The sequence below is a fragment of the Mesorhizobium jarvisii genome, from assembly GCF_003601985.1.
Taxonomy (GTDB): Bacteria; Pseudomonadota; Alphaproteobacteria; order Rhizobiales; family Rhizobiaceae; genus Mesorhizobium; species Mesorhizobium jarvisii.
The window spans coordinates 569,949-685,291 of record NZ_QZXA01000002.1 but is presented as its reverse complement, the minus strand read 5'-3'; the positions used below and the strand labels follow the sequence as shown (position 1 = coordinate 685,291).

Below are 115,343 nucleotides of genomic sequence, written 5' to 3'. Positions count from 1 at the left end.
GCAACTGGTTTTGGACAGAAGTCGCGTCGTGGTTGGAGGATTCCATGTATCAAAACGGCGACCCAGCATGATGCTGAATGGTACGAAATAGTCCGACTTTGAAGTTAGGCCACCGTCAGGCCTGGGCTTTGCCGCGTTTCCGGCCGATCCGCCAGTACCGCCAGGGCATGAACCAGACATAACGGTCCGCCAGCACTTCCGGAACCAAATCGATGCCGTGCGTGCCGAACGGTCCGCAGCGCAGCACGCGGAAAAACCCCATCCAGCCGCCGGCCCACAGGCCATGGCGGGCGATCGCCTCATGCGCGTATTCCGAACAGGTCGGCACATGCCGGCAGGAATTGCCGACAAAACCGGAAAGCGTCAGCTGGTAAAGCCGCACGAAAGACGTGCCGAGGACACGGCCGGGCGTCTTGCGCCACGGGCCGGGCCAATTGCGCCCGCGCCCTGGCGGTCTGACAGTATGGGCCTGCCCATGCGGGTCGTGCACCGCAGTCTCCGTATCGCGTGCTTCTCCGCGATAGATGTGAGCTTCGTCGGGAGAACGCAATCCCCGCCCCGTGTCCCCTGCGCCGTCATGGGCGGCAGCGACGAGACGGCAGCCTGTCAACCGGAGGCGCCCAGCGGCCGTGGCGGACAGGCTCTTCGCCACACTTTGCGTGGTGTCTTTCGTCACGCCATTGGAACGTTGCGACCCGCATCACATCGCCAAAGATGCTCAGGAACTGGATCATGGTCGGTCTCCTTTGACGCGATTAGACCGCCGCTGGCCTTGCCCTTCAAACGAGTATAATTTCCACTTCGGATAATCCTGGGTTATGCGAATGAAGCGCGGGCGGCTGCCTTTGACGGCATTGAGGAGTTTCGAGGCGGCGGGCCGGCACCTTAGCTTCAGCAAGGCCGCCGAGGAGCTTTTCGTTTCCCAGGCGGCGATCAGCCGCCAGATCCGCGAACTTGAAACCTTCCTGCGCCAGCCCTTGTTCGAACGTCACCATCGCCGCGTCGAACTGACCGACACCGGCCGCCGGCTGCTTGATCAGCTTGTCACAAGTTTCGACGCCATCGATCGGCTGCTCGGCGAATTGGTGGCAGCGCCGGCGCAGTCCGTGGTTCGTGTCAGCGTCGAGCCGTCGCTTGCCTCCGTCTGGCTGGTGCCTCGGCTCAACCGGTTTCGCCAGCTGCGGCCCGATATCGACGTGTCCCTCGAAGTCGATGCCAGGCTGATCGAATTCCGCAGCGATCAACCTGAGCTTGCCTTGCGCTTCAGCGCCAACGCAACTTCCTGGCCCCGCAGCCAGGCAGAGCGGCTTGCCTCCACAGTCGATTCACCGGTTTTGTCGCCGGCGCTGCTCGCCTCGGGCCCTCCCCTCGAGAAGCCAATCGACCTTGCCCGCTACACACTTTTGCATGAGGAAAATCGCCAGGGCTGGACGCGCTGGTTCGAAGCCGCCGGCGTGCCGGCCGATGCCGTGCCCGCGCGGGGGCCGCTGCTGGCGGATATATCGCTCTCAAAGCAGGCCGCCCTGCTCGGACATGGCGTCGCGCTGGGCGATCTCTTGCAGATCGGCAACGAGCTCGAAACCGGCGCACTGATCAAGCCGTTCGACATCGACGTTGCATCCGGCGGCTACTGGCTTGTTGCCAGGAGCTTGGAGGAGCTTTCCGAGCCGGCCGCCGCGTTCGCCGACTGGGTCCGAAGTGAATTTGCTGAAAGCAGACAGACATTGGAAGCAAAGGTCTAGGCCGGTCCCGGGCCGAGGCCCCCGCTACTTTGCCTGCTTGTGTTTTTCGAGAAACTTGTCGATGTCGTTTTATCCCGACTGCCGGAGGCCCGCCCGTTGTGTCCTGTGCCGGGTGGCCCAACAGGGCTGGATGGCCTTCATGAGATAGTCGTTGATATCCCGCGCGACTGCCACGTCGGCCCGGCTCGCGCCGCAGCCCGACATGAGTGCGCCGGCAAGGCACCAGACGAACACCACGCCACGGAAGGGTCGGTGTCGCGGGCTGCCGCGAAGTCCGCGCATCGCGAGAACGGAAAATGGCAAGATCAGGCCGCTTGTTCGGCGCGCTTCTTCTCGATCTGGCTGATGGCGTCTACCACGGCGTCAAAGGTCAGCATGGTCGAGGCATGCCGTGCCTTGTAGTCGCGCACCGGCTCCAAATATTTGAGGTCGGCGAAGCGCCCTTCCGGCGGCGCGCCATTCTCTTTCAGCATCTTCAGCATGGTGTCGCGCACCATGCGCAATTCCTCGGCGCTCGCGCCAACGACATGCTGCGCCATGATCGAGGATGACGCCTGGCCGAGCGCGCAGGCCTTCACGTCATGGGCAAAGTCGGTGACCACCCCGTCCGCCATCTTGAGATCGACGGTAACGGTCGAACCGCACAGCTTGGAATGCGCCTTGGCGGTCGCGTCCGGATGATCGAGCCGGCCGATGCGGGCGATGTTTCCGGCAAAACCGAGAATTTTCGCGTTGTAGACATCGTTGATCATTATTTTCCAATCCGTCGCCGCCAAGCGAACAGCGATTGCCGCTGCTGCGTCTTCCTTTCGCTCGCTACGACCTTATATAATGCTGGCAGTCCGGTAACGACAAGGCGATGAGCGCCACTGTCCTGGCCGGGAAGTTCACGCCGCTTACGGGGCTGGAAACGGGGCGAGTTTCCGACACCGAAAGGTCGTGGTCCGTTCAACTCGTTCCTCCTTGGAGAGGAACTACGGGAGACGCCTTTTATGGATGCCGTCATCAAGAAACTCATGCCCCAGGCCGCCTACATGGAAAAGCCGGTCACCGACCGGCCGAGCGAAGCCGAGGTCGAGGCCGCCGTGCGCACATTGCTGCGCTGGACCGGCGACAATCCGGACCGCGAGGGGCTGATCGACACACCCAAGCGCGTGGCCAAGGCCTACCGCGAGATGTTCGGCGGCTACGACATGTGCCCGGCAGAGGAACTCGGCCGCACCTTCGAGGAGGTCGCCGGCTATGACGATCTCGTCATCGTCAAGGACATCCAGTTCCATTCGCATTGCGAGCACCACATGGTGCCGATCATCGGTAAGGCACATGTCGGCTACCTGCCGGATGGCAAGGTCGTCGGCCTGTCCAAGATCGCGCGCGTCGTCGATATCTTCGCCCATCGCCTGCAGACGCAGGAAGCACTGACCGCGCAGATCGCCGGCGTCATCCAGGATGTACTCAACCCTCGCGGCGTCGCCGTCATGATCGAGGCCGAGCACATGTGCATGGCCATGCGCGGCATCCGCAAGCAGGGCTCCACCACCCTCACCTCCACCTTCACCGGCGTTTTCAAGGACACGCCCGAGGAGCAGGTTCGTTTCGTCACCATGGTTCGCGGCGGCGGGGCATAACGTCTAGGCCGATATCGCTAGGCCATGATCCCGACAAACGCGGATCGGTGTTCGCGGACAAACGAAAACGTTTGTCCAGAGATTATGGTCAAACAGGAAGATACACCGGCGATGTCGGCACTGGAATTTCCCAGAACTCCATCAGACAAGAGGGCCTTGGAGGAAGGCGCGGTGTTCTCGCCGCGCTTCGACGCCGCCGGCCTTGTCACCGTCGTCGTCACCGATGCCGAAGACGGCATGCTGCTGATGGTCGCGCATATGAATGCGCAGGCCTTGGCGCTGACACTGGAAACCGGCATCGCCCACTACTGGTCGCGCTCGCGCAACGCGCTTTGGAAGAAGGGCGAAACCTCCGGCAATTTCCAACATGTCGTCGAGATGCGCACCGACTGCGATCAGGATGCATTGTGGCTGCGCGTCAAAGTGTTGGGCCACGACGCAACCTGTCACACCGGCCGGCGTTCATGCTTTTATCGGACGGTGGGGCTTGTCGACGGCAAGGGAACGCTTGTTGACGACGGCAGCAAGCCGCTGTTCGATGCGGAAGTCACGTATCGGAAGCCTGTGTGAACCATTCCATATTCACAAACCACTCATGTTCACTATTCTCAAACATCCTTCTGATACGAATGATGTGGGACAAGGGAGATCATGATGCTCGAGTGGGCGTCATTGCGTAGCAGACCAGATGTCAGGGAGGCCAACGGCCTGACCTCTTCCGGCGGCGCGTCCGAAACGAAATCTCCCAAGAAAACAGGTATTTCGCTCGCTTTGGGCGGCGGTTGCGCCAGAGGCTGGGCTCATATCGGCGTGCTGCGCGCGCTCGATGAAGCCGGCATCGAAGTCTCGATGATCGCCGGCACCTCTATCGGCGCGCTGGTCGGCGGCTGTTATCTCGCCGGCAAACTGGATGAGCTGGAAGAGTTCGCCCGCAGCCTGACCAAGCGGCGCATTTTCGGCCTGCTCGATCTCAATCTGCGCGGCAGCGGCCTGTTCGGCGGCATGAAGCTCGATGCCCGTCTGCGCGAGCATGTGGCGGGCGTCCGGTTCGAGGACCTGCCAAAACCCTTCGTCAGCGTCGCATCGGAAATCCGCACCGGTCACGAGATCTGGCTGTCGCACGGCTCGCTGATCACGGCAATGCGCGCGTCCTACGCATTGCCTGGCGTGTTCGAGCCGGTGAATTGCAACGGCCGCATGCTGGTCGACGGCGCGCTGGTCAATCCGGTGCCGGTATCGGTCTGCCGCGCCTACGAGCAGCCGCTCGTCGTGGCGGTCAACCTTCACTACGACCTGTTCGGCCGCGCCGCCGTGATCAAACACAGCGCCGGCGAACTGGTTGTCGAAAAGGACGCGCCGCGCGCCGGCCGTGTCGACGCCGAGCACCAGTCGCATCAGACCCGCCTCGGCATCACCGGTGTCATGGTCGAGGCTTTCAACATCATCCAGGACCGCATTTCGCGCGCCAGGCTGGCCGGCGATCCGCCCGACATGTCGCTGCAGCCCAAGCTTAGCCATATCGGCCTCACCGAATTCCATCGCGCCGACGAGGCAATCCAACTCGGCTATCAGGCGACGATGGCCCAGATCGGCGAACTGACCCGGCTGCAGACAGTTCTCGCCTGAGGCCAGCCACCCTCTGAAAAACACCGTGCGTTGCGTCCCATCGATGGAGCGATGCCGCTCTTTGAAGCGCGGCGGCAATTTGCCATGCCCCGCGATAACCGATAGCAAAACGCAATTGGTTATGCTGGTCTGTGCCCACTATACGGAGGCACACCGATGGCCAAAATCGTCTATTCCATGCTCACCTCTTTGGACGGCTATATCGCCCGATCGGACGAGGACATCGCACTGCCGGTGCCTGAGACAGAATTGCATCAGCATTTCAATGACATGATGCGGCGGGCCTCAGTCGTCCTTGCCGGGCGGCGGATGTACGAGACGATGCGCTTCTGGGACAGCCCAGACCGCGAGACCGGTGCGACCGAGGTCGAGCGGGACTTTGCCCGCGCCTGGCGAGAGACACCGAAGATCGTCCTCTCGACCACGCTTCGGCAGGTCGGGCCCAATGCCCGGCTGGTGAATGGCGATGCCGAGACCGCGGTGAGATCGCTCAAGTCAGAGACGGATGGCCTCGTCATCCTCGGCGGCGCAGACCTTGCCGCTGGTCTGGCACGAGCAGGGCTTATCGATGAATACCGGCTGTACATGCACCCGGTCGTGCTGGGGGGCGGCAAGCCGTACTTCCAGTCCGGCCTGTCGCTGACGCTGAAACCGCTTGGCACGGAAAGCCTGCCCCAGGACGTGACGCTAATGCGTTATGCGCCGGCCAACCAAGCTGCATAGATACTGACGTGGCTACGCCCGCGCCGCATCGACAATGCGGAATTGCACCGTGCGGTTGCCGTTCCAGTAGTTGCCGGACAGCGAGCCGGCGACATGCACGCTCTTGCCACGGTTTTTGAACAGGAATTCGCCAAGCACCGTATCGACGGCACGAAAGGCGATCGCCTGGATACGGCCGCCGCTGTCCGACTGTAATTCGCAGCGTATATGGTTGGTGCCGACCGGCCGGGCGTCGGCCAGCCGATGGCGCGGCAGCACGAAGACCGGCGCGACGTGGCCGGCGCCGAAGGGGCCGGCCTTTTCCAGCGCGTCGAGCAGGCTGAGCGTCGCGCCTTCGGCCGCAAGCGCGCCGTCGATCGCCAGGCTCTCCTCGTCCTGCAGCCGAAACACGTCGGCAGCCGCCCGTTCCTCGAAGAACGCCCTGAGCTCGCCCAGCCTTGCGCGCTCCACGGTGATGCCGGCCGCCATGCCATGACCGCCGCCCTTGACGATCAGCCCGACATCGGCGGCTTCGCGCACCAGCCGGCCGAGGTCGAAGCCCGACACTGAACGGCCCGAACCGGTACCGATGCCCACAGCGTTGAAGGCGATGGCGAAAGCCGGCCGGCGCGCATGATCCTTCAGCCTCGAGGCGAGCAGGCCGACAATGCCGGGATGCCAGTTGTTGCTGGCGGTGACGACGATCGCCGGGCCGTTGCCGCCGGCAAGCTCGGCATCGGCTTCGGCACGCGCCGCGGCCAGCATCTCCTGTTCCATCAACTGCCGTTCTTGGTTCAGCCGGTCGAGCGTCTCGGCGATGGTCCGCGCCTCGACCGGATCGTCCGTCGCGAGCAGCCGGCTGCCAAGTGCTGCATCGCCGATGCGCCCGCCGGCATTGATGCGCGGCCCGATCAGATAGGCGAGATGGAAGGTGCTGATCGGCTCGCCAATGCGCGATACCCGGGCCAATGCGGCCAAGCCTTCATTCTTCTGCTGGCGCGCCATTTGCAGCCCTTTGACGACGAAGGCACGGTTGACGCCGGTGAGTGGCACCACGTCGCAAACGGTCGCCAACGCAACGAGATCGAGCAGCGACAGCAGATCGGGCGGCGCGACATCGCTCAGGCCACGCAGGATTCTCGCGGTCTGCACCAGGGCGAGGAAGACGACACCGGCAGCGCACAGATGCCCCTGCCCGGAAAGATCGTCGTCACGGTTTGGATTGACCACCGCAATCGCCGCCGGCAACGCGCCGCCGACCTGATGGTGGTCGAGCACCACGACATCGGCGCCAGCTTCGTTGGCGGCATCGACGGACACGGCGCTGTTGGTGCCGCAATCGACGGTGACGATCAATGTAGCGCCGCGCGAGACCAGTTCGCGCATGGCATCGGGATTGGGACCGTAACCCTCGAAGATACGGTCCGGAATATAGATTTCCGACGGTATGGAGAAATGCGCCAGAAACCGCTTCAGCAAGGCCGACGAGGCGGCGCCGTCGACATCGTAGTCGCCAAAGATCGCTACCTTTTCCCTCGCCATCACCGCCGCCGCGATCCGGGTGGCGGCCTTGTCCATGTCGGTCAGCGACGCCGGATTGGGCAACAGGTCGCGGATCGTCGGATCGAGGAACCGCTCGGTCTCGTCGGCGGTAACGCCGCGTCCGGCCAGAACGCGCGCGACGATGTCGGGCACACCATGACCTTGCGCGATGGCAAGCGCGACCATGTCCTGCCGTTCGGTCAGCCGGTGCTCCCAGGAGAGACCGGTCGCCGACTGCCTGACATCGAGGAATAGGCGCCTTTCGCCCATTATGCGCTTTGCCAATTCATGGTTGGCCGCAGGATAGAGCATGTCGCCCAAAAATGGGCAGCGGTTTTGGGCTTAACGACATGCGCGAACAACAGCCTAACGTGCTGCGCGTGAACGCGACGCGCTTTAGGGCCAAAGACAGGCAGAACCAGGCGGTTCGCGGCGGGTGGCGTCGCAGGAGAGTTCAAGAAAAACTACGCTTTCCGCTTTTCAGCCTGGCGCCGGATCCATTCGTCGGCCGCGTCCCCCATCGTCTTTTCCCGGCCGAGCCAGGCCATGAAAGGCCGATCGAACCTGAACGTATCGCCCCATTCGCGCGTGAAAAAGCGGCGCACATTCTGGGTGTTGCGATAGGATTTCGTGATGGGCGTGGCACGCGAAATCGGATCCGCGTGCCAGTCGAACGCATTCATCGTCAATCCTTGCGCCGCCAGGTTCAGATGCAGCCAAGGGCTAGCAACTGCGGTGCGGCTTCGCAAGCAGGCCTAGAACTTATCCAGATCCTGGTGCCGCGCCTTGATCTCACGCACGGTCCGCGACGACGAGCGCAGCACGACGGTGTGGGTGGTGATATAGGTGCGGCCGAACTTGACGCCGGCCAGCATATTGCCGTCGGTGACGCCGGTGGCCGCGAACAGCACGTCGCCGCGCGCCATGTCTTCCGCATGGTAGACCCGCTTCGGATCGGAAATGCCCATCTTGGCGGCGCGCGCGACCTTCTCCGGCGTATCGAGGATCAGCCGGCCCTGCATCTGGCCGCCGGTGCAGCGCAATGCGGCCGCGGCCAGCACGCCTTCCGGCGCACCGCCGGTGCCGAGATATAGGTCGATGCCGGTTTCCTCCGGGTCGGTGGTGTGGATGACGCCGGCGACATCGCCGTCGCCGATCAGCCGGATCGCCGCTCCCGTGGCGCGCACGGCATCGATCAGCTTGGCATGGCGCGGCCGGTCGAGGATGCAGGTGGTGATGTCGGAAACCGCAACGCCCTTGGCTCGCGCCAGACTCGCGATGTTCTCGGCCGGCGACGCGTCGATGTCGATGACGCCTTCGGCATAGCCCGGACCGATGGCGATCTTGTCCATATAGACGTCTGGCGCGAACAGCAGACTGCCCTTCTCGGCGATGGCGATGACGGCAAGCGCGTTGGGCAGGTTCTTGGCGCAGATCGTCGTGCCTTCGAGTGGATCGAGCGCTATGTCGACTGCCGGTCCTTTGCCGGTGCCGACCTCCTCGCCGATATAAAGCATGGGTGCCTCGTCGCGTTCGCCCTCGCCGATCACCACCGTGCCCTTGATGGCAAGGCGGTTGAGTTCCTGGCGCATGGCGTCGACAGCGACCTGATCGGCAGCCTTTTCATCGCCACGGCCGCGCAGCCTGGCGGCGGCCACGGCGGCCCTTTCGGTGACGCGCACCAGTTCCATGGTGAGTATCCGGTCAAGGCCGGCGACGATGTTCTGGGCCACATTCATGTTCGGCAAATCCTCGTTGGCATACGCCTCCCGCCGGAGGCGGGCCTGTTTTGTCAAACGAGCATGACAACGGCAAGACCTGCCGAACGTTTTATCGAAAGGCCAGCAATATCAATCGATTGAACCGCATTTCCGACACGATCGCGACCCGGTCGGAAACGACCGGGCCGCCTTGAAGAAGCAAAAAAGGTGGCTCTCGCGATCTAGAAAACCGCGAGATATCTGAGCAGCGAAATGATGCCGATGATGATGACGATGACCTGCACGATCTGCCGCATCCTGGCGTCCAGCGGCAGGCGCTGCACGAGATAGAGAACGAGAATAATGACAAGGAATGTGATCAAGATGCCGATCAACACGGATGAAGCCACGACGCCCTCCTTCAAATGATTTCCTGAAACGGGAAGACGAGCCGGCAAAGCCGGCTCAAGGCCGGCGCACTCAATACCAGCGGCGCGACGTGTCGTTGTTCATCGACTGGCCGACGGCAATCCCGGCCAGAAAGCCGAGCAGGCCGATCACGCCGATCACGGCGGTCGTCGTGCCCGGGTTTTCTCGCGCAACTTCCGAAACCGCCTGGGCCTGACTGCGCAGCTGCTGCGCTGTGCGCGACGCGCGTGCCGAAGCCGTCTCATAAAAATCCGAAGCCTGTTCGCTGGCATCATCGAGCATTTCCGCGCCCCTTGCCGAAATGCTCTTGTTGATCTTGGTGATCTCCTTGCGCAGTTCAGCAATCTGCTTTTCCAGCGTTTTCTGGATATCGTCGATGGCTGGGGTGTCGGACTTGTTGGTATCGGCCATGAAGCGGCTCCCTTGGTTGCTGACCAAGAGAACGGCGCCGCAACGAATTCGTTCCGCCCAGTTGGGGCTGATCGCCATCGGGTCGACCGAAAGGCCGGCGGGGATTGTTACCCCGGGACGAAGCTACCCTGCCCGCTCGATGCGGATGACCTGCGGCTTGTCGGTCAGGTGACCGTCCTTGGTGATGCCGTCGACGGCCTTGCGCACGGCGGCCTCGGTGGTCTCGTGGGTGACGAGGATCACCGTCTTCTGCGCCGCCGCCTCGCCGCTGACAGCATGCTGGACGATCGATTCCAGCGAAATATCGTTGTCGGCCATGCGCTTGGCGATCGCGGCGAAGACGCCGATGCGGTCATGCACCGTCAGCCGGATGAAGTAGCCGCCGGCATGGCTGCGCATCTGAGCCTTCTTGTAGGGCCTGAGCTCCTTCGCCGGCAGGCCGAAGACCGGACCATGCTGGAAGCCGGGCCGGCTCTTGGCAATGTCGGCGATGTCGCCGATGACGGCCGAGGCAGTGGCGTTGCCGCCGGCGCCGGGGCCTGAAAGCAACAATTCGCCGAGAATGTCGGTCTCGATCGCCACCGCATTGGTGACGCCATGCACCTGCGCGATGACGGAAGCGGTCGGCACCATGGTCGGATGCACGCGCTGCTCGATGCCGCTTTCGGTGCGCTGAGCAACGCCGAGCAGCTTGATCCGGTAGCCGAGATCGCCGGCCGCGCGGATGTCGGCCTGGGTGATGTTGGAAATGCCTTCCATATAGATGTCGTTGGCGGCGATCTTGGTGCCGAAGGCAAGGCTGGTCAGGATCGACAGCTTGTGCGCGGTGTCGTGACCCTCGATGTCGAAGGTCGGATCGGCCTCGGCGTAACCCAGTCGCTGCGCGTCCTTCAGGCAGGCATCGAACGAGATGCCTTCGACCTCCATGCGGGTCAGGATGTAGTTGCAGGTGCCGTTGAGAATGCCGAACACGCGATTGACCGAATTGCCGGCCATCGCCTCGCGCATCGTTTTGATGACGGGAATGCCGCCCGCCACCGCCGCCTCGTAGTTGAGCAGCACGCCCTTCTTCTCGGCGATCTCGGCCAGCGCCACGCCATGCTTGGCGAGCAGCGCCTTGTTGGCGGTGACGACGTGGCGGCCGGCTTCGAGCGCGGCCTTCACCGACAGGCGCGCCGGCCCCTCGTCGCCGCCGATCAGTTCGATGAACACGTCGATCGCGGCCGTCTGCGCCATCTTAACCGGATCGTCGAACCATTTTGCGGCGCTGACATCGACGCCACGGTCGCGTTTCGGGTCGCGCGCCGAAACCGCCGACACGACGATGTCGCGCCCGCATTGCCGGGTCAGCTCGGCCGCCTTGTCGCGCAGCACCCGCGCCACCGATGCACCGACCGTGCCAAGTCCGGCAATTCCAACACGCAGAGCTTCAGCCATGGAAGGCGACGTCCCTCAAAATCAGATCGAATTTTTGCTTACCGGTGGGCGGACAGCGGCACCACATTGTTGGGCTGCTTGGCGCTGGTCGACAGGAAGCGTTTGATGTTGCGCGCCGCCTGGCGGATCCGGTGCTCGTTCTCGACCAGCGCCAGGCGCACGAAATCGTCGCCATGTTCGCCGAAGCCGACACCGGGCGCCACCGCCACATCAGCGTGCTCGATGAGCAGCTTGGAGAATTCGAGCGAGCCCAGATGCTTGAACGGTTCGGGGATCGGCGCCCAGGCGAACATCGAGGCGGCGGGAGCTGGAATGTTCCAGCCGGCGCGCCCGAAGGAATCGACCATCACGTCGCGGCGCTTGTGGTAGACCTCGCGCACCTCGGCGATATCGGCGCCGTCGCCGTTGAGCGCATGGGCCGCCGCCACCTGGATCGGCGTGAAGGCGCCGTAGTCGAGATAGGACTTTACCCTGGTCAACGCCGAGATCAGCCGCTCATTGCCGACGGCAAAACCCATGCGCCAGCCGGGCATGGAGAACGTCTTAGACATCGAGGTGAATTCGACGCAGACATCGATGGCGCCCGGCACCTGCAGCACCGAAGGCGGCGGGTTGCCGTCGAAATAGATCTCCGAATAGGCAAGGTCGGACAGGATGATGATGTCGTTCTTCTTCGCGAACGCCACCACGTCCTTGTAGAAGTCGAGCGAAGCGACCAGCGCCGTAGGGTTCGACGGATAGTTCAGGATCAGCGCCAGCGGCTTCGGGATCGAGTGGCGAACGCCGCGCTCCAGCGCTGGAATGAAACCATCGTCCGGCTCGACCTGCAGCGAACGGATGACGCCGCCCGACATGATGAAGCCGAAGGCATGGATCGGATAGGTCGGGTTCGGGCACAGGATGACGTCGCCAGGCGCGGTGATCGCCTGCGCCATGTTGGCGAAGCCTTCCTTCGAGCCGAGCGTGGCCACCACCTGCGTGTCGGGGTTGAGCTTCACGCCGAAGCGGCGCTGATAGTAGGCGGCCTGGGCGCGGCGCAGGCCGGGAATGCCGCGCGAGGAGGAATAGCGATGCGTGCGCGGATCGCGCACCACTTCGCACAATTTGTCGACGATGGCCTTGGGCGTCGGCAGGTCCGGATTGCCCATGCCGAGGTCGATGATGTCGGCGCCGCGCGAACGGGCGCTGGCCTTGAGCCGGTTGACCTGCTCGAACACGTAAGGCGGAAGCCGGCGGACCTTGTGAAACTCTTCCATGGCAGTTCCAGACAGCAAAAGGGGCTATTGGGCGCGCGCTATATACTCATTTGCAGGTAGGGTCGAGGGCGGGATCGCATTTGCCTTCGATCTGCTTCAGCGCCTGGGGACCATGTTTCGCGGCCAGGTCCGCCAGTGCCGCCTGATTGGCGACCGCAGCGCCGCCGCTGCTTTTGGCGCCCTGCGCGGCGCCGTCAGCCTTGAGTTCGGCGAGCTTGGCGTTCGTCTCGGCTGGCGTGAGCTGCTTGTTCGCCACTTTGGGCGGGATGTTGAGGTTCGGAAAGGTGCCGGTATCCTTTGGACCTGCATTCTCGGCCATCGGCACCGGAGCGCCGGTATTCGTGCTCGAACACCCGGCGATCCCCAAAAGGACGATCGCCGCGCCGATGCGGCAAAAGCGTGCGGCATCAAAAAAAACAGTCTCGCCAATATTAATCGTCATATTGTTTCCTTGGCAGCCGAGGTAGAGCGAGATTGGACCCTGTCGGATGTCCCATGTTAATATGTCAAGAAAACGCTTCGGGAGGAACCCCGCGAACCATGTCCAAAACACCCGATTCGGGCAAAACGGAAGATGACGAGCCTTCGACCGTCGAGCAATATCTGGTGAAGGATCCGGAGCGCTTCGCGTTGAACATGGCGCGCATGATCGAGCAGGCCGGCAAGGCGGCGTCCGCCTGGGCCGAACCGCGCGAGCGCGGCGAAGTGCGCGACCACGTCGCCGAACCGGTCGTCGACATGGTCAAGACGTTTTCCAAGCTGAGCGAATACTGGCTCGCCGACCCGCAGCGCGCGCTCGAAGCGCAGACGCGGCTGTTCGCCGGCTACATGACCGTGTGGGCGAACGCCATCCAGCGCGTCAGCCCCAACGCCGAAGGCCAAGACGACGCCATCAAGCCGGAGCGCGGCGACAAGCGTTTCCAGGATCCGGAATGGGGCCGCAACGCCTTCTTCGATTTCCTCAAGCAGGCCTATCTCGTCACCTCGCGCTGGGCGTCCGAACTGGTCGAGCACGCCGAAGGTCTCGACGAGCACACCCGCCACAAGGCGAGCTTCTACGTCAAGCAGGTGTCCAATGCCATCTCGCCGTCGAATTTCATCCTGACCAACCCCGAACTTTTCCGCGAGACCGTCGCTTCCAACGGCGAGAACCTGGTGCGCGGCATGAAGATGCTGGCCGAGGACATCGCCGCCGGCAAGGGCGACCTGAAACTGCGCCAGGCCGACTATTCGCCTTTCGAGATCGGCAGGAACATCGCCACCACACCCGGCAAGGTGGTCGGCCGCAGCGATGTCGCCGAGATCATCCAGTATGATCCGGCGACCGAGACGGTGCTGAAGCGCCCGCTGCTGATCTGCCCGCCCTGGATCAACAAGTTCTACATACTTGACCTCAACCCGCAGAAATCCTTCATCCGCTGGGCCATCGAGCAGGGCCACACCGTCTTCGTGATCTCCTGGATCAATCCGGACGAGCGCCACGGCGCGAAGGGGTGGGAAGCCTATATCAGGGAAGGCCTGCAATACGCCCTCGACACGATCGCGGAGGCGACCGGCGAGCGGGATGTCAACGCGATCGGCTACTGCGTCGGCGGCACGCTGCTGGCGGCCGCGCTGGCTCTGATGGCCAGGGAAGGCGACGACCGCATCAAGTCAGCCACTTTCTTCACCACGCAGGTCGACTTCACCTATGCCGGTGACCTCAAGGTCTTCGTCGACGAGGAACAGGTCGCGGCGGTGGAGAAATCGATGAACGAGAAGGGCTATCTCGACGGCACCAAGATGGCGACCGCCTTCAACATGCTGCGCTCCGGCGACCTGATCTGGCCCTATGTCGTCAACAACTACATGCGCGGCAAGGACCCCCTGCCCTTCGACCTGCTCTACTGGAATGCCGATTCGACCCGCATGGCGGCAGCCAACCATTCCTTCTACCTGCGCAATTGCTATCTCGAGAACAACCTCTCGCGCGGCACGATGGAGCTCGCCGGGCATACGGTCTCGCTCGGCGATATCACCATTCCGATCTACAACCTCGCCTCGCGGGAAGATCACATCGCGCCGGCGCTGTCCGTCTTCCTCGGCTCGAAATATTTCGGCGGCAAGGTCGACTACGTGATGGCGGGATCGGGCCACATAGCCGGTGTCGTCAATCCGCCCGCCTCCGGCAAGTACCAGTATTGGACCGGCGGCAAACCGGAAGGCGATTTCGGCCAATGGATTGCCAAGGCCGTAGAGCATCCCGGGTCGTGGTGGCCGCACTGGCAAGGCTGGATCGAGGCCAAGGACAACACCCGCGTGCCTGCCCGCAAACCCGGCAAGCATATGAAAACCTTGGGCGATGCTCCCGGCAGCTATGTGAAGGTGCGTGTGTAACGGACTGTAATGTGTGGTGAGTTGACGGCCCGGCAAAAGCGGGCGAAATGGTGTCGTCAACCGTCAAGCAGCCATAATTCGGCAATCACTGCAAAAATACTTCCAGGCTTGCGGATTTGACACAGGTCTCGTTTCCGGATCGGAGACAAAGGTCACCTTGGACAGCGACTTCCAGTGCTGAGCCAAGGACGTACCGACCGGACATCGAGGGGGAATTTGACTTTGAAATCAGCAGGATGGAGCCTCGCAAAGGGAGAACGCAGCGCCATCTTGGCAGCGCTCTGCTCTGTGCTCCTGGCCTCCTGCACATCGGCCGGCGACCCGACAATGTCGGTCGGAATGCCCGGCTACAATGCCTCAGCCTCTGACATCAATGCGGCCGCCACCGGCAAGTCCGTCGCCACCGCCGATTCGACATCGCAGACAACGGCCATGCAAACGACCGTGATGAGCGAAGGCGATACCGCGCTCCCCGAAAAAGTCGCTTACGTACCGATGGCCAAGCCCCAAGCAGCCTTTCCGCTGATAACGCCGGCCGGCGCTGAAACGATCGCGGGACAAACGCCGCAGGCCTTGCAGCAGCCGGCCCAGACGGCGCAGCAGACCGACGCGGTCGCCCAGAAGATCGCTGCCGCCGATGCCGCGGTGACAACGCCGAAGCCAGCCGCGGCGCCGGTGATGAACAATCCGGTCTATGTGACCGCGGGTGAGGCGCCACAAGCCGAGGCGCCGAAGAAACGGGGCTTCCTGGCCTCGATGTTCGGCGCCACGCCCGCTTCGGCCACACCGGCTCCGCTCATCAACACGCGATCGGGCGAACAGCCGACCGCACAGGCCAAGCCCGCGCCCGCCGCGGCGGCAAAGCCGATCATCACTTTGGCCTCGGCCGACTCCACGGCAAAGCCGATACAGTTGGCCTCGACCGGTGACGACGCCGGTCATATCACTGGCAGCGATGCCTTGCCTGGCGTGCGCCAGACCGCCCTGTTCGAGATCAAGCGCAAATCCGGCCTCGACGACGAAAGCGACGTCGACCTCAATGAGGACGAGGGTCCAATCGGCGGCAGCTATCAGGTTGCGTCCGCCGCCGGCATGGCCCGGCTCGCGCCCAACGGCCTGCTGAAGCAGAACGAAAGCGTCGATGTCGCCTGCCTGAAGCCCTCGCTGGTGCGCGTGCTGAAGACGATCGAAGGCCATTACGGCCGCAAGATGGTGGTCACGTCTGGCTACCGCGACCCCGCCCGCAACCGCCGCGCCAACGGTGCCAAGAACTCGCTGCACATGTACTGCGCCGCCGCCGACATCCAGGTTCCCGGCGTCTCCAAATGGGAACTGGCGAACTACATCAGGACCATGCCCGGCCGCGGTGGCGTCGGCACCTATTGCCACACCGAATCGGTACACGTCGATGTCGGGCCCGAGCGCGACTGGAACTGGCGCTGCCGCCGGCGCAGCGGCGGTGACGACGGCTGAACGGCGCGATTTGACGGGCCGGAGCCTGCGGGCAGACAACATCGGTCCATTGGACAATTCTCAAAACTTTCGAGATTGGCCAAAGCGCCACTGCACCGCTGCAGCGCCCCTGAGTCGGGGCATGGGTTCTAGGGTCTGTGCCGCGTCGCTGCGCTCCTTGCTCGGCCCAGAATGACGAAACGATGGGCGTTTCCCCTGGCCGGCAAGCCGTGCAGCCATGGCGAAACCCCATCGTTTCCAAGGACTGGAAAAAAGTTGTCCAAGCCGGCACCTGACGGGTTGCCGGTTGCGCACAACGTCAGTATAAGCCGCTTCGTCTGAGCGCGCCCATCGTCTAGCGGTTAGGACACCGCCCTTTCACGGCGGTAACAGGGGTTCGATTCCCCTTGGGCGTACCAGACTTTTCAAACACTTGGCGACCTCCCCGTCCTTACTGTCCAATTTTTGGCCAATATCGCCCGGAGCCGGCCGATTCCAAGGAATCGGTCAAAATGGCAAAGCAAACAATTTCGCATGCAGGGTGGACGCCACCCATGCCGAATCCGGCATGCGTGAATGCGGCGGACTTTCAGAGACTCGCCATTCCATCACCGGACCTATCGCCGTCTGCGCCGAGCCCTTTAGCGCTTCTTCGCCTTCGGGGTGAACTCCTCGACCCGCGCCATCCTGAAGCATCGCCTGCTCCAGCGCCTGGGCTTCATCTTCATCCTATGTAGTCAGGATAGTGCACCAGTGCGCCCTGTCGAAGACGCTGGCGATCTAGGCCGGCTTGTCGGTCATTGGCCGGGATCGGTGCTGTTGAGACTGCACATGCGGATCAACCAGCCTCCGCCATCAGCGTGTCGCTCAAAGACGCTGAGTGAAGTTCCATTTCCGGTGGCCTCACCCTCCGAATAGGCCGCCAGAGACCATGCCAGGTGCCCGGAAGTCCCCGCCTCCATTATGGCTAGTGTTTTGTCGGGGGTGGCGTGTTGAGTCCAGACGCCATGCAGCGCCTCTATCGCCGCGCGGCCGCGAGCCGGCGGCGCATAGGGAGAATGCAATTCCGCATCAGGTGTGAATACCGCTGCGCAACCGGCAGCATCCCCGTCTCGATAGGCCGTAACGTAGATATCCCAAAGCTCCTGCAGTTCCTCGCGGATCGACATCATCTCCTCCCGGCTGTTCCTTCATTCGTACGCTGCAATTATATTAGCATTAGCACATATATTGACCAGCCGGCGTCGCTGTTGCTCACAAAACAGCCCGTCGGTCAGGCCCGGCGTCCTATTCACATCCCAATCTATAGGGTGCCGGGCCGCACTGCCGTGGAACCCTGGGCGCCTGTTGGCCTACACAGCCGAAGGCGCATCGTGTGTCCTTTGGAGCGCTCGGAAGTGCTCGCTGCTTGGGCGATATCAGCGGCTTCATGATGCTCTTGCGGAGTGCCTTCCGCTGCCATCAGAAAGCGCTCGACTTCAGCCTGCGATAGCTGCTTGGAGGGGATGGTTCTGGCCATTGGCGATCTCCGTTTTGAGGGGTCGCCGCAACGATAGATTATGTTCCTCGACAGGATCGAGCGCGCAAGATTCGAATGGCCGGCCGCGAGTTCATTTGCATTTTAGCTAATTGAATGTGAGATGGTCATGAAATTCCGAGCGGGGGCTCATGACTACAGACATTTTTCTGACCGCTGTCGCGGCATTCTCGATACTCGTTCCGCTGTACTTTATCCTTAGGTGAGGCGTTAAGCCGCCTAGTTGGCGTCACGAGCGCGCGTTTCCCGCTGGCGCTGTCCTACGCGGCAGAGGCTTCCCGCGCGTCCTGGCGCCCGCCTATGGCCAGTCGCTGTGTCTCCGGTTGCACCTGCAATCTGCTTGAACGCAGAAACCTCGCCGCTCCATTTGCGAAGCGGCGAGGCCTGCCCCAACCTCGCCCCAATTGCCGGTCCCAACAGCCGGCTATGCTGACAATGCAATTGTTGTGCCAGCGACAAATTGATCCATTACGGGACAGAAGAAGGACCGGTCGCCGCAAGTTACGCGGCCGCATCGTCCGGCCCGCTCGGACGCCTCCCGCTGCGCGCCAGAGTGGTCAATGCGCGCTCCTCCGCGGCGAGGCGGTAGCGCAGCACTGCCGCCTCCTGCTCCCGCTCACGCTCGAGGCGCCCTTGCTGAGTCCCAGAGTAACCGCATCAACCATCTTATTAGCATGCGCTTGTGTTCCTCATAAAGCCGGATCATTATTCAAACCATCGGGTCGCTGAAGGGGTAGAGCGCCATGGAACTGAGCAGCTATGATCCGAGCGGGAGCATTTTTGCATCACCCGCCTTCCTTAACCTCACGGCTGTTTTCATCATTCTGGCCGCCTTCGACGTTGCGCGGCTGATTGCAATGTCACGCGCGGATTCTCTCGATCGGCTTCAGTTCGCGCCAATCGAAGCCGCAAGTTGAGGACCGTTGTTTCTTGGCTTCAGCGGTCATGCTCTCGACGGTGTGCGCAATAGCGATGTTGTGGGGGCGCCATCTTGTTCGTTGACTACTACGAACTCCTGGAAATCAGCCCGAACGCCAACTCGGAAACGATAGAACGGGTATTCCGCTATTTTGCCATGCGCTACCATCCTGACAATCAGGACACCGGCGATGAATCACGGTTCAGCGAAATCCTGGAAGCCCACAATGTTCTCAAAGACCCTGTCAAGCGCGCGCGGTATGACATTCAGCACAAGGACCATTTGAATCTGCGAACGGAGTTGATTGGGGAAGCCAGCAACAACACAACCATCGAACGTGATGTGGCCATTCAGGCAAAATTGCTCTCCCTGCTCTACGTCAAACGCCGACAAGACGTAAACAATCCCGGCATTGGCGATACAGAAATCGAACGTTTGTCAGGCTGTCCACGAGAACATCTTGAGTTTCATCTCTGGTACCTGAAAGCCAAGGGCTGGATTGGAAGGATCGAGAACGGAACCTTCGCGATCACCGTGGAAGGCATCGATCGCGCCAATTCCGAACATCGCCGTGACACCACCATAAGACTGCTGGACCATGCCGGCTGAAACGCGGAAGCTCGCGTCAGCGCCGTATTGACTAACCGCCGACCAGCGGCACGGTAACAGTGGTGGCGTAGTTGATCGGAAAGGTGTCGAGGTAAGGAAAATCGACGACGAAGGCATAGGTGGCGGTCAGATGCGCCATGCGGAAACCGCCGCTTGCCGGGTCGATGGCGATCGTCACGTTCACATCCTTCAAACCCAAGGCCTGCAATTTCTGCGTGGCGATCGATTGGATGTCGGCCTGGGTCAGCGTGTTCTGAAGCTGCAGCGAGCGCGATGATGTCTCCAGCGTATAGCGAACGCTGGACACCGAATGCATCGACCAGCCCAGGGCGAAGATCCCGAACAGCAATATGATGAGGAACGGTGCGATCAGCGCGAACTCCAACCCGGATCCGCCTGATCGATCTCGCCGGAAGGCGCTTTGCCTGGCGCAATTCCAGGAAAAGTGTGAGCCGGTTGTCCCGGGAAAAGCGCGCAGCGCTGCCCCCAAGGAATCGCGACAAAACAAAGAGCTAGGGCGTTTCGCCATTTCCGCGAAGCGGTGAGACGCTCTAGCGAACACGGATCACCTCCAGATGGCCGATGACGCTGGAAGCGGAAAAGACGCCGAAGGTGAAGGGCGGCGTCCAGGTGGCCGATGCCTGGATCTGAACATAGACCGACGGCACCTTTGGTCCGCTGCACAGCGTGGAGGCGTCGACCACGGTCGTCCCGCACATATAGATCCGGCTTAGCGTGACCTGGCCGTCCGCCGGCCGTTTCTCCCAGCTCGAAATGGCAACGGCTTGCGTCGCCGTATCATTCGTCGACCCTTCCATGATCAGGTTCGCGGCGGTCTTGACGCCGGCACGCATCGACAGCGAACTCGTCACATAGGACCAGCCGTCGATGATACCGAGCAGCGCCGCGCACAGGAAGGGCAGGACCATGGCGAACTCGACCGCGGCAACGCCCGAACGGTCGCCAAGGATCGGCTTTGATCCGCGTTCCACCGGGGCTACTCGACCAGTGCCACGGACTGCCCGGCCGGAATGTCGCGCATTCCGAGGCTGGTGCAATCCTGATTGATGGTTGAACTGCCTGACCATTGTATCGTATCGGCGACGACTTGGGTGCAGCCGCCGTTGCCCGAGAAATTGCCGAGATAGCTGATCTGCTGTCTTGGGAAGTAGATGGCCCCAGTCAGCAGCGAGTCGGCTGTACCGTTGAACGTGCTGGATGCACTGCTGCCGGCCCTGTCGCCATAAAACAGAACGCCTGAATAGGCGCCCGAAGTCGGCGCACTGAGCTGCACGGAGGCGTTGCCATTCATGCTGACCGTCGAGCTGCCTGACATGAAGATAGTCACCCCGCTGCCGGTGACGGAAGCGTTGGCGTTTATCTTTAGATTGCCCTGAACGACATAGACGCCCGGCTGGAGGGTAACGCTACCGCTAAGGCTGAGTCCGCTGCAGTAGGTGCCGGGCTTCAATGTCGACTTGTTGGCATTCTGGCAAGGGTTCGAGGCGGCCGGGGTCGGCAGGTCGGCGAATGGATCGGCGACAGGCAGCGCCTGGGTGATCGGGGCCGGGCAGACGGTCGTAACCGGATTGCTGAGAGAAACGCCGCCCGCCGATATCAGGCAATCGACCTGCAGTGCTGCCGAGCCCTGGAGCTTGATGGCGTCCGAAGCGTTCGAGTTGGACATCACCACGCAGCCGGTGACCTTCACGCTGGTATTGCCGGAAAACAGCACAGCCTGCGAGGCGGTCGCATCGAGCGCGGTCATGCAGGACTTCGAGGCGTCGGTGATGAGGGCCACCGCCCTCGCCTGCTCGGGCACCTGACCTTGTGTGAAGATCGAGGTGAACATCCGGTTGAGGTTCTGAGCGACGATGACCTCGACTGCCTTCTTCGCCGTATTCGGCCCGGACGCCGGCGGCGTATTGACCACGATCGTGCCCGAGCCCAGCCCGTTTGTCGCTGCCGATTGCGTCGCGGCCGCGATGATCGTCGGCTTGTCGGAACCCGAGATCTGTTCAAGCGCGCCGGCATAGGCCGCGGCATCGGCCGTCGCCTGTAGTCTCAGGCTGTTGTAGTACCAGTAGGAGGTCTCCACGCCAAAGCCGGCCGCGCCGACGACGATCGGCAGGGTGAGGGCGAAGATGGTGGCAACATTCGCCCGTGTGCTCCGGCCTATACCGGTCGCCATGATCCGAGTTCGGGCGAAGCAATTGAAAGTCATAACTTAAATTAGAAAACATGCATATATGAAGGAACGGCTAAAAAGTTCGGTTCATTTTTGATGAGGGCTTCGATTGAGCCGTCGGCTGATCGGTGCACGCAGAGGTCGCGATAAGCAAGACACTCACGCGGCGCTGGAACGTCAGCACTGTGCGGCACCTTCCGCCCGGGCAAAAGCCTTCGAACTACATGTTGCTGGCAGGACGAATCGGAGGCGGTGGGCGATGCGCGGGCTTTTGCCGCGATTTAAGGGGAATGTCCGCCAAGGATGCGCGAATCGGCTTGATGGATAGCGATAGTGCATTGCCACGGCGCTTCAGCAGCCCGGCTGAAATCTTGGCAACGAGGTCTCGTATTTCCATGGGCGCTCCTCCCGAGCAGCCCCCGCCACCTTATTATTAGCAACGAAGCGAATCCTCCGCATTTAACTTTGATGTATCGAGGTCACGCAAATGTCGCTTCGATGTCAGCCTCATCGAACACCATCTCGCCCGTTGACGGTGACCGCGTCCTCAGCCACCCCTGCCCCCTGGACAACGAAGGCGTAGGCAGGTGCTGCCTGGAAGGAAATATCTTCTTTTAGGCGGAAAGAACTGGAGCCGACTCAGTCGCTAGTCCAGCCGAAAGCTCTCTCTGTACGGCCAGGAAAAACCTCCGCACTTCATCACTGGCGGTTGCTCTGTCCCTGCCCGACCCGACAACCAGGTCGAGCAACTCGGCTGCTTTAGCCCTCCAGAACGAGGCTGCAGGCTCGCCATGCAGATTGTCTAGCTTGGCTGCAACTTCCCTGATCAAGAACAGCTGACGGTCGATCGGGAATGCACGGACTTTTTCTGGGGACATCTTCCAAACCTGAACTGACGCAACGAATCAACCATTGCTGAACAAGCAATGGCGTAGCCGCCAAGGTGGAAACGGAAGCTTAACGCCGCTGTCGATGCATCACCGTGCGAGGAAATGCAGATGATGATCCAGGCACGAGATCACCACGCACACTCAAGCCAACTTGGTCGAGAAAACGGAGTTGGTCGATCGGAACAGGCGAAGCACCCCTCAGGCCCGCAGCAGACTTGCCTCGCCGCCACGCTTGCGCGGCGCCATCATGTCGCTGGCCATCAGTCCGGTGACACGGCAGAACGCCATGAACGTCCGGCAGGCATCCTCTGTCTTGACCACGTCCACCGTGGCGCCGAAGCAGGCATTGAAGGCTTTCTGATACACCGGTCCCTGCCGGCGCGCCGGCCAGTCCTGGAGGAAATCCAGCGCCTGCTCGACGCTGTAAATCTCCTCGACGGGCAAGCCGGGGCCTTGCGCAATGCGCACCGGCACCTCGAATTGCAATCTATCCATCCGCAATCTCCCGAACTGGCGTCGCCCAGGCAACGCCGTTCGTCGTCAAAAGTTGCTTTGCCCGCTCAGTGCCACGCAAATGTGTCGTGACTGCGGAAACGGCCGTTTTTTGCTTGCAGACAGGCCGAGGAAAGTCCTGCCGGGCACCAGCCGGTCCGGCAGAACTTTCCACTCGACGGCGCCGCTATTGATTGGCCGGGTCGGTCTCTGCATCGAAAGCCATGCGCACCACCGTCAAGAGAGCATAGGCCGACGGCAAGGCGAACAGGGCACCAAGGATGAGCGCCCCGGTTCCTGACAGATAGAGCGTCTCGGCGACCGCCCAATAGACGGTTCCGATACAAATGAAGGCCTGAACGGACAGAAAGGAAGCAGCCGAGGCCGCACGTGTCAGGCTTTTGAATGTCTTGATACGTTGTTGCATTGCAATGATCCGGAAATGGCGCGCCACGCCACCCATGCGCGGCTGAAGGCCGCCGCACGGGTCGCGACGCGAATGGCTTGGAATGGAATGAACGTGCGGTCCTGGACCGCTCAAGCCTGCGTGGAGGGCGGCGCACGCGGCTGATTGGTGCTCGCGCAGAGCGCGGACACCATGCCGGATCCGGCAACGGGTGCGGCCGGGGAAATCCGGTCCAAATAAAGGAAAACAGCTTGCGGAGCCGGCAAGGTCGGATGGAAGCCGGCGAACTTGGCCAGCACCGGCCGGGCTGTGCGAACCTCCAGCGCCTGCGCCTTGTTGGTGACACGCAGCAGCGCCGCGACCTCGCCCGACCGTTCCAGGCCAACGCTGGCGCCGGTCTGGGCCGGGTCCGCGAAAGTGGGAACATCGGGCCTGCCGAGGCACAGCATCGTCAGCAGCACCAAGCCCATCAGACATGAGCAGGCTGCCGTCAGCGAGGCTTCAAGCGATCTGGCACGCTTGGGTAATGGACGCGATCTCCAAAACATATATCCGCCCTAGCGCAGGATGGCCGGAAAGGAAAGCAACCGTGCAAAACCGATAGAAATTGCACCAACGAGACGAATATCCCGCCGGCCAAGGCCGCATCAGCCAGTTCTTCCTTGAACCTTTTGCCCTCAAGTGCCAAATCTGGCGGGATATTCACGCCAGCACTCCTGCAGCGCCCACCTTTCTATACGGACAAAATGGTCACCTATCTCGACGCCGCCACGGCCCCTCTCAGAAACACCGGCCAGATCCGCCTCTATGGCGAGGAGGGTTTTGCCGGCATGCGCAAGGCATGTGACCTCACCGCCCGTTGCCTGGACGCGCTGGTGCCGATGGTCGCGCCCGGCGTCACCACGGACGCCATCGACCGTTTCGTCTTCGAGTTCGGCATGGATCACGGCGCGCTGCCGGCGACGCTCAACTATCGCGGCTACACGAAATCGTCCTGCACCTCGATCAACCACGTCGTCTGTCACGGCATTCCCGACAACAAGCCGCTGAAGGATGGCGACATCGTCAACATCGACGTCACCTACATTCTCGATGGCTGGCATGGTGATTCCTCGCGCATGTATCCGGTCGGCACCATCAAGCGCGCGGCCGAACGCCTGCTCGAGGTCACCCATGAATGCCTGATGCGCGGGATCGCCGCCGTCAGGCCGGGTGCCCGCACCGGCGCCATCGGCGCCGCCATCCAGACTTTTGCCGAGGCGGAGCGCTGCTCGGTGGTGCGAGACTTCTGCGGCCATGGCGTCGGCCAGCTCTTCCACGACGCCCCCAACATCCTGCACTATGGCAGCGCCAATGAAGGCGTCGAGATGCGGCCCGGCATGATCTTCACCATCGAGCCAATGATCAATCTCGGCCGGCCGCATGTGAAGGTGCTGTCGGATGGCTGGACGGCGGTGACGCGGGACCGTTCGCTGTCGGCACAGTATGAGCACACGATCGGTGTGACCGACACGGGCTGCGAGATTTTCACGCTCTCGCCCAACAACCTCGACCGGCCCGGCCTGCCGGCCTGATATTTTAATACGTCGGGCGGCCGCCTTGCCCGACTGATTGGCTGGATGCGGGGGCTGATGGGGAAGGCCAGCGACGACGACGAGCGGAGTTTCTTCTCCGAAGTGCCGGTTCGGCCCGCCGCGACGGCGAAGCCCGCTCCAGCTGAAAAGCCTGGATATCTTGGCCACCGCGACCGTTTGCGCGAGCGCTTTGCCTCGGCGGGTCCAGACGCCTTGCCCGATTATGAACTTCTGGAGCTCTTGCTCTTCCGGCTGATCCCGCGCGCCGACACCAAACCGGCCGCCAAGGCATTGCTGGCGCGCTTCGGCACGCTGGCCGAAGTGCTTGGCGCGCCCGTCAACCTGCTTCAGGAGGTCAAGGGCATCGGCCCGGCGGTGGCGTTCGACCTGAAGGTTGTCGCTGCGACGGCGCAACGCATGGCGCATGGCGAAGTGCATGGCCGCGAAGTCCTTTCGTCCTGGACGCAGCTTCTCGCCTATTGCCGCTCGGCCATGGCCTTCGAGGCGCGCGAGCAGTTCCGTATCCTATTCCTCGACAAGAAGAACGCATTGATCGCCGACGAGGTGCAGCAGACCGGCACAGTCGACCACACGCCCGTCTATCCCAGGGAAGTGGTCAAGCGCGCGCTCGAACTGTCGGCCACCGCGATCATCCTAGTGCACAACCATCCCACTTGACATACAGGAGTCACGCTGGATCACGCTCAAGCACATTGAAACATCATGTTTATTCCGGCTTGCGTACTGGGTGCAGCTTTGGCAAACTGGGGGCTGTTTAAGGGGTAGCGGACGGCCTCCAGATCCCGAGCGCCGATCCCTATTTCCTCGACCGATCCCCGTTGCCGAGAAGGGAAAACGCCGTGCCGAGCATGACCGATTCCGCAATCCGGCAAGCGCTTAAGCGAGTGGAAAGCAATCAGAAGCAGGAGAACCTGGCAGATGGTGAAGGCCGCGGAACCGGCCGCCTGATCCTGGTTCTCAAGCCGATGCCTAAGCGGGTGACGGCCGACTGGATGGCGCAGCAATGGCGCGACGGAAAACGCACCAAGAAAAAGCTCGGAGCCTATCCGTCGATGTCCCTCGCCCAGGCGCGGGAGATCTTCAAGCGCGACTTCGCCGACGTCATCCAGAAGGGCCGCAGCATCAAGATCGCGACTGACGCGCGTCCCGGTACCGTTGCCGATCTCTTCGAAGGCTACGTTGCATCGCTGAAGGCAGCCGGCAAGCCGTCCTGGAAGGAGACAGAAAAAGGCCTCAACAAGATTGCCGACACGCTTGGGTGCAATCGCCTTGCTGGCGAGATCGAGTCGGAGGAAGTTGTCGAACTGATCCGGCCAATCTACGAGCGTGGCGCCCGATCGATGGCGGATCATGTGCGAGGCTACATTCATGCCGCCTACAGCTGGGGAATGAAGTCCGACAACGACTATCGCAACACCTCCCCTCGCCGCTTCCGAATTCCCTACAATCCTGCCGCGGGCATTCCTACCGAACCGAAAGTTCAAGGAACCCGGTGGCTCAGCGAAGAGGAGTTCGTGCAGCTCTATCGCTGGCTCGAATGTCCGGACACACCGGTTCATCCTTCCTATCCACGTGCAGTGCAACTTATCATGCTGACTGGCCAGCGCGTTGAAGAAATCGCTCGCCTTCATATTGACCAGTGGGATGCGAAGGAGCGGATCATTGACTGGTCGAAGACCAAGAACCTTCAGCCGCACGCCGTCCCGGTTCCATCTCTTGCGGCCGAGCTGATCGAGTCGATCAAGCCGAATGAGCACGGCTGGTACTTTCCTTCGGCGAAAGATCCATCAATCCCGGTCAGCCATGCGACGCTATACAGCTTTGTTTGGCGCCAGCGTGATCGCGGCGTTATCCCGCACGCCACAAACCGCGATCTCCGCCGGACCTTCAAGACGCTCGCCGGCAAAGCGGGCGTTTCGAAAGAAATTCGCGATCGGCTTCAGAACCATGCCCTCCAGGATGTCAGTTCAAAGAATTACGACCGCTGGAATTACATGCCAGAGAAGCGGGTCGGCATGGCAAGGTGGGATAAGTTCGTGCGAGCGATGCTGGCTCGGAAGCGGCTGGAGAAAGCAGCATGACCATGAATACAGATATTTGCGGCCGACTTTGAGGAAGTTACGCAAAAGCGGGAACACAAACCTTTCGGGCTGTCACCGCTCCTTGCATGCTACAGGCAGTTGGTTTCGACCTCCGCAGGTATCGAAGACCTATACCCCCTTACAATTTTCATCGCTTGGCCGCTCCGATAGATTTTCCATCACGAAGCAACCCCATGGAGGACCGACCATGACCCCTTTCCAACACTTCCGCCCTGCTTTGGGCTTAAGCCGACAAGCCAGAAACCAAGCCCGTGACCTGAGAACACCGCTTACCCACCACAAGCGTTCCGCTCGGCAAGAAGGGAGCGCGAGCGCGGTTTCATACCTACAGGAGATGCTTTCCTAGCCTGCCGGAAGCCAGCGGCCGCCGCATCATGGAGCCGCTAATATGTTTTCTAACATATCGCCCGCTCATCAGCACTGACAGCCTTCCGGCAAGCTGGCTGATTTGGCTATGTCACGGCTGATCAACGCAAGGAAGCCGACAGTAGCGGCAATAAGGACATACCAAATCGGCTTCAATTTAGTTCTCTAACCATGGAATTCGCGTTTCCAGATCATGTCGCAGCCGAGCCACTACATCAATGGAACTTCCCGGATGTAGGCAGGGGTCTTGTTCACCAGGTTTGTGTAGCCAGCTAGGCTGTGGGCGTTGGTCGAGGCAAGAGTTGGATGCAAATACGTCGTGTGGTTGCCTGCTGAAAAGAACGCTTTGGATGCGGCAGATGACGGGGGGACGCCGTGAGCGCTCGCTGCGTCGCCATGATGCGGCACCACTATGGCCGTGTAAGACTTGCCAGCAAGGCTGTTGACGTGGGCGTTGGCGTCGGCAACGATCTCATCGTATACGCAGTCGCCAGGCAATAACCCTAGCTCAGCGCCATCCTCAAACAGCAGGATCAGACCGTCGTTGTTCGATGTGGGATGAGCCGGAGCTGTTCTCATGATTTGCAGCTTTTGTCCCGAATATAGAGGGACGCTGACATGAGGTGCGCTCCAGCGACGTGTTCGAGATTTCACGGTCACATCGAAAAATACCAGCGGCTTCATCCCGCTCGGTACAAAGAACTCCGAAACCCTTGTCTCAATCCGTCCGTCCCAGACCAGCATTCTCCAGTGGTCGCTGTCCGCGTGCGATAGGAAAAACTTATTCGTCCTTGTGTTGAGGAGCGCCAGGAGGTCACTGACAAAGCTCGTCAGAAGATAGGCGGGTCTCTTTATCGGAGTCCCGGCACCGGCATCCGCCAGATACCCAAAGGAGGAATTGTATACGAGCGAGGCCATGCCCTGGCCGACCTCAAACCCGGACAAGGAATACGGTGTCGATGCGCCGCCTTCGAACTCGACATCTTCACTGTCGGGGAAATCTGGAAGCTGCGGCCCGCTGACAATCTCGATGTTGAGAACATTAAATTTTTCCGGCGGACCGCCCGCAAAGGCTCTGTAGACCCAGGTCTGTCCATTGTTATCGGAAGCGAGCGTCAGTTTTATCCACACTTCCCGCAGCTTTGTGCGGCAGGCGCATTCTTCATCGTTGCAAAATCCAAGAGTAGAAAGGTCGATATCGGCTTCGATGATGTACGCTTGGACTCCTTTGTCAAAAGCACTCTCAGCAAAGTCCTCCTGGCGAACCCCTGTCAGAAGAACGCATGTCGATCCCGTGCCGTAATCTGGGACTGCGGTACCGAGTTCAAGCTTGCAGTAGAGCACGAAATCCACGGATACCCCCTCCGAGCATCATGGATTTATAGTTTATTGAGTTTCGCAAATTAGTCTACGGCAGCGCGACATGTTAATGCGCGTGCACCGAGATCCGTTCGAGCCGATCATGGTGACCCTGAGGCGGATAGTCCGCTTGCGGAATATACCGCAAGATTACCGACGAGATCTTGAAGCGCATGCCAAACCAGGATCGTTGATCCGCGACCGACCGCGGAAGCCGTCCGCTCATTCCTGATGCTTCGGCTCGGATCGCATTTAGGACTTCAGCAGAAGAATGTCCCGCCAGCTTCGGGACGGCGCCGGCTTGATTTCTAAAATTCAGCCGGCTTTTCAGCCGGTTTTAGAAAAACGGATGTTTCTGCGAATGATTTCGCAGTTTGGCGCATATGTTCCGCAGCCTCTTCCGCCTCCACAAAGTCTACAAGTTGGGCCGCTTGCTGCAGATGCCTCGTTATATCAGCGCGAGTGGTCAAGCGGTCCAACTCGTATGGCTGCAAATCGCCCGCAATAGCTTTCAGATCGCGCAATACGGAAGCGATGTGTGGCCAAGGGAAATCGTTCGGATCACCGATATCCCGGTCCGCTCCGACGATCACCTCCAACTTGGCCAAGATGCCAGCTAAGGAGAGAGCTGAAACCTCTGGAAGCGCATCCTGAAGTCTGAGCGCTTCAGTCACGGCTAAGACTTCGGCCTCCCGAGCAACAGCGTACTGAACGCCCTCCGGTGCGATCTCTGGCATCGGCTGTTCTTTGATCTCGCCTCCGGTCAATGCCTGAATTCCGGTATTGCGGATAATTCTCGTCTCCAACCGCTGCTGGACCCTGCAAAGCACCAGAGACGTATGTTGGGCACGATGCCATGCCGCCCATAGGGCGAGGGCTGGGTCATGTTTAATCGCTGCTGATGGCGCCATCTTGGATTCCTCCAATTCGACATGGCTAGGTCGTATCTGAATTTAAGATAACTGGAAATCAGATATAATTGAAGCCCTCATCTGGAACTGGATGAGGCCGGTGGTGAAAACGCTCGGAACGCTACGCCACAAGTCATTGATCACGATGCTGATTGAAAAGCGTGAGGCTAGTGGGCTGACACAGACCGAGCTCGCTGAAAAGCTAGGCGAATATCAGTCGTTTGTCGCTCGACTCGAGAGCGGCCAACGCCGCGTCGACGTAGTCGAATTCATCGATCTTGCGAAAATCCTGGGGTTCGACCCTTCTGCAGCCATCAAGAGATTGGCAGCAGAACCAAACTGATTCTAGCTAAGACCGCCTGAGCCGCTCGCGAGCGCGCCACTCAACAGCGCCGTACGAGCGAGCGGCGGCTTTGCGCTCATTCCGATCGTGAGGTTGCGCTGGAGATTGCCCAAATGCCGCCATAAGGCGGCGGTCCGCACACCACGGCATTTGGACTGTGTGGATAACCATCGCGGTTACCCGGCTAGTAGCATTGCCGTTCAAGTTCGCCTGTCGCAGCCAAGATGACAAGGATTCCCCGGTTGTAATAATCTCACCCGTTGATTGGGGTCAACAACGAACAAGATTGTACCATCAATTGACTGATTTGGCCTCTTTTCGGGCTGAATAAGTATACGCGGCCGGGTTGCTTAAGACTTTCGATTCATGCACGTTCAACCGCGCTGGCGCACGGGGGCGCGCCGAAGCGTTTCATGCACCGAGGTTTAATAGAAGCCCCCTATGCGCCGGGGTGTCGAATTGTCTTCAATCGGCTGGATCGACTTCGACGAAAAGGAGCGCGAGCGTGCCCAGCGCCTGATGCAGCTCTTCACTGAACAGGAAGCTCGAGACGAACTGGGGCTAGGCGCGATACGCGACTCCATCGCCGACCACCTCTTCCCCGGCACCAGCACTGTTCAGACCCGCCTGCGCTACATGCTATTCGTTCCTTACATCTTCTCGCGTCTCCCGCGGGAGCGGAGCAGCAGGGAAATCGCCGACCAGATAAGGAACGACCAGCTTCGCCTTCGCGATGCCCTTGTCGCTGGCGACGAGAAGAGCGGCGTGATTGGCGTCAACGCCGGTCCGAAGTTGAAGAGGCTGCCGGCAAGCGTCTATTGGGCTGGGCTCGAGGCATGGGGCATCCGCCGGTTCTCCGGCTCCATCGATGCCTATGTGGCGTCGCTGCCGTCCTGGCCCAGGAACACCGGAAAGGATCACGACGATGACGACCATGGCGCGGGCCGAACCGTTCCGACGCCCTGGCATCCGCGCCTCCCCAAACCTCCCAAAGACATGCTCGAGAAGACGAGCTTCGCGCTGAGCGACGAAGAAGCCGGTTTCGTGGTCGACCGTCTGGTGGACAGCAATCCAGACAGCTTGTTGGCCTTCCTCGCCAAGAACGATCTCAGGGCGAAGTCAGAGCATATCTGGTCGCACCCCCACCTTTCCAGTTTCCCCAAACGTGCACGTGGGCTGGTGGAGCACGCGTCGATCTTCTCCGATGTGATGTACGGGGCCGCCTTGCAATACAATCTGCTGCTCAGCCAGTTGCGCAAAAATGAGCAGTGGATCGAGGATTACAGCAAAGAGATCAGGAAGTGGCAGCAGTACTTCGACCTGACACGCCTCAAGGCCTGGTCGATCGAAGGCTTCTGGGAAGAGATCCGCCACCCGGCCCACCGCGTGCAGGATCCGACCAGGCGCTTCGTCACCGAATGGACGGACTTGGTCCGAACCAGCAGCGCTTTCAAGCGCGGCTCCTCCAAGGCCCACTCCCTGGTGAAAGATCGTGAGCGCCGCCTGAAGAAGGCGCAATCGCGGTTCACCAACCGGGCTGCCCGCGACCGGTGGCAGGGCTCCTCCGGCGCCTATCGACTGCAGTTCCGTTGGTCCCAGGCCAGTCGGCACCTCGAGGACCTCGCCCGTGGCTAAGAGTACTCTGGATCCGGAAACGCGGCTCCTCTACGGCGACAGCCTCAAGGCCCCCTTCGGCTACGAGTTCGACGGCGGCATCGCCACAACGTTCTCGATGGATTTCGAGACAGCCCTCTCCGTGCCGGTTAGTCTGGCGTTCTTCTCGTCTAAGAGCCGCGACGAGATCCTCGAAGATCCAGTGACACTTCTCGAATCTGCGGAGCGCACAGCCGAGAAGCTTGTCGTCTACGTGGACGCTGGTCAGATTCACGCAGACGTTCGTCAAGGCTCGAGACTCGCCTCCCTGCTCGAGAAGGCGGTCGTCGAGGTAAAGGCGCCGAACGAAGGCAGCTTCCACCCCAAGCTTTGGGCGTTGCGCTTCGAGCCTCTCGACCGCGATCGGCCAGCGCTCATGCGGCTGCTGATCCTGTCCCGCAATCTGACTCGCGACAGGTCCTGGGACGCAGCTATGTGCCTCGACGGCGAACGCGGCACGAAGCCGTTCGCCTCCAACAAGCCGCTGCACGATCTCATCGCGGCCTTGCCCGGAATGGCTGTCGGCGAAATCCAAGATGCTCGCCGCGCCATGACCTTGGCCATGGCCAACGACCTCCGTTACGTGAACTGGGATCGGCCGCCCGGTTGCGACGCCATGGAATTCCATGTCAACGGCGTCGGCTCGCATGGATGGAAACCGACCCGGAGCAAGCGCATCGCGATCATATCGCCATTCGTCGAACCCGGAGCGCTCAGGTACCTCGTGGATCTCGCCGATCAGGCTCCGAAGCTGATCAGTCGTCCTGACCAGCTCGCCTGTTTGCCCGGAGACGTCCTTGGCCGATTCAAGGAAGTAGCGGTGCTCGACGAGATGGCAGAGACCGAAGACGGGGAGGAACCCTATCGCAACGAGCAGCAAGGCCTTCACGCCAAGGTCTTCATCCAAGAGGACGGAAAGGAGGTAAGGCTCACCCTGGGTTCCGGAAACGCGACGAATTCGGCACTTCTTCCCGGGGGCCACGCGACGTCCAACGTCGAGGTCTTCGCCACGCTCCATGGCCTGCGCAAGCATCTCGGTGGGATCGACGAGATCCTGGGCGAAACCGGCTTCGGTCGGATGACGCGGACATTCCAACCTGACGAGGCGGAATCACCCGATCCGGCCGATGTCTCGGCCGATCAGAACCTTTTGCAGGCACGCAGGGCGCTTGCACGTGGCGCGCTGTCCCTTCGCTGCGAAGCTAAGGAGGAGGACGGTGTCAAGCGTTGGAAGGTGTGGCTCGTTCCGCCGAAGGACGGTCTGCAACTCAACAAGCTCGGTCGGGTGCGGGCCTGGCCCATCACCTTGGGCGAAGGACACGCTCGAGATGCTCTGGCCGGCATTAGCGGCGGATCGCCGATCGACCTCGGCACGATGGTCCTTGTCGATCTGACAAGCTTCATTGCCCTTGAGATCACCGATTACGCCACTGGTCGCACCGAACTCTTCAGCACCGGCCTGACCGTGGAAGGCATGCCCGAGGAGCGAGACCTCGCGATCCTCAACCACGTGATCGACAGCAGGCAGAAGTTCATGACGTACCTGCGGCTCCTTCTGGCTTCCTTCATCGATCAACCATTGCCGCCGCTTGGCCCGAACGGGAAGGGCAAAGGATTCTGGGGTAGCGGCGCCGCCGACGAGCCCCTGTTCGAGGACTTAGTCCGTGCGCTGTGCGCCGGTGATGGTCGTCTGGCGACAGTCGATCGGCTGATCAGGCGGCTCTCACGCGAAACCGACGCCGTTGCGGAGGATCGCGTACCGGCCGAATTCAAGAAACTGTGGCAAGTGTTTCGTACCGTCCTGGAGGCTTCCGATGCGCGGTGAACCATTCGACGCTACAACGTCGCTCGCCCCGCTCAAGCGATTCCAGCGGCGCACGGTCGATTACGTCTTCGATCGCTTGCATGGACCCGATCCGGTCCGGCACTTCCTCGTGGCAGACGAGGTTGGCCTGGGCAAGACCATGATCGCCCGCGGCATCGTCGCAAAGACGATCGAGAAGCTGTGGCCCACCGCCAAGCGCATCGACATCCTCTACATCTGCTCCAACCAGGCCATAGCCACGCAGAATCTCAATCGGCTGAACGTGCTGGGCAAGGAGGCGATGGCTTTGCCAACACGCATCACGCTTATGCCCCTGCGGATGCGCAGTAAGGACAAGGAGGACACAATCGCCCGCAACGGCGTTAACTTCGTCAGCCTGACGCCCGACACCACCTTCAACCTCCATTCTACCACCGGTGTTATGGAGGAGCGCGCGTTTCTCTTCAGACTTCTCGAGCCTTTTTCTCGCTTCACGCCGCTCAAGAATGCCCTGCAGGTTGGCGCCAGCGTCGACAAGTGGAAGGGCGAGGTCGATCGGATGTCTCTCGATGGAATCGACAAGACCATCATTCGCCGTTTCCGATCCATCGTTTCGAAGAACAAGGCATTGCTTGCCGATCTCGACGCGGTATGCAAGTTGTTCGCCCGCCGCCGACCGAAATACCCGAACGAGACGCTTTGGGCCCGGAATGCTCTCGTCGGCAAGCTGAGGAAGGTGCTGTCGCAGGCCTGCATCGTCGCCTTGAAGCCAGACCTAATCATCCTCGACGAGTTTCAACGCTTTCGCGAGCTGCTGTCCGGCGAAGGAGATGCTGGGGAGCTTGCACGCGCCCTGTTCGAGTACGGCGACCAGGAATCCGGTGCGCGAACGCTTCTTCTTTCCGCCACCCCCTATAAGATGCTGACGTTGTCGGAAGACGCTTCGGACGACGGCGACCATTACGACGACTTCCTCAAGACGGTCGGCTTCCTTCATGGTCATGACCGCGCCGCAGCCGTGGCCGCCGAACTCGACATCGAGATGAGGCAGTTCCGCCGTTTCCTTCAGCAGTTTCCAGAAGGGACCAAACGAGCCAAGCAGGCCCGTGCCGGCATCGAGCGGCGCCTGAAAAGGGTCATGACCCGCACGGAACGGGTGGACAGCACCAGCGACAGGGATTCGATGCTCACGGAACTCGTCATGCAAGCGAAGATCGCACCCATCGATCTTAACCATGCGGCAATCGCGGCAGAGGTGGCTCGCGTCGCCGGCGCCCCGGATATCATTGAGTACTGGAAGTCGGCGCCCTATTTGCTCAATTTCATGCGGGACTATGCTCTCAAGAAGCTGCTGAAGAAAGCGGTGGAGGAGTTCGACCCAGCGCTGGTTGCGGCGGTTGCCAAAGCAGAAGTCCACTCCCTGAAGCCGGAAGTCATCGACAAGTACCAGTCCATCGACCCTGGCAACGCTCGGCTTCGAGCACTTATGTCTGACCTGTTCGATGACGGCCTCGATCAGCAGCTCTGGATCGCACCGTCGCTGCCCTATTATGGCTCGGCGCCAAGCGGCCGAGCCTCGACCAAGGCTCTGGTCTTCTCGGCGTGGCAAATGGTGCCCGACGCTTTGGCAGCTCTTATCTCTTATGAGGTCGAGCGCCGAATGGGCGCTGCAGCGATGAACCTCGACTACAGCAGCGCCACCAAGCGGCGACCTCTGCAGTTTTCGGTGGAGAATGGCCGACCCACCGCCCTGCGCTCAGTCAACCTCATCTACCCTTCTCCGTTGCTGGCCGAAGCAGGCGATCCATTGCACATCTTCGCGGCGAGCCCCGAACGTCTCAGCTTCGAGGAAATGCGCCAGGCAGTTCGCGGAAGCATCTCTTCGAAACTGGTCGGGCACTCCCGAAGTGAAGCCGGGGATTCTTCTGCCACGCGGGACTGGGAATGGTCGGCAGCTGCCTGCGTGGATGCCGTGACCGGCAATCGCGCTCTCGAGTGGTTGCAAGGGAACGCTTTTGCCTGGACCCGTAACGAAGCCGGATTTCGCGATCACGTCGCCGAATTGAGACGCGCGACAGAAGCCCCTCCTGCCCCTCTCCATGACGCTGCGATCGAACTCCTCGTGGATCTTGCGCTTGGAAGCCCGGCGGTTTGCGCGGTTCGTGCCCTGCGACGTATCGCGCCGGAACTCGCCTTTGACGACCCGGTCCTGCTCGAGGCGGCGGCCCACGTCGCCTGGGCCTTCCGCACGCTCTTTAATCAGCATGAAGCGGTGGCGCTGCTGCGTCAGGAGAGCGAGGAGCATTATTGGCGCAGTGTTCTTGCTCATTGCGCCGCGCACAACCTGCAAGCAGTCCTCGACGAGTACGCTCACTACCTGTTGGAAGGCGAAGGTCTCCTGGGTGCCGCTCCGGGCGATCGGGCGTCGCGCGTGGCGCAGGCGATGGTCAACGCCCTCTCCATTCGGCCATCGCAGATCGAAGCCGACGACATCAGCGTGGAGAACGGACGAATCGTTTTCCGCGATCCCATCAAGATGCGCGGCCGTTTCGCCATGCGGCTCGCCGAGGTTAAGGACGATGAGGGTGGTTCCGTCCGACTGTCCACAGTGCGGGAAGCTTTCAACTCGCCGTTCCGTCCGTTCGTGCTGGCGACGACCTCCATTGGGCAGGAGGGACTGGACTTCCACCCCTATTGCCACCGTGTGTACCATTGGAACCTGCCCGGCAATCCAGTCGACCTCGAACAGCGGGAGGGGCGCGTCCATCGATTTAAGGGGCATGCTGTACGCTTGAACGTGGCCGCGGCGCATGCCGATGACCTGCGGCGCAGTCGAAAGCCGATCGAAGACCCGTGGGTTACGATGTTCGCAGCTGCGCGGCGCGCGACGAAAAGCCAGGACGAACTCATTCCCTACTGGATCTACGAAGGCCCGATGAAGGTGGAGCGACGCGTGCCCATGCTGCCCTTCAGTCGAGAGGAGAAGCGACTGGAATGGCTCAAGCGGAGTTTGACGGTCTACCGCCTCGCGTTCGGTCAACCAAGACAAGATGACCTGTTGGCGCACCTTGTGAGGCTCGTTGGCGAGGGCGTCGATGCGAGCGCGTTCGACGATCTCCAGATCCGGTTGCGGCCTTGAACGCGCTTCGACCTTGGTCTTTGCCTCCGGCTATTCGTGCCGGTTCGGTCGAAGATGCCCGGCTGACGCCAATCATAGGACCTGCCGCCAAAATCAATCATTATCAGAAATCAGTGGGCGGAGCGTGTGCGTTCGAAGACTGCTCTGTGTAGTAACATCTGTCCAAATGCGGATTGCGCCTCATGGCGGTCATGGTGGGCAAAATTCTCTTCGCCTGAAAGCGGTCATCGCGCCCGGAATGTCAGGCGCTGCAGATGATCCGAAGGTCGAGGCCGACGGTTTCTTTCAGATAGGTCAATGATGCAGCAATGACGATGGATTGAGCGTCGGTTCGCGCCGCCTCTGAAAGTCCGGGTTGCACCGCCAATATCTCGGCCTTCACCTGCTGTAAGCGGCTAAGCTTCATCATCTGAGCGAGGTCGCTGGGCCCGCCTTTCAGGAAGCGCGTCGAGCGCCCGCCACTTTTGGCGGGATCGTTGCGGGCGCGCATGTGGGCGCAAAGCTGCGCAAATTTCCCGACCCAGCGAGCCGAGCGCACCGCCTGTGACGAGACTTCAACAACGTCTTTCACTCGCTCTCCAGGTGTCTTGCCACCTGAGAACTTGCAGTGCACTAGCGTCAGACGGATCGCGTCTGATTCCAGCTTCATGCAGACTAGGTCGGCAGCTTCACCACTGTCATCATCGTCGAAAACGATGTCGTATCCAGCTTTGATATACTCTTCAGCGATCGCCCACTGGATGGAGTCTTTTCTCTGTGCCCCACCCTTCCAGATCGACTCCTTGGTCAGGTCGACTCCCTTCCAGTCACGAACCTCGAAGCTCTCCTTGCCGACGACAAGATCGTAGGGATTTTGCGGTTTGACGTGCAGGTTCGCGTCGAGCTCCGATAGGTCGATGAACCGAAACAGCGGGGGGTAGTTGGAGAAGTAGTAGGCAAGTGTGCCCTCGAGCTTGCCAACCGTCGCATTGATAGCTTCGCCGCCCGTCTGCAGTACCGCAAAGTCATTGTCCCCACCGAGGCGAAATTCAAAACTCCCCCACACGCCGGAAGCTGCTTCGACAAGGTCGAAGCTGATGAGGTTCTTCGCGACATCACGGCCGGTGATCATGAGCTCGAAGGTGAGCTGCGAAGTCTCTTTCTTAGAAGGGGTTTGAAACGATATTCGCTCCTCGGCCATACGGAGCATTTCCATCGGCCACTCAATGCTGAGTAGCTCAATATCTGGAAGCGCCGTGACCACCTCCGGCAGAAGGACGTTATCAATCAGCTTCGACGTATCGATGCTCTTATCGATAATCTTGTCGCCGACGCTTTCAGCCCACTCATTGAACCTCGGAACGGCGCCCATCTCGCGAGACCAGACGCGGCCCTTGACCGAGCAGCCGATGGTCATCTGACGCCCGTCCTCCCAGCCCTGACCGCTGAGCACGGCTTTCACTGAACCGCTCTTCTCGGCGAGGCCGAGTGCCGTCACCACCTCGGCACCGGTGTAGGACGCGTATGAGAGATTCCGTCGGCCATGTTTCTTCATGCCTACATTTTGGAAGATGAGGCGGTTGATACGCCCCATCGAACGGAACATGACGTCACCGCTGAGCATCTTTCCTGCTCCGACCGCATGAGCGAGCTTCTCCCAGGCTGAAGTGTGATCAGTTGAGGAGACGTAGAGAAGCTTGCGAGCCTTGTCGTAGTGGAGGACGAAGAGGTTCCAGATGCGGTCCCGCACTGACTTCGAGCGAGCCCACTTCACTGAAGGCTCGGTGCGCGTCACAAAAAAGAGCGTTGCCGAAGGTTCATGCAACCAAACGCGGTAAGGCATCACGCCCTCCGACAGCCCTTCGTGAAACTTCTTCGGGGTAAACTTGTCGGCCTCGTAGAAAAGCGTGCTTAACGTCGGCCGCAGCAATTTGTGCGAAACGGCAATATCGTCCTCGTCCTCACCCGTATCGAGACGCTTCGCTTCGGCAAGGAACTTGATTAGTCGCGCGTGGTCCTGGGCGGCATCGGAACTCATTTCGCTCAGCAGCTCGTTCCAGTCAGCGTCTTCTGAGTAAAGGCGCTCAAGTGCCAGCGAGACGTTAGGCTCAGCAATATTAGCAATGACGGTGGCCTCGCCAATATTCTTACCGGCGGAGCGGGTAAATCGGCCTGTGAACTGCAGGAGAATAGCGAGGCTCTTGTGCAGGTCGTGAATGGCGGCGACTTTGAGCTGGGGTAGATCGAAGCCCTCGCCCAGCATATTGACGCAGACGGCAATCTTGCTCTCCCCGGCAATGAGGCTGGCAACACGCAGCTGCCGGTCGCCCTGGCGCGAGTGGATCAGAAGTGGTTTTAGATCCGCCGCTCGCGCGACGTAGAGTTTGAGCACTGCCTCGGCGCGCTCGATGCTCTCGCAGCGGGCCATCATCAGGTGATCGAATCCGGCGGCGAGGTCGGCACGAAGCTTTGCGACGGCAGCATCCGCAATCGCAGCGTCGGCGCGCGCGGGGCTCGGCTCATAGACGGGTTCGAACGTGATCTTGCGAAAGTAGCCATCCGTCTGCGCCATTCGAAGCGGGTAGCTGTAGATGACTTGCCCATCGACGAGCGTACCATCGCGCCGGAACGGCGTTGCTGTGAATTGCAATATCGGCTTGCCAGTAAAGGCCTCGCGGAACTTCGTCCATCGACGCGCGCCGACATGATGTGCTTCGTCGATGACGAGTATTCCCGCCCGTTTGACGAGGTCGGGCCACAAGTATTCGGCTGCCACATCGGCGAGCGAACTCATGGTCGCCACTACCACGTTGCAGCGCTCGAACATCTCAAGGTCTGCCGGACTCTTCGGCACCTTTGTCACAACGCCGACGACCGGGTTGATCGTATCGGGACGCAGAACCTGAAGCCAGCGCAAGAGCCCGAAGGTCATGAATTTCCGGGCAGTCTGTGCGCGAAGCGCATCAGATGGTACAACGACCAGCATTGGCTCCCGTGCATACGCTGCCAGCACAGAGAGCATCGTCTCTGTCTTGCCCGTGCCTGTAGGCATTACAATCGTTGCGGGCTGCTTGTAGAGGCTCCAGTGCGCGCCGATCGCGTGAAGAGCGCCGAGCTGCGGAGGACGCAGACCCCTCTTATTGGGTGCAACATTACCAGCGGCGTCGGGAATCTCCCGCCGGAAGTTAAACTGGCCATCCCAGCTGTCCGCTCGAGCCTTTAGAACGGCTGGCCATCCCTCTATTGTTGCGCGCGCTTCAAACGCTTCGATGATCTGGTGAGAATGCCACCGCAGCCCGGTCGGGGATCTATAGAGAACCCCATCGACGCCTCCCGGCCGCGTCAATTTCGGCCTATCGGTTATGATTACGCGTTCGCCGCTCTCCAGCTGGTAGAGGCTTTCAGAGACGCGCGGTGAAATCTTTACCTCGCCGACCTTCTCGAACTTCATCGTACTGGGCGGACGAAGCACAGCGCTGACCACACCGAGCGTCATCCGCACGGGACCAAGCTCAATTTGAGGTACGTCAAGTCTAGGCGGTTCAATCGAACCGAACAGATCATTTTGCATGGTGGCTACTGACGAAAAGTATAGCTGGCAACGTGATTCCATTAAAGAGAACACCCGCTCCCGCTAATAATCAACGGAAGAAACGACGGTGCGTGTCATCTCAGGTTTCAGACCTATGTCCGCTGCCGGCCCCAGAATTTCCGACCCGCAGGGCGAGGCATTAAAGCCATCCGTAAGTGTCGATCTCCGACGACGCCGCAATTCTTTCACATATGTACCACTGACAGTTTCACGGCGCCTTTCGGCACTACATAGCCGGGAATGTCCCATGCCACATCATGTACGACAGGTGCCGGGGGAAGCGAGCGGCGCCGAAAAAGGTTGGCTCGCCACTCCCAGCTCTGCTTCTCGAAATTCCAATGCTTCTTGGGCACGATTTCGGTGAGAGCCCAGGAAAAGCCCATCCATAGGTGAAGCGGCGCAGTTGGGGCTGCCGCCGCATAGGGTGCCGGCGAAAGCCCGAGGACCTCATCCATTCGGTGCTGGTCCACAAGTAGACCCGCCTTGACAGCTTCCTTCGCCATCCAGGCGAGTGGATATTTGGATATGCCGCTTTCCGGCTCCGGCCAGCCGCCACCCACATCGCAATGCGTGCCAGGAAACCAGACCTCCTGGATATCGCGGGTCGTGTCCTCTTTGAACCAATTGACACGAAAGAAGCCGCGCCGCTCGTCCAACGCCTTAGCATGCCGGACGATTTCGACATCCGGATTATAGCGGCCGAAGGGGATCGTCAGCGGACTCCCGATCCAGCCTACGGAGTTGACGGTATCCCAAACGCCCAGAAAGTGCGTCTTGCACTCGCGGCTCGAGATGGTCTTCTTAAAGTCCCGCGCAAGCCCAGCGCATGCCTCATAAGGCGCGCCTTCCTTCGCGATGGCCAGAGCCCAGAGCATTTCGACGGCATAGGGAACGAGCGGATCGTTGCCGCGCATCGCAAGTCCGTAAAGATGCAACATCGCGCTGATGACACGCGCGGTGTAAGCCCCGCGGCTGAAACCGAAAACATAGACCCGATCCCCTTCCTCGTAATTGTTCATCAGGAAGCGGTAGGCATCGACAATATCGTCCTGAAGGCAATAGCCAAAGGCAAGGCCAGCAATTCGGCCAAGCTTGCTCCCAACTTTCGTTCCGAGGCCGCTCGGCGCCCGGGTGCCGATGCCGGGATGATAATAAACGAGCTGCTCGCCTTCCTTTTTGACAAGTGCGTGGAAAAGCTTGATCACGCTCGTGCGGTCCTTGGAGAACTGATTGGACGTTCCATCACAGCAGAGGACGATGTTTCGAGGCATAGACTTCGCCTATTGCAGGTTGATGGTTATGGTCTGGCAGAGCTGGGTCGGCTTCAGGTCCTGGGTGTTGAACAATGTGCTGTCCGCCTTGAGTTCGTTGACCAGCGGAATTCTGGGAACCTCCGTCGGGGCACCGTTCTTGCCGCCATGCTTGCCCGCCATGGTCGACATGACCGTCTTCAACCGTTCGGGCGTGCTGGTCTTGCCGCGCTTCTTGAAGCGTTTCCACATGGATTTCGGGGTCGCGTTGAGACTGCCATGGTGCCCGACCTTGTATAGATCGACATCGTTCAGCAGGTCGGCCATGTCGGACTGGAGCGCGTAGCTCCAGTTTTCGAGCTGGGCGTCGCCCGGGAAAAGCAGTTTCTTGGTGCCCGCCTCGAACAGGAGGATGACGCTGGTATTGTTCATGACATTGTCGAGCGCGGTGACGATCCCCAGCATTTGGTCCTGCTCGGCAATATCGACCCGTTCCGCCACCCATCGCATTTCGGTCGGGAGCTTCGTTTTCCGAAACGTGTCGGTGCTCTTGAGATCAGGAAAAAGCATGCTTGTCTTGTTCGCTGAGACGTTATCGGTCGCCGCGAGCGCTGCTAGCAGCCGCGCCTTCAACCAATAGTCGTCCGAGCTTTTCGCATAGGTCTTAATCGAGGCCGACTGCTGCAGTGTCGGAGGCCCAAGCACATGCACAGTCACATTGGGGAGGATGGCGGAGAGATCGAGAACGCAACCATGATAGACAAAGATATTGTTCTTCGCCGCGCCGGCCATTGTCATCAGGTTTTTCACGGCCGAGAGATTCTTGATATTATCCTCGCCGACGAAGCGGAGCCTGTCCGCTAAGCGCCAGCGCGGATCGAAACCGTCTTTGCGATCCAGCCTGTCGACTACCGCCTGCGCAACCGCGTGCATATTCTCTAGCGACGATTGATATGCCGCGAATGCATTTGCCCGCTTGGTTCCATCAGGGCCCTTCCAGCCTTTTGGCGCGTCCGGCGCCTCGGTCCAAGGCTGGATCACCCGCTTGGGCTTGAGGCCGCGGATGACGTCTCCCGATCCTTTGCCATCCGCGCCGGTCGCGAAGCCGCTGATATGATCCTTGTGCCGGTGCGTTGCTACGACGATGTCCAGCGCTCCCCCGCATTGCAGCGCGATGTCGGCAGCGACAGCGTCGAGACTGACCTTTGTGTCATCCGGCATGCCGGTGCTGCCGAAGTCGATCAGGATATGCCGGGCGCTGGCATCGTCATAGCCGAAGCTCAGCAGGAAGCAGTCGCCAAAGCCCATCTGATAGGCGCGGATGGTCGCCGTTACGGGATTTGCCACGGCTCAGCCTCCCATCCTAGCAAGATGAAGGTTCGCGAACCGGCTGCGCTCGTCGCCGCCTTGCGCGCGAAGCTGGCCGTTGTCTCGCAGATATTCGAGGCGGCGCTTCTGACGCTCTCCGTCGATCAAACCGTTGCCGATATGATATTTAACCCGGCCATATTGATCGAATACGACCACGCCACCACCGAACAGATCCGCACTTGTCCTCGTCGTGAAGCCCTCGGGAAGTGGATCGATCTTACAGATCGCCATGAGTTCCGACCCGAAAAAGTGCCCCATCTGGACATATTGGCAAATTGTTTCGCGGAACGGTATCCCGTCGGGATCGATCCTCAGCGACGCATCCAGCGATAAGACCTGGGTATAGCCACGTTCAGTAATGTTGAGCGCATCCCGGTTTTCCCAGAGGAACCGGAAGCACTCATCGACGTCGCGCGTCAGCGCCTCGGCATTGCTACGTGAATAACGAAGTGCGTCGCTGGCGGCGAAATGAGGCCAGCACCCATCGCCATCCGTCTGCCCCGGGGGCGGCACTATACCGAAATCGCCGAAGGACTGCCTGACCAACTCGCGGTAACCGAAGCGGCTGTCGTCCGGCACGAGCTCACGGTCGGCGGTGAGCAAGCCCGCCAGAAACTGGCCGAAATCGAGATCAGTTGGCGGGCAATAGTCGATCGCCCGGATCGACATCTGCAGGAGCTGGGCAGCCGCCTTTGCGCCTTCCTCAATCACCGCCGTCATATTGTACCCCAGACCATCGAATGTGCCGAGATGCGAAATGCGTGTCGTCCACATCTTCACAAAGGCCCCGGCCATGGCGGCGACCACGACTTCGCCGCGACTATGCGCCTCGGCCATGTCGGGGTCGTTGAGAATGTCGGGCCGAGGCTCCAACTTGACCGACTGTCGCAGAGCGCCTCGTCCGGCGCCGGTAGCCATGCCGATCTCAGCGCCGATACCCAACAAGATCGAATCTCGTATTGCCGCGGGGGTGACCTTGTCCTCGGTGATGAATGCCAGCGGCTCCCCGACGCCGGGCAGCTTGTCGGTGATGCCAAGTCCGGCAGCGACCACCTCGGGCAACGAGAAGATGGAGAGGATCGCCACAATGTCTGCGAAACCTTCATGGAAAGCGGCCTGATCTGGTCCAGATGCCTCGGTATAGCGCGAGCGCAGGCCATCGAGGACCGCATGGGTCGTCTCATGCGCCACGACGTCATGACTAAGTGAGGTAAAGATCGGCTTGCCCTCCTCGTCGAAGAAATATCCGAACATCAAGGCCCGATCAGGCTCGGAGTAGAATGCATTGGCCAGCGCGAAAGCGTGGGGCACGATGTGCAGCTGGTGCCCACCCGACGACCAGCTCACTCGCCGGCCCAGCGCCCGCTCGAAAAGCCCCAGCGTGCGCATTGCGATCGCGTAGCAATTCTGGGCATGGAAATTCGGATTGCCGATGACCCGCACCTGGTAATCGCGGTCTGTCAATGCTTCGCCCTCGATTGGGGCGAAGGGATCGAGCAAAATGTCGCCACTCTGGTAACTCTGCCTCGCGGCATAGGCGCGCCGCTCGGTGGCATTATAATCGACAACCTTTATCCGGTATCCGGTCGGCCCGGGCGCAAGTATTTCGGCGGGCACGTCAACTTGCGCGAAGACCATGGGCCCGTCGTTCCCAATTCGAAGCCCGGGATCCTTGGCAATGATCGTGAGCTTTCTAACCGGTTGAATTTCGGTCATCTGCTGAATCCTCGAATCGAATTCGCAACATCGAAAGTGTTGACCTCAGTTTTGTAGCATCTTGCGGGTCTCTTGTGGATATTACTTTTGACCATTCCTTTCTGAAACTGAGTAAACGCCAGAGGGTCTGTCGAATGATCGTTGGATGCAGATTCTTTTGAGACGCAGCTAGATCAAAAGCGGAGCCAGGATGAGACATCGAAATCGATGCTCTTGTCTCCGAGGATAAATGCGGCTGTTGCCAAAACGACTTTGAATTAGAACGGCAGCTATCGCCCGGCCTGCATAAGAAAGCCGCCGGTCCCTTTCGGCCCCTTTCCAGTCATTGAACTTGCCATCAGAGGAGTGCGGATCGGTGGCAGCAACAGGCCATTCGACCGCCATTAGTCGCAGTCTTTTCGTGCCTCTCTGGCGTGCCAGGAGTGAGGATCAGCGACCCACCGATTGATGTCTGATTCCCGCCACCCCGCACCGTTGACGCTGATTTTTAGCTGAGCCGGGAACGTCCCTTCGGCGATTTTGCGGTACATCGTTGAGCGGGACAAGCCGGTCCGCGTGAGGACGGTCCTAAGGCGAATGATACGATCCGGTTCAGGCATGGTTGCTTTGCCTTCGCTGAGAGCATTTGGCACCTGCTGGATCAAGACGGGACAACCCAAGGCTCGAACGCAATCCGCTTTGTCACCTCATCGATTTGGGGCGTGGGAACGGCGGCAAATCGGAGGATTTAGATTCCTATGCCACGGCCGCTGCCAATACCGTGGTTGAACGCGAGTTCCACACCCAGGCGCCGGCCAGATTCGACCTGGATGCCAAGCACCTTTTTATAATTGGCAAGCAGGGATTCAAGCTGCGGATCGCGTTCGAGGCTCTTGGCCATCTCGGACATGGCCGAGCGCGTTGAATTGTAGCCGGACATGTCGCCGGCCTGGTATTGGTCCAGACTTGTCCGGTGGAGCTTCTGCCAGCGTTCCACGAAACGGTCGGCGCGGCGGATCGGATCGGCTTCCAGTCCAGTGCGGATTTCGGTTTCAAGCTGGAGAGCGAGCACGATGCGGTTGACGCGGCCTGCCCCCGCTTCGCGAACCATCTCCGGATTCTTGACGTAGGCCGCTTCCGCATCGCGCCAGCCATGCGGCCGAATTCTCTCGAAGGCGGTGCGTGCACCTCTCAATTCGCGCATCTGCTCGGGAGTCCCCTGCCCGTCCGCATTTCCACTGCCGATAACCGCGTCGAGCGCGCGCGCGTGGCGCACAAGCGCTTTTGTGCGAGCGGTGCGCAACGCCGCTTCCGAGTCCACCGGCAAATCCGTTTCGCGCTGCGCTCCCCTGGCGGAAGCTTGTCTTCCAGGCGCGGGGCCAACGTCTCCGTTTTGCGCTCCACCGTCTCCTCTTTCCGGGCTGCGCCCACGGTCCTGGCCGGATTCGGCGTCTGTGGGCGAGCGCAATCCGTCCAGCATCTCGCCGATCCTGTCGCGCAGCTTCTCCGGAACGACCCGCCGCACGATCTCGACTAGACGCTGTCGGAAGCTGATCCCGCGCCGCTCGGCATAGCTCTTCTCAGGGTCGATCTGGTCGTAATCCGACGCCATGTCCTTGGCGCGGTCGCGTGACAGTGTGTGGACAAGCCGCTCGCGGGTCGCGAAGTCATCGCCGCTATAATGCAGGTCCATCCCGTCTCGATGACGCGACAAGGCAACGTAGGTGCCATGCGCATCCATGCCTGGCGTCGCTAGCACATGCGTGCGGTCAACTGTCATGCCCTGGGCCTTATGAATGGTCGCGGCATAGCCGTGGTCGATATGGGCATAGTCTTTCAGGTCAAAGCGCACAGACCTGCCGTCGTCGGTTTGCACTGTGATCCTCTGAATGCTGACCTCTTCGATCACACCGAGCGTGCCATTCTTGACGCCAAGCCCCCGCTCGTTGCGGAGGAACATGACCCGGTCGCCGCTTGCGAAGGTCCTTGCACCGCGTTCCACATCCACGCGAAGTTCGTCGCCGAGATCTCCGGCGGCGCGCATGCGCTCGCGCGCCGCCTTGTTCAGCGCACGCACTTCGTCGTTTGTGTGGGTAAGAATGATCCGGCTCGCCTGCGGCTCTGCCTGCCGGTCGCGATCCCAGCGCTCGACAAGATCGCTGCGCGCCTCATCGCGCGACGCAGCCTGGTGAACCATCCCTTTCGCGTCATAGGCGCCGATCGCACGACCGATCCTGCCGGTTGCCAGATCGCGGGTGGCGTCACGCTGCCAGTCCTCGCGCTGACGGCGCACCTGGCCGATTTCGACGCCGCCGTGGCGCTCGTGGATCGAACGAAACGCGGCGCCAGCTTCGATCGCCTGCAACTGCTGTGGGTCGCCAACAAGCACGACTTTTGCGCCAACGTTGGCGGCATGGGAAAGCACGCGCTCCAACTGGCGCGTGCCGACCATGCCAGCTTCGTCTATCACCAGGACATCACGCGCTGTGAGCAGGTCGCGGCCCAGTCCCCAGTTATGTTCCATGCTCGCGATGGTGCGCGACGAGATGCCGGAACCGCTTTCGAGATTCTCGGCCGCAATGCCGGAGAGTGCCGCGCCTCGAACCTCGTAGCCTGCGGCGGCCCAGGCCTGGCGCGCGACACCCAACATGGCGCTCTTTCCCGTTCCAGCAAAACCGACGATGACACCAAGACCGCGGGCATCCGCGATGTGATTTAGTGCACCGGTCTGCTCGTCTGATAGAGCAAGGCCGCGATGCTTGGCATGTGCCAGAGCTGCCTCGCGATGTGTCTGACTCACCGCATGCTGCTCCTCTCCAGCCATGCGGTCCGCCGCACGATGCAGGCGCTGTTCCGTCTCGATCATCTGCCGCGTGGTGAAGCGATCTTCGCCGCGCCCGTCCTTGCCGAGTTCGACCAGATTGGGCGCGTTGCTGATGGCTCCCATGACATCGTTGAACTGGTCAATTCCATCGCTGTGCCGATGCGCAAACTTCGCGATGTCGCGGCGCGTAAAGGTCGATTGCTGATGCGTGATTGCGTCTAGTGCTAGGGTAGGATCGTCGATGATCCGCGCGCCATTGTTGCGCGCGATCTCGCGGTGCAGTTCGGCGCGATCTGCTTCAACGCCGGCAGCGTCGAGGCCGCCGTTCTCAATGCGTTGTGCCGGGGCACCGATCTGGGTCTGTGGCTCCAAGGCAATGCCCTGTGCCTCCAGACTGCGATGATCGATGCGGGCGTCGATATCGAGTTCAGCAAGACGCTCATTGGCAAGCTCCGCCCATCGCTCGCGCCAGCGCTCGACCAGTTCAGTCTGGTTCCAGTCGCGCACCTTTGCGCCAAAACCGTTCTCGTCCACGGACCGCATGGTGAGCATGACATGGGCATGCGGTTTTGGACTGCCATCCTCCGCCCTGTCCCAGTGCACATTGAGATCAGCGACCATGCCTCGGCTGACGAACTCCGCCTCGACGAAGTTGCGCGCCAGCTCGATGCCTTGCGTCTGGCTCAGTTCGCGTGGAAGGGCAAATTCCACCTCGCGGGCAAGCTGGGCGTCCTTCCTGATCTCGAACGCCTCGACATCGTTCCAAAGCCGTTCGCGGTCACTCCAGACTTCCGGCGCGCTCTCCGGCAACAAGACCTCGGAATGAACAACACCGCGCTTGGCGGAGAAGTCATGAGTACGTTCGATGCGCTCGTCACGCAGCCGCGAAGCGGAGCGGTAGGCCGCTGACGCCACCGCGCTCGATCCTGCCTTGCGGCCAATGACCTTGACGTGAAGATGATAGATCGCCATCGCGACCAGATCATTTGCACGTCAAAGCGCACGTCGGCACGACGTATAAGCGCGCCCTCCCTCGAAAAATTCTCGGGACGGACCAGCCCGTCCCGGGCTGTCTCGGCAACCCTGAAGCCTTCCGACAGGCGCTCGCCTATGATCGTCACATCAACAGTCGATGGAGACGGCCATGCGCAAACCACGGGACTTCGACACTGAACTAAAGGCACTGGAAGAAAAGGCCCGGGAGCTCAAAACACGAAAGGTACAGCAGCTTGGCGAACTGGTCATCGCCACCGGCGCCGATCAGCTCAGCACCGACGAACTGGCCGGCGCGCTGATCGCAATCGCCGAAACGAAAGACACCGCAAGGCGTGAGGCATGGGCCAAGCGTGGGGTGACGTTTTTCGAAAGTCGGTCCAGACGAGTTGATCCGGCGTCTCTGCGCAACCAGCGCAGCGCTCCATCGCAACCGAGCAGCTCGCAATCGCCGGCAGGCAGCACGGGCTCGCAATGACATGCGCACCTGGCAGGTCGACCGCCGTAAGCGCACTAGACATCTGATCGAACTCGGCGGTCTCGTCGTCAAGGCAGGCATCGTTGATCTGACCGCCGATGATCGCGCCACCATCTACGGCGCGCTACTCTGGATCGCCGCCAAGCTGCAGAGCCATGAAGGCGAGCATGCTCGGGACCTATGGCTAGCGAGAGGAAGGCAAGCGTTCGATGCGGAACGGCACGAAGAAAGGATCAGCGGCGAGACCGAGCTAGGAGGAGCAACAAGAAAAATCGTTAGGGGGCCACCCGGTTCGCAGCGAGTGAGGCGCAGCCGAGAGGGGGGGAAGGTGTGAGGGCTGAACCCTGTGATCCCTGTCTTGGGCAAAGGATCGTCACCCAACGGGCGGAGGCGCGCAGCGGCTTCGGGCGCGTGCGCCTAGAGCCCGGTTCTGCGCAGCAGGCTGACCCCACAAATCGTCAAGTAGTATACGGAAGGCTCAAAGCTTCTTCGCTGCCCTCTTGCGGCGAAACCTACGCTCTTCAACGATCAACTGTGCGGGCTTGGTTAAACGGGAAACAGCAGGCGCATTAAGCGCCTTGGGTCTTTTGACTTTTGCGCCAGGCTTTCCGTTGAGTTGGCTTTCATATTCCTCGATAACCGCCGTTGCTAGTTCCACAAATCCACGTAGCTTGTCTGCGCGATCCTTCAGGAGCTTCCGCTGCTCTTCGTTGGGATCGCTTGTGTCTGCGAGATCGCCGTCCGCAATAATGATCCGCAAGATCGGCAATTCAATCTGCTCAAGGCCGGCCTTCTGGGCAAGTGCGACCCATTCCTTTGATTTGTCGATCGCGTTGTCTGCCGCGTTCGCCAGGCATTGCCTGATGAGAATCCGCGCGGAATAGTCGAGACGCTCCGCCAATTGCAGCCATTGTTGCGACGCCTTGCTCTCTTTGCGTGCACTCTCGTGTGGCAACGGAGGCGGGAAATAGCGATGCGGGCCGGCGTCAGTATCGAGTGACGCTAACGTTCTTAATATCGGTTCGAGTTCCTGAAACGGACGGCTGCCACTTGGCAACTCGTGCCTGTGTTGCCAAAGGGCGAGAATTGCATCGCGGCATGCTATGACACGCTGTGCGTGATCCTTCGCAGTTTCCTGTTCGGCATTTTTGATTTGCTCGGCAAGGTAATGGACCATCCAGCGCGACAGGGTGTCGTTGGTGTCGGCGAGCTTCAGTTCGGCGATGAGCTCTTTGCCAAGGGCCAAGATCGCGTCAGCATGTTTGGACACTTCCGTCGGATTTGATGAGGAAGAGTTGGACCGTTGGCGTGGCTTTCTTATTGTCATCTTCATCTTGGCTTTCGTATCGAGAGTAGCTGCGCCGCCGCTCGATTTCCACTTTAACGATCATGCTCATGTCGAGCTTGCGCAATAGCTCTCGAATGAACGGCAGCGAAGCCTGAGCCCGGCTGCCGCGCCTGTCGCCGGCACCATCGTCCTTTTCGTGAAACACCCCCCAGGTTTCGCTGACCATGGCAGCAGGCCCTTTATTGCCTAGCCGCCAGTACCGACTTTCGCGGTCGGCGGTCAGTTTCATCTCATCGATAACCTCGTTCGACGGCCGCGGTGCCGGGTAGCGAATATCCCCTGCCCAAGGGTCTTTGTCGTCAATACCCCGCTCATGCGTGCGATCAACGATCCAGCCCTTCAACTGAAATGCCCCAAAGTCGATCTGGCGGTCATCTTCAGCATTCGGAATCAAGTAGTCATCGGGGTCATCAACACTTTGCAGCGCGCGAAGCAGTGCTGATGCCCTCTCGGATGAAACAAGGGCGCTTCGGATCGTGCATTCTTCGCGTCGCCTGCCTGACGAAGCATCCCAGTGCCCCCAAAGTGTCATCATTCCCGGCGATGGGGAAAGTAGGCGATCTATGTCCGCGCGGCGAACGGATGAAGGCCAATCGGTGTCTTTGATGTCATTTTTCGAGGAAAGAGTATCAATCGGGATAGGGTCTCGCCGGTCAGCGAGCCAATAGCCGTTCTGGCGGGACAGGTCATGGTGTGAGCGGAGCCATTCCGAAAAGTCATCCTCGGTCGAGTCCGGGTTACGATAGGTCGGCCTAGTGGCCAAAAGCTGCCCAGCCACGACCATCGTAGCATGGGACCCTAGGTAGAACCGGAGATCGTCAACGCTCGGGTACGAACTATGCGAATGCCGTGTATCATCGTAGTCGAACATCTTGCGCCGGCTTCGCGCATCCTCTTCCCAGTGCAACCGGCCGGGATACTGCCAGTCCGCCGTTATGACTGTTGCGGCCCGCTCTTGGACGTCGTCGCCCAGAAGACCGAAGCACTTTGCTAGTGGCGGGAACCAATAGGATTCCATGTCATAGTCAAAATAGAAGCGGTCGTCGTCGAACGCCTTTGGCGAAGAACGCGCGCTTCCCCGCTCATACGACCGTGCTTCGATCGGTGGGAACGGCGATACGTTCACGGCCAAGATTTGTGCGCGTAATCCTAGATCCAGCAATCCAGCATCGATCAGTGCGAGCGCTGCGCGTTTCGCCAATTCACGAATGACAACATGAGTCTCCGACGGGGCAACGTGTTTGAGGATGAAGTCAGCATGGTTTGCCACAACATCGGGACAGTCCCCGGCGGCCCGCGCAAGTGCAATCAGCAACCACTGGCGCGCATGCAGGCTGTAAAAAAACAGCCCGGCATCGGCAAAGACACCACCTAAATTGCCGTCGACAAATGCCACCAAAGCAGAAACGATCCTGTGATGCCGAAGGACGCAGAGACCATGAACCACATGTGCGGCCTCCCAGCGCTTTGACGCTTGGGGCGAAGCGAGTGCGCCAAAGACATATCCTGCAAGAGCGCTATCGATGTCCCCTACTGGCGCAAGAGCAATAGACCACGGCCCGTCGCCGTCGGTCTCTTTAAGGACGGTATCGAAAAGTTTCAGGCCAAAGCCAAGCGCATCCAATGCCTCGTGGCGCCTTAGCTTGCCGGCAAGCAGCCCCACAAGCGTAAACAGTCGGCCAACATCGATGATTTCTGTGACTTCGCCGATGCCCGCCAGAACGACGTCAAGTACATCGCCTTCAGGAACACCGGCCAGTTCGCAGGCGGTGTTGAACGGCAGCACTTCGTAGTACCGGCCACGGGTCACTTCCAGGCAATATCGCCGGCAGAAGGTGCGCAAGGTGGTTGCAATCGCCGCCTTCACCGAAAGCCTTGTTTTCCAATCTGCGGGAAAGTTCTCGAGGAAGCATCGCAGGTGGTGAAGGTTGAACTCAGGCACTTCGGCCAACGCGGCAACAAACTCGGCTTCCTTCCCTGCGGGAATGCGCGCGATGGCCTGCTGGAAAAATTGCTCCTGATAGAATGGCGGCTCGGTTTTGTGGAACCGCTGCTGGGCTTGCGAGAGCTCATTGGCCACAACCGGATCAACGCCCCGGAAAATAGCGCGCCAATCCTTCTTGGCATCTTCTTTCCAGCGCTTGGATGGGCGGCCTTTTCCAGGCCGCTCTTCGTCCTCACCCCTCTCTTCGCTGCGCTCCTGGTGATCAAGACGCTCTTGGACACCAGATGCGACAATGCCGTGCTTGGCGAAAAGGTCCTTTACCTTGCGCCAGGTCGAGACCGTATGCCCCTGCATTTTTATGTAATGGTAGCCGAAGTCAGCAAGAGACTGTTTCTCGGCTTTCGTTCCGCAGGCTTCGAGAGCGGAAGCGAGTATATCCGCTTCATCCCATTCCGCACGGAACCCAATCAGGGGGAGCGCCTTGCGGGCATCGAGCACCTTTCGTTCAATAAGGAACTCTGCCGCTATCCGCAAAACCCTGCCGGCTCGGCCAAAAGCACGATCACGCCACCGACTCAATATGGCGAAGCACGATACAGGACAAAGAGCCGCTATCGCCTCGACCGTCCGATGCCAGTCAAAATGCTTGTCCCGTGCGACGTAGTCATAGGTAACTTCAGCGCAACGGGCGAGGCTGTACGCCATTTCGGGGGCAGGTTGGGCCTTATCGGCAGCGGCCTCGGCTAAATCCAACAGGGCCGCCCAGCGATCCGTATTTTCGTCTCCAACCTTGCTGGCTACTTCAACAGCTTGATTGAAATAAGCCTCAGCCTCCAACCGGCTTGCCGCGAGCACCGACCTTGCCAAGCTCACATACATGTCGGCTTTTGAATCAGCGCCGTCGCGTTCATCCTCTGTGAGGTCAAACGCTCGGCTTGCATATTGAAGCGCAGGCCCGGCCAGTCCCCCAGCACGAGCCATAGAGCGCGCAAGCCGCGCGAGTGTCGGCGTGTAGAGGGGCCGCTTCAACCCTGCAACCCAATCCATGAACCTCTTGATCGAGGTACTGTTCGTGGCCTTGGCGTGCACAAGGATAGCTAACCAGAGATCTGCAACCTGGTCGGCGGTACGCCACTCTTCACGGTGGTTGATCCGCGCGGCAGAAGCTGACTCTTTGACGGTACGCGAAATCGCGTCCGCCAACCCTGCCTTACCAGCTTTTCTTATCAGCCGTTCCGCCCGAAGAGTATGCCAGGGCAACAAAGCGCCGACGTCCTCCTTGAATTCCTGGGCTTCTTGCGAATGGGAATAGTGGTTTTCTTTTTCAATCTCCGCGCGAAGCTCGGCATGGGCAAGGTCAAGCAGTTCCAGCGGCTTTCCAAGCAATGCCGCCCGCAGAGCGTAAGCACGAAGGACCGGCGCCTGCGCGTCATTGAAACGGGTGCCCAAACCGCGTGGAGGCTCCTTGGGCAAATAGCGCGACAGAAGCTTGGCGAGTGCTGTTTCGGTGCCGACGGATAATCGGTGGCATGCCTCGACCAGCGCCGTAACCGCCATCAAAGGGCGGTCGTAAGCGTTCCAATTCTCACTTGTTTCGAACGTAAACGACGGCTTGCACAGTTGCTTAAAGCACTTCGCCACAGCCGCCTTGGGCGGTGTGCGGTCGAGTTCGCCGAGTTCCACGACGATAGCTAACAGCAGATAAACATTGTCTCCTGCCGCAAGCGCAAGCTCGTCAAGGTCCTTGTAGCGGCAATGATCAACAAAGCGGTGCGCGAGATAGCGACCGACAGTGAACGGGACAGACGCAGGCGTCCAACCCTTCAGGCTATTAACGCATGCACGCGCGCCGTGGATGTTAAAATATGCAATGGCCATTTCACCGATATCGTTGTCGGTCATCCTTTCGCGGCCGCGTTCCTTGTCAGGAAGCCGTGACCAGTTGCGCAGCCACTCCGCCGCCATTCGCAACCGACTGCGCGCATCACCTAGCAATTCGGCGTGGCCAGACATCAGCGCGGCTTCATAAGCATTATGTGAGCCGACCCAACCTGAACCAAAGATTTTGCGCGAAACAAGTTCTTGAACACGGTCGCCTTCCATGAGGGTCGAGACCAAGTCCGTGTTTGCCTGGAGTATTGTCCGCTGCCGCTTGTCGCCGGCCGTCTCGCCGCCGGTCTTCAATGCGAGCTTGGCAGCATCAAGATAGCGTTTGGCGCGGAGGCTCGCCTTCAGTGCAAATTGCAGACGCTGAAGCTCGACATCGCGCCGGTCGAGCGGGTTGAGCTCCGGAAGGGCGTCCGATGACAGTGCGAGCGCAACCAACTCGTCAAACTGCCCTGCCTCCAGCATCAGCTGCGGCAGCGCCGCTGCAACATAGGCGCTACCCGAAGAAAGCGGCTTAATGCTGGCAATGAACGCAGCCAGTTCGACCGCTGTTGGCTTGAACCGCTCACGGAACCAACTTTCGGAAGGCTCATCAAAAAATTGGATAGTCTCGCCCGTGACGACAAGCGGGCGCCGAAGATCGTATGCAAAGCTCTTGATAGCCGAGGCCGAAACCCCTGACATTGCAGAAAGAACCGAAATGGGAACAAGCGGCCGCAGGGCGGCAAGGCCCGCACAGATCCGGTCGATCTGGGTCTTCTCTACGGAGCTTGCCTCATCGCGCATCTTGGCAATCGCTGCGGATAGGAGATTGCCAATAGCCTTTTCAACGGTAGTCGGATTGGGGCCAAGTTCGCGGAGAATTTCTGGGAGCGTCCCGCTGCCCGAAAGGGCAAGCGATTGAACCCGCGGATTCTTGGAGCTAAGGCGATGAAATTCATCGATATCCTGTTCGCTGGCATCGGGGAAAGCCTGACTTAGATGGGCGGCGGTCTCGTCCCGGCTGAACGATTCCAGTTCAAGGGATAGCGTGTTCGGCGGCGGGTCCAATTTCTCTTGGCGGTGAGACCTGCAAAGGGCGACTATGCGGACACCATCCGGTATCTGCTCCCTGAGCAAATCGCGGATGAAAGCGCGCGCCTCGCCAATCTCTTCCGCCGCCATCTGAGCGTTGTCGGCGGCATCGATGATGATACAAAGCAGTGCATCCGGATTTTCCGCGCGAAGAAGGCCGGCGGCCTGCTCAAGCCTAAAGATGAATTTCTTCAGGTAGTCACTCGGCCCCGCGTGGGATGTCGGGATCAAGAGGTGACACAGGGTTTCTCCGGCAAGTTCATTGGCGATTTGAACGAGCGCATCCTTGTGGCGGTGGCGATAGCCGGTAGCACTTCGATACTGGCCGTTTCCAAAGCAATCATAGAGGATACTCGCAGAACCTGGTGGCAGCCCGAGGTGAATGCGGCTGGCGAAGATCGACTTGCCAATGCCGCCTTCGGCATGAACGACGACGGGCCGTCTTGCAGCCCAGATAATGGCGTTGACGAGGTCGCGTTCCTGTTCGCGCGGAATGGCGTTGCTGAGCTGCTCGATGCGGCACGGCGCGGGATAAAGCCATCCTTCGTCGACCTTTAACGCCCGAAGCACGTCCATGCGCTCAATGCTGGGATTGGCTGCGGCCTCAGAGAGAGCCTTGCGGTTCACGAGCTCCTTTAGCTGGACTGGTGCATCGACATCCGCATCCGGCAAATACTGGCTGACGTCCTGGAAAAGAATATTTCTTTGGTCCCACAGCGCATCGTGCCGGCCTTCAAGCATCAGCAGTTTGCAAAAATTCGCGAGTTTAGGTCCCTTGAGGCCGGTGTATGTTTCTAGTTTCTTCAGGTCGGCCGGCTTGACCAAAAGTCCTTTCGCCGCGTTCTCGACTGCTGCAAGCACCGCCTGGCTGATTGGCCGATTCGATACGAAAACAAACTCAAGTGTGGGATAGCCAGCATTCTTCGAAGAGCCAGCGAGAATGGCTTTGTATCGCTTGGCAAAGCCGGCGATAGTGTTTTGAAGCCCGCTTGCTGGCCAGGGCTTGTTCGGTGCCTCGGTCGAATGTTTGAGCTGGATGTACCGGACAAGGGTTGCCTTGGCAAAATCACGATCCCCAAAGTATTCGGCGAGATCGATCACTTCCTCTCCGGCTGTGATCGGTCCCTTTGCGGTCTTATCTGATGGGGATGCGCCCTCGACGGTTACCGACTTGAGGTCCGATCCCGGAGGAAGGAGACTGAGGCAGCGGCGCGCGGCCCACAGGTAGTGAAACTGGTCTCCGTCACGGCTCGGTCTGACCAGATTGGTCGTCGTGGCTTTCTTTTTCGCAGGCTTGCGCAAGGGACTTATCAACTCGCCATGATGGGATTACTGGAAGTTTGTGCGATTCTGATTCGCAATAATAGTCCGGGGCAATACTTCCTGACGAAAACTTTCAACTAACCGCTTCAATTGGCAATAAATTACTCCTTCCCAGTGCATGTGGCCGGCTTACGATGGCGGTAGCCTTTGGTGGGAACCCATATTGGAAACACTTGGTCGTAAATTTCTTCTCCCGAAATTCGTTGCCTTGGATTCGTCCCATCTCGGCGCTATCGCCGGGGACAAGGCGAGCAAGGACAGCGCGCGCGTAAGGCGGGCCGAAGCCTTCGATCAGGCTTTCATGGAAACCGGTAGTGTCTTGCTGCTCTCCTGGCATCATTTTCAGGAGCTGTTTTCGCACCGAAGCGAGGAAGTGGCCGCGCAACGCGTCGCGTACCTTCAGTCGCTGCCCTTGGTCGCCTCTATCGCCTCGTTCCAGAAGGAAGACATTGTCGGCTCGGTCGGCAGCCTGCAATGCCTCGAAATTGCTGCCGCATTCCAGTACCCTGCTGCGAGCGCTGCAGTGGTGCGCGAAGAAGCGGCGAAAAACATGTTTCGCCTCACCAGCGGCGCTGAGCTTGTCCGGCCGTTTCTCGAAAGCTGGACGGTTCTGCGCGAGGGTTTTATTCACAGCGAAGAACGCACCCGCGAGGTTGTTGCAATTTCCAAATCCGACTTCGCCGGCAATGCCGATGCCAAGATCATGGACCTTCTGAAGGATCGGATTCGCGCGCCCGATGACATGTTGCAGCAGTTTCAGCGCCTCCATGGCCGCCTTGCAGCAGATATCCGGCAGCGCGGCGATAAGCGCATTCCCGACGCGGACGATACATCGCGCGCTTTCATTAAAGACGTCATACGCATCGGCGCGGAAATCGTCCGCTCCGACAACCCGGGGCTTCGGATTCTGCAAGCTTGGGGATTTGATCTGTCAGATATCGGCCCTGACACAACCCTCGCCGACCTTGGCGACATGGCAGTTTTCCGCAGGAAGCTGGAAGTGCTGAACGTGCGGCTGAATCTACCCTGGCCGGAGCTGATTGCGCGGGTCAGGGAGGACAGATTGCCCTCAGGCATCATCTACAATGCCATTCGATGCTTTCACCCAGACACGCACGAATGGGACGGCAGTGAACTCGCAGACCGTTATCTAGCCTGCCTCGCCGCGTATGGCGATGTGACCTACGTCGACAAACGAACCTATGAAGCCTTCAGGCTTGCCCGGCAGAAATCGGAAACATTTGCCGCCCTCGCTCGACATGTGGAAAAGGCCGGAGGTTATGACGCGATACCCGGCCAACTCGCGGCGCGATTTGCGCAAGCGGCGGCGACCCCGTAACTTTCAAGCCCCGCCGTCAATACGTCACGTCGACCACGGCACCTGGCTCCTGGTCAGCCAATCCTCAAAACCGCGTTAGAGCGCGCACGTAACGTGTGAAGCCGCTGTCGGAGAGCTGCCTTCGCTGAGAATGGCATGCTCTTCCGACTTTGCAGCGACGGTGCTGTCCGCATAGTGCCAAAGGTGAGGAGCACGGTCACGCAACTTGGTCAGAGAGCCTCCGTCGCCATGTCTCACGGCGTTTCCTAACAGCTACAATTCCTCGATTGTCGCCCTCACCTGCCCTGTTTCCAGATCGAGGCCATGACGCAAACCCACCCCTCGGACAAGTTTATTGACTTCTACGATGGCAATACCGGGACGCCGATTGGCTTAGCGCGGCGACTTCAACACGCCCGACGCGAGGCAAGGTACGCCAAAAGTCTTCATCTCCCGTTTGATGTCCGCCGTTTCAGCGGAGCTTGCGTGAGGTGTAATCATCACTTGATTGATGAACGTCTTCGCCTCGATGTCGATATAGACACCCTCCCTCAGTGCCTGCCTATCCAGCCAAAGAAGCCTCACCTCGTCTTCGAACTTGAAGGCACGCCGCTTGTGCAACAGCATGGTCGCTGCCATCCGGGTAACTTCCTTCTTCGATCCTTCTGCAACCGACTGAGCCAGACGAACGAGAGTTCCCTCGCCACGATACTGGACGCAGCCTAGAAAACCGGAACCGGCACCGTTCTCGAGGAGGCCTTTTGCCGCGTTCACCATCGCGTCCACCCGACAGCGGATTCGGACAATAGGAGTCTCCTTGTCGGGGCCAAAGCCTGCCATTCGCCATCGCGGTTCGTCATGTGCACCTGTGGTCCAACACGAGCCGTACGGTTGAAATCCCAACAATGGACCGGGGCGATTGAACAGACGATCGCACCACCACCGCTCATAGGGGTCCTGCCAACATCGAACGGGCGAGAGCCGCAGTTTGTCAGTTTCGAAAATCAGCTTAGCGTAACGCCATTCGAGCATGTGATAGAGGAATGGTTTCGTGAGTGCGGGGTCCTTCATCACTTTCCGGCCGTCTGCGCCACGTTCGACGAGTGACCAAGAGATAGGATGCTTCTGGTCGATGTTCATAACAGATTCCCAAGAGCCGGATCGACACTCTAGTCGGCTATGATCTCTCTGTCAGTTGGCGTCACGCGTCTAAATTAAAGCCCTTCAGACCTAGCGGCGTGCCCCGCGGCAGGCGGTATGATCTTGCGTAATTCCGGCCAATCGCCTAGAATAGCTCTATGATTGATCTAGCAACCCATGCGTTTGAACTCCTTACGGCGCTACTTGGATTGGCGACAGCAAGCCTTCCTGCGCTCTTGTTTTTTAAAAATGCCTAAAAAATTGATATCTGTTTTTTAATACAATCGAAATCGCCTTCGCCAGATCATAAATCTTGAAGGGCCATTGGCACAAAGGACTGGGAAGACCTTTGCGAGACTTCTGGTGCAAGCCAAGATGAAAGGCCGACAGTCAAATCTCAGCCCCAGAGTTTACCCGGACGTTAGTGACGGGGCAATCGCTGCCTCAGCTTTGGAGCGAATGCCGGGCATGCCGCACCCACTTGCTTACCGGGCATATCGAACGTGGCCTTGACCAAATTGCTATCTGCCCGCTCGCGAACCTACCGCCCAGGTTTCTTTGCGCGGATGTTTCCAGCTGGAAAATGGAAGCTGACCCTAGACCCGAAAATCTCGGGACATTTCCGGCTGGCTCAAGATGGCGAGGTAGAGCTTAGCTGCCTCGATATCGTGTCGATTTCCGTCAGCAAGGCGCTCTTGTGGCACACAGTGGAGATCCGTGCTCGTGGCAGAACAGTTTTGCTATCGGCGCTGTCGGGTGACGCGGCCACACAACTGGCCGCAGACCTTCATGCCTTCATCAACAGTCACCTCTTTGGGCTGATCGCCACCGAGAAGGATCGCCTGCTCGATGTCGACGAAAGGCTTCGCGACCTTACCGAAGGCAACAGACAGTATCTTGCACAGGCCGATCTGGGCAGGGCTGTTGCCGGAGTCCCTGGCGACGCCGCGGCGGCCCTATCTCACCCACTTCTAAACCCAGACATGATGCCGGCAGGACTGAAGGCCTCCCTTCCGGCCTCGTTCGCGATGATAACCGACCCAGGCGTCCGTCATGCCTACAACGAGGCTTTCGTCCGCTCGGAATTTATCAAGTTCCAGTCGTTCTTCGACGATCTCGACCGGCGCTCGTTCTCCAACCAGCAGCGCGAGGCCTGTATTCGCCTAGAGGATAACAACCTGCTGGTGGCCTCGGCAGGGTCGGGCAAATCCGCGACAATGGTCGGCAAGGTCGCCTACGTTCTAAATAAGCAACTCTATCGGCCTCAAGAGATCCTACTCCTGGCCTTCAACAGAACCGCTGCCGATGAACTCAGGACGAGGATCGCCGCCCAGCTGCAGGTCGCTGAGGACGCCCTGGAGTGTCGGGTCACTACATTTCATGCGCTCGGGCGCGGTATCATTGAGGAGGTCGAGGGTCGGCCACCGCAGCTCGCCAACTGGGTGGATCATCCCGCTGGCGAAACCACGGTCATCGAGGCGATAATCCAAAACCTTGTCGAGAGCGATCCGGAATTTGCACGGATGTGGGCCGAGCTTCTCGTCGTGCATCCCAAGGCCGACATCCCGATAGAGGTATTTGACGGGGAGGCCGACTACCGGCTCTACGTATCGGACACCGTTAGAAAGGGTAGTGCCACGATCGGTTCCTTGTCCGCCGTGATCGTAAAGTCGTTGCAAGAGAAGAAGATCGCCAACTGGCTTTGGCTACATTCAGTCGCCTTCGAATACGAACGGCAAATTGCGGTGGAGGAAGACGATGGCAGCGTCCGCCATCTGCATCCGGATTTCTACTATCCGCAGACCGAAACTGTGCATGAGCATTTCGCGCTCGATGCGGACGGAAGCTCACCCTTTGCGGACTACGCCGAGCACGCCGAGAACAAGCGAAAGGCGTATCGCCGCAATGAGATCGATTTCTTCGAGACCACTTCCGCTCAAGCCAGCGACGAGACGCTGCTCAGCACGCTCGAGTCCGAACTGACGCGTCGCTCAATACCTTTCGAGCGAAAGAGCTACGCCGAAATCACCAAGGCGCTCGACCCGGTCGTTATCAAGCACTATCACCAACTGATATCCACCTGCTTGAAGCATATACGTGCCAGCCATCTCACGCTCGACATGCTGCTCGAACGTGCCAAGACCTTGCATGACAAGGAGCGTGGGAGGCTGTTCGCGCGCGCGGTCTGGCTGATCACTCAAGGGTATTCCCGAAAGCTTGAGGAAACCAGGCGGATCGACTTCGATTCGATGATCGCGGATGCGGTGCGGCTGGTCGAGACTGGCCGATATCGAAGCCCCTATTCCCTCATTCTCGTGGACGAGTTTCAGGACATTTCCGAGCCGCGCGCTAACCTCATCAAGGCGCTCAAACAGCAGAAAGCGTTCAGCAAGGTGTTCGCGGTCGGAGACGACTGGCAGTCGATCTATCGCTTTGCCGGATCGGACATCACGATCTTTACGCGGTTCGAAGCGAATTTTGGGGCCAGTTGGCAGGGGCGCCTGGAGCAGACGTATCGCTGTAACCAGCTCATTGCCGAAACGGCCGCTAAGTTCGTCCAGCGCAATCCTGAACAGATCAAGAAGTCCGTCCGCTCGACGCGCCCGGCCGTCCCCCGATCGATCCGAGTCATTCCCGTTGAGGATAAGCGCGACAAGCCGGACTTCGCACTAGCTTGTCAGCGCCTGCTCGAACGGCTTGATACCGCTCTGGGTGGCATCGCCAACCGATGGCGCGACGAAAAGCGTGACAAGCTTAAGGTTCTGGTTTTGTGGCGCTACAACGTCCTCGATCCTTTTGAAGGAAGGCCGCCGTCCTTTGCGAACATTGAGGTGACCGGGCTGTCGTTTCACAGGGCAAAGGGCCTTGAGGCCGACTATACGGTCCTGCTCGATGTCAGCGAGGGCAATTACGGCGTACCAAGCCGCATCGAAGACGATGAGCTGCTAAATCTGGTCATTCCCCGACCCGAGACCTTCGCCTACGCGGAAGAACGACGCCTGTTCTACGTAGCGCTCACGCGTGCCAGCCGAGGCGTCTACATGCTTACCAATCGCCGTCAGCCATCCCGCTATATTCAGGAGCTTTGCGAGATCGCCGGCGACGAAGTCCGCTTCGAGACGGTTGAGGGAGCGGAATTGAGCCAATGTCCGGCTTGCCTCGTCGGTCAATTGGTGGAGCGGCGCAACAAAGACGGATCAAAGTTTCGTGGGTGCAATCAATTCCCGGATTGCAAACACACTGAACCGAAAAACGTAGTCCGAAGACGGTAACCGCCTGCACTCATTGTGACAGCGAACTGGAACCCTCTACGACCTCACGCTCCTAACGAGCATTGAGCTGAGCTATGGCCCGACGGGGAAAGGAGCGGCTGGTAGATTTATCTCGGCATCGCTCAAAATTGCGATATACGAAAAGTGGGCGATGCGGATTTGACCCCATACCAGGAGCGAGTACTTGAGTGATCAAAACGAAGCCGTGACGACTGATCTGGTCGGGCTGACTGCAGACATTGTCTCTGCCTATGTCAGCCAAAACCCCCTGCCCGTCGCTGGGCTGCCAGACCTCATCGCGTCGATACATTCGTCGCTTACAGGCCTTGGTCAGCCGAATGTGCCCGAGCCGTCTCAGCAGGAACCCGCCGTCAATCCGAAAAGGTCGGTGACGCCGGACTACATCATCTGCCTGGAAGACGGGAAGAAATTCAAATCGCTGAAACGTCATCTTGCGGTTCACTACGCGCTCACGCCAAACGAATACCGCGAAAAGTGGGGATTGAAGCCAGACTACCCGATGGTTGCGCCTAACTACGCGGCCCAAAGATCTACGCTAGCGAAGGCGGCGGGGCTTGGACGCAAACCGCAACCTACCCCGACCCGAAAGGCGCCTGCAAAACGAAAGCCAAGGGCTTCGTAAAGGCGGCGCCGTTGGTGGGTCAAACCTCGGCTGCGCCGCGAGGGGCATTTGGCCTGTCGAGAACGTGGGCCATGCCACCTAGTTTCGAGCGATCTTCGGCGACGTTATACGTTAGGCAGACCGTCGCCGATAGCAGAAGAGTGCTTCTTCGATAGTGGGTCTCGCGATGTAGCGGTCTTCCGACTCCCCCATATATGGGCCTCGGTCAAGTTTGCGTCACTTCGGACCGGACCCACCAACCTCACTGAAGAGCACGCGCGGTTCGGCGGGAGGCGTAAGGCAGGGAGTGGAGGCCGGCGAGCGAGCACAGTGACGGGCTTTCAAAGTTCCTATGCGACCATGACTTCGGCATTGTTTCACTCCGCTGGTATTTCTGGTTGAATTTACAGTATTTCAGTTAAGATCACTCTCAAAAATCTCCCCGGTATATTAGTACGAATTCAGCCACACCGCTAATGTTGCTATTGCTCGTCTGCCGCATGATTGAAGCATTACTCGGATATAGACCCGAACGCTCTGCCAGATGGTGGCGGGAAGGCTCCCGTCTTTGGAGGAATTTCGCCACGGAGAGCCGACCTCGTCGACGGCGAAGATGGTTGCGTCTGCCGCTATTCCGGAATCAAAGGGGCGACAGAACGAGTGCTACCTAGTGTTTCTTCAACACTAGGTAGCGTGCTTGTTTTGAGAATAGCTGTGAATATTGCGGCCATCCAATTGTTCTAGTGTCTGAAAGATTAAAAGATACCGCATCCTCATTTGCGATTCGCGTTCGTGTGATAGGAGGCGACGATATGCCGAAGCAGCGAAGAAGCATAAGCTTCAAGCGCTTGAATGCGATTATTGAAGCCAGCATGCTTGAAGCTAAGGCTCTTGCCAACGATGGCTCGTTGGGCTGTTGTACGTTTATTCCGAAACGAGGGGTCTCGTGCGATTTTCCCTCAACCAAGAAGCACTGCACAGACGTTGGCGACGACAACAATAAGGTCGGTCGCACGGAGTGGCACGATCAGAAATGCGCCGGGCCGATGTGTAGCCAATTTAAATAGCTCACGGTACTCACAATAAAATCGAGGGAAGTTGATGTCCAGTTACGCCAGGGCGTTGATTGGTGCTGCCTTTATTTCCACTGTAGCGGGTTGCGGCAACCCTCGATTTGACGTTCCATACGACCAATACGGACCTGATGCGACAGCGATCGATGGCCGGATCCAATGTGAGTTGGCCGAGATGTTGATGGACAAAAACTTCAACATGCTTGCTGCGCTAAGAGATGGTCACTATCAGGTTGCTGGGGCTCTATCGCTAGACATAACCAATACCATTGGTGCCGAGCCTTCCTTCAATGGAATGTGGCCGACCACCGGCGGGATGTTCTCCTTTAACGTGGGCGCAAATCTCACCCGTGCGCATGAGCGTAGCATGACCGCGGCTCTCGCTTACTCGATGGATGACATCCAAAGAAAGATTGATACTGGCAAGTATGAGTTCGAGTGCCCAAAGCGAAACATCAACGGGCTATCGGGCAATCTGGGGCTGAAGGAACTTGTTCAAGGTGCGATGCCATTGCAACTCGACCAAAAAGCCGGGATTTCCCCGGGTCAATTTGGAGGTGCCATAAGCTTCACGGTTACCGCCAACGTGAACGCGGTCGGCCCAACCTGGGCGATTGCAAATTTTAACGGACCCGGGAAATTCGCAAAGGTTGGAAATGTCTACCTAGACAAGCTGACCATCGCATTTGCGCAGACTAAGCCCGACGAGGTCAAAAAGGGCGCGCCAACGGCAAAGGGGACGGCAAAAGCCAAGGAGGATGCCAGGGAATACCTGAGAAATGTTCAAGCCCAAGAGCTATCCAATCAGATCAGCAACCTGAACAATAAATTTTAGCGTGGGCAACCAGACAACCCATCTTCGCTATGTTTTCTTCCAGGCGGCCGGCGGATCCTCTTCATCATTCAGATCTTGACCGCTTCTGGCCAGAAGCGGTCCGTTAACTGGCGATGCAAAATGCCACCCTTTGGGGTGTGGCTAGCGCCAACTCATCGACCGACACTTATCTCGACATAAATTGAAATTGCCATACACCGCGGCTGGCTGGGGACCGCAGATCAAGGAGCGAGTGATTGATCGAAGAAATCGAAGCCGATAGAGCCCATCTTTGTCGGACTGACCGCAGATATTGTCTCAGCACACGTAAGCATGAACGCTGTTCCCGTTTCCGGACTGTCCGAACTCATCGGTTCGGTTCATCCATCGCCCCTTCCGGCACCCTCGCGTCTAAGAAAGCGCCCGCCGGCGCGTTGCCATCAACGGCAATGATGGGATGCCTTTGTTCTATCGGTTCGGCTTTGGTGAGCGGTCCTTGTTCCGCTTGTCCGCGACAAAGCTTTGCCCACTCTCCATTTTCATTATGTCGAAGAGGCCAGTCGCCGCGAAGAGTGCAGGAAAATTCTTCACTCCATAGTTTCGTGGGTCGATGGGCGCCTGTCGTTTCGCTGCGCTTCCTGCCGCTGACATAGCCGCCCATCCATCGTCTTGCGCCGTGGCTTCCACAGCGCCGCGCAGGATCGTCACGAGGGCCGTATCTTGCGATAGCGACTTGCCGGTTCGCTTGTCGGCGGCCTTTTCAGTCGGTGTTTTGGAGCCGGCCGCTGATCTCGCTTTGGCCTTTGGTTCCTCGTCGGGGGCGACAGAAGTTGTCGGTGGCTCAGCATCGTCCAGGCTATCGAGATAGAGGAAAGTCGTGCAGGCATTGACAAACGGTGTGGGCGTTTTGCGTTCCCCAAATCCGTAGACGTCGTGTCCGTTGGCCTTCAACTGCATCACTAGTGGCGTGAAATCGGCGTCACTGGAAGCCAAACAGAAGGCGTCAAGCTTCTGAGTGTAGAGGAGTTCCATTGCATCGATCACAAGCGCAATATCGGTGGCGTTCTTGCCGGCCGAATAGCTGAACTGTTGAATGGGCCGGATTGCAAAATTGTGCAGCTTGTCTTTCCAGTTTCTGAGATTGGCGTTTGCCCAATCGCCATAGGCACGGCGGATATTGGCCGTGCCGTATTTTGAAAGTTCGGCCAGTATCGCAGCGATCTTGTCATGGGACACGTTATCCGCATCGATGAGAAGGGCAATTCGGCGATCAGGTGCGGTGCGCGCCCGATTCTCATTTTCCATTGGATTGTTCGCCCTCCCTGCGCATCTATTGATAGCATCTGTATGAGATGCGCGCACGATTGCGGTTCAGGCAGCCTCGCTCTCCGCTATCGTGATCATTCCATAGGCTGCGGGTCCGTCTGAAGCGCGATCGAGTGCAGCCCTCTATACAAATTCGAGCTGACGCCAAGGAGTGTCACCCTACTTGAACGCGTCGTTCAGAACATTGGCAAGCCTCGCAGCGGCCAGCGCTGCCTGGCTTCTCGCGATGTTGCGAGCATCGGTTTCATAGGCCCGGGTTAGCACGGCCACCGTGTTCTCACTCAACACAGGCTCTTCGTAAGCAAACTTCTTGCCAAGCACGAAGCTCTCCTGGGTCCAAACGTCCGGATCCAGAATCTTGGCCTTGACGCTGTCCACCTGGAGTTTCGATATGCCGCCTTTGTCATTGGCGTCGAAAATTGCTCCGGGCACTGAAACGTATCCGCCGAACATTCGGTCCCAATAGCCGTGAAGGTCTACCGTCTCACCTGTCGCCGGCATCACGTTTACTTCGTTTCCACCTCGGTCGCCGTCTGGGTTGATCGCCGACATTCGCTCAGTCGCGTGCAGCGGCTGGTGAATGTCGCCAATGAGATGCAGCAGCCACACCATATCGTAGGAGCGAATGTCATCGTTGGCGCCGGATGAAGTAGGCAATGCAGCCACAAAGAGTTTGATTTGCGAGACCGCGTTGATCGGATCAGCGTCAACAAATTGCGTACCGTCAGTTGAGAATCGAACGTCCTTGAAGTGCCAATAGCGGTGCATATTTTTGTCCGCGTAGCCTATGTTCTGGCCCGTGGGGGTGTCATCGTCCTTGGTGTAGCCATGCCCCGGATCTTTGATATCATCTGCCCAGACCGCCGCGTGGACGAAAGCGTATTGCGCTTTCTTGTCGTCGGGCACACCCGCGACCCAGCTTGGGTAATCGGGATTCAGTTTGATGAGAGCATCGGCCTTCGCCCTCGCCTGTGGGCTCAGCTTCGAATAAGCGACAGCAGCGATCTGCATGTGGCCGCCATCCCACCATGCCATTGCAGGAGCCGACGATAACACTGCAGAAAGAACGGCACCGAAGACAAGTACGCGACGCATGTAAACCCTCCCCAATCTGACATCGCCTATGTATCGATCGTATCCGAACAAGTGACGACGACAAATGGTGCCTTCGCGGAACAGTCCGTTCTCTCGCGATCAGGCCATCTTGAGCCCCAGGACGGCCACCACGCTCCCAAGTGATGTTGCTGCGGGTCGAGCCGGCCCCATAGTGCAATTTCATATGCAGTTTTGGCATTTCGATCGACTGATCCGGATCGCCTGAGCAAGAACACCTCAAGGCGATGGTGCCGGAACCCGCAGTTCATCCGATCTCTATCCAGCCATATCCGCGCCTCTACTCCCGCAAACTTCAGCTTCCATTTCCTATCCGAATACCCGCCCATGGCCGTTCAACTGGATGATTCACCGGTTCGGGAACGTGCTTGAGCCTGCTCAAACGCTCTTGATGTCGGACATTTGGAGAGGCTGATGGACGGCAGGAAATTTTTGACGGCTGAGGAAGTCGCGGAGCGCTACCGCGGAAGCATTTCTCTTGGAACGCTGCGAAATTGGCGGGCCAAGAGAATTGGACCGGCCTACGTCAAGCTTGGCAAAGCCGTATTGTACCCAATTGAAGAACTTGAGATCTGGGATCAGAAGAATAAGGTTACGTGCGTCAACGCGCCTCGCCATGGACGCCGGTGAGCGAGTGTGATCGACGGCAGAGATGCATACAGTACCGCCCCCATATGCAACTCCCAATTCACCTTGACGCCGAGATATTTACCTTATTTTTCAACAAGATAATGCGTGACGCAAGGAAGCTGCACAACCACCCGTCGGGCGATCCGACCCCATCGCGCGCCGATATCGAGATGACGAAAGAGATCGTCGAAGCGGGCAAACGGCTGGGCATCGGCGTGCACGACCACATCATCATCGGGCGTAAAGGATACGCCAGCATGAAGGGCCTGCTGCTGATTTAGGGCGGCGACCAATATGGCGACCACGTCGCCTTCGCAGAGAGCAAGCCATGGCGTCCCCGCGTGACGCATTCGGCCAGGCCTTCGTCATCGACTTCCTGTATTCCAACGCGTTTCCGACTGACCGCTCGGCGACATTGGCTAACAGCCAGGACCATGGTCCTAGCTGGTATGGGACTTCAGTAGCACAGCGACCTCGCGGCATCTATTTGCATGAAATATCAACAAGTTAATCCACAGGCCATTGCCGGACTCGAGCAGTGCGACCGCATTTGTCTAAAGTTTACTCCGTACGATTAGTGGATTCTCATATTACGCTGATCTAGCGCGGTTGGGCGGAGGTGGCGATTCCCCGAGGAGACACCATGACAAACCGAAAAACTCTGTTCGCGGCGCTTGCCGCATTGGCGCTTCTGGCGTCGCCGGCGCTGGCCGGGGCCGGCGGCAACGGGCACGGTGGCGGCAATGGTGGCGGCCATGGCAATGGCGGCGGCAATGCTGGCGGCAATGGCAATGGCAAAGGCAACAGCGGTGCCTCGCGTGGCAAGTCTGCGTCGGCCCCAGGACGTGTTGGCAAGGTAGACGCTGACGCAACGACCGACACCACAGTCGACACGACCACCCAGGTCGCATCCGTGCCGAAGGAGAAAAACATCCATGCCAAACTCGGCCGGCTGAATTCGCTGCAGCGCAACATCAACGCCTATATGAATTCCAAGAGCAAGAAGTTCGCTGCCATCCAGGCCTTCGTAACACAGTCCGCGAAAGCCAAGGTTGCCCAGGCCGCGGCTGAAGCGGCAGCCGCCACGGCCGCCGCCGCGCAGGCCCAACTGGATAAGCTGAATGCGCAGCTGACCGCGCTGCAGACTGATCCGAACGCCACGGCTGCGCAGATCCAGGCTGTGAAAGATCAGATCACCGCCCAGAAGGCCGTTGTCGACGCCGACAACGCAGCGGCCGACGATGCAGAGGCGGCGGCGGCTACGGCGACTGTCGGCACCGACCAGGCATCGCTCGATGCAGCGCTGACGGACATGGCCAACAAGCCCGTCGATGACGAGGTCACGGCCTGGGCCCAAGGCGTCCTTGCTGACAAGATCGACCAGATGGCCACCAAGATCGAAGCGCAGACGACGCCTTAGGCATCGACCAGAACGGCAATAGCAAGGCCGCGGAGCTCCGCCCGGCGGCCTTGCTATTTCTTGAGCATAGAGAAAAAACTCGCACGCTCGGTCCTGTCAGACACGAAATGCAGATTGTCGCGCGTAGCGACATTGGCCTGCCGACCGGCCTTGGCAACATGCCGACCGTCAATTTCGGCCCTGGGGAACGACCCAGCCCGTCAGCCGCCAAATCGCGGCTCTGGAACGCCCGTCACGCCCAAGCCGGTGATGGCGAACAGGCTGCCGCGCAGGACACCGTCGCCGGGAAAGCGCGGCAGCGGCGGCTTGGCCATCGAGGTGACATAGAGCGTATCGAGCTTCGGCCCGCCGAACATCACGCTGGTGATCTTCTTCACCGGCATGTCGATGATGCGATCGACGGTGCCGTCCGGCGCGTAGCGCACCAGACGGCCGTCATAGACCAGGGCATTCCAAAGATACCCCTGCGCATCGACGGTCGAGCCGTCGGCCGCGCCACCCTTGCTTGTGTCGACGCGCACGAAGGTACGGCGGTTGGTGGCAGCGCCGGTAGCAATGTCGTAGTCGTAGGCCCAGATTTCGCCTGTCCAGGTATCGGCGAAGTAGAAGGTGCGGTCGTCCGGGCTCCAGCATGGGCCGTTGGAGCAGATGATGCCGGAATCGATCCTGGTGACGGAGAAATCCGGATCCAGCCGGTACAGCCCGCCTGAAGGCCCCTCCTCCATCGTATCCATCGAGCCGGCGAAGAAGCGGCCGCGCCGGTCGACTTTGCCGTCATTAAGGCGGTTCATCGGCCTGTCCGGCTCCGGATCATGGATCAGCGTCACCTCGCCGGTGGCGAAATCGAGCAGGTGGAAGCCGCGCTGCAGCGAGACGACCGCGCCGCCACCGTCCTTGCGCAGCGCCATGGAGCCTATCTTCATCGGCACGTCCCAGGAGCGGATCTCGCGCCCATCGGCGGTAGCGCGGAACACGCGGCCGTCGAAACTGTCGATCCAGTAAAGGCGCTCCTGTTCGACGTCCCACAGCGGGCCCTCGCCCAACGTCGTCTTCACATCCACCACGACTTCGATCTTCATGCCATCCTCCTGTGTATCGGTGTGCAGCGCTTGGCCGCGTCAGAAGGCGACCTTGTCGCCGCCCTTCAGGGACAGGATCTCGCGTGCCTCGTCAGGCGTCGCCACCTCCATGCCAAGCCCTTCGATGATCTTGCGCGCCAGCAAGACCTGTTCGGCGTTCGACTTGGCGAGCTTGCCCTTGCCGGCCCACAGGCTGTCCTCCAGCCCGACGCGGATGTTGCCGCCGAGTGCTGCCGACTGCGCGGCGATGCGCAACTGGCTGGCGCCGGCGCCCAGCACCGACCAGCGGAACTGGTCGCCGAACAGCCGGTCGGCGGTTCGCTTCATATGGGCGACATCTTCCGGATGGGTGCCGATCCCGCCGAGCAGGCCAAAAACCGACTGCACGAAGAATGGCGGCTTCACCAGCCCGCGGTCGGCGAAGTGGGCGAGGTTGTAGAGATGGGCGATGTCGTAGCACTCGAACTCGAAGCGCGTGCCATTGTCGTAGCAAGTCGCCAGAATGTATTCGATGTCCTTGAACGAGTTGCGGAAAACGAGGTCGCGCGTCGCCTCCAGATGCGGCTTTTCCCAGTCGAACTTGAAGGTCTCGTATTTGTCGGCGAGGTGATAGAGCCCGAAATTGATCGAGCCCATATTGAGCGAGGCCACTTCCGGCTTGAACTTGGCGGCCGGGCGTACGCGCTCCTCGACCTTCATGTAGGGGCTACCGCCTGTGGTGATGTTGATGGCGGCATTGGTCCCTTGCTTGACGCGCGGCAGGAAGCGGGCGAACGCCTCCGGCGTCTGGTCGGGCTTGCCGGTTTCCGGGTCTCGCGCATGCAGATGCAGGATCGCGGCACCGGCTTCCGCCGCGGCGATCGCCTCGGAGGCGATCTGATCCGGCGTGATCGGCAGATAGGGCGACATGGTCGGCGTGTGGATCGCGCCCGTCACCGCACAGGTGATGATGACCTTGCCTTTGGCCGCCGATGCGCCTGATTTGCGGCTGGTCTCTTTCATTGTCCGAACTCCTGATCCGATTTCTTCTTGTGTGCCGCCAGTGCCATCAACCGGCGATCCCGCCAGACCTGCCGGTCACCCAGATTTTCCCTCGGCAGGCGCTTGCTGCGCTCGGCCTCGACCGTTTTCATGACATCGCCCGCCCAGTCGACGCGGCGCAGCATCTGCGGGAAGATGTTGGAATAAATGCCCTGGTACCGATCGACATAGTCACGCACGCCGCCGGGCGCGTTGAGGTCGATGGTCTCGAACGGCCCCATGAAGGACCAGCGCAGCGCCAAGCCGTCACGGATACCGATATCGACATCCTCGACACTGGCGTAGCCGTCCGCGACAAGCCGGAAAGCCTCCTCCAGCAAGGCGCCTTGCAGGCGGTTCATGATGAAGCCCTCGAGCTCGCGCTTCATCACCAGCGGCGCGTGGCCGGCATCGATGAGGAAGGCGCGCGTCTTCTCCAGCGTCTCGGCGGAAGTCCACGGCGCCGGCACCACCTCTGCCGCCGGGATGAGATAGGGCGGGTTGATCGGATGCACGACCAGGCAGCGGTGCCGCCCTTGCAGATGGTCGGTGAATTTCGACGGCAACAGCGCCGAGGTGGAACTGGCGACGATCGTTTGCGGCCCGGCAAGCCGATCGATCAGTGAGAACACCTCCCGCTTCACATCGAGATTTTCAGGCGTGTTTTCCTGGACATGGGTTGCGCCGGCCAGCGCCTCCGCCAGTTCGGCAACGATGGCGATGCGGGCAAGCACGGTGTCGACCGCCTGCCCGCGCAAAAGGTCATTCGTGGCGAGATCGCCGAGCACACCCTCTATGTAGTCGCGTGCGCCGCCCGTCACGGCAGGCGACTGATCCCACATGCGCACATCATGGCCGGCGCGGGCGAAGCTGATCGCCCACGCGCGCCCGATGAACCCGCTTCCGACAATCGCGACATTGGCCATGGATCGATCCTCAAAGTGTTTCGACGTTGCCGTCGACGCCAAGCGACTGGCCGGAAATATTGATGCCCGCGTCGGAGAGCAGGAACGCCACCATCGAGGCGACGTCATAGGGGCTGGTCATGCGGCGCAGCGAGATGTTCTGCAGATAGCGCCCGGTCATCTCCTCGTGGCTGATGCCGACCTGTTTGGCGCGTGCCGCGATGACGCCTTCGATGCGTGGCCCCTCGATGATGCCGGGCAGGATGGCATTGACCCTGATGCCGTGTGGCCCAAGCTCCTTGGCGAGGCTCTGGGTGAAACCGATGACGCCGAATTTGGCGGCCGAATAGGGCGTGCGGAACGCGTAGCCATGGCGGCCGGCCGCCGACGACATCGACACGATAGAGCCGCCGCCGGCTGCCTTGATCAGTGGCACGGCGCGCCGGGCGCAGAGGAACTGGCCGGTCAGGCAGATGTCGATGCAGCGCCGCCAGTCATCCGGTTCGATCTCGTCCACACCGCCGGTCGGCCCGGCAATGCCGGCATTGTTGATCAGCGCGTCTAGCCCGCCGAGCTTTTCCTTGACCGTCTCGAACAGCCGGTCGACGTCCTCGTCGCGCGAGACATCGGCCTTGACCGCCGCGACCAGGTCGATCTTGGCCGGAGCCGCAGCCAGCGCCACGTCGGAGATATCGCAGACGACGATGCGTGCGCCGAGCCGCGACAGCGTGTCGGCGATGGCGAAGCCGATGCCACCGGCGCCCGCCGTCACCAGCACGCGCTGCCCTTTCAGCCCGGCCAGAAATTCGTCCGCCGATGCGGGTGCCTTTGCGCTCATCGTCCTGTCCTTTTCATTGCAGCCGCCGTTCGCGCAGCGCCATGACGGCGCTGAGAACGACCAGCCCGTAGAGAATTGCCCTGGTGGCGTAGGGCAGCGTGGTGCCGGCCAGCAGCATCTGCAGCGCCGTCAGAAGCAGCACGCCGCCGAGCATGCCGAGATAGTGGCCGCGCCCGCCGGTGATCAGCGCGCCACCGACCACCACGACTGCGATCGACGGCAAGAGATAGTCGTCACCCATGCCGAGGCTTGCCTGGCCGGAAAAGCCGGTCAGCATGATGCCGACAACAGCGGCGCAAACGGCCGATAGCATGTAGACCAGGATCAGCGTGCGCTCGACGCCGATGCCGGACAGGCGCGCCGCGCGCAGCCCGTTGCCGATGCCGTAGACCCGACGCCCGAACGGCGTGCGTCCAAGCAGCAGCACCGCGCCGGCCACAAAGACTACCATCAGCAGCACGACAGGCGTCACGAAACCGAGCCTGGCCGTCATGAACCAGCGCAGCATCGGCGAGGAAAACCCTGCCGGCGTTCCCTGCGAATAGACAAGCGCGAAGCCCTGGAGGATGCCGTTGGTGGCCAGCGTCATGACGATCGGCGAGATGCCGAGATAGGCGATGCCGAAGCCATTGGCGAATCCGACGGCGCAGGCCATCACCAGCACGACCGGGAGGGCGTAGAGGAGTGCGGCGTCGGAGCCATTGACCATGCCGGCCAGGATGATGCCGGAAATGCCGATCGTCCACGGCACGGAAAGATCGAGGCCGCCAGTCAGGATGACCGTCCCCTGCCCCAGCGCGAGAACTGCAAGGAAGGACGACAGCACCAGCAGCGAGTTCCAATACCCCGGGTTGAGGATGGCGTGGCCGAGCCAGACCTGGGTGACGATGACGATGATGAGCAGGCAGACATAGGCGGGCAGCGCATAGCGCAGCGTCTCGGCGTTGCGCAGGCGGAAAGCCGGGCGCGGCGATGCTGGACCGCGCTGGCCTTGCGAAGGTCCAGTGAGCTTGAGCCGTCGGTCGATCGGCTCGAGCTGCGAGGGCAATATGCCGGCGCGCCAGGCGGCGAGCCGGGCGCGGGCCGCGCGCAGTTGCACGGCAAGCACCGATGCGTGGGACAGGGATCCGGCAAGGGCCGCCAGCACCAGAATGGTGCCTTCCGCAATGGTCGAATAGTAAGCCGATACGTTGAGCACCAGCAGGATGTTCACCACCATCATCAGGATATAGGCGCCGAAGACGGTGCCCACCGGACCGCCCTGCCCGCCGCCAAGGCGCGTGCCGCCGACGACGACAGCCGCGAACATCGACAGAAGCAGCGGATTGCCGACCAGCGGGTCGGCGCTGCCGGTCTGCGCGCTGATGAACACGCCGGCAAGACCGTAGCAGCCGCCGGCGATGACGTAGACGGCAAAGCGCACCAGCACGACATTGATGCCGACGGCGGCGGCCGAATCCGGATCGCTGCCGACGGCATAGAGTGCCGTGCCGAAACGGGTTCCCTTCAGCCAGAACCAGGCGAGCAGGACCACGCCGATCACCACCAGCGGCATTGGCAGCCAGCCGGTGATCGCGTCGCCCAGATAGAAGGTTCCGAGATCGGGCGACACGAAGCCGCCGGGCTTATCCATCACCAGCAGCGTCACGCCTTGCAGGATGAACATGGTGGACAGCGTCACCACGATGGGTTGCATGCGCAGCACCGCGATGAAAAAGCCGTTGAAGGCGCCCACCGCCATGCCGACGCCGATGCCGACCGCCGTCCACAACAGGATGCTGGCGCCTGGGGCCATCGGATCCATGCTCGATGCCAGCACGACATTGACCAGCGAGATCACCGCGCCGGCGGACAGGTCGAACCCACCCGACAAGATGACGATGGTCTGGCCGACCGCCGCCAGCGCCGAGGTCGCGCCGCCGCTCGACAGGAACGACACGTCGAAATAGGTCAGTGGCCCGGCACTGATCCAGTCGACGATGAAAAGCAGGATCGCAAGCACGGCCGCGGCGATCAGCGCGCCGCGATGGCGCATCAGCGCACGGCGCAGGCCGAAACCAGCCGAAACAGGAGATGGGACTGCTGCGCTGCTCATGCGGCGACGTCCCCGGCATGGCCGAGCGCAGGCCGCATGATGGCAGGCTCGGTGATGGCGTCACCTTCGAGCTCGGCCGCGATGCGCCCGTCATAGAGAACCAGGACCCGGTCGCATTGGTGGACCAGTTCGGGAATTTCCGTCGAGTGCAGCAGGATCGAGCCGCCGGCGGCGACGTAGTTTCGCATCATCACATAGAGCTCATGCTTGGTGCCGACATCGATGCCGCGCGTGGGATCGAACAGAAGCAGGATGCGGCTCTGTGCCACCAGCCATTTGGCGATGGCGATCTTCTGCTGGTTGCCGCCCGAAAACGCCCCGGCCCGCGTCCACAGGGCGCGGCGGTCGACTTCGACAGTTGCAAATGCCGCCTCGACGGAGCGGATCTCGGCCGCGGCATCGACAAGGCCGAAGCGCGTGAAGCGCGAGACGACGGGCAGCGTGGCGTTCTGGCTGCCCGACAGTTTCAGGAACAGGCCTTCGGATTTGCGGTCTTCCGGCACCAGGCCAATGGCCATGTTGGGCCGCAAGGCATCCGCCGGCGAGCCGAGCCAGACCTTGCGGCCATCGACAAGGACGTCGCCCCGGGTGATTTCAGCCATGCCGAAGCAGGCCAGGAACAAATCCTGCTGGCCCATGCCTTGCAGTCCGGCAATGCCGAGGATCTCGCCCCTGCGCAGGTCGAAGCTCGCGCCGTCGAGCTTGCGCCCGACCTTCAGGTCGCGCACGCCCAGCACCGGCGGGCCAAAAGCCTGGGCGCCGTCCGGCTTTGGCGGAAAGGTCTGCTCAATGGAGCGACCGACGATCTTTTCGATGACGTCGGGGTCGGAAACATCGGCTACCGGCGCGGTGACGATGTGGCGGCCGTTCCTCAGGATCGTCAGCGTGTCGCAAAAGGCGCGCACCTCGCGCATGCGATGGGTGATGAAGACGATGGTGGTGCCCGTCGCCTTCAGCCTGGCGACGATGTCGCCCAGCCAGTCGACGTCGCGGCCGGCGAGCGTCGAGGTCGGCTCGTCGAGCAAAAGGATGCGCGGCTTGCGGTAGACGGCCCGCGCGATCTCGATCTTCTGGCGCACCGAAAGCTCGAGCTCGCCGACCTCGGCATCGAGATCGACGGAAAAACCGAGTTCGTCGATGTGGCGGCGGACGGCCTTGCGCGCGGCGCCGCGCCTGATCAGCCCGGAGATGCCAACGGGTGCGTAGGGCAAAAGCATGTTGTCGAGGACGGACAGATCGCGCACCAGGGTCATCTCCTGGAACGCCGTCTGCACGCCGAGCGTATGTGCCACGCGCGGCGCACCGTAGCCGATCTCCTTGCCGAAGACCCTGATATGACCGGCACTCGGTCGCACCAGTCCCGACAGCAGTTTGACCAGCGTCGACTTGCCGGCGCCATTCTCACCCAGCAGCGCGTGGACGCTGCCGGGCGCGATGCGGAACGACACGCCGTCCAGCGCGACGGTCGGGCCGAAGGCCTTGCCGATGCCGTCGATCTCGATGGCGGGGAGCGCGGAATGTTCTGTCATATCCTCGATCGCAGGCTGCGCATTTTTGGACGTCGCGCATTGGCGCGGATCGACGATGCGCGGAGAAGGTTCCGTGCATCGTCGCGATTGCCTTGGGAGGCTCAGTTCTCCGGCTGCCCGACAAGCGCGGCGTTGAGGCCGATCTCGGGCGTCTGGTCCGAAAAGATCGAAGCGAACCAGCCGGGATTGGAGACCAGCGACGGCTTGAAGACGTTGCAGCCGGCCTTCATCTCCGCCCAGGTGCCTTCGTCGCACAGCTTGATCGTCTCGTTGGTGACGACCGGCAGCGGCAGGATCGTGGTCTTCGGCACGTCCTTGCCTTCGATCGCCTCGACGGCGAGTTTCAGCGCCAGCGCGCCGGAATAAGGCGGTGAGGCATAGGAAATGCGTTGTGCACCAGCCGGTGCATAGGGCGGAGCTGCTCCTTCTACTTCGGTGCTCGCAGGCAGCATCTGGATGCGGCCGCCATTGGAGCCCTCACCGGCGCAAGGCAGGAGTTCGCTGGCCTTCTTGCCGGCCTCGAGTTGCATGGAGTTCGCGGTGAAGCAGCCAACCTGCATCCACAGCCCGTTGATGTCGTTCCAGCTGCGCGTGGCGAGGATCTTGGAGAGCTCGGTGCGGGCAACCGCCTGGCTCCACATGCCTACAGCCTCGCCGACAATCTTGATATCGGGGTACTTGGCAAAGACCTCCTTGGCGGCCTTTGTCCGCTGATCGTCGACGGATGTTCCGGGAACACCCGTAATGGCGATGATGTTGCCCTTGCCATTGAGCTTCTTCACCAGCCATTCGGCGGTCACCCTGCCCGCTTCCAACTGGTCGATATGAACATTGTAGGCACAGGGCTCGGTGATCTCGGCGTCATAGGCGAAGACCTTCACCCCCTTGTCGCAGGCATTCTTCACGACCTGGTTGAGCGCGGTCGGCGAGATCGGATAGACGACGATCGCCTCGGCACCGCTCTGCACCATGGCGTTGATCTGCTGGATCTGGCGTTGTGCGTTGGGTCCGGCGACCTGGACCTGCAGGTCGACCTTGTCGGCAAGGCTCTTGTGAGCGGCCATGGCCTTGACCATGTTTGCCGCCTCGGCCTGCCAGTCATTGCCGATATAGCTCATGCTGAGAAAGATCTTGTGCTTTTCGGCGGCTTCAGCAGCCGACAGCCCAGAGGCGCATACGGCCATGCCGGCCAGCAGCGCGAGCCGCCGGACTTTCAATCCGATACCCATGTGAATTCCTCCCGATACGAACGACCGAATGCCTCCCGAGGGCACGAACCGTAGCCCTCGTCATTCGATGTCGGAGACCGTATCATGATTTGATCAAAGATCAATGATGAAATATCCTTACGTCAAGGCTACGGTCGCCAACGCTTGACGCGGCAGCCGGAACCCTGCATTCCGGGAACGGTTATGGCGCGGCCTTTGCGCCGAAAGGTTGATGGGAAATGGCCGGAGCGGCGTTCAGGAAGCCTGGTGTCGAGATCGTGCCCTTGTCCAGGGAGACCCTGCAGGACAGGGTCTATCGCCATGTCACCGAGTTGATCCTCGACGGCAGCATCGTGCCCGGCGAAATGGTGACGGTGCAGAGCCTCGCCGACGCTTTCGGAGTCAGCCCGATGCCGGTCAGGGAGGCGTTGCGGCGGCTGACCGCGGCCAATGCCTTGATGGTCGTTTCAGGCCGCTCGATCGGCATTCCCGCACTCAGCCGCGCGCGCCTCGTCGATCTCAGGAATGTCCGCTTCGAGATCGAGGCGATTGCCGCCGCCTGGGCTGCCGAGCGCATCGACGATCGGGGCATCGCGCAACTCGGCCAGCACTTGGCCGCCCTCGAACAGGCCAATGCGGCGGGAGACGTCAAATCCTATCTGCGCGCAAACTATGCCTTCCATTTCTCCATCTACCGGGCGGCCGGCTCGGAAAATATCCTCAACATCATCGAGAATCTGTGGCTGCAGATCAGCCCCTATTTCAACATGCTGCATGATTCCGGAAACTATTCGACCGCCAACGAACACCACCAGGCGATGTACGCGGCGCTGTGCAACCGCGACGCCGAGGCCGTCCGCCAGGCGATCCGCGCCGATATCGACGCCGCTTTCGACGTTCTGGTCGACCTGCTCAAATAGGTCGCGGCGGCAAAAGACGGGATTTTTCCCGTCAGGATAGTCGCCTCTGGAATTGACCCCAAATTAAGCTATGATGCGCTTGGTATTTCTTGGCGGCGGCTTCGCTCCCCCCTCGAATGCCGGAGGAACGGGACATGGCCGTAGCGCTTGTACTCGTTTTGATCGTCGTGGGCTCAGTGTTGTTTCACCTCCTGAGCCCATGGTGGTGGACGCCGATTGCCTCGAACTGGGCCTATATCGACAACACCATCATCATTACCTTCTGGATCACCGGCGTCGTCTTCGCCGCCGTCGTGCTTTTCATGGCCTATTGCGTGTTCCGCTTCCGTCATCGGGAGGGAAACCGCGCCGCCTACGAACCGGAGAACAAGCGGCTCGAATCGTGGCTGACGATCGTCACCGCGGTAGGGGTCACGGCGTTGCTGGTTCCCGGCCTGTTCGTCTGGAGCCGATTTGTCAACGTCCCGAGCGACGCGACCGAGGTTGAAGTCGTTGGCCAGCAATGGCAGTGGAGTTTCCGCCTGCCCGGCAGGGACGGCAAGCTTGGAACATCCGACACCCGCGACGTCACCGCCGACAATCCGCTGGGCGTGATCCCCAAGGATCCTAATGGCCAGGACGATGTCGTGGTCGAAGCGGCCGATCTGCATCTGCCGGTCGGCAAACCGGTCAAGATGCTGCTGCGCTCTATCGATGTGCTGCATGATTTCTATGTGCCGGAATTCCGCGCCAAGATGGACATGATCCCGGGCTCGGTGACCTATTTCTGGTTCACCCCGACCAGGACCGGCACCTTCCAGGTCCTGTGCGCCGAACTTTGCGGCCAGGGACATCCGATGATGCATGGCGTGGTCATGGTCGACACACAGCAAGACTACATGGCCTGGCTTGGCCAGCAGCAGACTTTTGCACAATTGTCGGCGCCCAAGCAGACGGGGTCGGCGGACGAGACGACGGGACAGACGGCGGCGCTGGGTCCCGAAATTGCAGCAAGGCTCGAAACGGTCGGGTCTCGCTGAAAAGGACACGGAGGTGTTCCTATGGTCGACATCACGCCTGCAGATGGCATCCCGCCGGCCGAGGTCGCGGAAGTCGAACTCTACCATCCGCACGGTTGGTGGACCAAATACGTCTTCTCGCAGGACGCCAAGGTCATCGCCGTCCAGTATTCGGCGACGGCAACGGCAATCGGCCTGGTCGCCCTGGTGCTGTCCTGGCTGATGCGGCTGCAACTCGGCTTTCCCGGCACGTTCGACTTCATCACCCCGGAAGCCTACTACCAGTTCATCACCATGCACGGCATGATCATGGTGATCTACCTGCTCACCGCCCTCTTTCTCGGCGGCTTTGGCAACTATCTGATCCCCCTGATGGTCGGCGCGCGCGACATGGTCTTTCCCTATGTCAACATGCTGAGCTACTGGATCTACCTGCTCGCCGTGCTGGTTCTCGTGTCGAGCTTCTTCGCGCCCGGCGGACCGACGGGCGCCGGCTGGACGCTCTACCCGCCGCAGGCCATCATGAGCGGGACGCCAGGCGGCCAGGACTGGGGCATCATCCTGATGCTCTCCTCGCTGATCCTGTTCATCATCGGCTTCACGATGGGCGGCCTCAACTATGTGGTGACCGTGCTGCAGGGCCGCACGCGCGGCATGACAATGATGCGCCTGCCGTTGACCGTCTGGGGCATCTTCACCGCGACCGTCATGGCGCTGCTCGCCTTTCCGGCGCTGTTCGTCGCCAGCGTCATGATGCTGCTTGACCGAGTGCTGGGCACCAGCTTCTTCATGCCGGCGATTTCCGAGATGGGTGAGCAGTTGCAGCACAATGGCGGCAGCCCGATCCTGTTCCAGCACCTGTTCTGGTTCTTCGGCCATCCCGAGGTCTACATCGTGGCGCTGCCGGCCTTCGGCATCGTATCCGACCTGATCAGCACCCATGCGCGCAAGAACATCTTCGGCTACCGGATGATGGTCTGGGCCATCGTCGGCATTGGCGCGCTGAGCTTCGTGGTCTGGGCGCACCACATGTATGTCAGCGGCATGCACCCCTATTTCGGCTTCTTCTTCGCCACCACGACGCTGATCATCGCCATTCCGACCGCCATCAAGGTCTACAATTGGGTGCTGACCCTATGGCGCGGCGACATCCATCTCACCATACCAATGCTGTTTGCCCTGGCCTTTATCGTCACCTTCGTCAATGGCGGGCTGACCGGCCTGTTTCTTGGCAATGTCGTCGTCGATGTTCCGCTATCCGACACGATGTTCGTCGTCGCCCATTTCCATATGGTCATGGGTGTCGCCCCGATCCTCGTGGTTTTCGGCGCGATCTACCATTGGTATCCGAAGGTCACCGGCCGGATGCTCGACGAAACGCTGGGCCGGTTCCATTTCTGGGTCACCTTCCTCGGCGCCTACCTGATTTTCTTCCCCATGCACTACCTCGGCCTGATGGGCGTGCCGCGGCGCTATGCCGAACTGACCGACATGACGATCATGACGGAGTCGGCTCATCACCTGAACTCGTTCATCAGCATCATGGCCTTCATCGTCGGCTTCGCCCAGATGGTGTTCCTGTTCAACCTGATCTGGAGCATCCGCCATGGCCGCGAGGCCGGCGGCAATCCGTGGCGGGCCACGACCCTCGAATGGCAGACGCCGCAAACACCGCCGGCCCACGGCAATTTCGGCAAGGACCTGCCGATCGTCTATCGCTGGGCTTATGATTACAGCGTACCGGGTGCCAAGGAAGACTTCATCCCGCAGAACATGCCGGGCTCCTTCGGCCCCTCAAGGGAGCCGGCATGAGCGTCATCCTGGTCTTCCTGCTCGTCATTGCCGGTTTTGCCGGATGGTGGCTTTCGCACCAGAGGCTGATGGCCAAGCCATGGCTCGAGCAAGGTCTGGCCAGTGATTTTGTCGGCCTCGACCGGTCGGCCCTGCCAACAGCCAAGATCGGCCTCGGCGTTTTCCTTGCTGTCGTCGGCTGCCTGTTCGCGCTCTTCACCAGTGCCTATTTCATGCGGATGGCGGTGTCGGACTGGCAGCCGCTGCCGCTGCCGCGCCTGCTCTGGCTCAACACCGGCGTGCTGGTCCTGAGCAGCGTGGCCCTGCACTGCACTTCGGTGGCGGCGCGCAGGGGGCAGATCGACACCGTACGGCTCGGCCTTGCCACGGCCGGGCTCACGACGCTCGCCTTCCTGGTCGGACAGCTCATGGCATGGCGGCAGTTGACCGCCGACGGCTATTTTCTGGCCTCCAATCCGGCCAACAGTTTCTTTTACCTGATAACCGGCATGCATGGCCTGCACGTGTTGGGAGGGCTGGTGGCACTGGGCAGGACCACCACGAGCGCCTGGGCTGGAACGCGGCCGGAACGACTTCGCCTCGGCGTGGAACTATGCGCCATGTACTGGCATTTCCTGCTTTTCGTCTGGCTTGCCATCTTCGCGCTGCTGGCCGGCTGGGCCGCGACGTTCATCGACATTTGCCGGCAGATGCTGACCTAAGGGGATCAAGCGGATGGCAGAAACACTGACACATATCGGCCAGACGGAGCCACGGCCCACAGGTTGGCGAGGCATTGCCGCCGATTGGTCCTCGGATCAGCGCGCGTTCAAGAACGTGTCCTGGGGCAAGGCCATGATGTGGATATTCCTGCTCAGCGACACCTTCATCTTCGGCTGCTTCCTGCTCTCCTACATGACCGCGCGCATTTCGACACGCGTGCCGTGGCCCAATCCCAGCGAGGTCTTCGCGCTTCGCATCGGCGGGTCGGATATCCCGCTGATCCTAATTGCCATCATGACGTTCGTGCTGATCTCCAGCAGCGGAACGATGGCCATGGCGGTCAATTTCGGCTATCGCCGGGAACGCCGCAAGACGGCCATCCTCATGCTTCTGACCGCGGCGCTCGGCGCGACCTTTGTCGGCATGCAAGCCTTCGAATGGACCAAGCTGATCACTGAAGGGGTGCGGCCCTGGGGCAATCCCTGGGGTGCCGCACAATTCGGTTCGTGCTTCTTCATGATCACCGGTTTCCACGGCACCCATGTGACGATCGGTGTGATTTTCCTGATCATCGTGGCGCGCAAGGTCTGGCGCGGAGATTTCGACACCGGACAGCGCGGCTTCTTCACCAGCCGCACGGGTCGCTACGAGAACGTCGAGATCATGGGACTGTACTGGCACTTCGTCGATCTGGTCTGGGTGTTCATCTTCGCATTCTTCTATCTTTGGTGAGAGGCAGACATGGCAGAAGCAACCGCAAACGGCCTCGGACAACACGCACTTCATGCGGGTCATGCACATGAAGCGCCGGCGGCCGTCACCCATGCCGACGTGCATCAGGAACATCCGATCAAGCTCTATCTGGTGGTCTGGGCGTGGCTGTTCATCCTCAGCACCTGCTCCTACCTGGTCGATTATTTCGGCCTTCACGGCTATCTCAGATGGTCGCTGATCCTGATCTTCATGATCCTCAAGGCAGGGCTGATCGTCGCTGTCTTCATGCACATGGCCTGGGAACGGCTGGCGCTGGCTTATGCGATCATCCTGCCGCCGATACTGGTGCTGGTGTTCGTGACAATGATGGTCTTCGAAGCCGACTACACGCTTTTCACCCGGCTGGCATTTTTCGGAGCCGGACCCTGAAGCACGAACCGCATTCCGATCTTGCCACCGCGCCTCGAAACCATCAGCCGCTGGTCTATTTTAGTACCGGAAACGACATAAGGAGAATGACTGCCCTCGTTTCCGCACGCGTCGCGAACTCCGGCAAAGGGAGGCCAAGATGACGATCGCAACCAGACTGAAGGACTTTATCGACAGGAAGGGAATCTCATACGACACAGTCGCCCACCATCGCACGTCCACCAGCAGACAGTCCGCCATCGCGGCGCATATACCCGGCAGCATAGTGGCCAAATCGGTCGTTGTTCACCACGAGCTCGGCTATGCGCTGGCCGTGGTTCCAAGCACGCACAGGATCGAGCTCGGCACATTGCAGGACGTCATGGACAAGCGTCTCGGACTAGCCTCCGAAGACGAGGTGACTTCGCTCTTCGCTGATTGCGACACCGGCGCCGTTCCGCCGATCGGCGCACCTTACGATGTGCCGGTGATTGTCGATGACAGCCTCGGCGATGCCGCCGACATCTACTTCGAAGGCGGCGACCACAGAACGCTGGTGCATGTCAGCGGCGAGGATTTCCGCAACTTGACCATGGGCGCATACCGCGCCCGCTTCAGTCACCGGGCCTACTGACGGCTTCGATCAAGCTCGCACCGGCATGCCGAGCAATTCCAGGAAAAGTGTGATCGGTTTTCCGTCCGGAATTGCGTTAAAAGAGACGGATAGAGCGTTTTACCGTTTCCGTGAAACGGTAAAACGCTCTGGCCGGTGCGGTGAAGCAAAACGTCCTCAACTCGTCGGTCTGGCGGGCGATTCCACAACCTTGCGGTAGACATGCCAGGTGGCGTGGCCGAGGATCGGCAACACGACGGCGAGCCCGACGAACACTGGCAGCGAGCCGATGATCAGGCCGACGGCGACGATCAGTCCCCAGACAGCCATCACGATCGGGTTCGCCAGGACCACGCGAACCGAGGTGTGGATCGCTTCATAGGCGCCGACATCGCGGTCGAGCAACAATGGGAAGGCGACGACCGTCGTGCACAACACCACCACGGCAAAGACAAAGCCGATGGCGTGCCCCAATATGATCAGCGTCCAGCCACGTCCGGTGGCAAATATCGCGTTGATGAAGCTGGATATCGATTCCGGCGGAGCCGGGCCGAAAAGATATTCGTAGAATATCTTCGCCGTCAAAAGCCACGTGATGAAGATTGCAAACAGCATGATCCCGACCGCCGCGATGGCCGGCAGCGCCGGAGAATTCCTGACCTCGAAAGCGTGCCTCCAGGAGGTGTCGAGCCCGGCTTCCCGTCTACGGCTGATTTCATAGAGGCCTATCGCCGCGAAGGGGCCAACCAGCGCAAAGCCAGAAACCAGCGGAAACAACAACGGCAAAGCATTGGCGCCCGAAGTCCATGCGGCGAGCACGACGCCCACGAGCGGATAGATCAGGCAGAGAAAGACGATATGCGACGGTTTAACCATGAAATCATCGACGCCCCGCCTGAGCGCGTCAAAAAGGTCGGAAACAGCGATTTTTCGAATTTTGGTATGTTCCAGCGTCTCGCTGGCGCCTGCTATCACATGAAAACTTGCCATGACCGTTCCTCCAGACTGGGTCCGGAAAGGTCGCGATTTAGCGGTGCTGCCGTCTGCGTGACTGGCCACGCAAAACCGCGACCTGCACCGCCACCAATATACTCTCTTGTGAGGGACTTGTCGCCCGTTGTTGGGCTGCACGGCTGGCTCTGGAAACCCTTCTTCGATATGCGCACGCTGCGCCGCGTGTCTCTTTTTTGGACACGTAAACACGCTGGAGCACTTGGATTGGCGCATGATCCTTTGCGAACCGGAGATCGGCGCAGCAGAGTCGATCCCGATCTTCAGGACCATGCACTGGGTCGAAGGCGAAGGTCATGGACGCAAGGACGCTTCTCATACTCGGCCTTGGCATAATCATTCTGCTGTTGCTGGGATTCTGTGCGCTGCCATCGTGACAGCACTGCTGGGTCTTCGGCAAAGCACTCGCCGACCGGCCAGAGCGGTTCGCGGATGGCGATCTGCGCTCAGGCCCCGGCTGAGATCAGCGCGCGCATGGCAATGGTGTCGGCAAGCAGCGCGGCGAAGATCGCGAAAAGATAGAGGATCGAATAGGCAAACAGCGCCTTGGCGGGTTTCAACTCCGTTTCAGAAGCCGCCAGAACCTTCCAGGAATGCCAGATGAAACCGGCGCCCAATGCGACCGAAGCGATTCCGTAGTAGCCGCTGGCGAATCCGAAGAACCAAGGCAGCACGCCGACCGGCGCCAGAAGCAAGGCATAGGCGAGGATTTGCCTACGCGTCGAAGCAGGGCCGGCCACATTCGGCATCATCGGAATGCCGGCAGCGGCGTAGTCGCCAACCTTGAACAGCGCCAGCGCCCAGAAATGCGGCGGCGTCCACAGAAAGATGATCAGAAACAGGATGAGGCTTTCGATGCCGATGGCGCCAGTTGCGGCCGCCCAGCCAATGACAGGAGGAAGGGCACCAGCCGCGCCGCCGATGACGATGTTCTGCGGCGTCGAGCGCTTCAGCCACATCGTGTAGATGACGATGTAGAAGAAGATGGTGAAGGCCAGCAGCGATGCGGCAAGCCAGCCTACCAGTACGCCGAGTGTCATGACCGAAAGCGCGGAAAGCACAAGGCCGAAGCCGAGAGCTTCGCCCGGCGTGACGCGGCCCGACGGAACCGGCCGTTTTGACGTGCGTGACATCAGCGCGTCGATGTCCGCGTCGTACCACATGTTCAGGGCCCCCGCCGCTCCTGCTCCGATCGCAATCGCACCGATTGCTATCAAGGCGATGACCGGATTCATCGCGCCGGGCGCCACCATCAGGCCGACGAAAGCGGTGAATACGGCAAGCGCCATGACCCGCGGCTTCAAAAGCGCGAAGAAATCGGCCGCCGTCGCTTCCGAGAGGCGGATGGAGGTATCCTTGAGGCGGCTTTCCCTAGTCGACATCTCGGACGACCACCGATGGATGGCGAGGGAGCCAGGTCACTTGGAGAACGTTTTCAGATAGGCAATGACGTTGGCCACGTCCGCATCGTTCTTGAGTCCGGGAAACGTCATTTTGGTGCCTTTGACCATGGCCTTGGGATCATGAAGGTAGGTCGTCAGCGTTGGCTCGTCCCATTTGACGCCGGATTTGCCGGCAGCAACCATGGCATCGGAGTATTTAAAATCCGGATGCGTACCGGCCGTGCGGCCGATGACGCCGTGCAGCGATGGACCGATCTTGTTCTTGTCCTCGTTTGCGATGTGGCAGACTTGGCATTTGGTGAAGACCTTCTCGCCAGCCGCGGCATCCTGTGCCTGCGACGGATGCGCGATGAAGATCGTAACGGACACCCCAGCGAAAAACGCTATAGCACGCATGGCATTTCCTCCCTGATCGCCATTTATGCCTCGGACGATCGCGCCTGGGCAGAATATCTCTCCCCAGTGGAATTGCGGTACCAACATACCATGGAATTCAGGCGGCGGGTAGAAAAAGCCAAGCATTGCGAAGGTTTAGAACCCGGCCGCGCTCAAGGCGGCTTGGTCCGGCAGCTTCCGGCGATCTGCTCGACCGCCTCTTCGAGCCCCGCAAGGTCGAAATCCGCCTGGCCGCGGCCTGACAACAAGCCGAACCGCCAGGAAAGCGACAGCCGGCTTGCGGGAAAAAGGCGCTTGATGCCGTCGGCGCCGTCGCGCACCAGCATTCGGCCGCGCGACCCGACCGACCAGCTCTCGTCGAACTTGCCGCCGCCGTCGACGGTGACCGACATGGTGATCTTGCGGCTGGCCGAAACCCCGTCATTCAACTGCAGCCATTCGGTCCAGCGCGGTTCGCCGTCTGCCCGGCAGGCAATGGTCAACACCGGGCTGTAACTCAAGGCACCGCCACCCGTGATCAGCTTGTTGATGCCATGAAGCGAAGCGGTGACAAGGCCATCGTCGTCCGTATCGAAGCGCCACTCGCCGGCAAGCGCGCCGGCCTGGGCAACATCGCAGGCGAAGGCCAGAACGAGCGCCAGGGCGACGGGACGCACCTTTTCGAAGAATAGGCTCAACGCCCCCTCCAGGAACCACACGATTTGCAACAGCAGCGCAGATAATGATCAACGCCAGGTATCGCCAAGTGCCATTTCCCGCAAAGCGAATCGGCTGTTGCAGTTTCGCAACGAAAAAGGCCGCCTCAAGGGCGGCCTTCGTCGATTCCCTCAAATGCGGGAACTTATTCGGCGTCCTTGGCGGCTTTTTTCTTCGGCGCGGCCTTCTTCTTCGGCTCTTCCGCCTCGTCGCCCGCCTTGGCTTCAGCCTTCTTGGCCGCGGCCTTTTTCGCCGGCTTGGCCTTGGTCGTGGTTTCCGCGTCCTCGTCGTCGGCCATCAGCTCTTCCTTGCTGACCTTGACGTCAGTGACCGAGATCTGGCCGAGCAGGTGGTCGACCACCTTCTCCTCGAACATTGGTGCGCGCAGCGCGTTCAGCGCCTCGGGGTTGCTGCGGTAGAACTCGAAAGCTTCCTGCTGCTGGTTGGCCGGGAAGCGGCGAACCTGCTCGAACAGGCCACGCTGCAATTCCTCGTCCGATACAGTGACACCGGCCTTCTCGCCGATCTCCGCCAGCACCAGGCCGAGACGCACACGGCGTTCGGCAAGACGCAGATATTCGGCGCGGGCTTCTTCTTCGGTCGTCTCTTCGTCGGCGAAGGTGCGCCCGGCGGCTTCCAGGTCGCGGGTGACCTGAGCCCAGATGTTGTTGAACTCGGCCTCGATGAGCTTCGATGGTGCCTCGAACGAATAGGCGGCATCGAGCTGGTCGAGCAGCTGGCGCTTGACCTTCTGGCGTGTCATCGAGCCGAACTGGTTCTCGATCTGGCCGCGCACGATCTCACGCAGGCGCTCCAGCGATTCCAGGCCAAGGTTCTTGGCGGTCTCGTCGTTGATTTCCAGCTCGCCCGGCTTCGACACTTCCTTGACGGTGACGTCGAACGTGGCTTCCTTGCCGGCCAGATGTGCCGCCTGGTAGTTTTCCGGGAAGGTCACGGTGACCTGCTTTTCGTCACCGGCCTTGGTGCCGATAAGCTGATCCTCGAAGCCAGGAATGAATTCCTTGGAGCCCAGTACCAACGGCTGGTCGGTGCCGGCGCCTCCGGCAAAGGCCTCGCCGTCGATCTTGCCGACATAATCGATGCTGACACGGTCGCCTTCGGCGGCCTTGCCGGTCTTCGGCTCATAGCTGCGTGCCGATTCGGCAACGCGCTTGACCTGGTCGTCGATCTCGGCCTCAGGCACGTCGAACACCTGACGCGTCACCTTGATGTCGGAGAAATCCTTGATCTCGATCGCCGGGATGACCTCATAGTTGAGGCGGAACTCGAAGTCGGTACCGCCGGCCAGGATCTTCTCGGCTTCCTTCTCGTCCTCGGTCATGATGACTTCGGGCTGCATGGCGGCCTTTTCGCCGCGGCCCGTAATGATCGAACGGGTGGAGTCGTTGAGGATCTCGTTGACCACTTCGGCCATGAACGACTTGCCATAGACCTTGCGCAGGTGCTGCACCGGCACCTTGCCCGGCCGGAAGCCGTTGATGCGAACCTTGTTGCGCGCGTCCGAGAGCCTCGCCATCAGCTTGGCTTCCATGTCACCGGCCGGCACGGTGATCTTGATCTCGCGCTTGAGACCGGAATTAAGCGTTTCGGTGACCTGCATCGTAAAACCTTTGTTTTCACCAATGAGACTGCCACGGCCTCTGCCGTTTACAGCCTGCCGGTATATTCTTGCCGGGAATGGCTTTTGGTACGGAACCTGGCGATTTGACCGAAATTACGGCTCAAACTCTCCCAAACTGCGTTCCAAAATGTGAATAAGTTCTTGTTTTTCCTACTTCTTATCACATTCTGTAGAAGCGGATCGTCGCGTCCCGTCACATTTGACACGCCTTTTGTCACAGGCGAGCCTAATTTTCAACAGTCTTCGCGCTTAGGCGAATAACCAACGTTTCGGCCCTGGCCGACATCTCGTCTCTGACATTGACAGAATGATGGCTACATGGGATTGCCGGGCGATGCGGATGTGGCGGAACTGGTAGACGCCCTGGATTTAGGTTCCAGTGCCGAAAGGCGTGGGGGTTCGAGTCCCTTCATCCGCACCAATTTTTTCGGCCAATGACTGCTCCGAATGAAATCCAACTTTCAAGGAAGACCCTTGAAATAGTTCGTTGACAGGTTCTTACTTGCAGCGGGCAGGTTGGGGCTCTGTCGAGCTGTGCGCGTAGTTTCTCTAGTTCTGGCGGTAGGGTCAATTGTCGCGGCAGCAACATGTAAGGTTGAGGCCCTAGAGTACACGGCTGTTTCGTCTCCAGGGCAGCAGCCGTTTCTTGTTGTGTCCGGCGAGTTCAAAGACAATGAACCCCTGAACGCCTTTAGCAACGCGGTTGTGAGCAGCGGCGCCCGGAGGATCGTATTCAACTCCCCCGGCGGCAACGTCGGCAGCGCGCTTCGGTTGGGGCGTATGATCCGCGCGGCAGGGTTGGATACGCTTCAGCTTCGCCAACTGCAGTGCGCCTCAGCCTGCTCACTGGCCTTCTTGGGTGGCGTCCACCGTGTTGCCGAACCAGATTCTATCGGCATTCATCGGGCTTGGTTGAAATGGACTGACGGGATTTCCAGAGAAGAAGCCAAGGCCCGTGTCCAGCTCGGAACGGCCGCAATCACATCCTACGTAGTCGAGATGGGAGTGGACCCCGAACTGATTGAGTTGGCTTCGAGCTTTGACAAGAATGACATAAGATACCTATCGGCCAGCGAAATGGCAGAGTTGCGTGTGACCAATGTCGCAGCGAACCAATCGCCCGCGGATACATTGCAGGTGTCGACGAGGCCAGATCCTGCGCCCGTGCCGCTGCCTGCGCCCGACGCAAGGCAACAGGCGGAGAGCGCTGCGGTCGCTTTCGTCAAGGATCTGATCGAGCATCATGGCGACAACGACGATTTCGCTCTTGCTCAAGTTCAGGCGTCCTACGCTCGCACAGTCGACTATTATGGCAAGTTGACGAACCTGAGTTCGATCCTTCAGGACAAGAGGAACTATTACCGGCGATGGCCTGAACGCATATATAACGTCCGCAATGACAGCATTGCGGTCACCTGTGCAAACGATCGCTGCATGGTTTCTGGCGCGTATGACTGGGTTGTGCGCAGCCCCTCGATACACAAGCAGGAAAAAGGCGTAGCAGACTTTAGCTACACAATATCGACTGGTCCCTATCCCAAAATCGTCGCCGAGACGAGTAAGGTCCGGAGTTGATCAGTGGAGTTCTCCATCCCTGAGTCAATGAACTTTCTTGCGAAAAATCTGTTTGGCTATTTCGTATAATGGCACACACGGGCTCCCAGTGGGGTACGACTGCCGCGCTGCCGCAACGCCTGTACGGCAAAGACCTTACGCTTGATTTAGGGGGTTCTGGTCTCTCGATTCGCACCGATGACCGGGATCCATCGTTATCAATATAGCGGCTCCTCGAACAGCGTCTTGTCGCCGTCCACCAGCGCCTTGATCTGCGCGGTGCCGTCGCTGGCAAGGGCAAGCCTTATCCCGAACGGGCGCACCCGCATGTCATCCTGGATCGCCATCCCCTCGCCTTCCGGCAGGTAGAACCGCTCGATGCCGTAGTCCGGCGCGATGGTCATGCCCTCGCTGCGCAGATCCCAGCCTTCGGCGACATGGCCTGCAATATCGGCCTCGTCGGCCGCGGCCGGCGTCGGCGCCTTGCCGAACCAGGCGGTGGTCGGTGTCCAATAACCGTCGGCGCCCTTTTTCAGGCGCACGACGATCGAAGTGTCGTCGCTGGAGAACTTGCCGGCGGGAATGTTGGCGATCATCTTCACTGGTATGCGCGAAATGTCATAGCCGAGGATGATATAGTCGCCGCGCAGCAGATCGCGCGGATCGACGGGTTCGATCTTCAAGAGCACTTCCTTGCCGTTGCGCAGGATCGCCGCCCGGCCGGCGATGATCCAGCTCAGGAACCCGATCTGGACGAGCGCCAGCACCAGCGCCGAGATAACAAGCCTCTTTCCGGTCATCATGCCGTGGCTCCCCCCGTTGCCGGACCCTTCATGCGTTTTTCGACGCGGATGATGATGATCGCCAGGATGCCGAGCAGCACCGCGGCAGCAAGGAAGAAGCCGGCCGTGTCGAGCATCGACTGCAAGGTAACGACATAGATGATGGCTAGCTCGAAGGCGAAGCCGAGATAGGCAAGCCAGCGCAGGCCCCTGCTCTCCCGTCCCGCCAGCACGATGGCGGCGACGATGCCGGCCAGCGCGACGACCGAGGCAATGCCGAAACCGCTATTGTAGGTGCTTTCGTCGGCGAGTTCGAACTGGATGATGGCCAACCCGGTAAGGAAGCCGAGCAGCGCGTGCAGGGGCAACCGGCCGCCGAGCTGAACGATCCTGTCGACAGGTTCCGGTGCAAAGACAGCAGCCGCAAAGAGCACGGCGGACGCAATGACCAGGGGGATCGCCACCGGCAGCGTCGCGTGATTCCCGGCCAGCAGCACGAGATAGAAGAGCAGCGACAGGATGATCAGATGCCGTGCGGCCTGGCTGCGGGTCCAGAACGAGACGGCGAACAGCACGATCGCCATGACGACGAAGGCATGCGGAAACGCGCTGCGGCTGTAATAGTCGAACCCCTTCAGGAACAGCCAGGCGTCGGCGATGCCGACCGAAGCGACTGTAAGCGGGTTCGACCGGAGCGCGACCGCCGCCAACGCCGTAGCGGCGCCCCAGGTGACGAGCGCGGAAGCCTCGTCGCCGGACAGGTGATACATCTGGCCGATCAGCGCGATCGAACCGCCAAAAGCAGCCGCAGCCACGATCCACAGGGCTTCGCCGATCGCCGCATGGGCGCGCGTCTTCAGCACAGCGCCGCCGACATAGCCGCCAAGGATGATGGCAAACAGCGCCGCGACCCGCGCTAGCCGCGTAATGGCATCCCAGTTGGCAGCGACGAAGATCAGGATGGCCGCGCCGAACAGCAGGGCCGCCATCATGGCCAGGATCGAACCGAAGCTCAGTGATTTGCGCGTATTCGCCTCGATGTCACGCGTCAGGGCATCGGCCGTCGCGGCGTCGATCAGGCCTGCTTGGAGCCACCGCGCAATGTCGGATCTGACCCGTGTCGAATAGCCCGCCATGTCCTGCATCCCCCGCAAGGTCGTTTTTTTAGCCGAACCAGCCAAACCGTTGACGTCACGGCACTTTCCGATTCTGGCTTCTTTGTGTCAGGTCCGTGAAGGCGCGTTAATGCTGCATTGCACAATTTGCATTGCTGCCATGCAGCCATAGCGCTTTTAAATCGATATGAGCCCGCCTACTTATAGTTCGTACACAAACGGAATGATCCGCAAGAAAGACGAAACGAGAACTACCATGAACCTGATCCGCAACTATCGCAACTGGCGCCGCTACCGGGACACCGTGTCCGAGCTGAGCCGCCTGAGCAACCGCGAACTGACCGACCTCGGCATCAGCCGCAGCGACATTCCCTACGTCGCTCGCAAGGCGGTCTAATTCTTCGGACCGCAAATGGTCCGAACAAGTTTCCGAAAAGAGAACGACAATGAACCTGATCCGCAACTATCGTAACTGGCGCGTATATCGCGAGACGGTTACCGAGCTGGGTCGCCTTTCGAACCGCCAGCTGCATGATCTCGGTATCGTCCGCGACGAAATCAAGATCATCGCCCGTCGGGCGATCTAACGGAATTTCGCTGGGGTCGACCTCCTCCCCGACCTCCAGCGAACGGTCAGCCCTTATCCTCCTCCCGAGGGTTGACCACCAAAACGGCGCCCGCCGCACCTCCTCCCGCGGCGGGCGCTGTTCCCGGAGCAAATGAACTTTGCTCCAAAGGGTTTCGCCCCTTTTCAAAACGCGAAAGAGATTTCGTCAAAGCCGACCTCCTCCCCGGCAATGACGAATAGGTCCAACCTTCACCTCCTCCCGAGGGTTGGCCAACCAAACGGCGCCCGCCGCACCTCCTCCCGCGGCGGGCGTTGTTTCTCCGGGGCAAAATGAATTTTGCTCCAAAGGGTTTCGCCCCTTTTCAAGACGCGAAAGAGATTTCGTCAAAGCCGACCTCCTCCCCGGCGATGACGAATATGGTCGATCTTCACCTCCTCCCGAGGATCGACCCCCAAAACGACACCCGCCGGACCTCCTCCCCCGGCGGGTGTTGTTGTTTTCAGCGTCTGGTTCACCATCTGCGGTTTGCGCGCACCAAGCACGGCAATTGCAATCGCCGCCCCAAGCGATTATTCCGGCGCTCATGAGCAAAAATCCCATACACATCATCGGCGGCGGTCTCGCCGGTTCCGAAGCCGCATGGCAAGCCGCGCAGGCCGGTGTTTCCGTCGTGCTGCATGAAATGCGCCCGGTTCGCGGCACGGACGCGCACAAGACCGATGGCCTGGCCGAACTCGTCTGTTCCAATTCCTTCCGCTCCGATGACGCCGAGAACAACGCGGTCGGCCTGCTGCATGCCGAAATGCGGCTGGCCGGCTCGCTGATCATGAGCGCGGGTGACGCAAACCAGGTGCCGGCCGGCGGCGCTCTGGCTGTCGACCGCGACGGCTTCTCCGAGGCCGTGACGAAAAAGCTCGAGGCGCACCCGCTGATCACCATTCAGCGCGAGGAAGTGCCCGGCCTGCCGCCGGCGGACTGGGACCAGGCGATCATCGCCACGGGGCCGCTGACCGCCCCGTCGCTTGCCCAGTCGATCGCCGAAGCGACCGGCGCCGATGCGCTGGCCTTCTTCGACGCCATCGCGCCGATCATCCATTTCGACACGATCAACATGGACATTTGCTGGTTCCAGTCGCGCTATGACAAGGTCGGCCCCGGAGGCACCGGCAAGGACTACATCAACTGTCCGATGGACAAGGAGCAGTACCTTGCCTTCGTCCAGGCGCTGGTCGACGGCCAGAAAACTGAATTCAAGCAATGGGAAGGCACGCCCTATTTCGACGGCTGCCTGCCGATCGAGATCATGGCCGAGCGCGGCGTCGAGACGCTGCGCTACGGGCCTATGAAGCCGATGGGCCTGACCAACGCGCACAACCCGACAGTCAAGGCCTATGCCGTCGTCCAGCTGCGGCAGGACAATGCGCTGGGCACGCTCTACAACATGGTCGGTTTCCAGACCAAGCTGAAGCATGCCGAGCAGGTCCGCGTCTTCCGCACCATTCCGGGCCTGGAGAACGCCGACTTCGCCCGCCTCGGCGGCCTGCACCGCAACACCTACATCAATTCGCCGACCTTGCTCGACGCCTCGCTGCAGCTGAAATCGCGCCCGGGCCTGCGCTTCGCAGGCCAGATCACCGGCTGCGAAGGCTATGTCGAAAGCGCCGCCATCGGCCTGCTCGCCGGCCGCTTCGCCGCCGCCGAGCGGCTCGGCCAAGCACCGTCGCTGCCGCCGCTCACCACGGCCTTCGGCGCGCTGCTCAACCACATCACCGGCGGCCACATCGTTTCCGACGACGAGCCGGGCAAGCGCTCCTTCCAGCCGATGAACGTCAATTTCGGCCTGTTCCCGCCGGTGGAAGCGGTGAAGATCGAAGGCAAGCGCCTGCGCGGCAAGGACAAGACGGTCGCCAAACGCCATGCCATCACATCGCGCGCGCTGGGCGATTGCCGGCAATGGCTGGGGCTGCCGGCGCGGGCCGAGGCAGCGGAATAATTTATGGCTGACAGGCTGCCCCAGGGTCTTACCGCCGGATTTGCCGAAAAGCGATGAAGCTTTCATCTGCGACTATGAGGTTATCTGGAGCATCTACATCAGATGCAACAACCGGCAACAGCTACGCGCGGTTCACATACCGGCGTTTGAGGCGCTGATCGGCCAACCCCATGGCGGCGAATGTTGGCTTACGAAAATGAAAATTACAATGAGAACCGCGTCCGAAGCCTCAAGAGGATCGTTGCCTTGCAGGGCCCTGAAGGTCCCTACAATGATCAGTTCCTCCTCGATTTCATGAAGACGCTCTATTCGCTGTCATCCTTGTGGGCCACCCAAGCTCGTCGCCCTTAGCGAAAACCAACACTGGGCTCTATCTTCATGGCGGAGGCTCCAATGACGATCAGGTGGCGGGAGATCGCGTTCCAACTTGAACCGGATATCGCGCAGGCGGCAGCAAGAGCGTGGTCATGGCTTTTACCAGAGCCGTGGACCCCACTTGTCTGCTCAATGGTGGGAGGCATGTTTGTCGAGCGACCGAACAACGCGGTTCATTGCCTAGACACGGCGACGGGCTTGGCCGAGCAGGTAGCCAACAGCAGGAGGGACTTTGAGGAGATGAGCAGGACAGCTCCTGATCTGGTTGATGAGTGGTTCCTTCCGCCGCTTGTCGAACGCCTTCACGCTGCGGGCAAGAAGCCGACGTTAGGAGAATGCTACGGCTTCACCATCTTGCCCGCCTTTGCCGAGGGCAAATTCGATGTCGAGAACATGTTTGTGGTTCCCGTGCGTGAGCAGTTCGTAGGGATGGCCGATATTCATCGCCGGTTGAGCGAATTGTCCGACGGCTCAAGGGTACGGCTCAAGGTGGTCGATTAGGCGCGTAACGCTATTCCGCCGGCCCCGCACCTGCCATAGGCAGCCCTGGCTTGCCCGCTTCGCTGGGATTTCGCCTGACATAGGCGGCCTTCAGGCTCTTCGAGGTTTCGCGCGAGCCGTCATGGCTCCAGCCGGGCGGCTTGATCAGGTAGTTGATACGATCGCCGAGCGAGAGCCCCGGCGCGAAGGCATCCCTGAACATGCCGATCCATTCGTGGAACGCCACCTTCAGCGGGTTGAAGGTGCCGAGATTCCTGACGATGCCGTAACGCGGCCGGTCCTCTTCCAGCTCCTCGACGAAGGTGCCGAACATGCGATCCCAAATGATCAGCGTGCCGGCATAGTTGGCGTCGAGATAGCGCGGATTGGTGGCGTGGTGGACGCGGTGGTGCGAGGGCGTGTTGAAGATGAATTCGAACCAGCCCCACATCTTGCCGATGGTCTCGGTGTGGATCCAGAACTGCCAGACGAGGTTGAAGCCGAAGGTGAAGGCAATCACCGCTGGGTGAAAGCCGAGCAACACCAGCGGCGCCTGCAGCACGAACATGAAGGTGAACAGACCCGTCCAGCTCTGCCTGAGCGCCGTCGACAGATTGTAGTGCTGGCTTGAGTGATGGTTGACGTGCTCGGCCCACACCCAGCGCACCCGGTGCGCGATGCGGTGATAGACATAGTAGCGCAGATCATCGAGCAGGAAGGCGGCCAGGAACACCCAGACCGACAGGCCGAGATTGAAGATGCGGAACTGCCACAGCCATAGCAGCTCCCAGTAGGAGACGACGCCAAGCAGCAGCCCGGCGACGACATTGCCGGTGCCCATCATCAGGCTGGTCAGCGTGTCGCGCGTCTCGAACGAGCCCTTCGCGCGGCCGGTGCGCACCAGCCAGAGCTCGATCAGGATGGCGGCGACGAAGAACGGAATGGCCAGCTGGGTGACCTGCGGAAAATCATAGCTGTCCATCACACGGCCTCCCTGGCGGCATGGCGTGCTTCAAGAGCCTTTAGCAAGGCCTGCGCATCGCCGGCATTGGCGAAGCGGAAAAGGCCGCCCTTCCAGGTGAAGTCCGTCAACCGCAATTGAATTGTGTTCGTCTCCTCGGACCTGGACACCGAGACGTCCGCAGCCATGACGATACGCGTCAAAAAGCAGTCGCCAATGCTGTGGACGATGCCGGTGCGCCCTCGTCCAAGGTCCAGAAATGCCGTTTTGGCGTCCGCCGTGAGGCGAACTGTTGCAACCATCTCGTCGGGAAAATCCTCGGCGAAACGGTGCAACGCCTGATCGGGGTCGGTCAGCGTGGCAGGCTTGCTGCCGCCGGTGAAATGCACCGCGGCAACCGACAGCGCAATGCCAAGGACGACGATCGCCACCAGAACGGGCAAGCTCATGGATTTCCTCCGGGCCGGCCTATCATCTCTGGCGACAGTTCCCAGCACAGCCGAATCCTTAGCACGATTGACGTTTACGTCAAAGTGCCGGCCAGCCCTTGCTCGCTCGCCGCAACAGCAACAAATGCCGGCGCAAGGCGGACAGCCGCGCGACGCCGTCGAGCGGCGATTGGCGCGAGCCTTCCATCCTGTCGAGATAGGCACGCGACAGTGCCAGCGGCAGGAATGCCGGATGCAAGGCCACCGGCAGGGCCGCGGCGCCCCGCTCGAAAGCGGAAAGGTGTTCGCGCGCCAACGCTATCATCGCCGCCACGGCGCGCCGCGCCCCAGGCCCGCCATCGCCGGCAACAAACTCTTCCGACGTCGATCCCGCCGCCGCCAGAATGTCGGCCGGGACAAAACACTGCCCGCGCTTGCGGTGCAGCGGCAACAGAAGCAAGAGGCCGGTCATGGCCTGCGCGCAGCCCGCCCTGCCCGCCAATTCAGCGAAGCGGGGCGCCTCGACGGGATCGAGCACCATCGCCGCAAGCTGGATGAGCGCGGCCGCCGTCTCGCCGCAATAGCCTTCCAGGTCGGTGCGCGACGGCATCGGGTCGTCATAAAGATCGAAGATGCGCGCTTCGAGCATGTTGTCGAATGCCAGCTTGGGAAGGCGGTGGGCGGAAATTGTCGCCTTCAGCGCGTCGGCGACGGGATGGCCGATGGCTGCATCATCATTGTCGACGCCGATGAGGTCACGCCACCATTGCAGCCGCACCTCGCCCGGCAACGCTTCATGGATGCGATCACGGATGCCGGCGATTTCGGCATTGAAAGCGTAAAGCGAAAACAGCGCGTCGCGCTTTTCGGCCGGCGCGTAGAGTGCCGTCAAATAGCGGTCATGGTCGGCGGCGCGCACCGCGTCCATGACGATTTTGGCATTTTGCGACATATCAATCGACGGCGATGAGCGCTGCGGCCACGGCGCGGTCTTCCGCCAGAAGGACATTGTAGGTCCGCACCGCAGCCCCGGTCGACATCGGGTCGGACGCAATGCCCGCCTCTTTCAGCGCCGCTCGCAGCGCTGCCGGCAATGGCCTCAAATCCTTGCCCATGCCGACCAGCAGGATCTCGACCTTATCGGCTTCGGCCAGCAGTTTTTCGAAATCCGCCACCGCCAGCGCTGAAGCGTCCGCCGGCTCCCAGCCATGGATGCCGGATGGCAGGCACAGCAGCGAGCCGCGATGCGACATGTCGGCAAAGCGGAACCCGCCATTGCCATAAGCCTCGATCGGCGCGCGGCCGGGGAAATGCGCCTCGCGGATGACGATGCCTTTGCCGGTCACCACTGTTGTCACCCCTTCGGGGCCGCGCGTCAGGTCGCGACCGCCTTGCCGCCGTTGACCGGCTTCTCCTCGTCGGCCGAGGCCTGCGGGCGCAGCTTGAACAGGATCAGCAGCGGTGCGGCGATGAAGATCGACGAATAGGTGCCGAACACGACGCCGAACAGCATCGCCATGGTGAAGGAGCGGATGACTTCGCCGCCGAACAACACCAGCGCCAGCAATGCCAGGATCGTCGTCACCGAGGTCAGCGTCGTTCGCGACAGCGTCTCGTTGATGGCGTTGTTCAACAGCTGCGGCAGCGGCATTCGCTTGTATTTTCGCAGATCTTCTCGGACGCGGTCATAGACCACGATCGTGTCGTTCAGCGAATAGCCGATGATCGTCAGGATCGCCGCCAGCGACGACTGGTTGAATTCGAGCCCGGTGATGACGAAGAAGCCGAGCGTCATGACCACATCGTGCACCGTCGCCACGATGGCGCCGACCGCGAACTGCCACTCGAAACGGAACCAGACATAGACCAGGATGCCGACCAGCGCGACCAGCATGGCGATAGTGCCTTGCTTGGCCAGTTCACCGGAAACAGTCGGTCCCACCACTTCGACGCGGCGGAAATCATACTGGTCCTGCAGCTCGCCGCGCACCTTGTCGATGACCGTCTGCTCGGCATTCTCGCCGCCATCCTGCGTGCCGACACGGATCAGCACGTCATTCGGCGCGCCGAACTGCTGCACCTGCACTTCGCCGATATTGAGCTCCATCAGCCTGGCGCGGATATCGCCGAGATTGGCATCGCCGCTCTTGGACTTCACCTCGATCATCGAGCCGCCCTTGAAGTCGATGCCGTAATTGATATCGACCGTCATGAACAGCACCACGGACAGCACCGACAGGAAGCTCGACAGTGCGAACGTCCAGCGACGGATGCCCATGAAGGGGATCTTGGTGCCCGGCGGAATGAAGGTCACCGGGGCCTTCGGCAATTCCTTCGGACGGGCGCGGCGCAGCCAGATCGACACCAGCAGGCGCGTGAAGGTGAAAGCGGTGAAGACGGTTGTCAGGATACCGATGGCGTAGGTGATGGCAAAGCCCTTCACCGGCCCGGTGCCGAGATAGAACAGCACCACGGTGGCGATCAGCGAGGTGACGTTGGAATCGACGATGGTCGCCAGCGCCTTCGAGAAGCCGGTGTCGATCGCCTGGATCACCGAGCGGCCAGCCCGTCGTTCCTCACGGATGCGTTCGTAGATCAGCACGTTGGAATCGACCGCCATGCCGATGGTCAGCACGATACCGGCAATACCGGGCAAGGTCAGCGTCGCCCCAAGCAGCGACAGCAGCCCAACGATCATCGCCACGTGCACCGCCAGCGCGATGTTGGCGAGGAAACCGAGGAAGCCATAGGCGACGAACATGAAGGCGACGACGAGGATCGAACCGATGATACCGGCGACCTTGCCGGCATGGATCGAATCCTGGCCAAGGCCTGGGCCGACAGTGCGTTCCTCGATGACCGTCAATGTGGCCGGCAGCGCACCGGCTCGCAAAAGCACGGCGAGATCGTTGGCGCTCTGGGCGGTGAAATTGCCTGATATCTGGCCGGTCCCGCCGAGGATCGGTTCACGAATCTGCGGCGCCGAGATCACCTGGTTGTCGAGGATGATGGCGAAGAGCTTGCCGACATTCTGCGAGGTCGCCTGGCCGAAGCGGGCAGCGCCCTTCGAATCGAAGCGGAATGAGACCACCGGCTCGTTGTTCTGCGAATTGTAGGTCGCCTGCGCGTCGACGAGGTTTTCGCCCGAAACGATGACGCGGTTTTCGATCAGATACGGAACCGGCGGGTCGTCCTGGGAATAGAGCACCGTGGAACCGGCGGGCGGGCGCCCCTTGAGCGCGTCCTGCACCGGCATCGATTGGTCAACCATCTGGAAAGTCAGCTTCGCGGTCTGGCCGAGGATTTCCTTCAGCCGCTGCGGATCCTGCAGGCCCGGTACCTGGACAAGGATGCGGTCGTCGCCTTGCCGCTGCACGATAGGCTCGGTGGTGCCGAGTTCGTTGACACGGCGCTCGACCACTTCGATCGACTGCGCCAATGCGGTCGATGTGCGGTATTTGATACCGGCATCGGTGACGGTGAATTTGAGCAGGCCCGGCTCGGAATCATCCAGCGACATTTCCTGGATGGAGCCGCCACTGAACAGGCCGGCGGCGACAGGATCGGTCAAGGTCTTCAACGCCTTCTTCGCGGCGTCGAGCTGGGCCGGGTCCGTGATGCGGACCTGCAGGGTCCGCCCGGTGCCGGCAAGGCCGGTATAGCCGATCTTGGCGTCACGCAGCAGCGTGCGGATTTCGTCGCGCGTCGTCTCCAGCCGATCCTTGATCAGATCGTTCTGGTTCATCTCCAGCAGGATGTGCGAACCGCCCTGCAGGTCGAGGCCGAGCGTCATCTGCCGCTTCGGCACCCAGCTCGGCAGCTGGGCCAACGTGCTGGCGGGGAACAGATTGGGCGCGGCGAGGATCACTGTGATGGCGACGGCCACCCAGATCAGGATCATCTTGAAGCGCGAAAAATACAGCATATGGCGTCGTCCGTCAGAGCGTGTCCGCGGATCGCTCCGCCTTGAATTGGGTTATTTCTTGGCGTTCTGGTTGGCCACCGGTTCGCCCTTGACGCGCACATCGGCGATCGTCGAGCGCAGCGCCGTCACCTTGGTGCCACCACCAAGGTCGATCTCGAGCTCGTTGTCGTCGATCACCTTCGTCACCTTGCCGACGAAACCACCGCCGGTGACGACCGTGTCGCCGCGGCGGACCGCCGCCAGCATCTCGCCGCGCTTCTTCAGCTGCGTGCGCTGCGGGCGGATGATCAGAAAATACATGATCACAAAAATCAGGACAAACGGCAAAATGCTGATGAACATATCGGGAGAGGCGCCGCCAATGCCTTGGGCGTATGCCGGTGTCACGAACATCGAGGTACTCCTGAATTTTGAAAACAGCCGCCAACCGTCCTGCGGAGTTTGGCGGCCCCTTGAAATTTGGCCGGAATATAGTCGGTAAAGTTGTCAATGCAACTGCGCGACCGACCAAATCGGCTGCTTTTCCGGCCTGTTCGCCCGTGTTAGAGCATGATCGCGAAATGCGAGAGCCGGTTTACCGAAAAGATCACGCTCGAACAAAAGGTTGGGACCGGTTTCGAACCCGACGGATTCGAACGTGTCCCACCTGCCCGCCCCAGGAAACGAGCCAAAAGACCTGAAATGACCGACAGCACCATCGACGCCCTCAACAAGAAACTTGACCGCCTGATCGAGGCTGTCGGCCGCCTCGCCCCGCCGCCGGTGCCTGAAACCGACCTCGGCGAGGCCGACTGTTTCGTCTGGCAGGCCGACCCCGGCTATCTGGAGCCGGTGCGCAAGGTCAACCGCGTCGACATTGGGCTGATCCGCGGCGTCGACCGTGTCCGCGACATCCTTGTCGACAACACCGAGCGCTTCGCCGCCGGCTTTGCCGCCAACAACGTCCTGTTGTGGGGCGCGCGCGGCATGGGCAAATCGTCGCTGGTCAAGGCCGTGCATGCCGAGATCAACGCCAAGGCCAAATCCGACCTGCCGCTCAAGCTGATCGAGATCCACCGCGAGGACATCGATACGCTGCCCAAGCTGATGGGTCTGCTGAAGGCCGCGCCCTTCCGCGTCATCCTGTTTTGCGACGACCTGTCCTTCGATCATGACGACACGTCCTACAAGTCTTTGAAGGCGGCACTCGAAGGCGGCGTCGAGGGCCGTCCGGCCAATGTCATCTTCTACGCCACCTCGAACCGCCGCCATTTGTTGCCGCGCGACATGATCGACAATGAGCGCTCGACCGCCATCAATCCGTCCGAGGCGGTCGAAGAGAAGGTCTCGCTCTCCGACCGGTTCGGGCTTTGGCTCGGCTTCCACAAATGCTCGCAGGACGAGTATCTCGAGATGATCAATGGCTATGCCAGCCATCATGGCCTCGACATCGACCCAGAGCAGCTGCGCGCGGAAGCGCTGGAATGGGCGACGACGCGCGGCAGCCGCTCGGGCCGCGTCGCCTGGCAGTTCACGCAGGATCTGGCCGGCCGGCTCGGCAAGCCGCTCAAGGATTGAGGCCTCGCGCCCGTCGCACGTCGCGCGGCGTTTGGCCAATCTCGCGGCGCATCCAATGCGCCAGATGTGACTGGTGTGCGAAGCCCGCCAATTCCGCGACCTCGCTGGTGCTGAGATCGCCCTGCTGCAGCAGGGCATGAGCGCGTTCGACCCGCCGTTGCAACACGTAGCGATGCAGGGTGACGCCCGTCGCCACCTTGAACCATGTCCGCAGATGCGAGCTGCTCGCGCCGGCTACCCGGGCGAGTCGATGGACCGAGAGCGGCTCGTGGAGAGCCGCCTCAATGTGCTCCAGGACGCGCTTAAGCTGGGTATCCGACAAGCGGTTCGTCCGTTCGACGTCAATATCGTCGACACCAAGCAGCCTGACCGCCAGCGCGGCGCCAATGCTGTCGGCAAACAGGGAGCCGCTTGGTGCACCCGCATCGAGATCGCTCCGGAGCGCGCGAGCGAGATGCTCGATGCGCTGGTCGCGAAGCAGATGGCGTGTGTCGAGCCGCGATACCAGCGCCCTGCCGCCAAGTTCCGCCGCCACCCTTTCCATCAGGGCTGGCTGCAAGACAATCTCGATCGTGTCGAACGCGGTTTCAGCCTCGAAACCACCCTCCTCGCCAGCCGGCACCAGGTCGATATCGCCGGCGCGCCTGACGAAATAGCGCCCAACTTGATTGCAGTAGGAGCGCGTCGCCGCGCTTGCATGCACCATGACGCGATGGTGCGGCGCCCGCGGCAGACGATGGACACCTGCCTCGATGTGCCGGGCGATCATTGCGACGTCGGATGGGGATCGGGCCGAAGCAAATTGTGGACGCATGCACTCTCGATTCATGGCGAAACCTGTTCAAGATTTGGCAATTCCCGCGCGATTTTCAATGCCGCGACCCTGTACGCACGCCTCTCCATCAAACTCGGAAGAGAGGTTGCCATGAGTTTCTATGTTGTTGTCGGCGCAGGCCCGGTTGGACGCGAGACCGCGCGCCTTCTTGGTGAGGAAGGGCATGATGTCGTTCTCACAAGCCGAAGCGTCGGCTCGAACGCGTTGCCGAACGTGCGGACCATACAGGCCGATGCCACGGATGCCTCGGAACTGTCACGTATCTGCCGAGGCGCCGATGCCATCTTCATGTGTGCCATGGCCGCATATCATCGGTGGCCGACCGACTTTTTCCCCATCATCGACGGCACCGTGCGCGCGGCCGAAGCGGTCGGCGCCAAGCTCATCGTGCTCGGAAACCTCTATGGCTATGGGGAAAATGCCGATAGCCCGCTTCGCTCCGACCTGCCCCTGGATCCGACGTCGAGGAAGGGAACCGCCAGGGCGATCATGTGGCAGCGGGCGGTCCGTGCCGATGTACCGGCGATCGAAATACGCTCCAGCGACTATCTCGGACATGGCGCGATCAGCTACTTCTCACTGATCGCGCTGCCCGCCATCATCGAGGGCAAGCCTGTCGCCTTCATCGGAGACCTCGACGCAACCCATGCCTGGACCTTCACCAGGGACGTCGCGAGGACGCTGGTCGCGGCGGCCCGCTACAAGGGCGAATGGGGACGCGCGTTTCACGTTCCCTCGCAATACGCCTCACCCAGGGAGCTCATCCAGAAAACCGCGGCGATGCTCGCACGAGAGGTTTCAGGGACACGTTCCTATTCCGTCCCTGAGATCGAATCCCTGGGCATGCATGAGGCCATCGAGATGAGTTACCTCTTCGAGAGACCTCTGCTGGTTGATGCCTCCGAGACCGAGGCGCTTCTGGGCGTAAAGGCCAGCAGCATCGAGGAGATGATCGCCGACACGCTCCGTGATCAACTGTGACCCGCGCGGGCGGGCTTTGCAGCAACTGAAAAAGCCCGCTCCTTGCGGAACGGGCTGAGCCGGCGGGCCGGACTGGAGGTCAGACGGCCCGCAAAAATCGCTTTCTTCTTCTATTCGAGACAGCCGGACTATTCGAGATAACCAGAGGGGTCGACCGGGGCGGAATTCTTGCGCACTTCGAAGTGCAGCTTCGGCGAGTCCGTCGTGCCGCTCATGCCCGACAAAGCGATCTCCTGGCCGCGCTTGACCTTCTGGCCGCGCTGCACCTCGATCGAGCTGGCATGGCCATAGACGGTGACCAGGCCGTTCTCGTGGCGCACCAGCACCGTGTTGCCGAATTCCTTGAGCCCGTCGCCGGCGTAGATGACGACGCCGTTCTCGGCCGCCTTGATCGGCGTGCCCGAGGGCACCGCGATGTCGACGCCGTCCTTGCCGGATCCGAAACCGGAGATCACCCGGCCGCGCACCGGCCAGCGCATCTTGCCGATACCCGTGGCGTCCGGCGCTACCGCTTCGTCGTCCTCGGCCTGCTGGATGACCTTCGCGTCCTTCTTCGGCGGCGTATAGGATGCCAGCGTTTCCGACGGCGTGGTCTTTGCCGGGGGCTGCGTGGTTGCCGTGGTCACCGGATCGACTTTTGCCGGCTTGGCGCTGGCGACCGTCGCGGTTCCGCCGGCTGGTACCTTCAGGGTCTGGCCGATCTTGAGCAAACCGTCCTTCATGCCGTTGGCCTGCTTCAGCGCAACGACGCCGACGCCGGTCTTCCTGGCGATCGAGGACATCGTGTCACCCGACTGGACCGTATAAGTACCGGCGGCGCCTGTTGCCTTGGCGACCTGCGCGGGCTTGGGTTCCTTGGGCTGGCTCGCGGCGGCCGAAGCATCGACCTGCGCGGCGGACTTGCCTTCCTTGAGCTTAGGCTGCTGGGGCAGGACGGCGACCTTGTCCGGCGCGGTCGCAGGCAGGTCGTGCTTGCCATCCTTTGCAGGCCCGTCCTTCAACTGCTTTGCATCGGCGACCTTCGGCTCGGCCTTGCTCGAATAGGCATAGGCCGGGATGACGATCTTCTGACCGGTCTTCAGCCCCTTGGTCGGGCTCAGGCCGTTCACCTTCATGATGACATCGGCCGGCACTTTGTAATGCGCGGCCAGGCCGGAAATGGTCTCGCCGTCTCTGACGACGATTTCGGTCGCGTGCGGCCTGCCCGCCTCGGCCACCTTCGGCGCGTCGGGCTGGGCATTCTTGAACGGCTTGGCGGCCGGCTCGACGGTGCCGGTTGTCGTCCTGTCGACGTGGGGAGCGGGCCGAACCATGGCCGGCGCCGATGCGACACGCACCGGATTGGCGGCAGGCGCGAGCGCCGGCGCGGGTTGCGCCTGAGCTGAAACGGGCGGCGGCAACGGCCGGCTCGAAACCGGTTCGAGGCTGGAGCGGCTGACCGACTGCGTGTGGCTGCCGTCGAGCGGCGCGGCCGAGACATCGCCCGGATAGGGCTGCACGGCGTCCTGCTTGTTGATGATGGCGCGCTGATTGTTCGTCGAGGAAGTGAAGACGTCGTCGACGCTGTTGAACCGCGAGGCCTGGGAACTGCACCCGGCCGCCGCGCCTGCAATCATGAGAACAGCGCAGCCCCGCGCCAGATTGCGACCGTTTGTCTTCAAAACACTGAGTTGCATCGCACTAACCCGCACAAACTCTGCACCAACTGGATCGGATTAAAGCGCGTTAATGTTACTGGTCGGTTAACCCATTAGAATCCGACGAAAATTTTCTTAAAACATTTTCGGGTGCGTGGAGGCGCGTTGAGATTCAGGTCAGGCCGAGTCGAAAATGGTTGATACCGAGAACCGGAGCGGAACGTACTTTTCGTACGTGAGCACCGGAGCGCAGGTATCAGCCATTTGCAGGCCGGCCTCACCTGAATATCAATGCGCCTAGATGACCGCCGCGACGCTGCGCAAGATCGGCTGCAGCCGCACGAGGCCGATATCCTCGCGCTCGAAACGGCTGCCAACCTTGGTCAGCTTGGCCAGCACCTGCTCGCCCTCCTCCGGCCCGATCGGCGCAATGACGATGCCGCCACTCGACAATTGGTCGAGCAGGAAGCGCGGCAGGCTGTCGAAGGCCGCCCAGGCGACAATGCGGTCGAACGGGCCTTCTGCAGGCAGGCCGCCGGAGCCGTCAGCCTGGCGCACGACTACATTGCCGATGCCGAGCGCCTCGAAACGCTGCCTGGCCTGCTCGACAAGCGTCTTGTAGCGGTCGATGGTGACGATGCGCGCCGCCAGCCGCGACATCACCGCCGCCGAATAGCCGGTGCCGGTGCCGATCTCGAGAACGCGGTTTCCCGCTTCTATGGCAAGGGCCGCGATCACCGCCGCCTGCATGTCGGCGCCTTCGATCGCCTCGCCGCATTCGATCGGCAGCATGCGGTCGGACCAGGCGATCTGGTGGAAGTGAGGCGCCAGAAAGCCGCGCCGTGGTGTAGCCTCGAAAGCCGCGATCAGCGCCTTCGGCACGGTTCCCCTGCCGCGCAGGCGCAACAGGAAAGCGGCAAATCCTTCGCGGTCATCGATTGGCAAATTCATGCAAGCGCCTTGCTCAGCTGGTCACGGATCTCATGCGCGGTGAGGTCGAGCTGCAACGGCGTCACCGACACCAATCTGTTGCGCAGCGCGTGGAGGTCGGTGCCTTGCTTGCCCTCGACCGGCTCGCGGCCGAAGCGCAGCCAATAGTAAGGCAGGCCGCGCCCGTCACGGCGCTCGTCGACCCACAGGCTGTGCACGAGTTTGCCTTGTGTGGTGACCACCGTGCCAACGACTTCTTCGGGAAGGCAGTTGGGAAAATTGACGTTGAGCAGAACGCCGTCCGGCAGCGGCGTCGCGACGAGCTTCTTCAGCAGTGCCGGCGCCAGCGCCTCGGTGGTTTCGTAGGGAACGGTGCGATCCTCGCCGACATAGGAATAGCCCTGGCTGAGGGCGATCGATCGGATGCCGAGCAGCGCGCCCTCCATGGCGCCGGCGACGGTTCCCGAATAGGTCACGTCGTCGGCGATGTTGGCGCCCGAATTGATGCCGGAAAGGATCAGGTCGGGCGCGCCGGGCAGGATCTTCTTCACGCCCATGATGACGCAATCGGTCGGCGTGCCGCGCACGGCGAAATGCTTCTCGCCGATCTTGCGCAGCCGCAGCGGCTCCGAGATCGACAGCGAATGCGCATAGCCGGACTGGTCCTGCTCCGGCGCCACCACCCATACATCGTCGGAGAGTGTGCGCGCGACGCGTTCGAGCGACGCCAGGCCCTCGGCGTGAATGCCGTCGTCATTGGTCAGAAGAATGCGCATTACTTCGCTTCGATCTTTGCCAGACCGCCCATGTAAGGCCGCAGCACTTCAGGAATGGTTACGCTGCCATCCTCGTTCTGGTAGTTTTCGATGACGGCAATCAGCGCGCGGCCGACAGCGGTGCCCGAACCGTTGAGCGTATGGACGAAGCGATTGCCCTTGCCGTCCTTGTCCTTGTAGCGGGCATCCATGCGGCGCGCCTGGAAGTCGCCGCAGACCGAACAGGACGAGATCTCGCGATAGGCGTTCTGGCCGGGCAGCCAGACCTCGATGTCATAGGTCTTGCGCGCGCCAAAGCCCATGTCGCCGGTGCACAGCGTCATGGTGCGGAACGGCAGCTCAAGCCGCTTCAGCACTTCCTCGGCGCATTGCGTCATCCGTTCATGCTCGGCGAGCGAGGATTCCTGGTCGGTGATCGACACCAGCTCGACCTTGTAGAACTGGTGCTGCCGCAGCATGCCGCGCGTGTCGCGCCCGGCCGAGCCTGCTTCCGAGCGGAAACACGGCGTCAGCGCGGTGAAGCGCAGGGGCAGTTTTTCATGCGCGGTGATTTCCTCGCGCACCAGGTTGGTGAGCGGCACTTCAGCGGTTGGGATCAGGCCAAGCCTGCCCTCGCCGTGCGGCGTGAAGAACAGGTCCTCCTCGAATTTCGGCAGCTGGTTGGTGCCGAAAAGCACCTCGTCGCGCACCATCAGCGGCGGGATCACTTCCTCATAGCCGTGCGAGGTCGTGTGCAGGTCGAGCATGAACTGGCCGATCGCGCGTTCCATCCGTGCCAGGCCGCTCTTCAGCACGGTGAAGCGCGAACCCGACAGCTTGGCCGCCCGCTCGAAATCCATCATGCCGAGCGCTTCGCCGACCTCGAAATGCTCCTTCACCCAGTTCGGCCGCGTCGGCACCTTGCCGACGATGTGTTTGACGACATTGTCGTGTTCGTCCTTGCCGACCGGCACATCGTCGAGAGGCACATTGGGCAGCACCGCCAGCGCGTCGTTCAGCGCCTTGTCGAGCTCGCGTTCGCGCGCCTCGCCATTCTGGATGAAGGTTTTGATATCGCCGACTTCGGCCTTGAGTTTTTCGGCAAGAGCGGCGTCACCCGAACGCATGGCGTTGCCGATTTCCTTCGAGGCGGCGTTGCGGCGCTCCTGCTTGGTCTGCAGCTCGGTGACGTGTTCGCGCCGCGCCTCGTCCCTGGCGATCAAATCATCGACCGTGGACTGCGCCTCTGCCGCCGACCACGAGCGCTTGGCCAGCGCCTCGACAAGGGCCTTCGGGTTGTCGCGAATCCATTTGATGTCAAGCATAGTTTGAACGCTCCTGAGCTAAGCTCCGAGGGCGTAAACCGCATCCTTGACCGATGCAAGATGAGGCTGGGCGGCGGTTGTCGTTTTCCGCCGCTGCTGACGGCTTACGAAGCAGCCGGCGCCGGAGGCTCGTCCGGTGCCTTGTCGGCCACGGTCTCCCCGGCTTCCTGCTTCTCGCGCGCCAGGCGCTCGCGCTCCTGGCTGCGCTCGATCAGCCGGGCCGACCAGATGGCGACCTCGTAGAGCAGGATGGTCGGGATGGCCAAACCGATCTGGCTCATCGGATCCGGAGGGGTCAGCACGGCCGCGACGACGAAAGCGATGACGATCGCCCACTTGCGCTTCTCGGCCAGCGCCTTGGACGACAGCATGCCGACACGCGTCATCAGACTGGTCACCACCGGTAGCTGGAACACCAGGCCGAAGGAGAAGATCAGCGTCATGATCAGGCTGAGATATTCCGACACTTTCGGCAGCAGCGAAATCTGCACCTGCTCGTCGGTGCCGGCCTGTTGCATGGCAAGGAAGAACCACATCACCATCGGCGTGAAGAAGAAATAGACCAGCGAGGCGCCCATCAGGAACAGGATGGGCGACGCGATCAGGAACGGCAGGAAGGCGTTGCGCTCGTTCTTGTAGAGGCCGGGCGCGATGAATTTGTAGATCTGCGTGGCGATCAGCGGAAAGGCGATGACCATGCCGCCGAACATGGCGAGCTTGACCTGCGTGAAGAAGAATTCCTGCGGCGCGGTGTAGATCAACTCGACCTTGTGCGGGTCGAGCCCCGCCCACTTCGTCGCCCATTTGAACGGAACGACCAGAAGGTTGAACAGCTTCTTGGCGAAGAAGAAGCACACCAGGAAGGCGACGAAGAAGCCGCCGAGCGACCAGATCAGCCGGCGGCGCAACTCGATGAGATGCTCGATCAGCGGCGCCGACGATTTTTCGATCTCGTCCTTTTCCTTGTCCGAAACGCTCACTTGGCGGCTCCCGCCGTCTTCTTGGCCGCCGGCTTCTTCGCTGGCGCAGGTTTCGGTTCGGCTTTCGCCGCGGTCTTTGCCGCAGTCGCCTTGGCAGCGGCAGGCTTTGCTGCTGTCACGGCCTTTGTCGACGCCTTGGGCGCCGGTGTAGCTTTTGCCATCACCACAGGTGCGGCTTTTGCTGTCGCCGACTTCGCGGATGTCGAGGCCTTGGGCTGCGCCTTTGCCGCCGGCGCGGTCCTGGCGGACTTCTTGGCCGTGGATGCCTTCGGCGCCGCGGCAGGTTCCGTGGATGCCGCAACCACCGATTCATCGGTCATGGCCGGGAAAATCGGCGTTGGCGGCGTGGCTCCCGCGGCGCTGACGCCAGGCATTTCCGTTGCGCCGTTCTTCAGCGGCTCGGCCGCCTGCGGTGTCGAAGCGGCGGGCGTTGCCGGATCGGCGGCGGGCTTCGGCTTCATCGCGGCGTCGACGCCGGAGCGCACATCGACCGCCGCCTGCTCGAACGGATTGAGCTGCTTCCTGATCTCGGCCATCGGACTGAGGCCCCTGAGCTCGTCGACCGACTTCTTGACGTCGTCGAGCTCGGCTTCCTTCAGCGCTTCGTTGAACTGTTTCTGGAAGTCGGCGGCCATAGAGCGCAGCTTCGCCGTCGTGCGGCCGAAGGTGCGCAGCATATTGGGCAAATCCTTCGGACCGACGACCACGATCATGACGATCGCGATCACCAGCATTTCGGTCCAGCCGACTTCAAACATGGCACTCTGTTCCGACTAGAACTTTTTTGGCTCAGCTCTTGCTGGCTTTTTCCTTCGCGGCCGAAACGGTCTCGTCGGCACGGTGTTCGACGGTGCGCTTGTCGTCGGCAACGTCGTCGTCCGCCATGCCCTTCTTGAAGCTCTTGATGCCTTTGGCCATGTCGCCCATCAGCTCGGGAATCTTGCCGCGGCCGAACACCAGCAGCACGATCACCAGCACGATCATCCAGTGCCAAATCGAAAATGAACCCATAGCAAATCTCTCTCGAATGTTTTCCCTGGCGATGATCTATGCGTTTTCGCGTTGGGATTCAAACACAACAGCGACAGAGTTTATGAAAGGGTGACGGATGTCACGCTTTTTCGACTCGCTGGCCCGCTACCAATCGGCGCATCTACGACCTATCGGCGCGCTTGGACAGGGGCCGACAGGTCAATCTTCCGTGACGCGCGGCGTCAGCAGGCCGAGTTCCTCGAGATCGATATCGGTCAGCGGATCCTCGTCCTCGGTCAGCACATCGGGGTCGGCCGGCGGCTGCGGGATGGAGAAATTCGACGGCATGCGGCCCGAGAGCAGGCCCGCCCCCTTCAGTTCTTCCATGCCGGGAAGATCGCGGATTTCCTCGAGCGCGAAATGGTCGAGGAAGGTTTCGGTGGTGCCATAGGTGACGGGACGGCCAGGCGTCTTGCGGCGGCCGCGCATGCGCACCCATTCCGTCTCGAGCAGCGTGTCCAGCGTGCCCTTCGACGTCTCTACGCCGCGGATATCCTCGATCTCGGCGCGCGTCACCGGCTGGTGATAGGCGATGATCGCCAGCACTTCGAGCGCCGCACGCGACAGCTTGCGCTGCTGCACCGTGTCGCGGCTCATCAGGAAGGCGAGATCGCCGGCGGTGCGGAATGCCCACGCGTCGCCGACCCGCACCAGATTGACGCCGCGCCGAGCGTAGACCTGCTGCAGCTCGGCCATGGCAAGGGCGACGTTGATGCCGTCGGGCAAGCGCGCGGCAAGCTGCTTTTCGCTGACCGGTTCGGCACTGGCGAACACGATTGCCTCCGCCATACGCATGGCCTCCGCAATATGCAGGCGCTCGGCCGGGTTCTGCACGGGGTTCTCGGCCGAAGTCTGGTCGATCTCGCCTTCCAGTTCATCGTCCACCTTGAAGGGGATAACCGAAGCGTTGGCGCGTTCGCTCATAATGCCACCTCGACTGCCTTGATTGCCGGTGCGCGGTGATCGCGCAGATAGATCGGCGCGAACACCTCGTCCTGTCGCAGATCCATCTTGCGCTCGCGCACCAGTTCCAGTGTCGCCGCGAACGAGCTGGCGATCGCCGTGCGCCGCTCTTCCGGGCTGGTCATGTATTGGATGAGGAAGCTGTCCAGCGCCGTCCAGTCCCGCAGCGAGCCGATCAGCCGGGTCAGGATGTCGCGCGCGTCCTTGAGCGACCAAACGCCCCGCCTAGCGATCGTCACATTGGTGATCGCCTGCTTCTGCCGCTGCTGGGCATAGGCGGTCAGCAGATCGTAGAGCGACGCCGAATAGGCGTTGCGCTTCTCGATGATGACCATTTCGGGCATGCCGCGCGCGAACACGTCGCGGCCGAGCCGGTTGCGATTGACCAGGCGCGCCGCCGCGTCACGCATGGCTTCCAGCCGCTTCAATCGGAACTGCAGCACGGCCGCCAGTTCCTCGCCGCTCTCGCCCTCTTCGTCCGGCTGCTTGGGGATCAACAACTTCGACTTGAGGAAGGCGAGCCATGCCGCCATCACCAGATAGTCCGCCGCAAGTTCGAGCCGCAGCGCCCTCGCCGTCTCGACAAAGGCTAGATACTGCTCGACCAGTGCCAGGATCGAGATGCGCGCCAGGTCGACCTTCTGGGTGCGGGCAAGATGCAGCAGAAGATCGAGCGGGCCTTCGAAGCCGGCCACGTCGACGACCAACGACGGGTCGCCGGTGACACGTGAATCGTCATTCTCGGCCCACAGGCGGTCCATCGGTGCGGCCTTCGCGGCCTTGCTTTCCAATGTTTCCGCCACTGCCTTTGTCACTTCCCTTGGTTAGGCCACCGCATCGAAATAGGTGGCGAATTCGGCCCGTATCTCGGTTTCCTCGGCCGCGTCGCGTTTCCTTATATAGGTCAGCGCCCGCTTTGCACGCTCCAGCGACTTGCCTTCAAGCCCCGTGGTGCGCGACGCAATGCCTGCCATCTCCCCGAAAACGCCGTTGCAGTGAAGGACCAGATCGCAGCCCGCCGCAAGGATCGACGCCGCCTTTGTCGGGAAATCCCCAGAAAGTGCCTTCATCGAGGTGTCGTCGCTCATCAGGAGCCCGTCAAAGCCGATGTCGCGGCGGATGATCTCGTCGATGACCTTGCCGGATGTCGTCGCCGGGTTCTTGGGATCGATGGCGCTGTAGACCACATGCGCAGTCATCGCCATCGGCAGGTCGTTGAGCTCCCGGAACGGGGCAAAGTCATGCCGCTGCAAATCGCTGAGCGAGGCGTCGACAACAGGCAGCTCGAAATGCGTGTCGGCAAAGGCCCGTCCATGCCCCGGAATGTGTTTCATCACGGGCAGCACGCCGCCCGACATCAGGCCTTCGGCGGCGGCACGGCCGAGTTCGATGACCGCGCGCGGCTCCTTGCCATAGGCGCGCGCGCCGATGACGTCGCTGGCGCCTTCGATCGGCACGTCGAGCACCGGCAGGCAATCCGCGGTGATGCCGTAGCGCAGCAGGTCGAAGGCATGCAGGCGCGCCATCAGCCAGGCAGCGCGGGCACCGGCGTCATGATCGTCGCGCCACAGCGCGCCGAGCGCGCCGCCCGCCGGATAGTTCGGCGCCAGCGGCGGCCGCAAGCGTTGTACCCTGCCGCCTTCCTGGTCGATGAAAACCAGCGCGTCCGGGCGCCCGATACAATCGCGCATCTCGGCGACGAGATCGCGGATCTGTTCGGTCTCGCCGATGTTGCGGGCAAACAGGATGAAGGCCCATGGGCATTCATTGCGATAGAAATTGATTTCTTCGCGGGTGAGCGATTTCCCGGCACAGCCGAGGATCATGGATTTTGATTCGGTCATATCAGGAGTCTAGGGCTTCACGCGGCCAAAGGGAATCGTCTGGAAATACATGCGGTCCAACGCCGGAAATGCTTCCACATGAAAAAGCGCTGGGCGCATGAAAAAGCCGGCGCGACCTTGGGCCGCGCCGGCTTTGATGGGTTGAACGCTCCTAGCGCGAGACGAAGCAGTTGCCGCCGGCGGCCTTGTAGCTGGTGCACAAATTGATGGCATCGTTGCGTGACTGGGCCACGACGCGGACGCGGTAGAACGTGCCCTTGCCGGCAATCTCGGCCTTGACGATGTTGGCGGTGCGGCCGGCAAGCACGCTGCCATAGCGGCGCTGCAGGTCCTGGTAGGTCGACTGGGCGCTTTCCACCGTCGGCTGCGAAGCAACCTGCATCGACCACGAACCGCTACCGGTCGCCGTCGTTGCCGGGTCGATGGATGCGACCTGATCGGGCTTCACCTCGCCGACGACGTCGACGGGCTGGTCGGACGGACGCTGCGGCGCGATCGCAACCTTGGCCGGAGTATTGGCCGACTGCGCCTTGGCCGGTTTGGCCACCGGCTTGAGGGCCGGCTCGTCGCCCGACTGGGCCGCGGCGGGCGCCACGGTGCCGGTCTGGTCGGCATCGGCGGACGGCGCGACATGCTGCGGCGCCGGATCGCTCGGCTCAGCGGCCGCCACCTGCGGCGCGGCCGGCGCCGGATCCTCGCGCGGCACCAGCGAGCCGTCCGATTTGACCACCATCGTCCTCACCTTGCGTGGTGCGACGGCGACGACATCGGTGTTGTTGCCCTTGTCGGTATCCTGCAGCACCTGCGCGATGCGATCCTCTGACTTGGGCGCGGGCGCCGCATTGTCGGCCGGAGCAAGATTGCCAGCCGGCGCAGCACTGGCGGTCGGCGCAGCATTGGCGGCCGGCGCGGCATTGGCGGTTGGCGCCGCATTGCCGTCATCGGCTCCGCCGACGGCAGCACCCTGCCCGGCAGAAAGATCGACGGCACGGTTCGGATCCTTGGCCTGCACATCCACGGGGACCTCCGTGTTGGTGACAAGCTTCTGCTGCACCGGCTCGGCCGGCTTCGCGCCCTTGACCACCGCGTCGTAGACCTTGTTGTCCTGGTTCGGCACCACGGTGCCGCCCGGATTTTCCGGCTTGACCTTGATCGGCGAATTGTCGGCCTTGACGATGACAGGCGCGTCGCTGCCGCCCTTGCCGCCGAAAGACAGCGCAAAGGCGCCAAGA

Annotated in this window: 101 protein-coding genes, 2 tRNA genes and 2 pseudogenes (1 of these 105 only partly in view); 42 read left to right on the top strand and 63 right to left on the bottom strand. The window is 60.8% G+C overall.

What is annotated here, in order from left to right; translation table 11 throughout:
• Window positions 1-115 precede the first annotated feature (115 nt).
• A complete protein-coding gene (gene yidD / locus D3242_RS07055; protein ID WP_027046894.1) occupies window positions 116-490 on the bottom strand; it encodes a membrane protein insertion efficiency factor YidD in 375 nt (124 codons plus the stop codon).
• A gap of 334 nt (window positions 491-824) precedes the next feature.
• Here yidD and D3242_RS07050 point away from each other — a divergent pair, with 334 nt between their 5' ends.
• Window positions 825-1,742 carry a LysR substrate-binding domain-containing protein gene (locus tag D3242_RS07050; RefSeq protein ID WP_019858456.1) on the top strand — a complete coding sequence of 306 codons (918 nt, stop codon included), beginning with the start codon at window positions 825-827 and terminating at the stop codon, window positions 1,740-1,742.
• Window positions 1,743-2,047: 305 nt separating this feature from the next.
• Here D3242_RS07050 and D3242_RS07045 read toward each other — a convergent pair whose 3' ends face one another.
• The gene (locus D3242_RS07045) at window positions 2,048-2,494 is read right to left on the bottom strand and encodes an iron-sulfur cluster assembly scaffold protein (RefSeq protein ID WP_019858458.1); all 447 of its coding nucleotides are present in this window, start codon (window positions 2,492-2,494) and stop codon (window positions 2,048-2,050) included.
• 240 nt (window positions 2,495-2,734) lie between these two features.
• Between D3242_RS07045 and folE the strand changes: the two genes are divergently transcribed.
• The 4 genes from folE (at window position 2,735) to D3242_RS07025 (ending at window position 5,719) form a co-directional block, all read left to right on the top strand.
• Window positions 2,735-3,370: a GTP cyclohydrolase I FolE gene (gene folE, locus D3242_RS07040; RefSeq protein WP_019858459.1), complete on the top strand. Its 636-nt coding sequence runs from the start codon at window positions 2,735-2,737 to the stop codon at window positions 3,368-3,370.
• Between the two features lie 111 nt (window positions 3,371-3,481).
• The gene (gene hisI, locus D3242_RS07035; protein ID WP_027046895.1) at window positions 3,482-3,940 is read left to right on the top strand and encodes a phosphoribosyl-AMP cyclohydrolase; all 459 of its coding nucleotides are present in this window, start codon (window positions 3,482-3,484) and stop codon (window positions 3,938-3,940) included.
• An 84-nt stretch (window positions 3,941-4,024) separates the two neighbouring features.
• Complete coding sequence (locus D3242_RS07030) at window positions 4,025-4,996, top strand: patatin family protein (RefSeq protein ID WP_027046896.1); 972 nt, start codon at window positions 4,025-4,027, stop codon at window positions 4,994-4,996.
• A 156-nt stretch (window positions 4,997-5,152) separates the two neighbouring features.
• Entirely contained in the window at window positions 5,153-5,719 is a 567-nt protein-coding gene (locus tag D3242_RS07025; RefSeq protein ID WP_064984211.1) for a dihydrofolate reductase family protein, read from the top strand.
• A 12-nt stretch (window positions 5,720-5,731) separates the two neighbouring features.
• Here the strand turns inward: D3242_RS07025 and recJ are convergent, their stop codons facing one another.
• The 8 genes from recJ to D3242_RS06985 all read right to left on the bottom strand — a co-directional run bounded on the left by recJ (window position 5,732) and on the right by D3242_RS06985 (window position 13,026).
• Window positions 5,732-7,510 carry a single-stranded-DNA-specific exonuclease RecJ gene (gene recJ, locus D3242_RS07020; protein ID WP_394811812.1) on the bottom strand — a complete coding sequence of 593 codons (1,779 nt, stop codon included), beginning with the start codon at window positions 7,508-7,510 and terminating at the stop codon, window positions 5,732-5,734.
• 194 nt (window positions 7,511-7,704) lie between these two features.
• Window positions 7,705-7,923 carry a DUF6434 domain-containing protein gene (locus D3242_RS07015; RefSeq protein ID WP_064984209.1) on the bottom strand — a complete coding sequence of 73 codons (219 nt, stop codon included), beginning with the start codon at window positions 7,921-7,923 and terminating at the stop codon, window positions 7,705-7,707.
• Between the two features lie 72 nt (window positions 7,924-7,995).
• A complete protein-coding gene (gene glpX, locus D3242_RS07010; protein ID WP_064984351.1) occupies window positions 7,996-8,979 on the bottom strand; it encodes a class II fructose-bisphosphatase in 984 nt (327 codons plus the stop codon).
• Between the two features lie 203 nt (window positions 8,980-9,182).
• Window positions 9,183-9,350 carry a Thivi_2564 family membrane protein gene (locus D3242_RS07005; protein WP_080643948.1) on the bottom strand — a complete coding sequence of 56 codons (168 nt, stop codon included), beginning with the start codon at window positions 9,348-9,350 and terminating at the stop codon, window positions 9,183-9,185.
• Between the two features lie 70 nt (window positions 9,351-9,420).
• Entirely contained in the window at window positions 9,421-9,780 is a 360-nt protein-coding gene (locus tag D3242_RS07000; protein WP_027046898.1) for a hypothetical protein, read from the bottom strand.
• Between the two features lie 123 nt (window positions 9,781-9,903).
• Complete coding sequence (locus D3242_RS06995; RefSeq protein WP_064984207.1) at window positions 9,904-11,217, bottom strand: homoserine dehydrogenase; 1,314 nt, start codon at window positions 11,215-11,217, stop codon at window positions 9,904-9,906.
• A gap of 38 nt (window positions 11,218-11,255) precedes the next feature.
• Entirely contained in the window at window positions 11,256-12,473 is a 1,218-nt protein-coding gene (locus D3242_RS06990; RefSeq protein WP_019858471.1) for an LL-diaminopimelate aminotransferase, read from the bottom strand.
• A gap of 46 nt (window positions 12,474-12,519) precedes the next feature.
• Window positions 12,520-13,026, bottom strand: a complete 507-nt coding sequence (locus tag D3242_RS06985) for a hypothetical protein (protein WP_038652827.1) — start codon at window positions 13,024-13,026, stop codon at window positions 12,520-12,522.
• Between D3242_RS06985 and D3242_RS06980 the strand changes: the two genes are divergently transcribed.
• The 3 genes from D3242_RS06980 to D3242_RS06970 all read left to right on the top strand — a co-directional run bounded on the left by D3242_RS06980 (window position 13,014) and on the right by D3242_RS06970 (window position 16,720).
• Window positions 13,014-14,849: a PHA/PHB synthase family protein gene (locus D3242_RS06980; protein WP_064984205.1), complete on the top strand. Its 1,836-nt coding sequence runs from the start codon at window positions 13,014-13,016 to the stop codon at window positions 14,847-14,849. The genes D3242_RS06985 and D3242_RS06980 overlap by 13 nt on opposite strands.
• A gap of 216 nt (window positions 14,850-15,065) precedes the next feature.
• Window positions 15,066-16,322, top strand: a complete 1,257-nt coding sequence (locus tag D3242_RS06975; protein ID WP_064984204.1) for a YcbK family protein — start codon at window positions 15,066-15,068, stop codon at window positions 16,320-16,322.
• A gap of 323 nt (window positions 16,323-16,645) precedes the next feature.
• Window positions 16,646-16,720, top strand: a tRNA-Glu gene (locus tag D3242_RS06970).
• 378 nt (window positions 16,721-17,098) lie between these two features.
• Here the strand turns inward: D3242_RS06970 and D3242_RS06965 are convergent.
• Entirely contained in the window at window positions 17,099-17,470 is a 372-nt protein-coding gene (locus tag D3242_RS06965; RefSeq protein ID WP_223217724.1) for a YybH family protein, read from the bottom strand.
• A 1,111-nt stretch (window positions 17,471-18,581) separates the two neighbouring features.
• Here D3242_RS06965 and D3242_RS33460 point away from each other — a divergent pair.
• On the top strand, window positions 18,582-18,755 hold the full coding sequence (locus D3242_RS33460) for a hypothetical protein (protein ID WP_019858475.1): 174 nt from the start codon (window positions 18,582-18,584) through the stop codon (window positions 18,753-18,755).
• 74 nt (window positions 18,756-18,829) lie between these two features.
• Complete coding sequence (locus D3242_RS06960; RefSeq protein WP_019858477.1) at window positions 18,830-19,366, top strand: DnaJ domain-containing protein; 537 nt, start codon at window positions 18,830-18,832, stop codon at window positions 19,364-19,366.
• Window positions 19,367-19,397: 31 nt separating this feature from the next.
• Here the strand turns inward: D3242_RS06960 and D3242_RS06955 are convergent, their stop codons facing one another.
• The 7 genes from D3242_RS06955 to D3242_RS06925 form a co-directional block, all read right to left on the bottom strand.
• Complete coding sequence (locus D3242_RS06955) at window positions 19,398-19,751, bottom strand: TadE family protein (protein WP_223217723.1); 354 nt, start codon at window positions 19,749-19,751, stop codon at window positions 19,398-19,400.
• 166 nt (window positions 19,752-19,917) lie between these two features.
• Window positions 19,918-20,358: a TadE/TadG family type IV pilus assembly protein gene (locus tag D3242_RS06950; RefSeq protein WP_019858479.1), complete on the bottom strand. Its 441-nt coding sequence runs from the start codon at window positions 20,356-20,358 to the stop codon at window positions 19,918-19,920.
• 5 nt (window positions 20,359-20,363) lie between these two features.
• On the bottom strand, window positions 20,364-21,590 hold the full coding sequence (locus tag D3242_RS06945) for a pilus assembly protein TadG-related protein (protein WP_064984200.1): 1,227 nt from the start codon (window positions 21,588-21,590) through the stop codon (window positions 20,364-20,366).
• Window positions 21,591-22,168: 578 nt separating this feature from the next.
• Window positions 22,169-22,432 (bottom strand): DUF6074 family protein, encoded by a 264-nt coding sequence (locus D3242_RS33880; RefSeq protein WP_038647194.1) that lies wholly within the window; start codon window positions 22,430-22,432, stop codon window positions 22,169-22,171.
• 210 nt (window positions 22,433-22,642) lie between these two features.
• A complete protein-coding gene (locus tag D3242_RS06935) occupies window positions 22,643-22,939 on the bottom strand; it encodes a DUF982 domain-containing protein (protein ID WP_064984198.1) in 297 nt (98 codons plus the stop codon).
• A 184-nt stretch (window positions 22,940-23,123) separates the two neighbouring features.
• Window positions 23,124-23,399, bottom strand: a complete 276-nt coding sequence (locus D3242_RS06930; protein ID WP_051726818.1) for a hypothetical protein — start codon at window positions 23,397-23,399, stop codon at window positions 23,124-23,126.
• Window positions 23,400-23,473: 74 nt separating this feature from the next.
• Window positions 23,474-23,803: a hypothetical protein gene (locus D3242_RS06925; protein ID WP_147377455.1), complete on the bottom strand. Its 330-nt coding sequence runs from the start codon at window positions 23,801-23,803 to the stop codon at window positions 23,474-23,476.
• A 285-nt stretch (window positions 23,804-24,088) separates the two neighbouring features.
• On the opposite strand from D3242_RS06925, the gene map reads away from it, so the two are divergent.
• The 3 genes from map (at window position 24,089) to D3242_RS06910 (ending at window position 27,018) form a co-directional block, all read left to right on the top strand.
• Window positions 24,089-24,916: a type I methionyl aminopeptidase gene (map, locus tag D3242_RS06920; protein ID WP_019858485.1), complete on the top strand. Its 828-nt coding sequence runs from the start codon at window positions 24,089-24,091 to the stop codon at window positions 24,914-24,916.
• Between the two features lie 57 nt (window positions 24,917-24,973).
• Entirely contained in the window at window positions 24,974-25,594 is a 621-nt protein-coding gene (locus D3242_RS06915; protein WP_064984197.1) for a JAB domain-containing protein, read from the top strand.
• A 182-nt stretch (window positions 25,595-25,776) separates the two neighbouring features.
• The gene (locus tag D3242_RS06910) at window positions 25,777-27,018 is read left to right on the top strand and encodes a tyrosine-type recombinase/integrase (protein ID WP_064984195.1); all 1,242 of its coding nucleotides are present in this window, start codon (window positions 25,777-25,779) and stop codon (window positions 27,016-27,018) included.
• Window positions 27,019-27,615: 597 nt separating this feature from the next.
• Here D3242_RS06910 and D3242_RS06905 read toward each other — a convergent pair.
• Window positions 27,616-28,758: a ComEC/Rec2 family competence protein gene (locus D3242_RS06905; RefSeq protein WP_064984194.1), complete on the bottom strand. Its 1,143-nt coding sequence runs from the start codon at window positions 28,756-28,758 to the stop codon at window positions 27,616-27,618.
• 73 nt (window positions 28,759-28,831) lie between these two features.
• Between D3242_RS06905 and D3242_RS34350 the strand changes: the two are divergent.
• Window positions 28,832-29,040, top strand: a pseudogene (locus tag D3242_RS34350) (hypothetical protein); the annotation flags it as partial.
• A gap of 32 nt (window positions 29,041-29,072) precedes the next feature.
• Here the strand turns inward: D3242_RS34350 and D3242_RS06895 are convergent.
• Window positions 29,073-29,675, bottom strand: coding sequence for a hypothetical protein (locus D3242_RS06895; protein WP_223217722.1), 603 nt, complete (start codon window positions 29,673-29,675; stop codon window positions 29,073-29,075).
• Window positions 29,676-29,766: 91 nt separating this feature from the next.
• Here D3242_RS06895 and D3242_RS06890 point away from each other — a divergent pair, with 91 nt between their 5' ends.
• The 4 genes from D3242_RS06890 to D3242_RS06875 all read left to right on the top strand — a co-directional run bounded on the left by D3242_RS06890 (window position 29,767) and on the right by D3242_RS06875 (window position 36,614).
• Window positions 29,767-30,018 (top strand): helix-turn-helix domain-containing protein, encoded by a 252-nt coding sequence (locus D3242_RS06890; RefSeq protein WP_081296097.1) that lies wholly within the window; start codon window positions 29,767-29,769, stop codon window positions 30,016-30,018.
• Between the two features lie 441 nt (window positions 30,019-30,459).
• Entirely contained in the window at window positions 30,460-31,653 is a 1,194-nt protein-coding gene (locus D3242_RS06885; RefSeq protein WP_223217721.1) for a DUF6361 family protein, read from the top strand.
• Window positions 31,646-33,496: a phospholipase D family protein gene (locus D3242_RS06880; protein ID WP_064984193.1), complete on the top strand. Its 1,851-nt coding sequence runs from the start codon at window positions 31,646-31,648 to the stop codon at window positions 33,494-33,496. The genes D3242_RS06885 and D3242_RS06880 overlap by 8 nt, the downstream gene beginning before the upstream one ends.
• Window positions 33,486-36,614: a helicase-related protein gene (locus D3242_RS06875; protein ID WP_064984192.1), complete on the top strand. Its 3,129-nt coding sequence runs from the start codon at window positions 33,486-33,488 to the stop codon at window positions 36,612-36,614. Before D3242_RS06880 ends, D3242_RS06875 begins: the two co-directional genes overlap by 11 nt.
• Window positions 36,615-36,855: 241 nt before the next feature.
• Here the strand turns inward: D3242_RS06875 and D3242_RS06870 are convergent, their stop codons facing one another.
• From D3242_RS06870 to traA, 6 genes are all read right to left on the bottom strand, one after another.
• Window positions 36,856-40,164, bottom strand: a complete 3,309-nt coding sequence (locus D3242_RS06870) for a DEAD/DEAH box helicase (RefSeq protein WP_064984190.1) — start codon at window positions 40,162-40,164, stop codon at window positions 36,856-36,858.
• A 206-nt stretch (window positions 40,165-40,370) separates the two neighbouring features.
• Window positions 40,371-41,456, bottom strand: a complete 1,086-nt coding sequence (locus tag D3242_RS06865; RefSeq protein WP_064984188.1) for a DUF2235 domain-containing protein — start codon at window positions 41,454-41,456, stop codon at window positions 40,371-40,373.
• 9 nt (window positions 41,457-41,465) lie between these two features.
• Window positions 41,466-42,782, bottom strand: a complete 1,317-nt coding sequence (locus D3242_RS06860) for a ComEC/Rec2 family competence protein (protein WP_208645777.1) — start codon at window positions 42,780-42,782, stop codon at window positions 41,466-41,468.
• A gap of 3 nt (window positions 42,783-42,785) precedes the next feature.
• Entirely contained in the window at window positions 42,786-44,522 is a 1,737-nt protein-coding gene (locus D3242_RS06855) for a gluzincin family metallopeptidase (protein ID WP_064984187.1), read from the bottom strand.
• 383 nt (window positions 44,523-44,905) lie between these two features.
• The gene (locus D3242_RS06850; protein ID WP_081296109.1) at window positions 44,906-45,121 is read right to left on the bottom strand and encodes a helix-turn-helix transcriptional regulator; all 216 of its coding nucleotides are present in this window, start codon (window positions 45,119-45,121) and stop codon (window positions 44,906-44,908) included.
• A gap of 128 nt (window positions 45,122-45,249) precedes the next feature.
• Window positions 45,250-48,297, bottom strand: a complete 3,048-nt coding sequence (gene traA, locus D3242_RS06845; RefSeq protein ID WP_064984186.1) for a Ti-type conjugative transfer relaxase TraA — start codon at window positions 48,295-48,297, stop codon at window positions 45,250-45,252.
• A gap of 172 nt (window positions 48,298-48,469) precedes the next feature.
• On the opposite strand from traA, the gene D3242_RS06840 reads away from it, so the two are divergent.
• Both D3242_RS06840 and D3242_RS06835 read left to right on the top strand, forming a co-directional pair.
• A complete protein-coding gene (locus tag D3242_RS06840) occupies window positions 48,470-48,796 on the top strand; it encodes a conjugal transfer protein TraD (RefSeq protein WP_064984344.1) in 327 nt (108 codons plus the stop codon).
• Between the two features lies 1 nt (window position 48,797).
• The gene (locus tag D3242_RS06835) at window positions 48,798-49,130 is read left to right on the top strand and encodes a conjugal transfer protein TraD (protein ID WP_081296096.1); all 333 of its coding nucleotides are present in this window, start codon (window positions 48,798-48,800) and stop codon (window positions 49,128-49,130) included.
• Window positions 49,131-49,274: 144 nt separating this feature from the next.
• Here the strand turns inward: D3242_RS06835 and avs3b are convergent, their stop codons facing one another.
• Window positions 49,275-50,042, bottom strand: a complete 768-nt coding sequence (gene avs3b, locus D3242_RS06830) for an AVAST type 3 anti-phage protein Avs3b (protein ID WP_147377454.1) — start codon at window positions 50,040-50,042, stop codon at window positions 49,275-49,277.
• Between the two features lie 7 nt (window positions 50,043-50,049).
• Complete coding sequence (gene avs3a, locus D3242_RS06825; RefSeq protein ID WP_064984182.1) at window positions 50,050-56,352, bottom strand: AVAST type 3 anti-phage nuclease/ATPase Avs3a; 6,303 nt, start codon at window positions 56,350-56,352, stop codon at window positions 50,050-50,052.
• Between the two features lie 184 nt (window positions 56,353-56,536).
• On the opposite strand from avs3a, the gene D3242_RS06815 reads away from it, so the two are divergent.
• Window positions 56,537-57,712: a hypothetical protein gene (locus D3242_RS06815; RefSeq protein ID WP_245314242.1), complete on the top strand. Its 1,176-nt coding sequence runs from the start codon at window positions 56,537-56,539 to the stop codon at window positions 57,710-57,712.
• Window positions 57,713-58,084: 372 nt separating this feature from the next.
• Here D3242_RS06815 and D3242_RS33265 read toward each other — a convergent pair whose 3' ends face one another.
• Complete coding sequence (locus tag D3242_RS33265; protein ID WP_064984180.1) at window positions 58,085-58,831, bottom strand: hypothetical protein; 747 nt, start codon at window positions 58,829-58,831, stop codon at window positions 58,085-58,087.
• A gap of 509 nt (window positions 58,832-59,340) precedes the next feature.
• Here D3242_RS33265 and D3242_RS06805 point away from each other — a divergent pair.
• The 3 genes from D3242_RS06805 (at window position 59,341) to D3242_RS06795 (ending at window position 64,633) form a co-directional block, all read left to right on the top strand.
• A complete protein-coding gene (locus tag D3242_RS06805; RefSeq protein WP_245314241.1) occupies window positions 59,341-62,103 on the top strand; it encodes a UvrD-helicase domain-containing protein in 2,763 nt (920 codons plus the stop codon).
• A gap of 184 nt (window positions 62,104-62,287) precedes the next feature.
• On the top strand, window positions 62,288-62,746 hold the full coding sequence (locus tag D3242_RS06800; protein WP_081296095.1) for a Ros/MucR family transcriptional regulator: 459 nt from the start codon (window positions 62,288-62,290) through the stop codon (window positions 62,744-62,746).
• 1,080 nt (window positions 62,747-63,826) lie between these two features.
• Window positions 63,827-64,633, top strand: coding sequence for a hypothetical protein (locus D3242_RS06795; RefSeq protein ID WP_064984178.1), 807 nt, complete (start codon window positions 63,827-63,829; stop codon window positions 64,631-64,633).
• 447 nt (window positions 64,634-65,080) lie between these two features.
• On the opposite strand, the gene D3242_RS06785 is transcribed toward D3242_RS06795, so the two are convergent.
• Together D3242_RS06785 and D3242_RS06780 are read right to left on the bottom strand one after the other, a co-directional pair.
• Complete coding sequence (locus D3242_RS06785; RefSeq protein WP_064984176.1) at window positions 65,081-65,917, bottom strand: NYN domain-containing protein; 837 nt, start codon at window positions 65,915-65,917, stop codon at window positions 65,081-65,083.
• Between the two features lie 180 nt (window positions 65,918-66,097).
• Window positions 66,098-67,033: a S1/P1 nuclease gene (locus D3242_RS06780; RefSeq protein ID WP_064984343.1), complete on the bottom strand. Its 936-nt coding sequence runs from the start codon at window positions 67,031-67,033 to the stop codon at window positions 66,098-66,100.
• Window positions 67,034-67,465: 432 nt separating this feature from the next.
• Here D3242_RS06780 and D3242_RS06775 point away from each other — a divergent pair, with 432 nt between their 5' ends.
• The 3 genes and pseudogenes from D3242_RS06775 (at window position 67,466) to D3242_RS06765 (ending at window position 69,101) form a co-directional block, all read left to right on the top strand.
• Window positions 67,466-67,681 carry a helix-turn-helix domain-containing protein gene (locus D3242_RS06775; RefSeq protein ID WP_081296094.1) on the top strand — a complete coding sequence of 72 codons (216 nt, stop codon included), beginning with the start codon at window positions 67,466-67,468 and terminating at the stop codon, window positions 67,679-67,681.
• A 119-nt stretch (window positions 67,682-67,800) separates the two neighbouring features.
• Window positions 67,801-67,962: pseudogene (locus tag D3242_RS06770) on the top strand (JAB domain-containing protein); the annotation flags it as partial.
• A gap of 362 nt (window positions 67,963-68,324) precedes the next feature.
• Window positions 68,325-69,101, top strand: coding sequence for a hypothetical protein (locus D3242_RS06765; protein WP_019858517.1), 777 nt, complete (start codon window positions 68,325-68,327; stop codon window positions 69,099-69,101).
• A 200-nt stretch (window positions 69,102-69,301) separates the two neighbouring features.
• On the opposite strand, the gene D3242_RS06760 is transcribed toward D3242_RS06765, so the two are convergent.
• From D3242_RS06760 to D3242_RS06730, 7 genes are all read right to left on the bottom strand, one after another.
• On the bottom strand, window positions 69,302-70,180 hold the full coding sequence (locus tag D3242_RS06760) for an SMP-30/gluconolactonase/LRE family protein (protein WP_019858518.1): 879 nt from the start codon (window positions 70,178-70,180) through the stop codon (window positions 69,302-69,304).
• Window positions 70,181-70,219: 39 nt separating this feature from the next.
• Window positions 70,220-71,182, bottom strand: coding sequence for a 3,5-dioxohexanoate:acetyl-CoA acetone transferase (gene kce, locus D3242_RS06755; protein ID WP_064984174.1), 963 nt, complete (start codon window positions 71,180-71,182; stop codon window positions 70,220-70,222).
• Window positions 71,179-72,126 carry a 3-hydroxyacyl-CoA dehydrogenase gene (locus D3242_RS06750; protein WP_019858520.1) on the bottom strand — a complete coding sequence of 316 codons (948 nt, stop codon included), beginning with the start codon at window positions 72,124-72,126 and terminating at the stop codon, window positions 71,179-71,181. Before D3242_RS06750 ends, kce begins: the two co-directional genes overlap by 4 nt.
• A 10-nt stretch (window positions 72,127-72,136) precedes the next feature.
• Complete coding sequence (locus D3242_RS06745) at window positions 72,137-72,943, bottom strand: SDR family oxidoreductase (protein WP_019858521.1); 807 nt, start codon at window positions 72,941-72,943, stop codon at window positions 72,137-72,139.
• Between the two features lie 13 nt (window positions 72,944-72,956).
• Entirely contained in the window at window positions 72,957-75,038 is a 2,082-nt protein-coding gene (locus D3242_RS06740; RefSeq protein WP_064984172.1) for an ABC transporter permease subunit, read from the bottom strand.
• Window positions 75,035-76,567: a sugar ABC transporter ATP-binding protein gene (locus tag D3242_RS06735; protein ID WP_064984170.1), complete on the bottom strand. Its 1,533-nt coding sequence runs from the start codon at window positions 76,565-76,567 to the stop codon at window positions 75,035-75,037. Before D3242_RS06735 ends, D3242_RS06740 begins: the two co-directional genes overlap by 4 nt.
• Window positions 76,568-76,668: 101 nt before the next feature.
• Entirely contained in the window at window positions 76,669-77,796 is a 1,128-nt protein-coding gene (locus D3242_RS06730) for a sugar ABC transporter substrate-binding protein (RefSeq protein ID WP_038647209.1), read from the bottom strand.
• Window positions 77,797-78,014: 218 nt separating this feature from the next.
• Between D3242_RS06730 and D3242_RS06725 the strand changes: the two genes are divergently transcribed.
• From D3242_RS06725 to D3242_RS06695, 7 genes are all read left to right on the top strand, one after another.
• On the top strand, window positions 78,015-78,695 hold the full coding sequence (locus D3242_RS06725) for a GntR family transcriptional regulator (protein WP_019858525.1): 681 nt from the start codon (window positions 78,015-78,017) through the stop codon (window positions 78,693-78,695).
• A gap of 134 nt (window positions 78,696-78,829) precedes the next feature.
• Window positions 78,830-79,714, top strand: coding sequence for a cytochrome c oxidase subunit II (locus tag D3242_RS06720; protein WP_032921106.1), 885 nt, complete (start codon window positions 78,830-78,832; stop codon window positions 79,712-79,714).
• Between the two features lie 21 nt (window positions 79,715-79,735).
• On the top strand, window positions 79,736-81,505 hold the full coding sequence (gene ctaD / locus D3242_RS06715) for a cytochrome c oxidase subunit I (RefSeq protein WP_064984168.1): 1,770 nt from the start codon (window positions 79,736-79,738) through the stop codon (window positions 81,503-81,505).
• Complete coding sequence (locus D3242_RS06710) at window positions 81,502-82,206, top strand: cytochrome c oxidase subunit 3 (protein ID WP_064984166.1); 705 nt, start codon at window positions 81,502-81,504, stop codon at window positions 82,204-82,206. The genes ctaD and D3242_RS06710 overlap by 4 nt, the downstream gene beginning before the upstream one ends.
• A gap of 13 nt (window positions 82,207-82,219) precedes the next feature.
• Complete coding sequence (locus D3242_RS06705; protein ID WP_019858530.1) at window positions 82,220-82,939, top strand: heme-copper oxidase subunit III family protein; 720 nt, start codon at window positions 82,220-82,222, stop codon at window positions 82,937-82,939.
• Window positions 82,940-82,948: 9 nt separating this feature from the next.
• Window positions 82,949-83,350 carry a cytochrome C oxidase subunit IV family protein gene (locus D3242_RS06700; protein WP_019858531.1) on the top strand — a complete coding sequence of 134 codons (402 nt, stop codon included), beginning with the start codon at window positions 82,949-82,951 and terminating at the stop codon, window positions 83,348-83,350.
• Window positions 83,351-83,489: 139 nt separating this feature from the next.
• Window positions 83,490-83,963 carry an aminoacyl-tRNA deacylase gene (locus D3242_RS06695; RefSeq protein WP_038647215.1) on the top strand — a complete coding sequence of 158 codons (474 nt, stop codon included), beginning with the start codon at window positions 83,490-83,492 and terminating at the stop codon, window positions 83,961-83,963.
• Between the two features lie 156 nt (window positions 83,964-84,119).
• On the opposite strand, the gene D3242_RS06690 is transcribed toward D3242_RS06695, so the two are convergent.
• The 5 genes from D3242_RS06690 to tig form a co-directional block, all read right to left on the bottom strand.
• Window positions 84,120-84,932 carry a DUF2189 domain-containing protein gene (locus D3242_RS06690; protein WP_038647217.1) on the bottom strand — a complete coding sequence of 271 codons (813 nt, stop codon included), beginning with the start codon at window positions 84,930-84,932 and terminating at the stop codon, window positions 84,120-84,122.
• 467 nt (window positions 84,933-85,399) lie between these two features.
• Window positions 85,400-86,335 carry a heme o synthase gene (locus D3242_RS06685; protein WP_064984165.1) on the bottom strand — a complete coding sequence of 312 codons (936 nt, stop codon included), beginning with the start codon at window positions 86,333-86,335 and terminating at the stop codon, window positions 85,400-85,402.
• A gap of 36 nt (window positions 86,336-86,371) precedes the next feature.
• Window positions 86,372-86,752 (bottom strand): c-type cytochrome, encoded by a 381-nt coding sequence (locus D3242_RS06680; protein ID WP_038647221.1) that lies wholly within the window; start codon window positions 86,750-86,752, stop codon window positions 86,372-86,374.
• 152 nt (window positions 86,753-86,904) lie between these two features.
• Window positions 86,905-87,429: a hypothetical protein gene (locus D3242_RS06675; protein WP_064984163.1), complete on the bottom strand. Its 525-nt coding sequence runs from the start codon at window positions 87,427-87,429 to the stop codon at window positions 86,905-86,907.
• A 164-nt stretch (window positions 87,430-87,593) separates the two neighbouring features.
• Complete coding sequence (gene tig / locus D3242_RS06670; RefSeq protein WP_019858538.1) at window positions 87,594-89,069, bottom strand: trigger factor; 1,476 nt, start codon at window positions 89,067-89,069, stop codon at window positions 87,594-87,596.
• Between the two features lie 357 nt (window positions 89,070-89,426).
• Here tig and D3242_RS06665 point away from each other — a divergent pair.
• A tRNA-Leu gene (locus tag D3242_RS06665) sits at window positions 89,427-89,511 on the top strand.
• A gap of 230 nt (window positions 89,512-89,741) precedes the next feature.
• Window positions 89,742-90,665 (top strand): COG3904 family protein, encoded by a 924-nt coding sequence (locus D3242_RS06660; protein WP_064984159.1) that lies wholly within the window; start codon window positions 89,742-89,744, stop codon window positions 90,663-90,665.
• A gap of 197 nt (window positions 90,666-90,862) precedes the next feature.
• Here the strand turns inward: D3242_RS06660 and D3242_RS06655 are convergent, their stop codons facing one another.
• Both D3242_RS06655 and D3242_RS06650 read right to left on the bottom strand, forming a co-directional pair.
• Window positions 90,863-91,447: a GDYXXLXY domain-containing protein gene (locus tag D3242_RS06655; protein WP_020628892.1), complete on the bottom strand. Its 585-nt coding sequence runs from the start codon at window positions 91,445-91,447 to the stop codon at window positions 90,863-90,865.
• Complete coding sequence (locus tag D3242_RS06650) at window positions 91,444-92,562, bottom strand: DUF2157 domain-containing protein (RefSeq protein WP_064984341.1); 1,119 nt, start codon at window positions 92,560-92,562, stop codon at window positions 91,444-91,446. Before D3242_RS06650 ends, D3242_RS06655 begins: the two co-directional genes overlap by 4 nt.
• A 235-nt stretch (window positions 92,563-92,797) precedes the next feature.
• Here D3242_RS06650 and D3242_RS06645 point away from each other — a divergent pair, with 235 nt between their 5' ends.
• The 4 genes from D3242_RS06645 (at window position 92,798) to D3242_RS06625 (ending at window position 95,979) form a co-directional block, all read left to right on the top strand.
• The gene (locus tag D3242_RS06645) at window positions 92,798-92,938 is read left to right on the top strand and encodes a DUF1127 domain-containing protein (protein WP_013531315.1); all 141 of its coding nucleotides are present in this window, start codon (window positions 92,798-92,800) and stop codon (window positions 92,936-92,938) included.
• Window positions 92,939-92,987: 49 nt separating this feature from the next.
• Entirely contained in the window at window positions 92,988-93,128 is a 141-nt protein-coding gene (locus D3242_RS06640) for a DUF1127 domain-containing protein (RefSeq protein WP_019858543.1), read from the top strand.
• Window positions 93,129-93,693: 565 nt separating this feature from the next.
• Entirely contained in the window at window positions 93,694-95,103 is a 1,410-nt protein-coding gene (gene trmFO, locus D3242_RS06635; protein ID WP_064984157.1) for a methylenetetrahydrofolate--tRNA-(uracil(54)-C(5))-methyltransferase (FADH(2)-oxidizing) TrmFO, read from the top strand.
• A 393-nt stretch (window positions 95,104-95,496) separates the two neighbouring features.
• Window positions 95,497-95,979 carry a T6SS immunity protein Tdi1 domain-containing protein gene (locus D3242_RS06625; RefSeq protein WP_167470416.1) on the top strand — a complete coding sequence of 161 codons (483 nt, stop codon included), beginning with the start codon at window positions 95,497-95,499 and terminating at the stop codon, window positions 95,977-95,979.
• A gap of 10 nt (window positions 95,980-95,989) precedes the next feature.
• On the opposite strand, the gene D3242_RS06620 is transcribed toward D3242_RS06625, so the two are convergent.
• The 6 genes from D3242_RS06620 to yajC all read right to left on the bottom strand — a co-directional run bounded on the left by D3242_RS06620 (window position 95,990) and on the right by yajC (window position 101,665).
• A complete protein-coding gene (locus tag D3242_RS06620) occupies window positions 95,990-96,940 on the bottom strand; it encodes a sterol desaturase family protein (RefSeq protein WP_171880382.1) in 951 nt (316 codons plus the stop codon).
• Complete coding sequence (locus tag D3242_RS06615) at window positions 96,940-97,368, bottom strand: hypothetical protein (RefSeq protein WP_064984151.1); 429 nt, start codon at window positions 97,366-97,368, stop codon at window positions 96,940-96,942. Before D3242_RS06615 ends, D3242_RS06620 begins: the two co-directional genes overlap by 1 nt.
• A 79-nt stretch (window positions 97,369-97,447) precedes the next feature.
• Window positions 97,448-98,299: a phytoene/squalene synthase family protein gene (locus tag D3242_RS06610; protein ID WP_064984149.1), complete on the bottom strand. Its 852-nt coding sequence runs from the start codon at window positions 98,297-98,299 to the stop codon at window positions 97,448-97,450.
• 1 nt (window position 98,300) lies between these two features.
• The gene (locus D3242_RS06605) at window positions 98,301-98,696 is read right to left on the bottom strand and encodes an Mth938-like domain-containing protein (RefSeq protein ID WP_019858550.1); all 396 of its coding nucleotides are present in this window, start codon (window positions 98,694-98,696) and stop codon (window positions 98,301-98,303) included.
• A gap of 26 nt (window positions 98,697-98,722) precedes the next feature.
• Window positions 98,723-101,272: a protein translocase subunit SecDF gene (secDF, locus tag D3242_RS06600; protein WP_038647236.1), complete on the bottom strand. Its 2,550-nt coding sequence runs from the start codon at window positions 101,270-101,272 to the stop codon at window positions 98,723-98,725.
• 51 nt (window positions 101,273-101,323) lie between these two features.
• Entirely contained in the window at window positions 101,324-101,665 is a 342-nt protein-coding gene (gene yajC / locus D3242_RS06595) for a preprotein translocase subunit YajC (protein ID WP_010909882.1), read from the bottom strand.
• 288 nt (window positions 101,666-101,953) lie between these two features.
• On the opposite strand from yajC, the gene D3242_RS06590 reads away from it, so the two are divergent.
• Window positions 101,954-102,829: an ATP-binding protein gene (locus D3242_RS06590; RefSeq protein ID WP_027046915.1), complete on the top strand. Its 876-nt coding sequence runs from the start codon at window positions 101,954-101,956 to the stop codon at window positions 102,827-102,829.
• Here D3242_RS06590 and D3242_RS06585 read toward each other — a convergent pair.
• Complete coding sequence (locus tag D3242_RS06585; RefSeq protein WP_064984148.1) at window positions 102,819-103,643, bottom strand: AraC family transcriptional regulator; 825 nt, start codon at window positions 103,641-103,643, stop codon at window positions 102,819-102,821. The genes D3242_RS06590 and D3242_RS06585 overlap by 11 nt on opposite strands.
• Window positions 103,644-103,754: 111 nt before the next feature.
• Here D3242_RS06585 and D3242_RS06580 point away from each other — a divergent pair, with 111 nt between their 5' ends.
• Window positions 103,755-104,645, top strand: a complete 891-nt coding sequence (locus tag D3242_RS06580) for an NAD-dependent epimerase/dehydratase family protein (RefSeq protein WP_064984146.1) — start codon at window positions 103,755-103,757, stop codon at window positions 104,643-104,645.
• A 128-nt stretch (window positions 104,646-104,773) separates the two neighbouring features.
• Here the strand turns inward: D3242_RS06580 and D3242_RS06575 are convergent, their stop codons facing one another.
• The 11 genes from D3242_RS06575 to D3242_RS06525 form a co-directional block, all read right to left on the bottom strand.
• Window positions 104,774-106,321: a peptidoglycan DD-metalloendopeptidase family protein gene (locus D3242_RS06575; RefSeq protein WP_019858555.1), complete on the bottom strand. Its 1,548-nt coding sequence runs from the start codon at window positions 106,319-106,321 to the stop codon at window positions 104,774-104,776.
• A 258-nt stretch (window positions 106,322-106,579) separates the two neighbouring features.
• Window positions 106,580-107,233, bottom strand: coding sequence for a protein-L-isoaspartate(D-aspartate) O-methyltransferase (locus D3242_RS06570; RefSeq protein WP_064984145.1), 654 nt, complete (start codon window positions 107,231-107,233; stop codon window positions 106,580-106,582).
• Window positions 107,230-107,988: a 5'/3'-nucleotidase SurE gene (surE, locus tag D3242_RS06565; protein WP_019858557.1), complete on the bottom strand. Its 759-nt coding sequence runs from the start codon at window positions 107,986-107,988 to the stop codon at window positions 107,230-107,232. Before surE ends, D3242_RS06570 begins: the two co-directional genes overlap by 4 nt.
• Window positions 107,988-109,292 (bottom strand): serine--tRNA ligase, encoded by a 1,305-nt coding sequence (gene serS / locus D3242_RS06560; RefSeq protein ID WP_038647242.1) that lies wholly within the window; start codon window positions 109,290-109,292, stop codon window positions 107,988-107,990. Before serS ends, surE begins: the two co-directional genes overlap by 1 nt.
• 104 nt (window positions 109,293-109,396) lie before the next feature.
• The gene (tatC, locus tag D3242_RS06555) at window positions 109,397-110,272 is read right to left on the bottom strand and encodes a twin-arginine translocase subunit TatC (RefSeq protein ID WP_019858559.1); all 876 of its coding nucleotides are present in this window, start codon (window positions 110,270-110,272) and stop codon (window positions 109,397-109,399) included.
• Window positions 110,269-111,030: a Sec-independent protein translocase protein TatB gene (gene tatB, locus D3242_RS06550; RefSeq protein ID WP_064984143.1), complete on the bottom strand. Its 762-nt coding sequence runs from the start codon at window positions 111,028-111,030 to the stop codon at window positions 110,269-110,271. Before tatB ends, tatC begins: the two co-directional genes overlap by 4 nt.
• A gap of 31 nt (window positions 111,031-111,061) precedes the next feature.
• The gene (locus tag D3242_RS06545; RefSeq protein ID WP_015317533.1) at window positions 111,062-111,283 is read right to left on the bottom strand and encodes a twin-arginine translocase TatA/TatE family subunit; all 222 of its coding nucleotides are present in this window, start codon (window positions 111,281-111,283) and stop codon (window positions 111,062-111,064) included.
• A 180-nt stretch (window positions 111,284-111,463) separates the two neighbouring features.
• Window positions 111,464-112,228 carry an SMC-Scp complex subunit ScpB gene (gene scpB / locus D3242_RS06540; protein WP_019858563.1) on the bottom strand — a complete coding sequence of 255 codons (765 nt, stop codon included), beginning with the start codon at window positions 112,226-112,228 and terminating at the stop codon, window positions 111,464-111,466.
• On the bottom strand, window positions 112,225-113,028 hold the full coding sequence (locus D3242_RS06535; protein ID WP_064984339.1) for a segregation and condensation protein A: 804 nt from the start codon (window positions 113,026-113,028) through the stop codon (window positions 112,225-112,227). Before D3242_RS06535 ends, scpB begins: the two co-directional genes overlap by 4 nt.
• Before the next feature lie 63 nt (window positions 113,029-113,091).
• Complete coding sequence (nagZ, locus tag D3242_RS06530) at window positions 113,092-114,111, bottom strand: beta-N-acetylhexosaminidase (protein WP_064984141.1); 1,020 nt, start codon at window positions 114,109-114,111, stop codon at window positions 113,092-113,094.
• Window positions 114,112-114,262: 151 nt separating this feature from the next.
• Window positions 114,263-115,343: the 3' portion of an SPOR domain-containing protein gene (locus D3242_RS06525; RefSeq protein WP_064984140.1), read on the bottom strand. Its footprint extends 2,354 nt past the window's final position; only the last 1,081 of its 3,435 coding nucleotides appear in the window; its start codon lies off the right edge, out of view; the stop codon is at window positions 114,263-114,265.

Coding starts and splice junctions, on each gene's coding strand:
- D3242_RS07050 (WP_019858456.1), top strand. CDS start 825: ATGAAGCGCGGGCGGCTGCCTTTGACGGCATTGAGGAGTTTCGAGGCG.
- D3242_RS07045 (WP_019858458.1), bottom strand. CDS start 2,494: ATGATCAACGATGTCTACAACGCGAAAATTCTCGGTTTTGCCGGAAAC.
- folE (WP_019858459.1), top strand. CDS start 2,735: ATGGATGCCGTCATCAAGAAACTCATGCCCCAGGCCGCCTACATGGAA.
- hisI (WP_027046895.1), top strand. CDS start 3,482: ATGTCGGCACTGGAATTTCCCAGAACTCCATCAGACAAGAGGGCCTTG.
- D3242_RS07030 (WP_027046896.1), top strand. CDS start 4,025: ATGCTCGAGTGGGCGTCATTGCGTAGCAGACCAGATGTCAGGGAGGCC.
- D3242_RS07025 (WP_064984211.1), top strand. CDS start 5,153: ATGGCCAAAATCGTCTATTCCATGCTCACCTCTTTGGACGGCTATATC.
- recJ (WP_394811812.1), bottom strand. CDS start 7,510: ATGGGCGAAAGGCGCCTATTCCTCGATGTCAGGCAGTCGGCGACCGGT.
- D3242_RS07015 (WP_064984209.1), bottom strand. CDS start 7,923: ATGAATGCGTTCGACTGGCACGCGGATCCGATTTCGCGTGCCACGCCC.
- glpX (WP_064984351.1), bottom strand. CDS start 8,979: ATGAATGTGGCCCAGAACATCGTCGCCGGCCTTGACCGGATACTCACC.
- D3242_RS07000 (WP_027046898.1), bottom strand. CDS start 9,780: ATGGCCGATACCAACAAGTCCGACACCCCAGCCATCGACGATATCCAG.
- D3242_RS06995 (WP_064984207.1), bottom strand. CDS start 11,217: ATGGCTGAAGCTCTGCGTGTTGGAATTGCCGGACTTGGCACGGTCGGT.
- D3242_RS06990 (WP_019858471.1), bottom strand. CDS start 12,473: ATGGAAGAGTTTCACAAGGTCCGCCGGCTTCCGCCTTACGTGTTCGAG.
- D3242_RS06980 (WP_064984205.1), top strand. CDS start 13,014: ATGTCCAAAACACCCGATTCGGGCAAAACGGAAGATGACGAGCCTTCG.
- D3242_RS06965 (WP_223217724.1), bottom strand. CDS start 17,470: ATGTCGATCCGCGAGGAACTGCAGGAGCTTTGGGATATCTACGTTACG.
- D3242_RS33460 (WP_019858475.1), top strand. CDS start 18,582: ATGGAACTGAGCAGCTATGATCCGAGCGGGAGCATTTTTGCATCACCC.
- D3242_RS06945 (WP_064984200.1), bottom strand. CDS start 21,590: ATGACTTTCAATTGCTTCGCCCGAACTCGGATCATGGCGACCGGTATA.
- D3242_RS33880 (WP_038647194.1), bottom strand. CDS start 22,432: ATGTCCCCAGAAAAAGTCCGTGCATTCCCGATCGACCGTCAGCTGTTC.
- D3242_RS06935 (WP_064984198.1), bottom strand. CDS start 22,939: ATGGATAGATTGCAATTCGAGGTGCCGGTGCGCATTGCGCAAGGCCCC.
- D3242_RS06930 (WP_051726818.1), bottom strand. CDS start 23,399: ATGGGTGGCGTGGCGCGCCATTTCCGGATCATTGCAATGCAACAACGT.
- map (WP_019858485.1), top strand. CDS start 24,089: ATGGTCACCTATCTCGACGCCGCCACGGCCCCTCTCAGAAACACCGGC.
- D3242_RS06915 (WP_064984197.1), top strand. CDS start 24,974: ATGGGGAAGGCCAGCGACGACGACGAGCGGAGTTTCTTCTCCGAAGTG.
- D3242_RS06895 (WP_223217722.1), bottom strand. CDS start 29,675: ATGGCGCCATCAGCAGCGATTAAACATGACCCAGCCCTCGCCCTATGG.
- D3242_RS06890 (WP_081296097.1), top strand. CDS start 29,767: ATGAGGCCGGTGGTGAAAACGCTCGGAACGCTACGCCACAAGTCATTG.
- D3242_RS06885 (WP_223217721.1), top strand. CDS start 30,460: ATGCGCCGGGGTGTCGAATTGTCTTCAATCGGCTGGATCGACTTCGAC.
- D3242_RS06875 (WP_064984192.1), top strand. CDS start 33,486: ATGCGCGGTGAACCATTCGACGCTACAACGTCGCTCGCCCCGCTCAAG.
- D3242_RS06870 (WP_064984190.1), bottom strand. CDS start 40,164: ATGCAAAATGATCTGTTCGGTTCGATTGAACCGCCTAGACTTGACGTA.
- D3242_RS06865 (WP_064984188.1), bottom strand. CDS start 41,456: ATGCCTCGAAACATCGTCCTCTGCTGTGATGGAACGTCCAATCAGTTC.
- D3242_RS06855 (WP_064984187.1), bottom strand. CDS start 44,522: ATGACCGAAATTCAACCGGTTAGAAAGCTCACGATCATTGCCAAGGAT.
- D3242_RS06850 (WP_081296109.1), bottom strand. CDS start 45,121: ATGCCTGAACCGGATCGTATCATTCGCCTTAGGACCGTCCTCACGCGG.
- traA (WP_064984186.1), bottom strand. CDS start 48,297: ATGGCGATCTATCATCTTCACGTCAAGGTCATTGGCCGCAAGGCAGGA.
- D3242_RS06840 (WP_064984344.1), top strand. CDS start 48,470: ATGCGCAAACCACGGGACTTCGACACTGAACTAAAGGCACTGGAAGAA.
- D3242_RS06835 (WP_081296096.1), top strand. CDS start 48,798: ATGCGCACCTGGCAGGTCGACCGCCGTAAGCGCACTAGACATCTGATC.
- D3242_RS33265 (WP_064984180.1), bottom strand. CDS start 58,831: ATGAACATCGACCAGAAGCATCCTATCTCTTGGTCACTCGTCGAACGT.
- D3242_RS06795 (WP_064984178.1), top strand. CDS start 63,827: ATGTCCAGTTACGCCAGGGCGTTGATTGGTGCTGCCTTTATTTCCACT.
- D3242_RS06785 (WP_064984176.1), bottom strand. CDS start 65,917: ATGGAAAATGAGAATCGGGCGCGCACCGCACCTGATCGCCGAATTGCC.
- D3242_RS06780 (WP_064984343.1), bottom strand. CDS start 67,033: ATGCGTCGCGTACTTGTCTTCGGTGCCGTTCTTTCTGCAGTGTTATCG.
- D3242_RS06775 (WP_081296094.1), top strand. CDS start 67,466: ATGGACGGCAGGAAATTTTTGACGGCTGAGGAAGTCGCGGAGCGCTAC.
- D3242_RS06765 (WP_019858517.1), top strand. CDS start 68,325: ATGACAAACCGAAAAACTCTGTTCGCGGCGCTTGCCGCATTGGCGCTT.
- D3242_RS06760 (WP_019858518.1), bottom strand. CDS start 70,180: ATGAAGATCGAAGTCGTGGTGGATGTGAAGACGACGTTGGGCGAGGGC.
- kce (WP_064984174.1), bottom strand. CDS start 71,182: ATGAAAGAGACCAGCCGCAAATCAGGCGCATCGGCGGCCAAAGGCAAG.
- D3242_RS06750 (WP_019858520.1), bottom strand. CDS start 72,126: ATGGCCAATGTCGCGATTGTCGGAAGCGGGTTCATCGGGCGCGCGTGG.
- D3242_RS06745 (WP_019858521.1), bottom strand. CDS start 72,943: ATGAGCGCAAAGGCACCCGCATCGGCGGACGAATTTCTGGCCGGGCTG.
- D3242_RS06740 (WP_064984172.1), bottom strand. CDS start 75,038: ATGAGCAGCGCAGCAGTCCCATCTCCTGTTTCGGCTGGTTTCGGCCTG.
- D3242_RS06735 (WP_064984170.1), bottom strand. CDS start 76,567: ATGACAGAACATTCCGCGCTCCCCGCCATCGAGATCGACGGCATCGGC.
- D3242_RS06730 (WP_038647209.1), bottom strand. CDS start 77,796: ATGGGTATCGGATTGAAAGTCCGGCGGCTCGCGCTGCTGGCCGGCATG.
- D3242_RS06725 (WP_019858525.1), top strand. CDS start 78,015: ATGGCCGGAGCGGCGTTCAGGAAGCCTGGTGTCGAGATCGTGCCCTTG.
- D3242_RS06720 (WP_032921106.1), top strand. CDS start 78,830: ATGGCCGTAGCGCTTGTACTCGTTTTGATCGTCGTGGGCTCAGTGTTG.
- ctaD (WP_064984168.1), top strand. CDS start 79,736: ATGGTCGACATCACGCCTGCAGATGGCATCCCGCCGGCCGAGGTCGCG.
- D3242_RS06710 (WP_064984166.1), top strand. CDS start 81,502: ATGAGCGTCATCCTGGTCTTCCTGCTCGTCATTGCCGGTTTTGCCGGA.
- D3242_RS06705 (WP_019858530.1), top strand. CDS start 82,220: ATGGCAGAAACACTGACACATATCGGCCAGACGGAGCCACGGCCCACA.
- D3242_RS06700 (WP_019858531.1), top strand. CDS start 82,949: ATGGCAGAAGCAACCGCAAACGGCCTCGGACAACACGCACTTCATGCG.
- D3242_RS06695 (WP_038647215.1), top strand. CDS start 83,490: ATGACGATCGCAACCAGACTGAAGGACTTTATCGACAGGAAGGGAATC.
- D3242_RS06690 (WP_038647217.1), bottom strand. CDS start 84,932: ATGGCAAGTTTTCATGTGATAGCAGGCGCCAGCGAGACGCTGGAACAT.
- D3242_RS06685 (WP_064984165.1), bottom strand. CDS start 86,335: ATGTCGACTAGGGAAAGCCGCCTCAAGGATACCTCCATCCGCCTCTCG.
- D3242_RS06680 (WP_038647221.1), bottom strand. CDS start 86,752: ATGCGTGCTATAGCGTTTTTCGCTGGGGTGTCCGTTACGATCTTCATC.
- tig (WP_019858538.1), bottom strand. CDS start 89,069: ATGCAGGTCACCGAAACGCTTAATTCCGGTCTCAAGCGCGAGATCAAG.
- D3242_RS06655 (WP_020628892.1), bottom strand. CDS start 91,447: ATGATGACCGGAAAGAGGCTTGTTATCTCGGCGCTGGTGCTGGCGCTC.
- D3242_RS06650 (WP_064984341.1), bottom strand. CDS start 92,562: ATGGCGGGCTATTCGACACGGGTCAGATCCGACATTGCGCGGTGGCTC.
- D3242_RS06645 (WP_013531315.1), top strand. CDS start 92,798: ATGAACCTGATCCGCAACTATCGCAACTGGCGCCGCTACCGGGACACC.
- D3242_RS06640 (WP_019858543.1), top strand. CDS start 92,988: ATGAACCTGATCCGCAACTATCGTAACTGGCGCGTATATCGCGAGACG.
- trmFO (WP_064984157.1), top strand. CDS start 93,694: ATGAGCAAAAATCCCATACACATCATCGGCGGCGGTCTCGCCGGTTCC.
- D3242_RS06625 (WP_167470416.1), top strand. CDS start 95,497: ATGACGATCAGGTGGCGGGAGATCGCGTTCCAACTTGAACCGGATATC.
- D3242_RS06620 (WP_171880382.1), bottom strand. CDS start 96,940: ATGGACAGCTATGATTTTCCGCAGGTCACCCAGCTGGCCATTCCGTTC.
- D3242_RS06615 (WP_064984151.1), bottom strand. CDS start 97,368: ATGAGCTTGCCCGTTCTGGTGGCGATCGTCGTCCTTGGCATTGCGCTG.
- D3242_RS06610 (WP_064984149.1), bottom strand. CDS start 98,299: ATGTCGCAAAATGCCAAAATCGTCATGGACGCGGTGCGCGCCGCCGAC.
- secDF (WP_038647236.1), bottom strand. CDS start 101,272: ATGCTGTATTTTTCGCGCTTCAAGATGATCCTGATCTGGGTGGCCGTC.
- yajC (WP_010909882.1), bottom strand. CDS start 101,665: ATGTTCGTGACACCGGCATACGCCCAAGGCATTGGCGGCGCCTCTCCC.
- D3242_RS06590 (WP_027046915.1), top strand. CDS start 101,954: ATGACCGACAGCACCATCGACGCCCTCAACAAGAAACTTGACCGCCTG.
- D3242_RS06585 (WP_064984148.1), bottom strand. CDS start 103,643: ATGCGTCCACAATTTGCTTCGGCCCGATCCCCATCCGACGTCGCAATG.
- D3242_RS06580 (WP_064984146.1), top strand. CDS start 103,755: ATGAGTTTCTATGTTGTTGTCGGCGCAGGCCCGGTTGGACGCGAGACC.
- D3242_RS06575 (WP_019858555.1), bottom strand. CDS start 106,321: ATGCAACTCAGTGTTTTGAAGACAAACGGTCGCAATCTGGCGCGGGGC.
- D3242_RS06570 (WP_064984145.1), bottom strand. CDS start 107,233: ATGAATTTGCCAATCGATGACCGCGAAGGATTTGCCGCTTTCCTGTTG.
- surE (WP_019858557.1), bottom strand. CDS start 107,988: ATGCGCATTCTTCTGACCAATGACGACGGCATTCACGCCGAGGGCCTG.
- serS (WP_038647242.1), bottom strand. CDS start 109,292: ATGCTTGACATCAAATGGATTCGCGACAACCCGAAGGCCCTTGTCGAG.
- tatB (WP_064984143.1), bottom strand. CDS start 111,030: ATGTTTGAAGTCGGCTGGACCGAAATGCTGGTGATCGCGATCGTCATG.
- D3242_RS06545 (WP_015317533.1), bottom strand. CDS start 111,283: ATGGGTTCATTTTCGATTTGGCACTGGATGATCGTGCTGGTGATCGTG.
- scpB (WP_019858563.1), bottom strand. CDS start 112,228: ATGAGCGAACGCGCCAACGCTTCGGTTATCCCCTTCAAGGTGGACGAT.
- D3242_RS06535 (WP_064984339.1), bottom strand. CDS start 113,028: ATGGACCGCCTGTGGGCCGAGAATGACGATTCACGTGTCACCGGCGAC.
- nagZ (WP_064984141.1), bottom strand. CDS start 114,111: ATGACCGAATCAAAATCCATGATCCTCGGCTGTGCCGGGAAATCGCTC.